At 60.9% G+C, this 111,410-nt stretch carries 107 protein-coding genes, 1 other RNA gene and 2 pseudogenes (2 of these 110 only partly in view); 68 read left to right on the top strand and 42 right to left on the bottom strand.

Annotated features, from left to right (window positions below; genetic code table 11):
* The 3 genes in view from dapF to lptM are tightly spaced (at most 9 nt apart) and all read right to left on the bottom strand, a layout consistent with a single transcriptional unit that may run on beyond the window.
* Positions 1-14: the 5' end (the start) of a diaminopimelate epimerase gene (gene dapF / locus AC4IHP_RS01830; RefSeq protein ID WP_122506201.1), read on the bottom strand. 817 nt of this gene lie to the left of the window's left edge; 14 of the gene's 831 nt are visible here — the first part of the coding sequence; its start codon is at positions 12-14; its stop codon lies off the left edge, out of view.
* A gap of 3 nt (positions 15-17) precedes the next feature.
* The gene (lysA, locus tag AC4IHP_RS01835) at positions 18-1,265 is read right to left on the bottom strand and encodes a diaminopimelate decarboxylase (RefSeq protein WP_490830744.1); all 1,248 of its coding nucleotides are present in this window, start codon (positions 1,263-1,265) and stop codon (positions 18-20) included.
* Between the two features lie 9 nt (positions 1,266-1,274).
* The gene (lptM, locus tag AC4IHP_RS01840; protein ID WP_007911098.1) at positions 1,275-1,448 is read right to left on the bottom strand and encodes an LPS translocon maturation chaperone LptM; all 174 of its coding nucleotides are present in this window, start codon (positions 1,446-1,448) and stop codon (positions 1,275-1,277) included.
* A gap of 314 nt (positions 1,449-1,762) precedes the next feature.
* Here lptM and cyaY point away from each other — a divergent pair, with 314 nt between their 5' ends.
* The 3 genes from cyaY (at position 1,763) to rnk (ending at position 2,869) form a co-directional block, all read left to right on the top strand.
* Complete coding sequence (gene cyaY / locus AC4IHP_RS01845) at positions 1,763-2,095, top strand: iron donor protein CyaY (RefSeq protein ID WP_041476930.1); 333 nt, start codon at positions 1,763-1,765, stop codon at positions 2,093-2,095.
* Positions 2,096-2,098: 3 nt separating this feature from the next.
* Entirely contained in the window at positions 2,099-2,323 is a 225-nt protein-coding gene (locus tag AC4IHP_RS01850; protein ID WP_490830745.1) for a DUF1289 domain-containing protein, read from the top strand.
* A 126-nt stretch (positions 2,324-2,449) separates the two neighbouring features.
* A complete protein-coding gene (gene rnk / locus AC4IHP_RS01855; protein ID WP_400557216.1) occupies positions 2,450-2,869 on the top strand; it encodes a nucleoside diphosphate kinase regulator in 420 nt (139 codons plus the stop codon).
* A 9-nt stretch (positions 2,870-2,878) separates the two neighbouring features.
* Here rnk and AC4IHP_RS01860 read toward each other — a convergent pair whose 3' ends face one another.
* The 3 genes from AC4IHP_RS01860 to AC4IHP_RS01870 all read right to left on the bottom strand — a co-directional run bounded on the left by AC4IHP_RS01860 (position 2,879) and on the right by AC4IHP_RS01870 (position 6,639).
* Positions 2,879-5,722, bottom strand: a complete 2,844-nt coding sequence (locus tag AC4IHP_RS01860) for a class I adenylate cyclase (RefSeq protein WP_490830746.1) — start codon at positions 5,720-5,722, stop codon at positions 2,879-2,881.
* A 183-nt stretch (positions 5,723-5,905) separates the two neighbouring features.
* Positions 5,906-6,151 carry a TIGR02647 family protein gene (locus tag AC4IHP_RS01865; protein ID WP_039757399.1) on the bottom strand — a complete coding sequence of 82 codons (246 nt, stop codon included), beginning with the start codon at positions 6,149-6,151 and terminating at the stop codon, positions 5,906-5,908.
* Between the two features lie 197 nt (positions 6,152-6,348).
* Positions 6,349-6,639 (bottom strand): hypothetical protein, encoded by a 291-nt coding sequence (locus AC4IHP_RS01870; protein WP_460122255.1) that lies wholly within the window; start codon positions 6,637-6,639, stop codon positions 6,349-6,351.
* 123 nt (positions 6,640-6,762) lie between these two features.
* Here AC4IHP_RS01870 and AC4IHP_RS01875 point away from each other — a divergent pair, with 123 nt between their 5' ends.
* The gene (locus AC4IHP_RS01875) at positions 6,763-7,422 is read left to right on the top strand and encodes a glutathione S-transferase family protein (RefSeq protein ID WP_490830747.1); all 660 of its coding nucleotides are present in this window, start codon (positions 6,763-6,765) and stop codon (positions 7,420-7,422) included.
* A gap of 128 nt (positions 7,423-7,550) precedes the next feature.
* On the opposite strand, the gene argH is transcribed toward AC4IHP_RS01875, so the two are convergent.
* Entirely contained in the window at positions 7,551-8,945 is a 1,395-nt protein-coding gene (argH, locus tag AC4IHP_RS01880) for an argininosuccinate lyase (protein ID WP_039757402.1), read from the bottom strand.
* Between the two features lie 335 nt (positions 8,946-9,280).
* Here argH and AC4IHP_RS01885 point away from each other — a divergent pair.
* From AC4IHP_RS01885 to AC4IHP_RS01920, 8 genes and pseudogenes are all read left to right on the top strand, one after another.
* A pseudogene (locus AC4IHP_RS01885) lies at positions 9,281-9,418 on the top strand (sensor histidine kinase); the annotation flags it as partial.
* Positions 9,415-10,161: a LytR/AlgR family response regulator transcription factor gene (locus AC4IHP_RS01890; protein ID WP_016772598.1), complete on the top strand. Its 747-nt coding sequence runs from the start codon at positions 9,415-9,417 to the stop codon at positions 10,159-10,161. The pseudogene AC4IHP_RS01885 and the gene AC4IHP_RS01890, both read left to right, overlap by 4 nt.
* Positions 10,162-10,299: 138 nt before the next feature.
* Positions 10,300-11,241: a hydroxymethylbilane synthase gene (gene hemC, locus AC4IHP_RS01895; protein WP_460122251.1), complete on the top strand. Its 942-nt coding sequence runs from the start codon at positions 10,300-10,302 to the stop codon at positions 11,239-11,241.
* Positions 11,238-11,984, top strand: a pseudogene (locus tag AC4IHP_RS01900) (uroporphyrinogen-III synthase); the annotation flags it as partial. The gene hemC and the pseudogene AC4IHP_RS01900, both read left to right, overlap by 4 nt.
* A gap of 36 nt (positions 11,985-12,020) precedes the next feature.
* Positions 12,021-13,163: a uroporphyrinogen-III C-methyltransferase gene (locus AC4IHP_RS01905; RefSeq protein ID WP_490830792.1), complete on the top strand. Its 1,143-nt coding sequence runs from the start codon at positions 12,021-12,023 to the stop codon at positions 13,161-13,163.
* On the top strand, positions 13,160-14,398 hold the full coding sequence (locus AC4IHP_RS01910; protein WP_490830748.1) for a heme biosynthesis protein HemY: 1,239 nt from the start codon (positions 13,160-13,162) through the stop codon (positions 14,396-14,398). Before AC4IHP_RS01905 ends, AC4IHP_RS01910 begins: the two co-directional genes overlap by 4 nt.
* A 217-nt stretch (positions 14,399-14,615) precedes the next feature.
* Positions 14,616-15,167 (top strand): disulfide bond formation protein B, encoded by a 552-nt coding sequence (locus tag AC4IHP_RS01915; RefSeq protein ID WP_490830749.1) that lies wholly within the window; start codon positions 14,616-14,618, stop codon positions 15,165-15,167.
* 182 nt (positions 15,168-15,349) lie between these two features.
* Positions 15,350-15,808 (top strand): Rsd/AlgQ family anti-sigma factor, encoded by a 459-nt coding sequence (locus tag AC4IHP_RS01920; protein WP_016985889.1) that lies wholly within the window; start codon positions 15,350-15,352, stop codon positions 15,806-15,808.
* A 56-nt stretch (positions 15,809-15,864) separates the two neighbouring features.
* Here AC4IHP_RS01920 and AC4IHP_RS01925 read toward each other — a convergent pair whose 3' ends face one another.
* Positions 15,865-16,530, bottom strand: a complete 666-nt coding sequence (locus tag AC4IHP_RS01925; RefSeq protein WP_490830750.1) for an FKBP-type peptidyl-prolyl cis-trans isomerase — start codon at positions 16,528-16,530, stop codon at positions 15,865-15,867.
* Between the two features lie 192 nt (positions 16,531-16,722).
* Here AC4IHP_RS01925 and AC4IHP_RS01930 point away from each other — a divergent pair, with 192 nt between their 5' ends.
* On the top strand, positions 16,723-17,871 hold the full coding sequence (locus tag AC4IHP_RS01930) for an AlgP family protein (protein ID WP_490830751.1): 1,149 nt from the start codon (positions 16,723-16,725) through the stop codon (positions 17,869-17,871).
* Here the strand turns inward: AC4IHP_RS01930 and AC4IHP_RS01935 are convergent.
* Complete coding sequence (locus tag AC4IHP_RS01935; protein WP_490830752.1) at positions 17,868-18,329, bottom strand: TIGR02444 family protein; 462 nt, start codon at positions 18,327-18,329, stop codon at positions 17,868-17,870. The genes AC4IHP_RS01930 and AC4IHP_RS01935 overlap by 4 nt on opposite strands.
* Positions 18,330-18,379: 50 nt before the next feature.
* On the opposite strand from AC4IHP_RS01935, the gene AC4IHP_RS01940 reads away from it, so the two are divergent.
* The 3 genes from AC4IHP_RS01940 (at position 18,380) to rhtB (ending at position 21,657) form a co-directional block, all read left to right on the top strand.
* Positions 18,380-20,290 carry an ATP-binding cassette domain-containing protein gene (locus tag AC4IHP_RS01940; RefSeq protein WP_016772606.1) on the top strand — a complete coding sequence of 637 codons (1,911 nt, stop codon included), beginning with the start codon at positions 18,380-18,382 and terminating at the stop codon, positions 20,288-20,290.
* Positions 20,290-20,871 (top strand): mechanosensitive ion channel family protein, encoded by a 582-nt coding sequence (locus AC4IHP_RS01945; protein ID WP_056791670.1) that lies wholly within the window; start codon positions 20,290-20,292, stop codon positions 20,869-20,871. Before AC4IHP_RS01940 ends, AC4IHP_RS01945 begins: the two co-directional genes overlap by 1 nt.
* Before the next feature lie 153 nt (positions 20,872-21,024).
* A complete protein-coding gene (gene rhtB / locus AC4IHP_RS01950) occupies positions 21,025-21,657 on the top strand; it encodes a homoserine/homoserine lactone efflux protein (protein ID WP_016772608.1) in 633 nt (210 codons plus the stop codon).
* A 60-nt stretch (positions 21,658-21,717) separates the two neighbouring features.
* Here the strand turns inward: rhtB and AC4IHP_RS01955 are convergent, their stop codons facing one another.
* The 5 genes from AC4IHP_RS01955 to AC4IHP_RS01975 all read right to left on the bottom strand — a co-directional run bounded on the left by AC4IHP_RS01955 (position 21,718) and on the right by AC4IHP_RS01975 (position 26,466).
* Positions 21,718-22,461: a penicillin-binding protein activator LpoB gene (locus tag AC4IHP_RS01955; protein WP_490830753.1), complete on the bottom strand. Its 744-nt coding sequence runs from the start codon at positions 22,459-22,461 to the stop codon at positions 21,718-21,720.
* Positions 22,462-22,464: 3 nt separating this feature from the next.
* Positions 22,465-23,052: a penicillin-binding protein activator LpoB gene (gene lpoB / locus AC4IHP_RS01960; RefSeq protein WP_039757415.1), complete on the bottom strand. Its 588-nt coding sequence runs from the start codon at positions 23,050-23,052 to the stop codon at positions 22,465-22,467.
* A gap of 36 nt (positions 23,053-23,088) precedes the next feature.
* Positions 23,089-23,460 carry a YcfL family putative periplasmic lipoprotein gene (locus AC4IHP_RS01965; protein ID WP_016772611.1) on the bottom strand — a complete coding sequence of 124 codons (372 nt, stop codon included), beginning with the start codon at positions 23,458-23,460 and terminating at the stop codon, positions 23,089-23,091.
* A 16-nt stretch (positions 23,461-23,476) separates the two neighbouring features.
* Positions 23,477-24,871 (bottom strand): COG3014 family protein, encoded by a 1,395-nt coding sequence (locus tag AC4IHP_RS01970; protein WP_460122235.1) that lies wholly within the window; start codon positions 24,869-24,871, stop codon positions 23,477-23,479.
* Between the two features lie 206 nt (positions 24,872-25,077).
* Positions 25,078-26,466 (bottom strand): COG3014 family protein, encoded by a 1,389-nt coding sequence (locus AC4IHP_RS01975; RefSeq protein WP_490830754.1) that lies wholly within the window; start codon positions 26,464-26,466, stop codon positions 25,078-25,080.
* 61 nt (positions 26,467-26,527) lie between these two features.
* Here AC4IHP_RS01975 and AC4IHP_RS01980 point away from each other — a divergent pair, with 61 nt between their 5' ends.
* From AC4IHP_RS01980 to AC4IHP_RS01990, 3 genes are all read left to right on the top strand, one after another.
* A complete protein-coding gene (locus AC4IHP_RS01980; protein WP_490830755.1) occupies positions 26,528-26,659 on the top strand; it encodes a hypothetical protein in 132 nt (43 codons plus the stop codon).
* Between the two features lie 58 nt (positions 26,660-26,717).
* Positions 26,718-28,616, top strand: a complete 1,899-nt coding sequence (locus AC4IHP_RS01985) for an FTR1 family protein (RefSeq protein ID WP_076564509.1) — start codon at positions 26,718-26,720, stop codon at positions 28,614-28,616.
* A 102-nt stretch (positions 28,617-28,718) separates the two neighbouring features.
* A complete protein-coding gene (locus AC4IHP_RS01990) occupies positions 28,719-29,174 on the top strand; it encodes a YaiI/YqxD family protein (protein WP_490830756.1) in 456 nt (151 codons plus the stop codon).
* Between the two features lie 128 nt (positions 29,175-29,302).
* On the opposite strand, the gene elbB is transcribed toward AC4IHP_RS01990, so the two are convergent.
* Both elbB and AC4IHP_RS02000 read right to left on the bottom strand, forming a co-directional pair.
* Positions 29,303-29,971 carry an isoprenoid biosynthesis glyoxalase ElbB gene (gene elbB, locus AC4IHP_RS01995; protein WP_434767082.1) on the bottom strand — a complete coding sequence of 223 codons (669 nt, stop codon included), beginning with the start codon at positions 29,969-29,971 and terminating at the stop codon, positions 29,303-29,305.
* Positions 29,972-30,138: 167 nt separating this feature from the next.
* On the bottom strand, positions 30,139-30,798 hold the full coding sequence (locus tag AC4IHP_RS02000) for a DedA family protein (protein WP_460122230.1): 660 nt from the start codon (positions 30,796-30,798) through the stop codon (positions 30,139-30,141).
* Positions 30,799-31,005: 207 nt separating this feature from the next.
* On the opposite strand from AC4IHP_RS02000, the gene hemB reads away from it, so the two are divergent.
* Both hemB and ppk1 read left to right on the top strand, forming a co-directional pair.
* Positions 31,006-32,019 (top strand): porphobilinogen synthase, encoded by a 1,014-nt coding sequence (gene hemB / locus AC4IHP_RS02005; RefSeq protein ID WP_008084506.1) that lies wholly within the window; start codon positions 31,006-31,008, stop codon positions 32,017-32,019.
* Positions 32,020-32,037: 18 nt separating this feature from the next.
* Positions 32,038-34,263 carry a polyphosphate kinase 1 gene (ppk1, locus tag AC4IHP_RS02010; protein ID WP_460122228.1) on the top strand — a complete coding sequence of 742 codons (2,226 nt, stop codon included), beginning with the start codon at positions 32,038-32,040 and terminating at the stop codon, positions 34,261-34,263.
* Positions 34,264-34,413: 150 nt separating this feature from the next.
* On the opposite strand, the gene ppx is transcribed toward ppk1, so the two are convergent.
* The 5 genes from ppx to AC4IHP_RS02035 form a co-directional block, all read right to left on the bottom strand.
* Complete coding sequence (ppx, locus tag AC4IHP_RS02015; protein ID WP_039757422.1) at positions 34,414-35,916, bottom strand: exopolyphosphatase; 1,503 nt, start codon at positions 35,914-35,916, stop codon at positions 34,414-34,416.
* A gap of 207 nt (positions 35,917-36,123) precedes the next feature.
* On the bottom strand, positions 36,124-36,861 hold the full coding sequence (locus AC4IHP_RS02020) for an amino acid ABC transporter ATP-binding protein (protein ID WP_490830757.1): 738 nt from the start codon (positions 36,859-36,861) through the stop codon (positions 36,124-36,126).
* Positions 36,848-37,498 (bottom strand): amino acid ABC transporter permease, encoded by a 651-nt coding sequence (locus AC4IHP_RS02025; protein ID WP_016772621.1) that lies wholly within the window; start codon positions 37,496-37,498, stop codon positions 36,848-36,850. The genes AC4IHP_RS02020 and AC4IHP_RS02025 overlap by 14 nt, the downstream gene beginning before the upstream one ends.
* Positions 37,495-38,163, bottom strand: a complete 669-nt coding sequence (locus AC4IHP_RS02030; protein ID WP_122612308.1) for an amino acid ABC transporter permease — start codon at positions 38,161-38,163, stop codon at positions 37,495-37,497. The genes AC4IHP_RS02025 and AC4IHP_RS02030 overlap by 4 nt, the downstream gene beginning before the upstream one ends.
* Positions 38,164-38,184: 21 nt before the next feature.
* Positions 38,185-38,970, bottom strand: coding sequence for a transporter substrate-binding domain-containing protein (locus AC4IHP_RS02035; RefSeq protein WP_434767078.1), 786 nt, complete (start codon positions 38,968-38,970; stop codon positions 38,185-38,187).
* A gap of 256 nt (positions 38,971-39,226) precedes the next feature.
* On the opposite strand from AC4IHP_RS02035, the gene AC4IHP_RS02040 reads away from it, so the two are divergent.
* The 7 genes from AC4IHP_RS02040 to AC4IHP_RS02070 all read left to right on the top strand — a co-directional run bounded on the left by AC4IHP_RS02040 (position 39,227) and on the right by AC4IHP_RS02070 (position 47,350).
* On the top strand, positions 39,227-39,931 hold the full coding sequence (locus AC4IHP_RS02040; RefSeq protein WP_329515716.1) for a FadR/GntR family transcriptional regulator: 705 nt from the start codon (positions 39,227-39,229) through the stop codon (positions 39,929-39,931).
* A gap of 120 nt (positions 39,932-40,051) precedes the next feature.
* Complete coding sequence (gene trxA, locus AC4IHP_RS02045) at positions 40,052-40,381, top strand: thioredoxin TrxA (RefSeq protein WP_003206727.1); 330 nt, start codon at positions 40,052-40,054, stop codon at positions 40,379-40,381.
* A gap of 247 nt (positions 40,382-40,628) precedes the next feature.
* Positions 40,629-41,888 (top strand): transcription termination factor Rho, encoded by a 1,260-nt coding sequence (rho, locus tag AC4IHP_RS02050; protein ID WP_003229334.1) that lies wholly within the window; start codon positions 40,629-40,631, stop codon positions 41,886-41,888.
* A 138-nt stretch (positions 41,889-42,026) separates the two neighbouring features.
* Positions 42,027-43,982: an acyltransferase family protein gene (locus AC4IHP_RS02055; protein ID WP_490830758.1), complete on the top strand. Its 1,956-nt coding sequence runs from the start codon at positions 42,027-42,029 to the stop codon at positions 43,980-43,982.
* An 80-nt stretch (positions 43,983-44,062) separates the two neighbouring features.
* The gene (gene ubiD / locus AC4IHP_RS02060; RefSeq protein ID WP_039757427.1) at positions 44,063-45,529 is read left to right on the top strand and encodes a 4-hydroxy-3-polyprenylbenzoate decarboxylase; all 1,467 of its coding nucleotides are present in this window, start codon (positions 44,063-44,065) and stop codon (positions 45,527-45,529) included.
* A complete protein-coding gene (locus AC4IHP_RS02065; protein WP_460122218.1) occupies positions 45,529-46,497 on the top strand; it encodes a CDP-6-deoxy-delta-3,4-glucoseen reductase in 969 nt (322 codons plus the stop codon). The genes ubiD and AC4IHP_RS02065 overlap by 1 nt, the downstream gene beginning before the upstream one ends.
* Positions 46,498-46,681: 184 nt before the next feature.
* Positions 46,682-47,350: a gamma-glutamylcyclotransferase gene (locus AC4IHP_RS02070; RefSeq protein WP_024014748.1), complete on the top strand. Its 669-nt coding sequence runs from the start codon at positions 46,682-46,684 to the stop codon at positions 47,348-47,350.
* Here the strand turns inward: AC4IHP_RS02070 and glpT are convergent.
* Positions 47,326-48,675 (bottom strand): glycerol-3-phosphate transporter, encoded by a 1,350-nt coding sequence (gene glpT / locus AC4IHP_RS02075; protein ID WP_024014747.1) that lies wholly within the window; start codon positions 48,673-48,675, stop codon positions 47,326-47,328. The two genes, AC4IHP_RS02070 and glpT, sit on opposite strands and share 25 nt — an antisense overlap.
* Positions 48,676-48,932: 257 nt before the next feature.
* Positions 48,933-49,910 (bottom strand): NADPH:quinone oxidoreductase family protein, encoded by a 978-nt coding sequence (locus tag AC4IHP_RS02080; RefSeq protein ID WP_490830759.1) that lies wholly within the window; start codon positions 49,908-49,910, stop codon positions 48,933-48,935.
* A gap of 150 nt (positions 49,911-50,060) precedes the next feature.
* Between AC4IHP_RS02080 and AC4IHP_RS02085 the strand changes: the two genes are divergently transcribed.
* Positions 50,061-50,468: a flagellar basal body-associated protein FliL gene (locus AC4IHP_RS02085; RefSeq protein WP_056791694.1), complete on the top strand. Its 408-nt coding sequence runs from the start codon at positions 50,061-50,063 to the stop codon at positions 50,466-50,468.
* Positions 50,469-50,609: 141 nt separating this feature from the next.
* On the opposite strand, the gene AC4IHP_RS02090 is transcribed toward AC4IHP_RS02085, so the two are convergent.
* On the bottom strand, positions 50,610-51,062 hold the full coding sequence (locus AC4IHP_RS02090; protein ID WP_490830760.1) for an EVE domain-containing protein: 453 nt from the start codon (positions 51,060-51,062) through the stop codon (positions 50,610-50,612).
* Between the two features lie 197 nt (positions 51,063-51,259).
* On the opposite strand from AC4IHP_RS02090, the gene AC4IHP_RS02095 reads away from it, so the two are divergent.
* Entirely contained in the window at positions 51,260-51,415 is a 156-nt protein-coding gene (locus AC4IHP_RS02095; RefSeq protein WP_024014743.1) for a hypothetical protein, read from the top strand.
* A gap of 35 nt (positions 51,416-51,450) precedes the next feature.
* On the opposite strand, the gene AC4IHP_RS02100 is transcribed toward AC4IHP_RS02095, so the two are convergent.
* The 4 genes from AC4IHP_RS02100 to AC4IHP_RS02115 all read right to left on the bottom strand — a co-directional run bounded on the left by AC4IHP_RS02100 (position 51,451) and on the right by AC4IHP_RS02115 (position 52,869).
* Positions 51,451-52,056, bottom strand: coding sequence for a 5-formyltetrahydrofolate cyclo-ligase (locus tag AC4IHP_RS02100; RefSeq protein ID WP_490830761.1), 606 nt, complete (start codon positions 52,054-52,056; stop codon positions 51,451-51,453).
* Positions 52,057-52,136: 80 nt separating this feature from the next.
* Positions 52,137-52,315, bottom strand: a non-coding RNA gene (gene ssrS, locus AC4IHP_RS02105) — 6S RNA.
* Between the two features lie 30 nt (positions 52,316-52,345).
* Entirely contained in the window at positions 52,346-52,663 is a 318-nt protein-coding gene (locus AC4IHP_RS02110) for a cell division protein ZapA (RefSeq protein WP_016772632.1), read from the bottom strand.
* Positions 52,660-52,869 carry a TIGR02449 family protein gene (locus tag AC4IHP_RS02115; protein WP_007911197.1) on the bottom strand — a complete coding sequence of 70 codons (210 nt, stop codon included), beginning with the start codon at positions 52,867-52,869 and terminating at the stop codon, positions 52,660-52,662. Before AC4IHP_RS02115 ends, AC4IHP_RS02110 begins: the two co-directional genes overlap by 4 nt.
* A 125-nt stretch (positions 52,870-52,994) precedes the next feature.
* Between AC4IHP_RS02115 and AC4IHP_RS02120 the strand changes: the two genes are divergently transcribed.
* The 10 genes from AC4IHP_RS02120 (at position 52,995) to gcvP (ending at position 65,567) form a co-directional block, all read left to right on the top strand.
* Positions 52,995-53,555 carry a YecA/YgfB family protein gene (locus tag AC4IHP_RS02120; protein WP_041476897.1) on the top strand — a complete coding sequence of 187 codons (561 nt, stop codon included), beginning with the start codon at positions 52,995-52,997 and terminating at the stop codon, positions 53,553-53,555.
* 27 nt (positions 53,556-53,582) lie between these two features.
* Entirely contained in the window at positions 53,583-54,917 is a 1,335-nt protein-coding gene (gene pepP, locus AC4IHP_RS02125; protein WP_206421407.1) for a Xaa-Pro aminopeptidase, read from the top strand.
* Positions 54,914-56,101, top strand: coding sequence for a 2-octaprenyl-6-methoxyphenyl hydroxylase (gene ubiH / locus AC4IHP_RS02130; protein WP_490830762.1), 1,188 nt, complete (start codon positions 54,914-54,916; stop codon positions 56,099-56,101). Before pepP ends, ubiH begins: the two co-directional genes overlap by 4 nt.
* Positions 56,094-56,579, top strand: a complete 486-nt coding sequence (locus AC4IHP_RS02135; RefSeq protein WP_223630409.1) for a DUF4442 domain-containing protein — start codon at positions 56,094-56,096, stop codon at positions 56,577-56,579. Before ubiH ends, AC4IHP_RS02135 begins: the two co-directional genes overlap by 8 nt.
* 9 nt (positions 56,580-56,588) lie before the next feature.
* A complete protein-coding gene (locus AC4IHP_RS02140; protein WP_490830793.1) occupies positions 56,589-57,806 on the top strand; it encodes a 2-octaprenyl-3-methyl-6-methoxy-1,4-benzoquinol hydroxylase in 1,218 nt (405 codons plus the stop codon).
* A gap of 220 nt (positions 57,807-58,026) precedes the next feature.
* Positions 58,027-59,031 (top strand): extracellular solute-binding protein, encoded by a 1,005-nt coding sequence (locus AC4IHP_RS02145; RefSeq protein ID WP_490830763.1) that lies wholly within the window; start codon positions 58,027-58,029, stop codon positions 59,029-59,031.
* 140 nt (positions 59,032-59,171) lie between these two features.
* Complete coding sequence (locus AC4IHP_RS02150; protein ID WP_490830764.1) at positions 59,172-60,788, top strand: ABC transporter permease; 1,617 nt, start codon at positions 59,172-59,174, stop codon at positions 60,786-60,788.
* A gap of 155 nt (positions 60,789-60,943) precedes the next feature.
* On the top strand, positions 60,944-62,026 hold the full coding sequence (gene gcvT / locus AC4IHP_RS02155; RefSeq protein ID WP_490830765.1) for a glycine cleavage system aminomethyltransferase GcvT: 1,083 nt from the start codon (positions 60,944-60,946) through the stop codon (positions 62,024-62,026).
* A 48-nt stretch (positions 62,027-62,074) separates the two neighbouring features.
* On the top strand, positions 62,075-62,458 hold the full coding sequence (gcvH, locus tag AC4IHP_RS02160; RefSeq protein ID WP_186630647.1) for a glycine cleavage system protein GcvH: 384 nt from the start codon (positions 62,075-62,077) through the stop codon (positions 62,456-62,458).
* A gap of 235 nt (positions 62,459-62,693) precedes the next feature.
* The gene (gene gcvP, locus AC4IHP_RS02165; protein WP_490830766.1) at positions 62,694-65,567 is read left to right on the top strand and encodes an aminomethyl-transferring glycine dehydrogenase; all 2,874 of its coding nucleotides are present in this window, start codon (positions 62,694-62,696) and stop codon (positions 65,565-65,567) included.
* A 186-nt stretch (positions 65,568-65,753) separates the two neighbouring features.
* Here the strand turns inward: gcvP and AC4IHP_RS02170 are convergent, their stop codons facing one another.
* The 3 genes from AC4IHP_RS02170 to AC4IHP_RS02180 form a co-directional block, all read right to left on the bottom strand.
* A complete protein-coding gene (locus tag AC4IHP_RS02170) occupies positions 65,754-66,074 on the bottom strand; it encodes a DUF2388 domain-containing protein (protein ID WP_172667868.1) in 321 nt (106 codons plus the stop codon).
* A gap of 66 nt (positions 66,075-66,140) precedes the next feature.
* On the bottom strand, positions 66,141-67,925 hold the full coding sequence (gene tfpB, locus AC4IHP_RS02175; protein ID WP_490830767.1) for a type IV pilus assembly ATPase TfpB: 1,785 nt from the start codon (positions 67,923-67,925) through the stop codon (positions 66,141-66,143).
* A gap of 92 nt (positions 67,926-68,017) precedes the next feature.
* Positions 68,018-68,356 carry an ACT-like domain-containing protein gene (locus AC4IHP_RS02180; RefSeq protein WP_490830768.1) on the bottom strand — a complete coding sequence of 113 codons (339 nt, stop codon included), beginning with the start codon at positions 68,354-68,356 and terminating at the stop codon, positions 68,018-68,020.
* A 125-nt stretch (positions 68,357-68,481) separates the two neighbouring features.
* Between AC4IHP_RS02180 and AC4IHP_RS02185 the strand changes: the two genes are divergently transcribed.
* Positions 68,482-68,946: an Lrp/AsnC family transcriptional regulator gene (locus tag AC4IHP_RS02185; RefSeq protein WP_024014730.1), complete on the top strand. Its 465-nt coding sequence runs from the start codon at positions 68,482-68,484 to the stop codon at positions 68,944-68,946.
* A gap of 89 nt (positions 68,947-69,035) precedes the next feature.
* On the opposite strand, the gene AC4IHP_RS02190 is transcribed toward AC4IHP_RS02185, so the two are convergent.
* Positions 69,036-70,406 carry a CYTH domain-containing protein gene (locus AC4IHP_RS02190; RefSeq protein ID WP_490830769.1) on the bottom strand — a complete coding sequence of 457 codons (1,371 nt, stop codon included), beginning with the start codon at positions 70,404-70,406 and terminating at the stop codon, positions 69,036-69,038.
* 156 nt (positions 70,407-70,562) lie between these two features.
* Here AC4IHP_RS02190 and argE point away from each other — a divergent pair, with 156 nt between their 5' ends.
* Entirely contained in the window at positions 70,563-71,720 is a 1,158-nt protein-coding gene (argE, locus tag AC4IHP_RS02195; protein ID WP_490830770.1) for an acetylornithine deacetylase, read from the top strand.
* Between the two features lie 273 nt (positions 71,721-71,993).
* Entirely contained in the window at positions 71,994-73,295 is a 1,302-nt protein-coding gene (gene argA, locus AC4IHP_RS02200; protein ID WP_490830771.1) for an amino-acid N-acetyltransferase, read from the top strand.
* A gap of 99 nt (positions 73,296-73,394) precedes the next feature.
* Here argA and tauA read toward each other — a convergent pair whose 3' ends face one another.
* A complete protein-coding gene (tauA, locus tag AC4IHP_RS02205; protein ID WP_490830772.1) occupies positions 73,395-74,381 on the bottom strand; it encodes a taurine ABC transporter substrate-binding protein in 987 nt (328 codons plus the stop codon).
* Positions 74,382-74,748: 367 nt separating this feature from the next.
* On the opposite strand from tauA, the gene AC4IHP_RS02210 reads away from it, so the two are divergent.
* The 8 genes from AC4IHP_RS02210 (at position 74,749) to AC4IHP_RS02245 (ending at position 82,084) form a co-directional block, all read left to right on the top strand.
* Positions 74,749-76,092: an OprD family porin gene (locus AC4IHP_RS02210; protein ID WP_039757452.1), complete on the top strand. Its 1,344-nt coding sequence runs from the start codon at positions 74,749-74,751 to the stop codon at positions 76,090-76,092.
* Positions 76,093-76,383: 291 nt separating this feature from the next.
* On the top strand, positions 76,384-77,022 hold the full coding sequence (locus AC4IHP_RS02215) for a peroxiredoxin (protein WP_490830773.1): 639 nt from the start codon (positions 76,384-76,386) through the stop codon (positions 77,020-77,022).
* A gap of 314 nt (positions 77,023-77,336) precedes the next feature.
* Positions 77,337-77,930, top strand: a complete 594-nt coding sequence (gene ssuE / locus AC4IHP_RS02220; protein WP_041476877.1) for an NADPH-dependent FMN reductase — start codon at positions 77,337-77,339, stop codon at positions 77,928-77,930.
* Positions 77,931-78,018: 88 nt separating this feature from the next.
* Complete coding sequence (locus tag AC4IHP_RS02225; RefSeq protein ID WP_490830774.1) at positions 78,019-78,993, top strand: sulfonate ABC transporter substrate-binding protein; 975 nt, start codon at positions 78,019-78,021, stop codon at positions 78,991-78,993.
* A 25-nt stretch (positions 78,994-79,018) separates the two neighbouring features.
* Entirely contained in the window at positions 79,019-80,167 is a 1,149-nt protein-coding gene (ssuD, locus tag AC4IHP_RS02230; RefSeq protein ID WP_016772653.1) for an FMNH2-dependent alkanesulfonate monooxygenase, read from the top strand.
* A gap of 9 nt (positions 80,168-80,176) precedes the next feature.
* Complete coding sequence (ssuC, locus tag AC4IHP_RS02235) at positions 80,177-80,959, top strand: aliphatic sulfonate ABC transporter permease SsuC (RefSeq protein ID WP_206414495.1); 783 nt, start codon at positions 80,177-80,179, stop codon at positions 80,957-80,959.
* Entirely contained in the window at positions 80,956-81,762 is an 807-nt protein-coding gene (ssuB, locus tag AC4IHP_RS02240) for an aliphatic sulfonates ABC transporter ATP-binding protein (RefSeq protein WP_490830775.1), read from the top strand. Before ssuC ends, ssuB begins: the two co-directional genes overlap by 4 nt.
* Before the next feature lie 106 nt (positions 81,763-81,868).
* Complete coding sequence (locus AC4IHP_RS02245; protein WP_003229256.1) at positions 81,869-82,084, top strand: TOBE domain-containing protein; 216 nt, start codon at positions 81,869-81,871, stop codon at positions 82,082-82,084.
* 133 nt (positions 82,085-82,217) lie between these two features.
* On the opposite strand, the gene AC4IHP_RS02250 is transcribed toward AC4IHP_RS02245, so the two are convergent.
* Both AC4IHP_RS02250 and AC4IHP_RS02255 read right to left on the bottom strand, forming a co-directional pair.
* Complete coding sequence (locus AC4IHP_RS02250) at positions 82,218-82,844, bottom strand: TetR/AcrR family transcriptional regulator (RefSeq protein ID WP_341638132.1); 627 nt, start codon at positions 82,842-82,844, stop codon at positions 82,218-82,220.
* 228 nt (positions 82,845-83,072) lie between these two features.
* Entirely contained in the window at positions 83,073-84,449 is a 1,377-nt protein-coding gene (locus AC4IHP_RS02255) for a glutamine synthetase family protein (protein ID WP_016772657.1), read from the bottom strand.
* A 728-nt stretch (positions 84,450-85,177) separates the two neighbouring features.
* On the opposite strand from AC4IHP_RS02255, the gene AC4IHP_RS02260 reads away from it, so the two are divergent.
* From AC4IHP_RS02260 to AC4IHP_RS02290, 7 genes are all read left to right on the top strand, one after another.
* A complete protein-coding gene (locus AC4IHP_RS02260) occupies positions 85,178-86,536 on the top strand; it encodes a glutamine synthetase family protein (protein ID WP_042607058.1) in 1,359 nt (452 codons plus the stop codon).
* 56 nt (positions 86,537-86,592) lie between these two features.
* The gene (locus AC4IHP_RS02265) at positions 86,593-87,957 is read left to right on the top strand and encodes an aspartate aminotransferase family protein (RefSeq protein ID WP_039757470.1); all 1,365 of its coding nucleotides are present in this window, start codon (positions 86,593-86,595) and stop codon (positions 87,955-87,957) included.
* Positions 87,958-88,128: 171 nt separating this feature from the next.
* Positions 88,129-89,241, top strand: a complete 1,113-nt coding sequence (locus tag AC4IHP_RS02270) for a polyamine ABC transporter substrate-binding protein (RefSeq protein ID WP_039757472.1) — start codon at positions 88,129-88,131, stop codon at positions 89,239-89,241.
* A gap of 186 nt (positions 89,242-89,427) precedes the next feature.
* A complete protein-coding gene (locus AC4IHP_RS02275) occupies positions 89,428-90,525 on the top strand; it encodes a polyamine ABC transporter substrate-binding protein (protein ID WP_038860901.1) in 1,098 nt (365 codons plus the stop codon).
* Between the two features lie 63 nt (positions 90,526-90,588).
* Positions 90,589-91,731, top strand: a complete 1,143-nt coding sequence (locus tag AC4IHP_RS02280) for an ABC transporter ATP-binding protein (protein ID WP_016772662.1) — start codon at positions 90,589-90,591, stop codon at positions 91,729-91,731.
* A gap of 35 nt (positions 91,732-91,766) precedes the next feature.
* Positions 91,767-92,648 carry an ABC transporter permease subunit gene (locus tag AC4IHP_RS02285; protein ID WP_177327003.1) on the top strand — a complete coding sequence of 294 codons (882 nt, stop codon included), beginning with the start codon at positions 91,767-91,769 and terminating at the stop codon, positions 92,646-92,648.
* Positions 92,645-93,535: an ABC transporter permease subunit gene (locus tag AC4IHP_RS02290; protein ID WP_490830776.1), complete on the top strand. Its 891-nt coding sequence runs from the start codon at positions 92,645-92,647 to the stop codon at positions 93,533-93,535. The genes AC4IHP_RS02285 and AC4IHP_RS02290 overlap by 4 nt, the downstream gene beginning before the upstream one ends.
* Before the next feature lie 141 nt (positions 93,536-93,676).
* Here the strand turns inward: AC4IHP_RS02290 and AC4IHP_RS02295 are convergent, their stop codons facing one another.
* Complete coding sequence (locus tag AC4IHP_RS02295; RefSeq protein ID WP_490830777.1) at positions 93,677-94,318, bottom strand: HD domain-containing protein; 642 nt, start codon at positions 94,316-94,318, stop codon at positions 93,677-93,679.
* 311 nt (positions 94,319-94,629) lie between these two features.
* Here AC4IHP_RS02295 and AC4IHP_RS02300 point away from each other — a divergent pair, with 311 nt between their 5' ends.
* Complete coding sequence (locus tag AC4IHP_RS02300; protein WP_490830778.1) at positions 94,630-95,595, top strand: GlxA family transcriptional regulator; 966 nt, start codon at positions 94,630-94,632, stop codon at positions 95,593-95,595.
* Positions 95,596-95,709: 114 nt separating this feature from the next.
* On the opposite strand, the gene AC4IHP_RS02305 is transcribed toward AC4IHP_RS02300, so the two are convergent.
* Both AC4IHP_RS02305 and AC4IHP_RS02310 read right to left on the bottom strand, forming a co-directional pair.
* Entirely contained in the window at positions 95,710-98,121 is a 2,412-nt protein-coding gene (locus AC4IHP_RS02305; RefSeq protein WP_490830779.1) for a penicillin acylase family protein, read from the bottom strand.
* Between the two features lie 102 nt (positions 98,122-98,223).
* The gene (locus tag AC4IHP_RS02310; protein ID WP_490830780.1) at positions 98,224-98,802 is read right to left on the bottom strand and encodes a DUF6436 domain-containing protein; all 579 of its coding nucleotides are present in this window, start codon (positions 98,800-98,802) and stop codon (positions 98,224-98,226) included.
* A gap of 98 nt (positions 98,803-98,900) precedes the next feature.
* Between AC4IHP_RS02310 and bipL the strand changes: the two genes are divergently transcribed.
* A complete protein-coding gene (bipL, locus tag AC4IHP_RS02315; RefSeq protein WP_206421419.1) occupies positions 98,901-99,848 on the top strand; it encodes a phospholipase BipL in 948 nt (315 codons plus the stop codon).
* A 105-nt stretch (positions 99,849-99,953) separates the two neighbouring features.
* On the opposite strand, the gene AC4IHP_RS02320 is transcribed toward bipL, so the two are convergent.
* Positions 99,954-100,685: a DUF2059 domain-containing protein gene (locus AC4IHP_RS02320; RefSeq protein WP_024014712.1), complete on the bottom strand. Its 732-nt coding sequence runs from the start codon at positions 100,683-100,685 to the stop codon at positions 99,954-99,956.
* A gap of 108 nt (positions 100,686-100,793) precedes the next feature.
* Between AC4IHP_RS02320 and AC4IHP_RS02325 the strand changes: the two genes are divergently transcribed.
* Both AC4IHP_RS02325 and AC4IHP_RS02330 read left to right on the top strand, forming a co-directional pair.
* Positions 100,794-101,426, top strand: coding sequence for a 2OG-Fe(II) oxygenase (locus tag AC4IHP_RS02325; protein ID WP_039757483.1), 633 nt, complete (start codon positions 100,794-100,796; stop codon positions 101,424-101,426).
* 2 nt (positions 101,427-101,428) lie between these two features.
* Positions 101,429-101,914, top strand: coding sequence for a 2-thiouracil desulfurase family protein (locus tag AC4IHP_RS02330; RefSeq protein ID WP_490830781.1), 486 nt, complete (start codon positions 101,429-101,431; stop codon positions 101,912-101,914).
* A gap of 103 nt (positions 101,915-102,017) precedes the next feature.
* Here AC4IHP_RS02330 and AC4IHP_RS02335 read toward each other — a convergent pair whose 3' ends face one another.
* Complete coding sequence (locus tag AC4IHP_RS02335; RefSeq protein WP_460122159.1) at positions 102,018-102,584, bottom strand: transporter substrate-binding domain-containing protein; 567 nt, start codon at positions 102,582-102,584, stop codon at positions 102,018-102,020.
* Positions 102,585-102,719: 135 nt separating this feature from the next.
* Here AC4IHP_RS02335 and AC4IHP_RS02340 point away from each other — a divergent pair, with 135 nt between their 5' ends.
* On the top strand, positions 102,720-103,145 hold the full coding sequence (locus AC4IHP_RS02340; RefSeq protein WP_460122157.1) for a DUF4399 domain-containing protein: 426 nt from the start codon (positions 102,720-102,722) through the stop codon (positions 103,143-103,145).
* A 120-nt stretch (positions 103,146-103,265) separates the two neighbouring features.
* On the opposite strand, the gene serA is transcribed toward AC4IHP_RS02340, so the two are convergent.
* Complete coding sequence (gene serA / locus AC4IHP_RS02345; protein ID WP_024014707.1) at positions 103,266-104,495, bottom strand: phosphoglycerate dehydrogenase; 1,230 nt, start codon at positions 104,493-104,495, stop codon at positions 103,266-103,268.
* A 205-nt stretch (positions 104,496-104,700) separates the two neighbouring features.
* Between serA and AC4IHP_RS02350 the strand changes: the two genes are divergently transcribed.
* The 4 genes from AC4IHP_RS02350 (at position 104,701) to AC4IHP_RS02365 (ending at position 109,028) form a co-directional block, all read left to right on the top strand.
* Positions 104,701-106,095: an FAD-binding oxidoreductase gene (locus AC4IHP_RS02350; RefSeq protein WP_490830782.1), complete on the top strand. Its 1,395-nt coding sequence runs from the start codon at positions 104,701-104,703 to the stop codon at positions 106,093-106,095.
* Positions 106,096-106,136: 41 nt separating this feature from the next.
* On the top strand, positions 106,137-106,802 hold the full coding sequence (locus AC4IHP_RS02355; RefSeq protein WP_024014705.1) for a fumarylacetoacetate hydrolase family protein: 666 nt from the start codon (positions 106,137-106,139) through the stop codon (positions 106,800-106,802).
* Positions 106,803-107,069: 267 nt separating this feature from the next.
* Entirely contained in the window at positions 107,070-107,993 is a 924-nt protein-coding gene (locus AC4IHP_RS02360; RefSeq protein WP_490830783.1) for an SdiA-regulated domain-containing protein, read from the top strand.
* Between the two features lie 117 nt (positions 107,994-108,110).
* The gene (locus AC4IHP_RS02365; protein WP_490830784.1) at positions 108,111-109,028 is read left to right on the top strand and encodes an SdiA-regulated domain-containing protein; all 918 of its coding nucleotides are present in this window, start codon (positions 108,111-108,113) and stop codon (positions 109,026-109,028) included.
* 141 nt (positions 109,029-109,169) lie between these two features.
* Here AC4IHP_RS02365 and rpiA read toward each other — a convergent pair whose 3' ends face one another.
* A complete protein-coding gene (gene rpiA, locus AC4IHP_RS02370; RefSeq protein ID WP_007913886.1) occupies positions 109,170-109,844 on the bottom strand; it encodes a ribose-5-phosphate isomerase RpiA in 675 nt (224 codons plus the stop codon).
* A gap of 259 nt (positions 109,845-110,103) precedes the next feature.
* On the opposite strand from rpiA, the gene ilvA reads away from it, so the two are divergent.
* Positions 110,104-111,410: the 5' portion of a threonine ammonia-lyase, biosynthetic gene (gene ilvA, locus AC4IHP_RS02375; RefSeq protein WP_460122151.1), read on the top strand. The gene runs 208 nt beyond the window's last position; only the first 1,307 of its 1,515 coding nucleotides appear in the window; its start codon is at positions 110,104-110,106; its stop codon lies off the right edge, out of view.

Genomic DNA, 111,410 nt, shown 5'->3' on the forward strand with positions numbered 1-111,410 from the left:
AAACGCAGCAGCATGGGTTACTCCGGCAGCAGGCTTTCGCCGGCAAACAGCTCGGCCACGGTTTCGCGGCGACGCACTTCAAAAACCTGATCACCATCCACCAGCACCTCGGCGGCACGGCCACGGGTGTTGTAGTTGGAGCTCATCACAAAACCGTAGGCACCGGCCGAATGCACTGCCAGCAAGTCGCCTTCTTCCAGCGCCAGCTCGCGGTCCTTGGCGAGGAAGTCGCCGGTTTCGCAGATCGGGCCGACGATGTCGTATTTGCGTGCAGCGCTGTCGCGCGGTTTCACCGCCGTGACGTCCATCCACGCCTGATACAGCGCCGGGCGGATCAGGTCGTTCATCGCCGCGTCGACGATGGCGAAATCCTTGTGCTCGGTGTGCTTGAGGTATTCGACCCGGGTCAGCAACACGCCGCCATTGGCAACGATGAAGCGGCCCGGCTCGAACACCAGCGCCAGATCACGCCCGTCGAGACGCTCGCGCACGGCCTTGATGTAGTCGGCAGCCAGCGGCGGCTCTTCATCGCGATAACGCACGCCCAGGCCGCCACCGAGATCTATGTGGCGCAGGTGAATGCCACAGTCGCCGAGGCGGTCGACCAGATCGAGCAGGCGATCCAGTGCATCGATGAACGGCGGCAGCGTGGTCAGTTGCGAACCGATGTGGCAGTCGACGCCGACCACTTCCAGGTTAGGCAGATGCGCGGCGCGCACGTACACGTCTTCGGCGTCGGCAATGGCGATGCCGAACTTGTTCTCTTTGAGACCGGTGGAAATGTACGGGTGGGTGCCGGCATCGACGTCCGGGTTCACGCGCAGCGAAACCGGGGCGCGAACGCCCAGCTCGGCGGCGACCAGTTGCAGGCGCTCGAGCTCGTCGGTGGATTCGACGTTGAAGCAGTGCACGCCGACTTCGAGGGCGCGACGCATGTCGTCACGGGTCTTGCCGACGCCGGAGAAGACGATCTTGTCGGCGCTGCCACCCGCGGCCAGTACGCGTTCCAGCTCGCCACGGGAAACGATGTCGAAACCGGCGCCGAGACGGGCCAGGACATTCAGTACACCGAGGTTGGAGTTGGCTTTGACCGCGAAGCAGACCAGATGCGGCATGCCGGCCAGCGCATCGGCGTAGGCCAGATATTGCGCTTGGATGTGTGCGCGCGAGTAGACATAGGTAGGTGTGCCGAAGCGGTCGGCGATGGCGGACAGCGCCACACCTTCCGCGAACAGCTCCCCGCCACGGTAGTTAAAAGCGTCCATGGCGATCCCTTATTGGTATACGTCGTGCTTGTGAGCCTTGGATGGCTGCTTTTGCGAGGACTGGGCTTGTTCAGCCGGGTCCTGATCGTCGTCGGGCAGATACAGCGGGCCTTTCTGACCACAGGCCGAGACCAGACAGGCAACCGCGACGAGCGCAGCAAGGGAAGAGATCAGGCGCTTCATGGCGAAATCCTTGAAAATGCGTTAATTGCGCCGGAGTATACCGGCCACCCGGCAGCTTGCCTATGCGAGGGGGTTCCCGTCCGGCGGGGCTCCTTTGATGCGCATCATCCCTGTGGGAGCGAGCCTGCTCGCGAAGGCGTCGGCAAATTCAACAGGCTCGTTGCCTGACACACCGCTTTCGCGAGCAGGCTCGCTCCCACGGGGGCGGTGCTGGATGGGCCGACAGGTGCTTGGTCGTTAATCTTTGCAATCGGCCGACAGCGTCCGTATCTTTCGGCGCTTGAGCCTGATCAGACATTTTTGAGGTTGCCGCAATGAGTTTGTCCGAAGCCCGTTTCCACGATCTGGTCGATGAAACCCAGGAAAAACTGGAAGACATATTTGACGAAAGCGATCTGGACATCGATCTGGAAAGCTCGGCCGGCGTGCTGACGGTCAAATTCGAAAACGGCAGCCAGCTGATCTTCAGCCGCCAGGAGCCGTTGCGTCAGCTGTGGCTGGCGGCCGTGTCCGGTGGTTTCCACTTCGACTACGACGAAGAAAGCGAGCGCTGGATGTGCGACAAGAGCGAAGAGCAGCTCGGCGAAATGCTTCAGCGCCTGGTCAAGCAACAGGCTGGCGCTGAATTCGATTTCGAAGGTCTGTGATTCGTGACTGATGCAGCGCCTGTTCGCCCGCCGAAACCGCTCTACAGCAACGTCAGCCCGGCGGTGCCTTCGCCGTGCACGGGCGTATGTCGGCTGGACGAACAGAAAGTCTGCCTCGGCTGCGCGCGCCATGTCGAAGACATTCGCGAATGGCGTTCGGCCGATGATCAGCGGCGCCGGGTCATCATTGCCCAGGCGTCACAGCGCAGGCAGGCTAATGGTGAGTGACTTGTATATTTTTTGAGCTGTGATAGTGTCCGCGAACGCCTCAAACCACCGAGGCACGGTGAAAACCCCGTCTTTTTTGGCGGGGTTTTGCTTTTTTTGTGCAGAAGAAAGGAGTCTGCCTGGATCATGACCGCACCTTCCATCACCCTTACCCGTCTGGACGTGCAACGTCTGGAGCGCCTGATCGACAACCTGAGCGAGAAAGACCAGGCTGCGCCGGGCGTGATTGCGCTGCAAACCGAGCTGGACCGCGCCGATACCGTGGTCGGCCACGATGAAGTGCCCGCCGATGTCGTGACCATGAATTCCCGTGTGCATTGCCGCGAAGAAGGCAGTGGCAAGGATTATCACCTGACCCTGGTCTACCCGAAGGACGCCAACGCCGACGAAGGCAAGATTTCCATTCTGGCGCCGGTCGGCAGTGCGCTTTTGGGTCTTAAGGTCGGTCAGCACATCGACTGGCCGGCTCCGGGTGGCAAGTCGCTGAAGCTGACCTTGCTGGAAGTGGAATCGCAACCGGTCAACGGCGGCGCCTTTCCCGAATAAATCCCTGCTTCAAACCTGTTCGAGCGCTTCATTCAACGAGCGCTCCAGGTCCGACTTGTAGCGCAGATACAGATTGCTTGAACTGTGCCCGTCACCGAGCAGCCCCGAGAGGTCGAGGTCGGTGATGTAGCAGCGATAGCGCTCGGTCTCGCGGCGCTGCTCGACGATCTCCCGGGCGACCACGCTGAACAGCTGGTCGCCATGCTCCAGCTCGCTGAATTCCCTCTGATTGCAATACAAGGTGACCTGCACTTCGCCAGGTGCGGCCTTGCCGATGATCGCTTGCACGTCATAGAACGGTTTGTTCACCGGCGTCTGCGGTGCCGGTCGGGTTTCGACTCGGCGCGAGCGTCCCGGGCCTGACGGCAACAGCTGGTAATACAAAGTCTCGGGGCTGCCCGCAGGGCCACCGTCCATCGGCAATTGCGCTTCACGGCGGTACTGGATCGATTGCAGAAAACGCTGCAGCGGTACCAGCAGACTCTGCTCGTCGTGGTAGGGCAGTTGCTGTTGCCACAGGGCATTGAATTCATCCAGCACGTACAGCTCGGCCTGCTGTTCGCTGATGCGGTAGAACACCTGAATGCATTCCGGCTGACCCATCGGCAGGATCAGCGCGAGGTCGTGATCCTCCAGCGCCATCGGGTCCAGGTGCAGCGGGCTGTAGCGTGGTTGTTCTTCGCCCAGATAGTCGAGCAGCGCCGGCAGGGTGGCGAGGGCGACATGGTTGACCTGACCCGGCACCAGCTCCAGCACGTGATAGTGCTGCTGCACCTGAATCAGGTAGCGATGATTCAAGTCACTGAGCAACAGAGTCTGCGCGGTGTCGATGATTTCCTCTACGCGGCGGGCAATGAACTGCGCGCGGTTGTGGCAGAAGCAGCGCACTTTAAGCGACGGCTGTACCGGGCCGCGTGGCAGGTTGTTGAGGTAATCGCGCAGGCAATCGAGCAGCGCATGGGGGCAGTCGAAACGATTGACCAGCACTTCGTTCCAGCTGTTGAGCGTGACCTGATCGAGGGTCAACACCAGGTTTTCGCGCACGCCGGCATAACTGAGCGAGTCAGTGCGCTCGGTGGTCATCAGGATGTTCAGATCGCGATGATGCTTGAGCGGGTCGACGCCGACGTTGATCAGCAGCAGCACTTCGCTGGGCACAGCGGCACGCAGCAATGGCTCTTCGGCAACAGTGGGCAAGGGCAGGGCGATGCACTGCTGCAGGCTGCCGAGCAGGTTGAACAGCTCGAACTCGCTCAAGTCGCTGGTGCCCGGATGCAGGGCCAGACGTGTACTGCTGTCGATCACGCCGTTGCGGTGGCACCAGGTCAGCAGTTCAAGCAGCTCGCGACTGCGCTTGATCGGCGCGAAGTGTTCCCACTCCAGTGCCGTCAGGCTGCCGTTGTACAAGCCCCACTGAGTCTGCCCCGGCTCCTTTTTGTTCGGCGACTGCACCAGGGTCAGGGTGTCTTCGGCCAGATCCGGGGCGATGCCGGGGTTGATGAACTCGACCTTGTCGGCCTTGCGCTCGAACGCCGCGTACAGGCGCCGGCCGAGGACATTGAGGTCGCGCTTGTTGATCAGGCTGACAGTCTGTTCGCTGCGGGCGAACTGGGTCAGGAAGCGATAGCTGTAGTTGAGTTCATTGACCAGCGCGCGGCGCTCGGCGCTGACCTGGCGGACTTTCCACTGACTGCGGCTGTCGAGCAGCGCCAGTTGCCGTTGATCCCAGTGCCACTCGCCGGCCAGGCGTTCGAGCAGTGCGCGTTGCCAACCCTGGCTGCGGCTGTTGCCGGTGAGCTTGCGATTGACCTTCAGATACAGCGCGCGGCGCACCAGCTCAAGGCGTTCCGGCTCGTTGCGGGCAATCAGGTATTCCTCGATACGCCGGTACACGACCATGTACGGGTCCAGTTCATCAAGATCGAGCTGATTGGCGAACACGGCTTTCTTGAAACGCAGGCTCAGGCACTGCACCTGCGGATGTTCGCTGGCATAAACCTCGGTCAGCAGCAGTTTGAGCACTGACTTGTAGGGCGATTCGATGCCTTTGAACAACTGCCACAACCCGGCACCGATGAATTCGCCGGGCGGAATGGTCGCCATCGGCCCGAGATCAAGCGTCTCGTCGGCGCGAATGAAGCGTTTGGACAGCAGGGTGTGGGTGTAGGCGTCGTAGGCCGTTTCTTCATAGACCGGCACCAGCCACCAGATCGGCGTGCGTCCGCCCAGCCAGATCGCCGTGCGATAAAACTCGTCGAGGAGCAGATAATGCTGGGTGCTGCCGCAGTTTTCCGAACTGAGCTGGGAGTCACGTTCGCCTTTGATAAAGCGCGCCGGGTCGATCAGGAAGAAATGCGCCTCGGCGCCCTGGCTCGCGGCCCAGGTTTCCAGCAACTGGCATTTCTTGCGCAGCTCGGCGAGCTCGCTTTCGCTCAGATCAGGTGCATGGCAGACCCACACGTCCATGTCGCTTTGATCGGCCTGGGCCAGCGTGCCGAGGCTGCCCATCAGGAACAGACCGTGAATCGGTCGCGGCGGGTTACTGCCATGGCGCGGCTTGTAGGAGAACGAGCGGGTCAGGCGCTGCGCCTCGGTCAGCGCATTGGCGTCCGGCTCATAATTGGACAAACCGGCCGGCGTACTGCCCGAGACATAGCCGGGCAGCAACGGATGATTGACGTGAAAGAACAGCGGCAACAGCGTCAGCACGCTTTGCTGGCGCGTCGACAAACCTTCGAGTGCGCGGCCGAGGCGGCCTTCATTGAGTTTGAGAAAACGTGCGCGCAGCTGGCTGAGTACCTTGCGGTCGATGCCTTCGTCCAGGTCGGGGCGGATTTCGTGGGTGCGCGTCATGTCAGCTCAAACCGGCTTGCAGGCTCGGACGTAGAGGGTCTCGGAATGGCCGCAGTTTAGCCGCTGCGTGGCAGGACGTTTAAGCTGAATTTGTTTTCTGACGTCAGTTTTTTATCGACAGCGATCAAGCGGGCCCGCGGAAATCCCGTGGCAGGAGTTCCCGTGGGCAAAGTCAGGGAAAAATCAGGCGGTTTCCTGCTCTCTCAGAATCGTCAGTACGGTCTGCACGTTTTGCGCGGCATCGCGACCGAGGCTGGTCAGATACCCGCCATCGGGCTGGTCGGTGAGTTCTTTTTCAAAGAGACGCTGGGCAGCAGCGATGTGTTTCGGGGCAGCGGTCTGATGAATTTTCAGACCTTCCTGGGAACTGTCCAGGTTGAAGAGTGCAAGGACTTCCAGTTCGGCAACCAACTCAGGGGTAAGCGACATAAGGACTCCAGACTTTCTAGGAATTGGACGACAGCGCCTCTAAGGTGAACCCGCTGGTGCGGCATGTCCAGTGCTCAGATCAGGGGATTTTGTCTTGAGGCGAATTCCAGTGTAGTCCGCATAAAAAAGATCGCAGCCTTCGGCAGCTCCTACAGGAGATTGGTGTAAGAGCTGCCGAAGGCTGCGATCTTTTGATCCTAGAGCTTTTCCGGTGGCAGCTCTGGCAATGCGCGCAATGCCGTTTCGTACCACTGGGTGTCGAACGGGCGATCTTCATCGAGCATCGCGTCAATCTCATAGGCAAGCACGTGAGCCATGAGGTTGAGGATCTCTTCGCGCTCCATGCCGACCAGAGTCAGTTTGTTCAACGTCGCCTTGGCCGCTGGCGGGTTGTCGCTTTCGATCTGGTTCTCGATGGCTTCGATCAGCGTCGCTTCAGTGAATGCTTCTTCGTCGTCATCGTTGACGATGTCTGTCGGCTCGCTCATGGCAGGCTCCTCAAGGAAAGGCGCCAGTTTACCCGCATTCAGCGGCGTGATGCTGCTGGCGGGAAACGTCGCGGCGATCTATAAACAGGCACTGCCCACCCCGCACGGCCTGGAGGCTCTGTGATGTTCAAGCTCTACGGATTCGCTGTCAGCAACTACTACAACATGGTCAAACTGGCACTGCTGGAAAAAGGCCTGCCCTTCGAAGAGGTAACTTTCCATCCGGCGCAGACCCCGGAGTCACTGGCCATCAGCCCGCGGGGCAAGGTCCCGGTGCTCGGTGTCGACGCCGGTTACATCAACGAAACCGCGATCATCCTCGAATACCTCGAACAATCAGAAAAGGCCACGCCGCTCCTGCCGAGCGATCCGTTTGAGCGTGCGCAGGTGCTGGCGATTGCCAAGGAGATCGAGCTGTACATCGAGTTGCCGGCGCGTGCCTGTTATGGCGAGGCATTCTTCGGTGTGACATTGCCTGAGGCTATCAAGGAAAAGACCCGGACCGAGCTGCTGCTGGGCTTCGCGGCGCTGGGCCGTCACGGCAAGTTCGCGCCGTATGTGGCGGGTGACAGCCTGAGCATTGCCGACTTGTATTTCCTCTACAGTGTGCCGCTGGCCTGTGCGGTCGGGCAGAAGCTGTTCGGGATCGATCTGCTGGCCGAAATGCCGCAGGCGAAAGCGCTGCTGGAGCGGCTTGAGCAGAATCCGCACGTGCAGAAGATTGCGGCGGACAAGGACGCGGCGATGCCGGCGTTTTTGGCAATGATTGCTGCCAAGAAGTGAATTTTGTGGCGTCCTGGAGGGCGGCTTCGCGAGCAGGCTCGCTCCCACATTGAGTCGGTGATGAACACAAATTTTGTGAACATCCTGAATCCCTGTGGGAGCGAGCCTGCTCGCGAAGCTCTTGGCTTTTAGCGGCTGGCGATCAGGGCCTGGCCGCGTGCCACCGCAGCCTTGACCTGCGCCGGTGCAGTCCCGCCGATATGGTCGCGGGCATTCACCGAGCCTTCCAGGGTCAGCACGGCAAATACATCCTGCTCGATCTGATCACTGAACTGACGCAATTCTTCCAGGCTCATCTCGGCCAGATCCTTGCCGGTGTCGACGCCATATTTCACCGCGTGGCCAACAATTTCATGGCAATCACGGAACGGCAGGCCACGGCGCACCAGATAATCCGCCAGGTCAGTTGCGGTGGAGAAACCGCGCAACGCCGCTTCACGCATGATCGCGTGTTTCGGCTTGATCGCCGGGATCATGTCGGCAAACGCGCGCAACGAATCGCGCAGGGTGTCGGCGGCGTCGAACAGCGGTTCCTTGTCTTCCTGATTGTCCTTGTTGTAGGCCAGTGGCTGGCCTTTCATCAGGGTCAACAGGCCCATCAGCGCACCGAACACACGGCCGGTCTTGCCGCGCACCAGCTCGGGCACGTCGGGGTTTTTCTTTTGCGGCATGATTGAGCTGCCGGTGCAGAAACGGTCCGGCAGATCGATGAACTGGAACTGCGCGCTGGTCCACAGCACCAGCTCTTCGGAGAAACGCGACAGGTGCATCATCGCGATGCTCGCGGCCGAGCAGAATTCGATGGCGAAGTCACGATCGGAGACGTTGTCCAGCGAGTTGCCGCCGACGGCGTCGAAGCCGAGCAGTTGCGCGGTGTATTCGCGATCGATCGGGTAAGTGGTGCCGGCGAGCGCGGCGCTGCCCAATGGCATGCGGTTGGTGCGCTTGCGGCAGTCGACCAGACGCTCGTAATCGCGGCTGAGCATTTCGAACCAGGCCAGCATGTGGTGCCCGAAGGTCACCGGCTGTGCGGTCTGCAGGTGAGTGAAGCCCGGCATGATGCTTGCGGCCTCACGCTCGGCTTGCTCCAGCAGGCCTTTTTGCAGGCGGGTGATCTCGGCGAGGATCAGGTCGATTTCATCGCGCAGCCACAGGCGGATATCGGTGGCGACCTGGTCGTTGCGGCTGCGCCCGGTGTGCAGCTTTTTACCGGTGACGCCGATGCGGTCGGTCAGGCGTGCTTCGATGTTCATGTGCACGTCTTCGAGGTCGACGCGCCAGTCGAACTGACCGGCCTCGATTTCGCCCTGAATGGTCTTCAGGCCATCGATGATGCTGTCGCGCTCGGCATCGGTCAGCACGCCGACCTTGGCCAGCATGGTGGCGTGGGCGATCGAGCCCATGATGTCGTGGCGATACAGGCGCTGGTCGAAAGTGACGGAGGCGGTGAAGCGGGCGACGAAGGCGTCGACGGGTTCACTGAAGCGGCCGCCCCAGGACTGATTGGTCTTGTCAGTGCTCATGAATTCGCTCGTATCGGCTTGAAGAAATGGCGTGAAACGCTGGCGCGGATAATAACAGGGTTGCCAATCCTGTCGCTGACACCGATCGACAGGTTTTTTCGCGGATGTGTCAGGCACGTCCGGCGCGGTGTGCAGGGAATTTACAAAAGGATATTTTTTGATTGAGCAATATCGTTCCGACGAACGTCTACAGTGGACATAAGGGTCGGTGCGAATGCGGATCATGCAAAGGTCTGGCCACCGGCTATAAGAAGAGGGGGCGGGTGAGTTGTACAACGGTCACCCACCGCGAGAAACGCAGGAAACACTGGGCTCTGAGCCGTTCGATCCGGACGCTGGCAAATATTGCTGGCCGACGTACGGCACTTTTTGGCGCTCGGGCTAGTCTTAGCGTGGATCGCGGTGACGGAGGTCACTACACCTGTCTACGCTATCCTTGTGCGAGACTCACGCAGGAATCCAGCGCAATATGAATGTCCTGATCGTTGATGACGAACCCCTGGCTCGCGAGCGCCTAAGCCGTATGGTGAGCGAGCTCGAGGGTTACACAGTCCTGGAGCCCAGTGCCACGAATGGCGAGGAGGCGTTAGCGCTGATCGACAGCCACAAGCCGGATATCGTGCTGCTCGATATCCGCATGCCGGGCCTCGATGGCCTGCAGGTTGCTGCCCGACTGTGCGAACGAGAGACGCCGCCGGCCGTGGTGTTTTGCACCAGTCCCGATGAATTTGCCGTGGAAGCCCTGCAGGCCAGCGCCGTGGGCTATGTGGTGAAACCTGTGCGAACCGAACACTTGAATGAAGCCCTGAAGCGGGCTGAACGTCCCAACCGGGCGCAACTCTCGGCCCTGACCCGTCCCGCTGCCGAAAGTGGCAACGGCCCACGCAGCCACATCAGCGCACGGACCCGTAAAGGCATCGAGCTGATTCCGCTGGATCAGGTGGTCTACTTCATCGCCGACCACAAATACGTGACCCTGCGTCACGAAGCGGGTGAGGTGCTGCTTGACGAACCTCTCAAAGCCCTCGAAGACGAATTCGGCGAACGCTTTGTGCGTATCCACCGCAACGCGCTGGTCGCTCGCGATCGCATCGAGCGATTGCAGCGCACACCACTGGGACATTTCCAGCTGTTTCTCAAAGGTCTCAATGGCGATGCGCTGATTGTCAGCCGCAGGCATGTCGCCGGTGTACGCAAGATGATGCAGGGGCTTTGACCCGGTCTTTACCGGGCGTTCCAACTTCTTTTACCCGGCATGGCAGGCCAGGGAGGCCACGCCGTTTTCTGATTCAGGTCAAAGTGGAATTGACTGAGCTGTTATTATCCGCCGTATCTATTCAGTACGGATTGTTCCATGTCCCCTCGCGAAATCCGCATCGCCACCCGTAAAAGTGCGCTGGCCCTCTGGCAGGCCGAATACGTCAAAGCCCGTCTCGAGGCAGCCCACCCGGGCCTGCTGGTGACGCTGGTGCCCATGGTCAGTCGCGGCGACAAGCTGCTCGACTCGCCACTGTCGAAGATCGGCGGCAAGGGTCTGTTCGTCAAGGAGCTGGAAACCGCGCTGCTGGAAAACCAAGCCGATATCGCCGTGCATTCGATGAAAGACGTGCCGATGGACTTCCCGCAAGGCCTGGGTCTGTTCTGCATCTGCGAGCGCGAAGACCCGCGCGATGCATTCGTCTCCAACACCTACGCCAGTCTTGAAGCGCTGCCTGCCGGTGCCATCGTCGGCACCTCGAGCCTGCGTCGGCAGACGCAACTGCTGGCACGTCGTCCGGACCTGCAGATCCGCTTTTTGCGCGGCAACGTCAACACCCGTCTGGCCAAACTCGACGCCGGCGAGTACGACGCGATCATCCTCGCCGCGGCCGGTTTGATCCGCCTGGGTTTCGAAGATCGCATCACGTCGGCGATCAGTGTCGATGACAGCCTGCCGGCCGGTGGCCAGGGCGCGGTCGGCATCGAATGCCGCAGCGCCGACCACGATATTCATGCCTTGCTCGCGCCCTTGCATCACGCCGATACGGCTTCGCGGGTGAATGCCGAACGCGCCCTCAACAAACATTTGAACGGCGGCTGCCAGGTCCCGATCGCGTGTTACGCCGTGCTTGAAGGCGAGCAGTTGTGGTTGCGCGGTCTGGTCGGTGAGCCAAGCGGCGGCAAGCTGCTCAGTGCCCAAGCCCGCGCTCCGCGCGCGGACGCCGAAACATTGGGTGTGCAGGTCGCTGAAGACCTGCTCAAGCAAGGCGCCGACGACATTCTCAAGGCGGTGTACGGCGAGGCGGGTCACGAGTGACGGCCTGGCGCCTGCTGCTGACGCGCCCGGCAGACGACTGCGCGGCGCTGGCCGAACAGTTGGCCGGGCACGGGATTTTCAGCAGTTGCCTGCCGCTTTTGGACATTGTTCCGCTGCCGGTCTCTGCCAGTATTCGTCAGGCGATTTCGCGATTGCCCGCTTGCAGCGCAGTGATCGTGGTCAGCAAACCGGCGGCGCGGATTGCGGTGGACTTGCTCAAGTCTGAAGGCGCGCCGCCATTGAGCATGCCGTGGTTCAGCGTCGGCGCCGCGACCGCAGGCATACTTCGCGAGCATGGTCTCGATGTGAGCTTCCCGGCTGACGGCGATGACAGTGAAGCCCTGCTGCAATTGCCGCGTCTGCGCGTGGCGCTCGGCCAGCCCGAGGCGCAGGTGATGATCCTGCGTGGCGAGGGTGGTCGTGAACTGCTCGCCGAGCGCCTGCGCGCGCTTGGTGCTAGTGTCGAGTATCTGGAGTTGTATCGCCGCGACCTGCCAGCCTACCCGCCAAACGAGCTGCCACGGCGGATCGAAGCGGAACGCTTGAACGGGCTGGTGGTCAGCAGTGGACAGGGTTTCGAGCACCTGCGGCAGATGGCCGGCGATGCCTGGCCGAAGATCGCGCAGTTGCCGTTGTTTGTACCGAGCCCGAGAGTCGCCGAGCTGGCACGTGCCGCCGGGGCTCAAACAGTTGTGGATTGCCGCGGCGCGAGTGCCGCGGCTTTGCTGACGGCGTTACGGGAATGTCCCGTGCCGTTTTCTAACGCAAAGGATGGATACGTGAGCGAAACAGCCTTGCCAAAAGATGACGTCCAGCCTGTGCTCGATGCCCAGGTTGAAACTCCACTACCGGCCAAAGAGCCGTGTCGAGGCAATGGACTGGCGATTGTCGCCCTGCTGCTCGGCGCCGCCGGTGTCGCCATAGGCGGCTGGGGTGTCTGGCAGGTGCGCCACCTGCAGAACAACACGCAGCAACAGTCGGGTCAGGTGCAGGCGTTGAACGATCAGGCGCAGAGTCTGAAGCTCAACGAACAGCGTCTGACCGAACGCCTTGCGCAGTTGCCCGGTGCTGACGAGCTCGCCGAACGCCAGCGTCTGGTCACGCAATTGCAAGGCGACCAGCAGCGCCTCAATCAGCGTCTGGAAACCGTCCTCGGCGCCAGCCGCAAGGACTGGCGTCTGGCCGAGGCCGAGCACTTGCTGCGTCTGGCCAGCCTGCGCCTGTCGGCGTTGCAGGACATCAGCAGCGCCCAGGCGCTGGTGCAGGGCGCCGACGAAATCCTCCGTGAACAGAACGATCCGGGTTCCTTCGCCGCGCGCGAGCAAGTAGCGAAAACCCTGGTCGCCCTGCGCAGCACCGAACAGCCGGATCGCACCGGGCTGTTCCTGCGCCTCGGCGCGCTGCGCGATCAAGTCATCGACCTCACCGAGCTGGCGCCGGAGTACAAGGATCGCGGCGAGTCGCTGCTGGGTCTGACCGCCGACGGCGATGGCGCCAGTCGCTGGGCGCAGTGGTGGGACAAGGTCTCGCGCTACATCCGCATCGATTTCAACGCTGACAAAAACGTCAAACCGCTACTGGCCGGACAGAGCCTGAGCCAGGTGCGCCTGGCCCTGAGCCTGGCGCTGGAACAGGCGCAGTGGGCGGCGCTCAACGGTCAGGCGGCGGTGTACACCCAGGCGCTGGCCGAGGCACGCGATGTGCTCAAGGGCAATTTCAACCCGGACAACCCGCAGAGCAAAGTCATGCTGGAACAGGTCGCCGAGCTGAGCAAGGAACCGGTCACTGTCAAGACTCCGGATCTGGCCGGTACCTTGAGTGCGGTTCAGGGGTATCTGGAGCGGCGTAACGTCAATGCCGAAGAATCGGTGAAACCGTTCGCCAAGCCCGCCGCCAACGCGGCGCAGGAGGCGACTCCATGAAGCGCCTCTATGTAATCGTGTTTCTGGTCATCGCCGCGACGGCAGCGCTGGGCCTGGCGATCGCCGAGCATTCCGGTTACGTGCTGGTGGCGTACAAGAGCTTCCGCTACGAGGCGAGCCTGTGGGCGACACTGGCGGTGATCGCGGTGCTGTGGCTGCTGTTCTGGGGCATCAGAGTGTTGGCCGAGCTGGTGATGACCTCCACCGGCGTGGTCAATCCATGGTCGCGGCGAAATCGCAGCCGCCGCGTGCAAGTGGCGATCGAGCACGGGCAACTGGATCTGGCTGAAGGGCGCTGGGCCAGTGCGCAACGGCACTTGACCCGCGCAGCAGAAGCCGAGCGTCAGCCACTGCTTTATTACCTCGGCGCTGCACGCGCGGCGAACGAGCAGGGCCAATACGAAGAGAGCGATCGTTTGCTCGAGCGGGCGCTGGAGCGTCAGCCGCAAGCCGAATTGGCGATAGCCCTGAGTCACGCGCAACTGCAGACCGATCGTGGCGACACTGATGGTGCGCTGGTGACCTTGCAGGCGATGCATGAACGGCATCCGCGCAGCGCGCAGACATTGCGTCAATTGCAACGTCTGCATCAGCAACGCGGCGAATGGTCGGCGGTGATTCGTCTGCTGCCGGAGTTGCGCAAGGACAAAGTGCTGCCGCCGGCCGAACTGGCTGAACTCGAGCGTCGCGCCTGGGGTGAGAATCTGTCCTTGGCAGCGCATCGCGAAGAAGACGGTACGGTGGGTCTGCAATCGCTCAAGCGCGCGTGGGAACAGCTGACTTCGGCGCAGCGTCAGGAGCCGCCATTGGTGTTGGCCTATGCCGAGCAGTTGCGCCAGTTGGGCGCTCAGGTCGAGGCAGAAGAGGTGCTGCGTACAGCGCTCAAGCGCAAATACGACAGCCATCTGGCGCGGTTATATGGCTTGGTTCGTGGCAGTGATCCTGCGCGCCAGTTGCAGACTGCCGAAGGCTGGCTCAAGGAGCACCCGGCCGATCCGAGCCTGTTGCTGACCCTCGGACGTTTGTGTCTGCAAACCAGTTTGTGGGGCAAGGCGCGTGACTATCTGGAAAGCAGTCTGCGTGTGCAGCGCAATCCGGAGACCTGTGCGGAATTGGCTCGGCTGCTTGCGCAACTGGGCGATACCGAGCGCAGCAATCAGTTGTTCCAGGAAGGTCTGGGGCTGTTGGATGAACGCCTGCTGGCGGCGCCTTTGCCGGTTGCGACGAAGGTCTGAAAGGCGAGGGAGTTGGTTCCCTCGCGAACTTTCAACAAGTGAAAATTCCTCTTCTTTGCGCTCTTGAGGCAAAATCCTACAGAGCGCTTCATCGTTTCCTCTCGAACCTGTCGGGTTTTCCCTACACCTGTGGTGAACTGTCGGCAGGCCCTCGCCTTGAAAGGCTGACACGCTTTCCTCTACCGTAACCGTCTGTCTCTACTGTTACGGAAAAGCCATGTCGTTGGCCTGCTCACGCTCCTTGTTCTTCATGGCTTTCATTGCGGGGGCCTTTGCTCTGGGAGCTTCCTATTACCTCGAATACGCGGTCGGTCTGACGCCTTGCAGTCTGTGCCTGGTACAGCGGTTGTTCCTCACGCTGCTGTGCATCGGCTGCGGCGTGGCAGCGGTGCATGGCCCTCGGCGTGTTGGCTTATGGTGGTACTGGCTGTTTGCGCTGGGCGCCAGTCTGGGTGGAACCACCGCTGCGTGGCGGCAGGTCTTGATCCAGAGTGACTCGATGTTGCAACTGGTCAAATGCTCACCCACCGTGGAGTCGCTGTTCAGCGGTCTGCCATGGATCTGTGCCTTGCAGCGGATGTTCAAGGGCGGTGCCGATTGTGCGGAAATCTCCTGGACGCTGTTCGATTTGAGCATCCCCGAATGGAGCCTGCTGTTTTTTGTCGGCGTGTCGATTCTTGCGGTTTATCAGTTGCTGCGTCTGATCTGGAGCGCTCTGCAACGACCGGTCAGCGACGAAGCGTCGCACTACGCACTGGTCAAGGATTAAACACTTGTATGAACTTTATCTCCTGCGTACCTTGAAGCCATAGGCGTGCGGGCATAATCTGGCCGGCATGTGTCATTGGATTTATGTTGCTCGATGACGCTCTGCCCGATCGTCCACCCAGTCAAATCAGAACAGGGGCGCGGGTGTAGAGCAGCATGACCCACAAGGGAAGAGAGATCGCCATGCTCGAAAGTTGTCAGAATGCTCAGGAACGTTGGGGTGGGGTTCATCTGCTGATCGACCGCTGGTTGCAGGAACGTGAAGAGTTGATCGGCGCCTACGACAAGCTCGGTGCGCAGCCTGAGTCGCTGTCCGAGAGCCGCAAGCCTCTGCAGGAATTCTGCGGCGTGCTGGTCGATTACGTATCGGCGGGGCACTTCGAAATCTATGAACAGCTGACTGGCGAAGCCAAGGCGTTCAACGACAAGCGCGGTCTGGAACTCGCCGAGACCATCTACCCGCGCATCGACGTCATTACCGAGAAGCTGCTGGCCTTCAATGATCTGTGCGACGAAGGCAAATGCGTAGCGGAGAAATTCAAGGAGCTCGGTGGCCTGCTGCACGAGCGCTTTGAACTTGAAGATTGCCTGATCGAAGTGCTGCACACAGCACACAAGGAAGAAGATCCGGTTCAGGCCTGATCCACGCCCTTCATGAAAAACGGTGCGCCGAAAGCGCACCGTTTTTTTATGCCTGATCAGCTCGTCGCGCCCCGCAACTCCACTTCAAAAACCAGTGGTGTGAATGGCGCAATCAGGTCGCCGGCACCGTCGGCGCCATAGGCCTGATCCGATGGAATCACCAGTCGCCATTTCGCCCCCACCGGCATGTTCTGCAAGGCGGAGCGCCAACCGGCGATCACGCTGTCGAGGTTGAACCATTGCGGCTGGGTGTTCTGATCGAACACGGTGCCGTCCGGCAGCTTGCCGACATACAGCACCTGCACTTTGCCGTCCGGGCCGGCCTTGGCGCCGGAGCCTGGAACCAGTTCAGTCAGGAGGATGCCATCGGCCAGTTCCTTCACCCCGGGTTTGGCTTTTTCCGCACTGAGAAAGCGCTGCTCGTTTTCCATCGCCGCGTCGCTCGATTGCCGTGATGCCTGCTCGGCGTTGCGCGATTCATGGTCGGCCAGAATCTGTTCGATACGCGCTTCACTCAACGCCAGCGGCTTGCCCTGATACGCCTGTTGCAGACCTTCGATCAGCGCCTGGATCTGCAATTGCGGCACCTCCTGGCGCAGCCGTTCGCCGAGGCTGGCACCGAGGCTGTAAGCCAGATCATGAGCATCGTTCGCGGTGGTTTTTTCATCGGCATGCGCCGCCGAAAAAACCATGCAGAGGGACAAAATAAAGTAGCGCGACATGGGCACTCTCCGACCTGAGATGCGGGGGATTATGCCAGTGCAAATGCCTGCATCGGTGAACTGCTTTTTTCCGCGCGCAGAACATTTCGGCTTCGGTGCAACGCAACGGCGCAGATACTGTCAACATGCCCTAGCGGCGGTATCAGCAGAGGTCTAGTATGAGCCGCACTCACGTCAGCCAGGAGGTAAACCATGTCGGCCACCAAGAAGCCTGTAAATACTCCGTTGCACTTACTCCAACAGTTGTCGGGCAGCCTGCTCGAGCATTTGGAAAACGCTTGCTCGCAAGCCTTGGCTGATGCTGAAAAACTGCTCGCCAAGCTGGAAAAACAGCGTGGCAAGGCGCAGGAAAAACTGCACAAATCGCGCACCAAATTGCAGGACGCCGCCACCGCCGGCAAAGCCAAGGCCCAGAACAAGGCCAAGGCTTCAGTGAAAGAACTCGAAGACCTGCTCGACGCTTTGAAAGATCGTCAGTCCGAGACCCGCAGCTACATTCTGCAACTCAAGCGCGATGCTCAGGAAAGCCTGAAACTGGCCCAGGGTGTTGGCCGCGTTCAGGAAGCAGTGGGTAAGGTCCTGTCGTCGCGTTCGGCAAAACCGGCAGCCGCTGCGGCGAAGAAAGTCGCTGCCAAACCTGTTGCAAGCAAAGCCCCGGCGAAGACCGCTGCGGCGAAACCTGCGGTTGCGAAAACCGCCGCCAAACCAGCGGCCAAGGCGCCAGTGAAAGCGGCTGCCAAACCAGCGGCGAAAACTGCAGCGAAGAAGCCGGCGGCGAGCGCGGCAAAACCGGCGGCTAAAACCACTCCAGCCAAACCTGCTGCAGCCAAGCCAGCAGTGAAAGCCAGCCCTGCCAAAGCCGCTGCAAAACCGGCCGCGAGCAAAGCTGCACCGGCGAAAACCGCAGCCGCCAAACCTGCAGCAAAACCAGCAGCCAAAACCGCTGCTGCGAAGCCTGCTGCCAAGACTGCGGCCAAGCCGGCCGCTGCCAAACCTGCTGCGAAAGTGGCGGTAAAACCGGCTGCCAAACCAGCCGCAACATCGGCAGCAAAACCTGCAGCGAAAACCGCTGCTAAGCCGGCCGCCAAGCCTGCTGCTGCCAAGCCGGCGACCGCTGCTGCAAAACCGGCCGCCAAGCCAGCCGCAAAACCAGCGGTGAAAAAGCCTGCAGCTGCCAAGCCAGCCGCGACCAAACCGGCTGCCGCTCCAGCAGCCAAGCCTGCACCTGCGGCGACCCCGGCTGCCCCAGCTGCGTCGGCACCGTCGTCCGCCGCTCCTTCGACTGCGCCAGCGCCTGCCGCTTCGTCGAACGTCAGCAGCACCCCGACCAGCGCTTCCTAAGTGCCGGTTGCCGCGACGCGCAGCACTTGCAGCGCGTCGCGGTTCAGGCTGGCGGCATTGCCGGCCAAGCCCTCAAGCCAGGTCACTGAACCTGCATCGTTGCGCCTCCAATCCTGCGCCACACCTTCAAGGCGTGACAGCAAGGTGCGCTCAGCTTCAAGCTCCAGTGATTTGATCTGCTCGCGCATGCCGGCCACCACCGCATCGTCGACGGCCCGCGCTTTCCACTGCATGCGCAGGGTTCGCAGCGGCTGCACCACTTCGACATCCCACGGCGCGGTCAAGGCCTTGAGCAGACGTACGCGCGGTTCATCGCAGGTCACCGCGCGCTGCTCCAACCACAAACCGCACAGCAACAGGCAGACATTGGCGCCCGCCGTTTGCAATTGCAGGCAGGCATCTTCCACGCCCGGCCGGGCGTAGACATCAAGGGCAAAGCTCCACAGGTCAGAGGACATCGTGCTACTCGCGCCAGTTGTGAGCGAAGCTGGTAGACTCCGCCGCCATTATGATCCGACTTCAGAACCTGACTTTACAGCGTGGCCCGCAACGTCTGCTAGAAGACGCCGAGCTGACCCTGCACGCCGGCCACAAAGCCGGCCTCATCGGCGCCAACGGTGCCGGCAAATCCAGCCTGTTCGCCTTGCTGCGCGGCGAGTTGCACCCGGATTCGGGCGACTGCCTGCTGCCGGCCGACTGGCGCATCGCACACATGCGCCAGGAGGTCGACACCCTCGAGCGCCTGGCGGTCGATTATGTGCTCGATGGCGACCTGCGTCTGCGCGAGGTGCAACGCGAGCTTGCCGCTGCCGAAGAGGCCCATGACGGCACCGCACTGGCGCGCCTGCACGCCGAACTCGACAGTGCCGACGGCTACACCGCCGATGCGCGGGCGCGCAAGCTGCTCGCCGGCCTTGGGTTCACCAATGAGCAGATGGACCGTCAGGTAGGCGATTTCTCCGGTGGCTGGCGGATGCGTCTGAATCTGGCGCAGGCACTGATGTGCCCGTCGGATCTGCTGCTGCTCGACGAACCGACCAACCACTTGGACCTCGATGCGATCATCTGGCTCGAAGAGTGGCTGAAGAGTTATCCGGGCACTTTGCTGCTGATTTCCCACGACCGTGATTTCCTCGACGAAGTGGTCGATCACGTCGCCCATGTCGATCAGCGCAAGCTGACCCTCTACCGGGGCGGCTACACCGCGTTCGAACGCGCCCGTGCCGAACGTCTGGCCCAGCAGCAACAGGCCTACGAAAAGCAGCAGGCGCAGCGTGCGCACATGGAAAGCTACATCGCTCGCTTCAAGGCCCAGGCAACCAAGGCCCGTCAGGCGCAGAGCCGGATCAAGGCACTGGAGCGCATGGAAGAATTGTCGGCGGCCCACGTCGATTCGCCGTTCGACTTTGTTTTCCGCGAGTCGACCAAGATCTCCAGTCCGCTGATCGACCTGTCCGATGCGCGCCTGGGTTATGGCGACAAGACCATCCTCGAAAAGGTCAAGCTGCAACTGACCCCCGGTGCACGGATCGGTCTGCTCGGGCCGAACGGCGCGGGTAAATCGACGCTGATCAAGAACCTCGCCGGCGAACTCGAACCGCTGGCCGGGCGCCTGACCCGTGGCGAAAACACCGTGGTCGGCTACTTCGCTCAGCATCAGCTCGACTCGCTGGACTCCAAGGCCAGCCCGTTGCTGCACTTGCAGCGTTTGGCGCCGGGCGAGCGCGAGCAGACCTTGCGCGACTTCCTCGGCGGCTTCGACTTCCGTGGCGCGCGCATCGATGAGCCGGTGCTGAATTTCTCCGGTGGCGAGAAGGCCCGTCTGGCCCTCGCGTTGATCGCCTGGGAACGGCCGAACCTGCTGCTGCTCGACGAACCGACCAACCACCTCGATCTGGAAATGCGTCTGGCGCTGACCATGGCCCTGCAGGAATTCAGTGGTGCGGTGCTGGTGGTCTCTCACGATCGGCACTTGCTCAAGAGCACCACCGACAACTTCTATCTGGTTGCCGACGGCAAGGTCGAAGAGTTCGACGGCGATCTCGAAGACTACGCACGTTGGCTGGTGGAATACCGTCAGCGCAATGCGCCGGTCAGCAACACGCCGGTCAACCCGGACAAGACCGACAAGAAAGCGCAGCGCCAAGCGGCGGCAGCATTGCGCCAGCAACTGGCGCCGCACAAGCGCGAGGCCGACAAGCTTGAAGCCGAGCTGGGCAAGCTCCACGAGAAACTGGCCAAGGTCGATGCCAGCCTCGGTGACAGCGATATCTACGAGCCGGCGCGCAAGAATGAATTGCGTGATCTGCTCGCCGAACAGGCCAAGCTGAAAGTTCGGGAAGCCGAGCTGGAAGAAGCGTGGATGGAAGCCCTGGAAACCCTGGAAAGCATGCAGGCGGAGCTGGAGGCGTTGTCCTGATGGAAGCCTTCAAGCTGCCTTTCTCGGCGGTGTGGGTCGAACCGCTCTGGTTCACCGCGCAGATTCTGCTGATTCTGCTGGCCGGTTACCTGACCCAGCGTTTCGTCGCCAAAGGCCTGACTCGCCTGGGTGAGCGCTATCCGTTTCCGCCGCAGTTGCTGATGCCGCTGCGCGGCGTGTTGCGCTGGCTGATCATGGGCAGCGCGCTGCTCTTCGTGCTCGAGCGTCTCGGCGTTTCGGCCACGGTGCTGTGGACGGCGCTGTCGGGGTTTGTCGCGGTGGCGGCGGTGGCGTTCTTCGCCATGTGGAGCGTGCTGTCGAACCTGCTCTGCGCAATTCTGATCTTCACCGTCGGGCCGTTCCGTCTCGGCGACGTGGTCGAACTGGTGGACACCACCGACAAGCCTGGCGTCAAAGGCCGGGTGATCGCGATCAATCTGCTCTACACCACGCTGGTCGAGGCCGAAGAACTCGGCACCGGCAGCGCCATGGTGCAGGTGCCGAACAGCCTGTTCTTCCAGCGTTCGGTGCGGCGTTGGCGCGGGACCGATGTGTTTCCGTCGAGCGGGTTCGAGAAGTAGCTTTTTCAGCAAGATCAAAAGATCGCAGCCTTCGGCAGCTCCTACACGGATCGCATTCCTTCTGTAGGAGCTGCCGAAGGCTGCGATCTTTTGCTTTTAAGCCCAAAGCGCATTAGCTTGAGCGTCTGTCACGATTCAGAGCCGAGGTGTGCGATGGAGCTTCAAACATGGCTGGCATTTTTTGCCGCCTGCTGGGTGATCAGCCTGTCCCCGGGCGCGGGCGCCATCGCGTCGATGTCCAGCGGTTTGCAATACGGATTCTGGCGCGGTTATTGGAACGCGCTGGGCCTGCAGATCGGTCTGGCGGTGCAGATCGCGATTGTCGGCGCGGGGGTTGGCGCTGTGCTCACTGCTTCGGCCACGGCGTTCCATGCGATCAAATGGTTCGGCGTTGCCTATCTGGTTTATCTGGCGATCAAGCAATGGCGCGCGCTGCCCATGGACATGAGCGATGACGCTGCGGTTCGGCCGATCGGCAAGCCGCTGGCCTTGGTGTTTCGCGGCTTTCTGGTGAATATCAGCAACCCCAAGGCGTTGGTGTTCATGCTCGCGGTGTTGCCGCAGTTCATCAATCCCCATGCGCCGCTGCTGATTCAGTATCTGGTGATCGGCGTGACCATGGTGTTCGTCGACCTGATTGTCATGGCCGGCTACACCGGACTGGCGTCGAAGGTGCTGCGCCTGTTGCGCACGCCCAAGCAGCAGAAACGCATGAACCGCACCTTTGCCGGGCTGTTCATCGGCGCGGCGGCGTTTATGGCGACGTTGCGCAAAGCGGCGGCGTAAACCGCTCGGGCAGAAAAAAGGCGACCTATGCAGGTCGCCTTTTTTGTCTCTCTCGGTGACTCAGCGCAGGATCACCGGCGCGGTATCGCGCGGCAGATTATTGCGCTGCGGTGCTTCACGCGGCTGCTCATAGCCGTTACCCCCGAGCTGCATGCTCAGTTGCCCGGCCACGTCTTCGCCCAAGGCCTTGGACACCTCACGCACCACCCGCGGACGGTTCAGCGAGATCTTGATGTCGCGATGGTTCACCAGTTTGGTGTCCTGCGCTTCGCCCATCGCCGTGAAGGCCGAGGTGATCTCGTAGGTCTTGGTGTTGATCAGGCTGAAATCCGCCACCAGTGTCAGACCCAGCACCGCCGAATAGCTGTCGGTATTCGCCAGCTCGTTGATGTCCTGGGTGAAGTCGATGTCGGACACAGTGCCGAACAGCACGTAGTCGGCGCCTTTGAAGTTGCCGGCCTTGATGCGCTTGATCACGTCATACACATCGCCCTTGGACGAGGCAGTGTATGGCGTGCCCTGCACCAGCTGGAACATGCCGGTACGCAGGATTTCACCCTTGATGTCGCCGGTGAATTTGCGCAGCTCGCCCTGTTCGATGTAGCTGGTGGTCGCTTCGATCTCGTTGTAGCTCGAAGAACCGCTGGCGCTGTAGTAACTCTCGCGGTGATTGCTCTGCGCCGAAACGATGTGGATGTATTGCTCCACGCGCTCCTGATACGCCAGATCCGTCACCGCCACTTTCGGGGCCGCCTGCGCGCTGAACGCGCAAGCCAGGGCCATCATGCCAATCCATGTGCGCATCGATTAACGCTCCGTGGTTTTGCGGATCTCTTTTTCGTCCATCCATTCGGCCAGACCGCTTTCGACGTCGATCAACTGCAGGCTGAATTTGTAGAAGACGTCCTTGTAGTCGCTGCTGCGCTTGACGATCGAGCTGATCGAACCTTCGATGCGGTACTTGGCGGCGATCATGTTGCCGGTCTTGGCCACGGTGCTTTTCTTATACAGGCCGCTCTGGTTTTGCAGCTTGAGCTGATCAACCTGGCTCTGCATCGCATTGTTGTCGCTGGCGAAGCGCGCAACACCGGTCTTCATCAGCTGGGTCTTGATGCTGGTGGTGATTTCGCGGGTGTCGATGTACTCGCTGGTCTTGTTCTTCACGTCGTAGACCTGAACCACCGGGCGACCCTGCAGAATGCCGGACTGGGCCAGCGAGCGGGTCATCGACTCGGCGATCATTTGCAGGTCGGTCGAACCGAATTCGTTGGTCACGGTTTCAACCGCTTTGGTGTCGCCGTAGCTGATGTTCTTGCTGCCCAGGGTCGGCGAGGTGTTGGCGCAACCGGAGGCGAGCAGGGCGATGACGGCGATGCAGGAAAAGCGTGCAAACATGAGAAAGCTCTCTCAATCAGAAATAGGGTGGCGGGTTTACGGCGTCTTGATTTCCAGACGGAAATCCACGGCTTTCGGGGTCGGGGCGATGGCCTGAATGAAGCTGGTCTGAGCGCCGTACATCATCTGGCTTTTCCATACTTCTTCTTCGGCAACCGGGAAACCTTCGGCGCCAAGCCAGGCGAAGCGGTAGTAGAAGATCTTGTTGCTGTTGAGGGTGTTGCTCAACTGCACGTTGACGGTCATGAAGCCGTTTTCACGAGCCACGCGCATGGCGCCGACGACGATGTGTTTCTGCGGGCCCATGGCCACGACTTTGCTCGCGGCGCTGCCCGGCTCTGGCGGTGGCGGGGTGGCGCAGCCTGCCAGCAAGGCGAGGGCGGCGACGGCGATGATCTTCAAGCGCATTGCAAAGACTCCGTTCTTAAGGTTGTTTGAGGCTGGCGACGTTGGTCGCGGCAGCGCTCGGCATTACGTGAGCAGCGATGCCGCCAGCGAATACCTGATTGCCCACGGCACGCAGGCTGATCACTTGGTAGCGCTGGTCGACAGTGACCTTGACCACCGAGCCGCCGACGGCGCTCGGCAGGGTAACCTGATGCTCACCCTTTTTCAGGCGCAGACGCACCACTTGGGTGTTGTCCGGCAAAGTGCGCCATGTACGCGTATCGGCACCCTCGAGCACCGCTGAAGAAATACCCACGGCGAGGCCGGCCAGCGGGTTGGTTTCGTTGATCTTCTTTTGCGCCACACCCTTGGTGATCGCGCGCACGGTGGTGCGCACGATGATCCCCGGCATGTCATCGCGCAGGGCGCGGCGCGACATGGCGGTGGTGCTGTTCAGCGCGGTCAGGTCGACTTGCTTGCCGTCGACGCCGATCTGCGCAAACGGCGCGGTGGAGGTGTCCGGTTTGATGATCGGGAACGACAGCGGAGTGATTACCACGTTGTTGGAAATCGGCAGCGGCAGCGGCACGCGAATCGAGTCGCGGGCCGGGGCCAGCCCGCTCTGCACCACGATGAGAATGTCGCTGTCATCGGATTTGGAAGGCTTGTCGAGATTGACCAGCGCCTGCTCGAGCAGCGGCGTGTTCGGACGCAGTTCGGCAGCCTTGCGATAACCCGGCGCGGCCAGATCCTTCTCGCCCAAAGCTTCGTAAACGAAACCGGCCAGGTAATGGCTGAACGCACTCTGGTAGCTGTTCTTCAGACCGACCACTTCCGGCGCGTCGAGGCTGGCCACCGGATAACCCTGCAAATCCTTGTACTGGGTCTTGATGCCTTCTTTCTCGGCCTGTTCTTCGCTCTTGAGGTATTCCTTGTCGCGCAGGTCGGCGATCACCGCTTCGCGTTCGTGGGTCTTTTTGATCGCCGTGCGGGCGCCATCGAAATCGTTGACCGCCAACAGGTTCAGGGCCATCTGCGTGGTCAGCATGACTTTCTCGTAGTCATAGCCTTCGTAGCGACGCACCTTGTCGTTGACGATAAAGCTGCCGAACTGTGCCAGGTACTTGGCCGAGTCGAGCTTGACCGCGTCTTCCCACTGACCGACCACCTGATCGGCACTGCCCCAGGCGTTCTGGCTGCCCGACAAGTCGCCCTTGGCGCGCAGCAGTTCACCTTTCTCGAAGTAATAGAGCAGGTCTTTGTCGGTGCCGGTGTTGTTCTTTTCCAGCAGGGTCAGCGCCGCGTCGACGTTGCCGGAAGCCAGTTGCTGATTGGTCTGGGCCAGTTCGGAATCGTAGTTGCGAAACGCTGCGCAGCCGGACAACAGCGTGACAGCGCTGAGCGCGAGCAGCATGGAAGCGCGGAATGCCATGAGTACTTCTTCCCTGAGTAACAAAACTTGCAGCCGCGTGTGCTGGTCGGGCTGGTGTGACCTATCGACGGCGGCGCTGGCCTCCTGCCAATTCCTCATGCGTGAGGAGCTTGTGATGCCGGCTCGCTGGGCGAGGGCGCGGCATTATAAACGTGGTGTGATGGCTATGTAATAGCTTTTTGGTTGCATTTGCAGATGCGGTGCCATCATTTGTCCGATGAAGCGGTTTTATTCGGCACAAACGCTGATCCGACGGTATAGACCTGATCCCGGAAAACCCGCAGATGCAGAATCTGGCGATCCTGGTCGACGCGCATTTCAAAAGGGTGGTCGATGGACGCAGGCGCAAAACGGAAGGTGTGCAGGCCTTTCTTCAGGCGCAGACGGGCCACCAGCGTCTTGTCCGGCAACGCTCGCCATGTGCGGGTGTCGGCTTCTTCGAACGGATCATGCTGAGTGACGATCAACGAGGCTTTCGCCGGGTTGCGCTCGTTTTCCTGCGCTTGGCCGATGGCGGCCATGTTGGCGCGGAACATCGCCCGCGAGATGATTTGCGGCATGTCGTCGCGCAGTGTGCGCATGGACATGTCGGTCACGCTGTTGATCACCACCAGCGGCTGCTTGCGACCGTCTACGGTGATATGGCTGAAGTTGGGCGTGACCGCGTCCGGGACCATTACCGGGAATGAAATGGGCGCAATGATGACCAGCGTTTCGTTCAGACGAACCGGGATCGGCACCTGCACGGAGCTGCGAGCCGGGGCCAGGCCACTCTGGATAATCAGCAATACATCGCTTTCATCGGCTTTCGCTGGCGGTTTATCGAGATTGCGCAGGGCCTTTTGCAGCAAGGGCATGTCCGGCCGCAGTTCGATCGCCTGGCGATAACCTGCTGCTGCGAGGGCGCGCTCGCCGAGGGCTTCGTAAGTGAAACCGGCCAGATAGTGGCTGAACGCACTCTGGTAGCCGTTTTTCAATTCCACGACCTGCGGCGCCTCGAGCAGGGCGACCGGGTAACCCTCCAGGTCCTTGTAATGCAGGGTCTGGCCTTGGGCCTTGGCCTGTTCTTCGGCCGCTTCGTATTGCTTTTCCCGCTGGCGGGCGATCAATGTTTCGCGTTCGTGGGTTTTCTTGATGTCTGCGCGGGCGCCGGCGAAGTCATTGACGGACAACTGGTTCAAAGCCATCTGTGTGGTCAGCATGACCTTTTCGTAATCGTAGCCTTCATAGCGCCGCAGCTTGTCGTTGACCAGCATCGTGCCCATTTCATCACCGAAGCGCGCCAGTAATTTCATCGCGCCCGAGGGGTTGGCCTCCTCGCGCTGGAAGATCATCCGGTCGGCGTTGCGCCAGGCGTCCTGGCTGTCGGGCAGGGCACTGCCAGCGCTGAGGATCGCGCCTTTTTCGAGGTAATACAGCAGATCCTTGTCTTCCCACGGGTTGTGCATTTCCACCAGCGCCAGAGCCCCGGTCAGATTGCCCCGAGTCATTTGCTCGGTGGTCTGCTGCATTTCAAGATCATAGTTGCGATAGGCGGCACAACCGCTCAACTGAATAGCGACGCAAAGCAGCAAAACGAACGGAAGACTCCGCATTGAGGTTGATTCCTTGCGCGCAAATGCTCTGGGGCGGGCAGTATAAGGTGGATGGTGGCAAATGGCTGTGATCTTGATCGAACGTGCCGAGGCTCAATCGGCAGCGGGCAGTGCGGCAATACTCGGCGACAAACGCTGCTGCCGTCTGCCGGGTATTTCCGGCCAATCAGAGCGAAACGCCGACAAAGCTTGAGAGAAATGTCTTCGAAGTGAACAATATGTAACTTCGCATTTCCATTTGAGATTCGTTCATGACTGCCTCGTCCCGATTGCTGGCCTGGCTGCTGTTCCCGTTATTGTCCCTGAGCAGCCTGCCGCTGCTGGCCGATACCGTGGAAGGCGCGCCGCAAGCGTTGCACCTGCTCGATTACATCAGTGCCGATTACCCGCCGACGGTCGCGGCAGGCAAAGTCATCGACGATGGCGAATACCGCGAGCAGCTGGAATTCACCCAGGTTCTGCAGGGCTTGATCACTGCATTGCCAGCCAAACCGGAAAAAGCCGCGCTGGAACAGGGCGTCGAGTCTTTGCACGCCGCCATCACTGCGAAGCAGGACGGCGCTGATGTCGCTCGTCAGGCGCGACAGCTGGGGGCGAAACTGGCGGTGGCGTATGAAGTCAGTCAGGCGCCGATCATCACCCCGGACCCGACACGCGGTGCGCCGTTGTATGCACAGAACTGCTCGGTGTGCCACGGCGATACAGGTGCCGGCGACGGCCCGGCCGGCGTAGGTCTGACTCCCGCGCCAGCCAATCTGCGCGACGCTGCGCGGATGGATCACCTGAGCCTGTACGCGATCTACAGCACCCTCGGCCAAGGCGTCGAAGGCACCGATATGCCGGCGTTTGCCGATCAGCTCGATGATCGCCAGCGCTGGGATCTGGCCACCTACATCGCCGGCTTCAGCGCCGATGCGGCAGCCGCCAAGTCCGACAAGGTCTACAACATCGCTGACCTGGCCCGCCAGACCCCGGCCGAAGTGCAGGCAGCCGAGGGCGCCGAGGTCGCGGCGACGTTCCGTGCTCAGCGCGCGCAACCACCGCAGGTCAAGCGCGGGCCGGCGCAGTTGCTCGATTACACCGCCGCCACGCTGGACAAGAGCCTCGCGGCCTACCGCGCCGGTGAGCACGATCAGGCCTATGACCTGTCGGTGGCGGCGTATCTGGAAGGCTTCGAACTGGTGGAAAGCTCGCTGGACAACGTCGATGCCAACGTGCGCAAGGACACCGAAAAATCGCTGATGGCGTATCGGCAGTCATTGCAGGATGGTCTGCCCGTCGAGCAGGCCGAGCAGCGTCTGGACGCGGCCAAAGCCAAACTCAAGGAATCCGCCGGCCTGCTGGGCAGCGATGGTCTGAGCTGGTCGCTGAGTTACATCTCCGGTCTGCTGATTCTGCTGCGCGAAGGTCTGGAAGCGATTCTGGTGCTGGCGGCGATCCTCGCCTTCCTGCGCAACACCGGCCAGCAGTCAGCGGTGCGCAGCGTCAACGTCGGTTGGGGGCTGGCCTTGTTGGCAGGCTTGGGCACCTGGGCGCTGGCGGCCTATGTGATCGACGTCAGCGGTTCGCAGCGTGAGTTGCTGGAAGGCGCCACCGCGCTGTTTGCCAGCGTCATGGTGTTGTGGCTCGGTGTGTGGATGCATGACCGCCGTCACGCGGCGGCCTGGCAGGATTACATCAAAAGCAGCCTGGTCGGCGGCGGAGGTCGCTTCGGTTTTGCGATCCTGGCGTTCTTCTCGGTCTATCGCGAATTGTTCGAAGTGATCCTGTTCTACGAAACCCTGTGGCTGCAGGCCGGTCCTGCCGGGCACAACGCCGTGCTGGCCGGCGGCGCGACGGCGCTGGTGCTGCTGGTCGGCCTGGCCTGGGTGATTCTGCGCGGTTCGGCGAAACTGCCGCTGACGCTGTTCTTCAGCATCAACGCCGCGCTGCTGTGCGCGTTGTCGGTGGTGTTTGCCGGGCATGGCGTGAAGGCCTTGCAGGAGGCGGGAATCTTCGGCACACGGCCGGTGGCGTTCTTTGAATTCGACTGGCTGGGGATCCATGCCGATGCCTATTCGCTGACCGCGCAGGTAGTGGCGATTGTGGCGATTGCTGTGCTGTATGGGCGCAGTTGGGTGGCGGAGAAGCGCCGGGTTTCGGCGGCCTGAAGGCATTCGCTGCGCTCACATTCGCGAGCAGGCTCGCTCCCACAGGTTCGTTCTGTATCCTGTGGGAGCGAGCCTGCTCGCGAATTTTTTGGAGGCAAGAACATGCGTGTATGGATCGATGCCGACGCCTGTCCACGGGCGGCGAAGGATCTGGTGGTGAAGTTCGCGCTCAAGCGCCAGTTCGAAGTGGTGCTGGTGGCCGGGCAGCCGCAGATCAAGCCGGGGCTGGCCATCGTCAAACTGATCGTGGTGCCGAGCGGGCCGGATGCGGCGGATGATTATCTGGTCGAGCATGCGGTGCCGGGCGAGCTGGTGATCTGCAGCGATATCCCGCTGGCCGATCGGCTGGTGAAGAAGGGCGTGGCGGCGCTGGATCCGCGCGGCAAGGAATTCGATGCGCAGAACATGGGTGAGCGTCTGGCGGTGCGTAATCTGTTCACCGATCTCAGGGAACAGGGCCAGATGAGCGGCGGCCCGGCACCGTTTGGCGAGCGGGAGAAGCAGGCGTTTGCCAATGCGCTGGACCGGATTCTGACCCGGCTCACCCGCAAGTCTTGAGTCTTGCACAATCCCTGTGGGAGCGAGCCTGCTCGCGAAAGCTGTGTGTCATACAACCTGATGTTGGCTGATACAACGCATTCGCGAGCAGGCTCGCTCCCACATCTGGTTTCATTTAAGGCGAGGGATCAAGCGTCGTTTTCGTGAGTCAGTTCGAGCACGCGGTCGACCAGTTTGTTGATCCCCGAAGCCGCTTCACTGATGGTCTGCGCCAGCATGTAAGCCGGGGTGGTCACCAGTTTGCGCGCCTTGTCTTCGACGATTTCGGTCACAGCGCACTCTTCGTGGGTGGCGCCCATTTTGTTCATGGCCGCAGCGGTGTCGGCATCGTTGCCAATGGTGCAGGTCACGCCGGGACCGTAGATTTTCGCCGCCAGCGCCGGGGAAATACAGATCAGCCCGACCGGTTTGCCCGCTTCGGCAAATGCTTCGGCCAGGGCCAGCACTTCAGGTTGCACGGTGCAGCCGGCGCCTTCGATGGCGAAGTTCGACAGGTTCTTCGCCGCGCCGAAACCGCCGGGCACGATCAGCGCATCGAAGTCGTCAACGTCGGCATCGCGGATATCCTTGACGTTGCCCCGGGCAATCCGCGCCGATTCCACCAGTACGTTGCGCGATTCCGGCATTTCTTCGCCGGTCAGGTGGTTGATCACATGCAATTGCGCGATGTTTGGCGCGAAGCACTGCACCTGTGCGCCGCGCTGGTCGAGGCGCAGCAGGGTGATGACACTTTCCTGGATTTCGGCGCCGTCGTACACGCCACTGCCGGACAGGATCACTGCAACTTTTTTGCTCATGGGCTTCTCTCCAGATTCATGGCGCTCAATGTCCCTTAAATCGTCGCGTGTTGCCATAGGGGCATGGGGGACGCGCGCGGGGGCAGAGCGCTCTCTCAATGGATCGCAACGGCGGCGGGGTGTTCATTATTTGCCTGGACTGCGTGTGGCAGCCGCCAGCGAATGGCTTATTCGGCTGGCGTTTTCGGTCCGGCAGGAGGGCTCGCTTCGGCCTGGCGCAACTGCTCGGCCTCGGCGGCTTTGGCGATCTGCTCGTCCTGATAGATTTTCTTCGCCAGTTGCGCATTCTTGAAGCGGCGTCGCAGCCACAGGCCCAGCCCGAGGATCAGCAAGGCGCCCAGCACCCACAGCTCGTACTTCTTGATGCTGCCGAGCATGCCTTCCAGCACTGCGCCGAAGTGATAAGCCGCCGCAGCCAGTGCGGTGGCCCAGATCGCCGCGCCGATGCCGTTGAGCAGCAGGTAGCGTCCCGGCGGATAACCGGACAGGCCGATTGCCACCGGCATCACCGTGCGCAGGCCGTAAACGAAGCGGAAGCTCAGGACCCAGATGTCCGGATGTTTGCGGATGTGCTCCAGCGCGCGGTCACCCATCATCTGCCAGCGCGGCTTGCGCGCGAGCAATTTGCGCCCGTGCTTGCGCCCCAGGAAGTACCACAGCTGATCGCCGGCGTAGCTGCCGAAGAACGCCACGACCACCACCAGATTGATGTCCATGTATCCACGGAACGCGAGGAAGCCTGCGAGCACCAGGATGGTTTCGCCTTCGAAGAACGTGCCGAGAAACAAGGCAAAGTAGCCAAAGTCGTGCAGAAATTGTTGGAGCATTGTCTGGGTGCTGGCGAAATGAACGCGCAGCCTAACCCTTCGGGCACATTCATGAAAGTGTCCAAATGTGTCTCGACGTGAACATTTCCTACATCGACAATGGATTGCGGCTACCTGTCACAGAGCACACACAACTGTCATCTGTTGGTCATAATGGCCGTCTATAACTGTCACGCTCGCCCGTTTGCCCGGGCTCAGGAGTCCGCCGTGAGCTTTACCCCTGCCAATCGTTTGTTCCCAGCCACTCGTCTGCGCCGCAATCGTCGTGATGATTTTTCGCGGCGGCTGGTGCGTGAAAACGTGCTGACGGTCGATGATCTGATTCTGCCGGTGTTCGTGCTCGACGGGGAAAACCGCCGCGAAGCCGTGGCATCCATGCCGGGCGTCGAGCGACTGACGATTGATCTGCTGCTTGAAGAAGCGGCGAAATGGGTCGAGCTGGGCATTCCGGCGCTGGCGCTGTTTCCGGTCACCCCGCCTGAACTGAAATCCCTTGATGCCGCCGAAGCCTGGAACCCCGAAGGCATCGCCCAGCGCGCCACTCGCGCCCTGCGTGAGCGTTTCCCGGAGCTGGGCGTGATCACTGACGTGGCGCTGGACCCGTTCACCACCCACGGTCAGGACGGCATTCTCGACGAAGAAGGCTACGTGCAGAACGACATCACCGTCGATGCGCTGGTGCGTCAGGCGCTGTCCCACGCCGAAGCCGGCGCGCAGGTCGTGGCGCCGTCGGACATGATGGACGGTCGCATCCAGGCCATCCGTGAAGCGCTGGAAATCGCCGGTCACGTCAATGTGCGCATCATGGCCTACTCGGCCAAGTACGCCAGCGCCTACTACGGCCCATTCCGCGATGCGGTGGGCTCGGCGTCGAACCTCGGCAAGGCCAACAAGGCCTCTTATCAGATGGATCCGGCCAACAGCGACGAAGCGCTGCACGAAGTCGGTGCGGACTTGTCCGAAGGTGCGGACATGGTCATGGTCAAACCGGGCATGCCCTACCTGGACATTCTTTTTCGGGTCAAAGATGCCTTCAAGGTGCCGACCTTCGTCTATCAGGTCAGTGGCGAATACGCCATGCACATGGCCGCTATCCAGAATGGCTGGTTGAGCGAAGCGGTGATCCTCGAGTCACTGACCGCCTTTAAACGTGCCGGTGCAGATGGCATCCTGACTTACTTTGCCGTTCGTGCCGCTCAATTGTTACGAGAGCAGAAATAGCCCTCCCAGGAACATTCCATGAATACCGAAGGACTCACTGAAGTTGCCGTAAAAGAAGCTCAGCCGGTGGTCGAGCAAATCACCGAAACCCCGCCGGAAATGGAGCCTGCGCCACCCGCGCCGGTTGCCGAAACCGCTGTGGCGGTACCGGCGATCGCCATTCCCGGCCTGGATGACAGCAGCCTGTACATCCACCGCGAGCTTTCGCAATTGCAGTTCAACATCCGCGTGCTGGAACAGGCGCTGGACGAGTCCTACCCGTTGCTGGAGCGGCTGAAGTTCCTGCTGATCTTCTCCAGCAACCTTGACGAATTCTTCGAAATCCGCGTCGCCGGGCTGAAAAAGCAGATCACCTTTGCCCGCGAACAGGCCGGCGCTGACGGCTTACAGCCGCATCAGGCGCTGGCGCGGATCAGCGAACTGGTCCACGGTCACGTTGACCGTCAGTACGCGATCCTCAACGACATCCTCCTGCCCGAGCTGGAAAAGCATCAGGTGCGCTTCATCCGTCGGCGCAACTGGACGACCAAGCTCAAGACCTGGGTCCGCCGCTATTTCCGCGACGAGATCGCGCCGATCATCACCCCGATCGGCCTCGACCCAACGCACCCGTTTCCGTTGCTGGTGAACAAGAGCCTGAACTTCATCGTCGAGCTCGAAGGCATCGACGCCTTCGGTCGCGACTCCGGTCTGGCGATCATCCCGGCGCCGCGTCTGCTGCCACGGATCATCAAGGTACCTGAAGAAGTCGGCGGCGCCGGCGACAACTATGTGTTCCTGTCGTCGATGATCCACGCCCACGCCGATGACCTGTTCCAGGGCATGAAGGTGAAAGGCTGCTACCAGTTCCGTCTGACCCGAAACGCCGACCTGGCGCTCGATTCCGAAGACGTCGAAGACCTCGCCCGGGCCCTGCGTGGCGAGCTGTTCTCGCGGCGCTACGGTGATGCGGTACGTCTGGAAGTTGCCGACACTTGCCCGAAACATCTCTCGGACTACCTGCTCAAGCAGTTCAACCTGAGCGAGACCGAGCTGTATCAGGTCAACGGCCCGGTCAACCTGACGCGCCTGTTCAGCATCACCGGTCTGGACAGCCATCCGGAGCTGCAATACACGCCGTTCACCCCGCAGATCCCGAAACTGCTGCAGAACAGCGAAAACATCTTCAGTGTGGTCAGCAAGCAGGACATCCTCTTGCTGCACCCGTTCGAGTCGTTCACCCCGGTGGTCGACCTGCTGCGTCAGGCCGCGAAAGACCCGCATGTGTTGGCCGTACGGCAAACCCTGTACCGCTCCGGCGCCAACTCCGAGATCGTCGATGCGCTGGTCGACGCCGCGCGTAACGGCAAGGAAGTCACGGCAGTGATCGAGCTGCGCGCGCGCTTCGACGAAGAGTCCAACCTGCAACTGGCCAGTCGTCTGCAAGCGGCGGGTGCGGTGGTGATCTACGGTGTGGTCGGCTTCAAGACTCACGCCAAGATGATGCTGATTCTGCGCCGCGAGGCTGGCGAGATCGTCCGTTACGCGCACCTCGGCACCGGCAACTATCACGCCGGTAACGCCAAGCTCTACACCGACTACAGCCTGCTGACGTCCGACGACGCCTTGTGCGAGGATGTCGGCAAACTGTTCAGCCAGTTGATCGGCATGGGCAAGACGCTGCGCATGAAAAAGCTGCTGCATGCGCCGTTCACCCTGAAGAAGGGCATGCTCGACATGATCGCCCGCGAAACCCAGTTCGCCCTCGAAGGCAAACCGGCGCACATCATCGCCAAGTTCAACTCGCTGACTGATCCGAAGATCATCCGCGCGCTGTACAAGGCCAGCCAGTCCGGCGTGCGCATCGATCTGGTGGTGCGCGGCATGTGCTGCCTGCGTCCGGGCATCGCCGGGGTCTCGCACAACATTCATGTGCGCTCGATCATTGGCCGCTTCCTCGAGCACACGCGGGTGTTCTACTTCCTCAACGGCGGCGACGAACAGATGTTCCTCTCCAGCGCCGACTGGATGGAGCGCAACCTCGACAAGCGCGTCGAGACCTGCTTTCCGGTGGAGGGCAAGAAGCTGCTGACCCGAGTCAAGAAGGAGCTGGAGCTGTACCTGACCGACAACACCCACAGCTGGAGCTTGCAGTCGGACGGCCGCTACATCCGCAACACACCTACCGGCAACCAGAACCCGCGCAGTGCGCAGGCGACGTTGCTGGAGCGGCTGGGCAGCCCGATCCTGCCGGTGAGCAGCTGACCGTCAGCCCAAATAAAAAGGCGATCCCAACGGATCGCCTTTTTTGTGCCTGACACACCAAGCTGTAGGAGCTGTCGAGTGCAACGAGGCTGCGATCTTTTATAAACAGGAGCAAAAGATCGCAGCCTTCGGCAGCTCCCACGGCGGCGTTCAGTGCACCGTTAGGACAATGCCCACCCGCGTCAGCCAATCGGCCTCAAGGCCAAAATCCGCCTGGGTCAGTTGGTTCTCATCCAGCCAGTTCTCCGGGAATTGCACATCGAGATGATCGCCATTGGCATGCAGCACCACCTGCGGCATCGCCTGGGTTCCGCGAATGTGATGGAACAGAATGGCAAATCGCAGCAGCACGCACAGGCGAATCAGCTTGATGCCGTCATCGCCGAACTCGGCGAATTTGTCCTTGGGAATATTGCGCCGATGGCCTCGCACCAATAACGCGAGCATCTGCTGGTCTTCTCGCGAGAAGCCGGCCAGATCGGAGTGCTCGATCAGGTAGGCACCGTGCTTGTGGTAATGATAGTGAGCGATGTCGAGGCCGACTTCGTGGACTTTCGCCGCCCAGCCGAGCAGTTCGCGCCAGATGCCGTCGTCCAGTTCCCAGTCCACGGCGACCTGATCGAACGCGTGCAGGGCCTTGCGCTCGACCCGCGCCGCCTGTTCCAGATCGACGTGATAGCGCTCCATCAGCGAGGTCAGGGTGCGTTCGCGCACGTCTTCGTGATGATGGCGGCCGAGCAGGTCGTAGAGTACGCCTTCACGCAGCGCGCCCTCGCAATGGTCCATGCGTTGCAGTTCAAGGGCGTCGAAGATCGCTTCGAGAATCGCCAGACCCGCCGGGAAGATCGCCCGGCGGTCAGGCTTGATGCCTTCGAAATCGATCTTGTCGGCGTCGCCCAGCTTGAACAATTTGCGCTTGAGCCACGCCAGGCCTTCGGCGTTGACCTCGCCGCTGCCGTGGCCGCCGGCCTTCAGGGCCAGGCCAATGGCGCGAATCGTACCGGAAGAGCCGATGGCTTCATCCCAGGTCAGGCGATGCAGGGCGTGCTCGATGCTCATGATTTCCAGGCGCGCCGCCGTGTAAGCCTGGGCGTAGCGGGCCGGAGTGATCTTGCCGTCCTTGAAGTAGCGCTGGGTGAAACTCACGCAGCCCATTTGCAGGCTCTCGCGCAATAAAGGCTCGAAGCGCTGGCCGATGATGAATTCGGTACTGCCGCCGCCGATGTCGGCGACCAAGCGTTTGCCTGGGGTGTCGGCGAGTGTGTGCGACACGCCGAGATAGATCAGACGCGCTTCTTCACGGCCGGAGATGACTTCAACCGTGTGGCCGAGGATTTCCTCGGCGCGGCGGATGAATTCGCCACGGTTGCGTGCTTCGCGCAGGGCGTTGGTGCCGACGATGCGCACAGCACCGAGCGGCATACCGTTGATCAGTTGGGCAAAGCGCTTGAGGCAATCGAGGCCGCGCTGCATCGATTCTTCGTTGAGCTGGCGCGCGTCGTCGATGCCGGCGGCCAGTTGCACCTTCTCGCCGAGGCGCTCGAGGATGCGGATTTCGCCGTTCTGGGCCTTGGCCACGACCATGTGAAAGCTGTTGGAGCCCAGGTCGATTGCGGCGATCAGGGACAGATTCTTGGCTTGGGATTGCGGCATGGTCAGGGGGTCTCGGTCGATAACCCCGACATCGTGCCACGATCAAACGCTGGCGCCAACGCGCATGGTTCAAACCGTTGATTCAGCGCAGAAAGTCTGAAGATCGCGGCGCGGCCATTCGCGAGCAGGCTCGCTCCCACAGATGAGCGCATTCCCCTGTGGGAGCGAGCCTGCTCGCGAAGAGGGCATCACTGCCTCAGAAAATCTTCAGGCTGTCGCTTCCACCGTGCCAATAAAGTTCGCCAGCTCCGCCGTCTGCGGATTGGCAAACAACACCTTCGGATCGCCCACCTCATGCACCTTACCATGGTGCATGAAGACCAGTTTATCGCCGACTTCCCGGGCAAAGCGCATCTCATGGGTGACCATGATCAGCGTCATGCCTTCTTTCGCCAATTGCCGCACCACGCTGAGCACTTCATTGACCAGCTCAGGGTCCAGCGCCGAGGTGATTTCATCGCACAGCAGCACCTTCGGCGACATCGCCAGGGCGCGGGCGATCGCCACCCGCTGCTGCTGGCCACCGGACAAGCGGTCGGGGAAGGCATCGAATTTCTCCCCGAGCCCGACTCGCTCGAGCATTTCCCGCGCGAGGTCGACTGCCTTGGCCTTGGGTACTTTTTGCACCACTTGCGGCGCGAGCATGACGTTTTCGCCGACGGTCAGGTGCGGGAACAGGTTGAACTGCTGGAAGACCATGCCGACCTTCTGTCGCAGGCTGCGCAGATCGGCGCGGGCGGCGTCGAGGTATTCGCCGTCGACTTCAATCACGCCGTCGTTGATCGACTCCAGGCCATTGAGCGTGCGCAACAGGGTCGATTTGCCCGAGCCGCTGCGGCCGATGATCGCCACGACCTGGCCTTCCTCGACGCTGAGGTCGATGCCTTTGAGCACGTGGTGATCGCCATAGTATTTATGCAGGGCGGAAATTCTAAGCAGAGGCATGCAGTCTCCTTTCCAGGTAGCGCGCACTGAGGGACAAGGGGTAGCAGAGCAGGAAGTAGCCGAGGGCGACGAGGCCGTAGACCATGAACGGTTCGAACGTGGCATTGGCAAGCATGCCGCCGGTCTTGGTCAGTTCGGTGAAGCCGATGATCGAGGTCACCGCTGTGCCTTTGACCACTTGCACCGAGAAGCCCACGGTCGGCGCCACGGCGATGCGCAGCGCTTGCGGCAGAATCACATAGCGCAACTGCTCCAGCGGATTGAGCGCCAGGCTCGACGAAGCTTCCCACTGACCGTGGGGAATGGCCTCGACGCAACCGCGCCAGATCTCCGCCAGATAGGCACTGGTAAACAAGGTCAAAGCGATGGCCGCGGCCATCCACGGCGAAATCTCGATCCCGGCCAGCGCCACACCGAAGAACACCAGAAACAGCTGCATCAGCAGCGGCGTGCCCTGGAACAGCTCGATCCAGGTGCGCGCGATGCTGCTTGGCAGAGTGTTCTTCGAAATGCGCATCACCAGAATCAGCAGGCCGACGAGGCCGCCGCCGATGAACGCCACCAGCGACAGCGCCAGCGTCCATTGCAGGCCGGTGAGCAGGTTGCGCAGGATGTCCCAGAAAGTGAAATCGCTCATTGGCTGCTCCTCGCAATGAAGCGGCGGCCGAACCAGTTGAGCAATTGGCGGATCAGCAGCGCCATGCACAGGTAGATCAGGGTGGTCAGCGCATAGGTTTCAAAGGCGCGGAAGTTGCGCGACTGAATGAAGTTGGCGGCAAAACTCAATTCTTCCGTGGCGATCTGCGAACACACCGCCGAACCGAGCATGACGATGATGATCTGGCTGCTCAGCGCCGGCCAGACCTTGCCCAGCGCCGGCAGCAGGACGACGTGGCGGAACGCTTCGAAGCGCGTCATCGCCAATGCCGCTGCGGCTTCCAGTTGCCCGCGCGGAATCGCCTGGATGCCGGCGCGGATGATCTCGGTCGAATAGGCGCCAAGGTTGATCACCATCGCCAGCACCGCCGCCTGCCATTCGGAAATCTGCACGCCGAGCGACGGCAGGCCGAAGAAGATGAAGAACAGTTGCACCAGAAACGGCGTGTTGCGGATCAACTCGACGTAGACGCCGAAGATCGCCGAGAACGGGCGGATCTGCCAAGCCCGCACCAACGCCCCGACAATGCCCACGCCGACCCCGAGCAGCGCGCCGATGGCGGTCAGCTCAAGGGTGAACAGGGCGCCGCGCAGCAGCAGGTCGGTGTTTTCCACTACCGGCAAAAAATCGAACTGATAAGCCATGAAGGTCTCCCGCGCAGTCGATCAGAGATCAGCCGGCAGCGGCTCTTTCAGCCAGGTCTGCGAATTCTTTTCCAGTGCGCCGTCAGCCTTGGCGGTGTTGAGGATGTCGTTGACCTTGGCCAGCAACGCCGCTTCATTCTTGTTCACACCGACGTAGACCGGCGAATCCTTGAGCTTCACTTTCAACGCCGGCACACGCTTGGGGTTCTTCTCGCTGATGGCCACCATCACCACGTTGCCGCTGGCGATCAGATCGACCTGGCCTGCCAGATAAGCGGCGATGGTCGAGTTGTTGTCTTCGAAGCGTTTGATGGTCACGCCCTCGGGGGCGACTTTGCTCAGCTCGATGTCTTCAATGGCGCCACGGGTGACGCTGATGGTCTTGCCCTTGAGGTCGTCGAGGCTGCTGATCGCAGCGTCTGGCGGGCCGAACACGGCGAGGTAGAACGGTGCGTAGGCGCGAGAGAAGTCGATGACTTTTTCGCGCTCGGCGTTTTTGCCGAGGCTGGAAATCACCAGATCGACCTTGCCGGTGGTGAGGAACGGAATGCGGTTGGTGCTGTTGACCGGCGTAAGTTCGAGTTTGACCTTGAGTTGGTCAGCCAGCAGTTTCGCCGTGTCGATATCCAGACCGCGCGGCTTCATGTCCGGGCCGACCGAGCCGAAGGGCGGGAAGTCCTGGGGCACGGCGACTTTCAGCGTGCCGCGTTTGACCACGTCGTCCAGACCGTCGGCGTGAGCGGGAGCCTGGCACAGCAGCAGGCCGGCAAACAGGGAAGCGAGGAGGGCGCTGTAACGCTGGGTCATGGACAATCTCCGGATCGGCGGGAAGTGGTTTCTGCGATCGGACAGAGCATGGGCCGTGCCAAGAGTCGGGATTCGCCTCGGCAGGCCACGGTATCAGCGGCTTGGTTCGGTCTTACTGGTCTGAACAGTCAGCCCGGTTTTCGCACTGCGATGGCGCATCGACTGCACGCGCCGAACCCCGCTGGGGCACGACTTGCCGGACTCGGCGAATAGCTTTACAACTAGCCGCACCTTGGCCCTGATGCGTCCGCAAACCATGAATTCGATCTCCCGCGCCGTACCCGAAGTGGCGCTGCAAGCGATCCGCAAACTGATCACCGAACAGGGTTTCGGCGCGGGTGATGCCTTGCCGTCGCAACGGGATCTGGCCCTGCAACTGGGGGTCAGCCGCGCTTCCTTGCGTGAGGCGCTGTCGTCGCTCAGCGCACTCGGCGTGGTCAGCATTCAGCCGGGCAAAGGCGTGTTCGTGCAGTCGCCGGTCGAATTGTCGCGCGGCGAAGCGCCGGGCTGGCCGTTCGCGGCGCAGGCCTCGCCGCTGGACATTTTCCAGTTGCGCTATGCGCTGGAGGGCTTTGCCGCCGGGCTCGCCGCGACAACCTTGAGTACATTTGATCTGGATGCGCTGGAAGACAACGTCGCGGCGATGCGTGAGCAATTGCGCAGCGGCGACTTCGAAGCGGCGGCGAAACTCGACTTCGAATTTCACCGGCGCATCCTCCTCGCCAGCGGCAATCAAGCGATGCTGAGCATCCTCACCGCCAGCGCCGAGATCTTTCTCGAAAGCCAGAAACTGCCGTTCATCCGCGCCGAGCGCGCCATGGAAACCTGGCAGGAACACCGCAAGATCCTCCGCGCGCTGGCTCGCCGCGCATCAGGGGCGGCGCAGAAAGCCATGCAGGAACACGTGCGCAACGCCGCCCTGCGTACCGGAATCGCCTTCATCGCTCCCGCCACGGCGTGACTTGAGCTATACCCAAACTCATCAGGGGCCATAGCAACACTCAATCATCTGCGGCTTCCTGAACAAGGGAAGGGCGGCTATGATGGGCCACGTTTTTTTGCTTACAACCTGGAGAATTCCATGAGCAGCGATCTGATCAAACACGTTAGCGACGCTAGCTTCGAAGCCGACGTACTCAAGGCCGAAGGCGCTGTCCTGGTCGACTACTGGGCTGAATGGTGCGGCCCTTGCAAAATGATCGCACCGGTTCTGGACGAGATTGCCGAGACTTACAAAGGCAAGCTGACCGTCGCCAAACTGAACATCGACGAAAACCAGGAAACCCCGGCCAAGCATGGCGTGCGTGGTATCCCGACGCTGATGCTGTTCAAGAACGGCAACGTTGAAGCGACCAAAGTCGGCGCACTGTCGAAGTCGCAGCTGGCGGCTTTCCTCGACGCCAACATCTGAGCGTCGCAGTAAAACGCTGAAAAAAAGCCCCGCAAATCGCGGGGCTTTTTGCGTATTCAGGGCTAGACGCTCCGAAACTCAGGTGGTACATTCGGCCCCGCACTGGTTTCTCCACTGCCCCCTGCTAGCCGTCGCCGACGCACTCCTTTTCGAATTAGTTCGCGATCCTGTCGCCTTCTCCGCGGCGCGGCCTCATTAAGCCAAAAGCTTAATTTCCCCCCTCCATAAATGATTACGTCATTCCTATATGAATCTGACTGAACTCAAGCAAAAGCCGATTACCGAACTGCTCGAATTAGCCGAACAGATGGGCATAGAAAATATGGCCCGTTCGCGCAAGCAGGACGTGATTTTCTCCCTGCTGAAAAAACACGCGAAAAGCGGCGAGGAAATCTCCGGTGATGGCGTGCTGGAGATTCTCCAGGACGGCTTCGGCTTCCTGCGCTCCGCAGACGCTTCCTACCTCGCCGGCCCTGACGACATCTACGTCTCGCCGAGCCAGATCCGCCGCTTCAACTTGCGCACCGGTGACACCATCGTTGGCAAGATCCGCCCTCCTAAGGAAGGCGAGCGGTATTTCGCCCTGCTCAAGGTCGACACGATCAACTTCGATCGTCCGGAGAACGCGAAAAACAAGATTCTCTTCGAGAACCTGACCCCGCTGTTCCCGACCGTGCGCATGAAGATGGAAGCCGGTAACGGTTCCACCGAAGACCTCACCGGTCGTGTGATCGACCTGTGTGCACCGATCGGCAAAGGCCAGCGTGGCCTGATCGTCGCACCGCCGAAAGCCGGTAAAACGATCATGCTGCAGAACATCGCAGCGAACATCGCCCGTAACAATCCTGAAGTTCACCTGATCGTGCTGTTGATCGACGAGCGTCCGGAAGAAGTGACCGAAATGCAGCGCACCGTGCGCGGCGAAGTGGTTGCTTCGACCTTCGACGAGCCGCCGACCCGTCACGTGCAGGTTGCTGAAATGGTGATCGAAAAGGCCAAGCGCCTGGTCGAGCACAAGAAAGACGTGGTGATCCTGCTCGACTCCATCACCCGTCTGGCCCGTGCCTACAACACCGTGATCCCGAGCTCCGGCAAGGTATTGACCGGTGGTGTCGATGCCCACGCCCTCGAGAAGCCAAAACGCTTCTTCGGCGCCGCGCGTAACATCGAAGAAGGCGGCTCGCTGACCATTATCGCCACCGCGCTGGTTGAAACCGGCTCGAAGATGGACGAAGTGATCTACGAAGAGTTCAAGGGTACCGGCAACATGGAACTGCCTCTGGATCGCAAGATCGCCGAGAAGCGTGTGTTCCCGGCCATCAACATCAACCGCTCCGGCACCCGCCGCGAAGAGTTGCTGACCGCCGACGACGAGCTGCAGCGCATGTGGATTCTGCGCAAGCTGCTGCACCCGATGGACGAAGTCGCCGCCATCGAGTTCCTGGTCGACAAACTGAAAACGACCAAGACCAACGACGAGTTCTTCTTGTCGATGAAGCGCAAGTAGTACGCAGCTGATAGAAGGAGCGCTCCGCAAGGGGCGCTTTTTTTTGTCCGCGATTTATTTGTATCTGGATTGAAATTTGCGCGGCTGCTAACGTCGCGCCTTCAAGGGATTCTGTACCCGGAACAGGTAAGGTTTTTCATGCACACGTTTGGCAATCGCCGTGATATCGACGGCTTACGCGCGCTCGCGGTACTTCCCGTCGTGCTGTTTCATTTCGGATTCAATACATTCAGCGGCGGCTTTGTCGGCGTGGATGTTTTCTTCGTCATCTCCGGATTCCTGATCACCTCGATCCTGTTTCGTGAAATCAGCGCCAAGCGATTCAGCTTTGTCGATTTCTGGGCGCGCCGTGCCCGCCGCATTATTCCGGCCTTGACGGTAGTCATGCTGGTGACGCTGGCGCTGGGTTGGCTGCTGCTGACGGCGAAGGATTTCTCCGAACTTGGCCGGACGGTGCGTTATCAGTCGCTGTTCATCTCCAATATTCTTTTCATGCGCGAGGACGGCTACTTTCAGCCGGCCTCCGATCTGAAACCGTTGTTGCACACTTGGTCGCTGGCGGTTGAAGAGCAGTACTACATTTTCTTCCCGTTACTGATGGCCGCGCTGGTTCGCTATTTCAGGCACTGGCGCTGGATCCTGCTGGCATTGCTGCTGGTTTCCTTTGGCCTGAACATCGCCTGGATTGAGCACAAGCCGGAATTCACTTTTTTTGCCTTGCCGACTCGTGCCTGGGAATTGTTGTGCGGGGCGATGCTTGCGGTAATGCCTGCGCCAAAACAGGCCGTGCGACCGTGGCTGTACCAGATGGTCGGCATTGCCGGTCTGGCAGCGGTGCTGGTCGCCGTTTTCACGTTTGATCGCTCAACGGTGTTTCCCGGGTGGGCGGCGTTGCTGCCGGTACTGGGCACCACTGCCCTGATCTGGTCAGGCGCCCAGGGACCGAGCTGGGCCGCGCGACTGTTGAGTCTGCGGCCGCTGGTCTGGATCGGCCTGCTGTCTTATTCGCTGTATCTGTGGCACTGGCCGATTTACGTGTACGCCAACGCCATTTCCATCGACGGTATCCAGCCGCTCGAGGCGCTCGCCTGGATTGCGCTGGCAGTGGGTCTGGCATGGCTGAGCCTGCGCTACATCGAATTGCCGTTTCGGGAAAAACGTTTGCTGGGTGAACGTAAGTCGATACTGGCGGGTGCGGTAGTGGCCATTGCTGTACTGGTGGCGGTCGGTTCGGCGATTCGCTCGGCCGACGGTATCCCCGGGCGCCTGAGCGGCAAGGCTCTGGAATATGCGCAGGCCCGCGAATGGCGTGCCGGACAAATGAAATGCATGGTGGTGACGCAAGACAAATCGATCGACAAGGCCTGTCTGGTCGGCGGCGAACAGAGTACGCCGCCGACCCAGGCGTTCTGGGGTGACAGCCATGCGGCTGCTTTGATGCCGGCTATCGAGAGCAATGCCCGCCGCGACGGTCGTTCGGTATGGCTGTTCAGTATGAGCGCCTGTCCGCCGATTCTCAGCGACGACCCGCGCCAGCGGTGCAAGGACTTCAATCAGCAAACCATGGACAAAGTGCTCAGCCTTGGCATCAAGGACGTGGTATTGGCGTCCAATTGGAGTCTTTACGTCTATGGTCGCGAGGATGGCGACAAGAAGGTTTTGCTCAACGCCCATGACGATACCGCCCAGGCTGAGCAACGCATGGCCGCTGCGTTGCGCGCTCGCGTGGCCGCCTTGCGCGCAGCTGGCGTGCAGGTCTGGCTGTTCAAGGAAGTGCCGCTGCAACGCAAGGGCACCATCAACCGCCTGACCAGTCTGGCAAGGGTCGGCCGCTCCGCCGAAGGCCTTGGGCGTCCGCTTGAGGAGCATCTGGCGCGTCAGCATTTTCTCGGCAACTTGTTCGCGTCCATGAGCGAAGCCGATCCGGGTGTGCATGTCATCGATCCGACGCCGATGATGTGCGCCGACGGGGTCTGCAGCATCGAGGTCAACGGTCACTCGCAGTACAAGGATGAGGACCATCTCTCGGACATTGGCAGTGCCAGGCTGAGCCCGTTGTTTGCCCCGGTATTGCTGGGCACAAACCGGCATTGAGTACTGCCAGGCTCTGACGGGCTGCTGTTTGCCCGCCAGAGCAGGTAGGATGTACGCCTATTTTGAGGGTGCCATCGTCAATGAAATTCAAGGATCTTCGGGATTTCGTGCAGCAGCTTGAGCAGCGCGGAGAGTTGAAACGCATCCAGATTCCCGTTTCGCCGGTGCTGGAGATGACTGAGGTGTGCGATCGCACGCTGCGAGCCAAAGGCCCGGCGCTGCTGTTCGAAAAACCCACCGGTTACGACATTCCGGTGCTCGGCAACCTGTTCGGCACCCCCGAGCGGGTAGCGATGGGCATGGGCGCCGAGTCGGTCAGCGAGCTGCGCGAAATCGGCAAGTTGCTGGCCTTCCTCAAGGAGCCGGAGCCGCCGAAGGGCTTGAAGGACGCGTGGTCGAAACTGCCGATCTTCCGCAAGATCATCTCGATGGCGCCGAAAGTCGTCAAAGACGCGGTGTGCCAGGAAGTGGTCATCGAAGGCGATGACGTCGATCTGGCGATGTTGCCGGTGCAGACCTGCTGGCCCGGCGACGTCGGCCCGCTGATCACCTGGGGCCTGACGGTCACCAAGGGGCCGAACAAGGAGCGTCAGAACCTCGGCATCTACCGTCAGCAAGTGATCGGCCGCAACAAAGTGATCATGCGCTGGCTCAGCCACCGTGGCGGCGCCCTCGATTTCCGCGAGTGGTGCGAGAAACATCCGGGCCAGCCGTTCCCGGTGTCGGTGGCCCTTGGCGCCGATCCGGCAACGATTCTCGGTGCCGTGACGCCGGTGCCGGACAGCCTTTCCGAATACGCTTTCGCAGGGCTCTTGCGCGGTAACCGCACCGAACTGGTCAAGTGTCGGGGCAACGATCTGCAAGTGCCGGCCACCGCCGAAATCATTCTTGAAGGCGTGATTCATCCGGGCGAAATGGCCGACGAAGGCCCATATGGCGACCACACCGGTTACTACAACGAAGTCGACAGCTTCCCGGTGTTCACCGTCGAGCGCATCACCCACCGGATCAAGCCGATCTATCACAGCACTTACACTGGCCGTCCGCCGGATGAGCCGGCGATTCTCGGCGTGGCGCTGAACGAAGTGTTCGTGCCGATCCTGCAGAAGCAGTTCCCGGAAATCACCGACTTCTACCTGCCGCCGGAAGGCTGCTCGTACCGCATGGCCGTGGTGACGATGAAGAAGTCGTATCCGGGGCATGCCAAGCGCGTGATGCTCGGCGTCTGGTCGTTTTTGCGACAGTTCATGTACACCAAGTTCGTTATCGTCACTGACGACGATATCAACGCCCGCGACTGGAACGACGTGATCTGGGCCATCACCACGCGCATGGACCCCAAGCGCGACACGGTGATGATCGACAATACGCCGATCGACTACCTCGACTTCGCCTCGCCGATTTCCGGCCTGGGCTCGAAAATGGGCCTGGATGCCACCCACAAGTGGCCGGGCGAAACCACCCGCGAGTGGGGCCGCGTAATCGTCAAGGACGACGCCGTCACCCAACGGATCGATGCCATCTGGAATCAGTTAGGAATAGATTGATGCGTGTAACCCTGCAGCCTTCCGGAGCAGTGCTTGAGATACAGCCCGGTGAGCGGATTCTCGACGGCGCACGGCGCCTGGGCTATGACTGCCCGCAAAGCTGCCGCAACGGCAATTGCCACGTGTGTGCAGCGCTGCTGGTCGAAGGCCGCGTCGAACAGGCCGGCAATGTCCACGACCACGGCGAGTTCTACACCTGCATCGCCGAACCGCTGGAAGACTGCGTGCTGTTGTGGGATGGCGTGCTCGCATTGGGTGAGCTGCCAGTGCGCAGCCTGTCGTGTCAGGTCATCGAATGCCGCGAGGTGGGCGGCGACACCTGGCGCGTGCGTCTGCGCGCACCGGCCGGCAAGCCGCCGCGCTATCACGCCGGGCAATATTTGATGATCGAGCGTGAGAGCGGCGAGAAATCGGCGTTCTCCATGGCTTCGGCACCCCACGGCGGGCGTGATCTGGAAATCCATGTGCTGGCGCGCGAAACCAGTGCGTTGAGCCTGATCGAGCAGTTGCAACGCAACCCGCTGGTGCGTGTCGAGTTGCCGTTTGGCGACACGCATCTGGCCGAGTTGCCAAACGGTCCACTGGTGTTGATCGCCGCCGGTACCGGCATGGGCCAGATTCACAGCCTGATCGAACATTGCCGCGCCGAAGGTTTCAAGTATCCAGTGCATCTGTATTGGGGCGTGCGCCGCCCGGAAGACTTCTATCAGATCGAGCACTGGGACGAATGGCAGAAGCTGCCCAATCTGTTCCTGCACAAAGTGGTCAGCGACCAGTGCGGCTGGGAAGGGCGCTGCGGGATGCTGCACGAGGCGGTTTGCGAGGATTTCCCTGATCTGAAGCCGCTACATGTCTACGCCAGCGGTTCGCCGGCGATGGTTTACGGCACGCTGGATGCGCTGGTCGAGGCGGGTATGGATGCGCATCAGATGCGCGCCGACGTCTTCGCCTACGCGCCGCGTTCCTGATACTTATAACTTGGTATATAGCCGATCGGTATTTAACTTAAATAGTAAATGCCGCTAGGTTATATATGCATCAGGCAATTATTCAGTGGCACTTAAATTGCCTTCAAACATATGTGCCTTATTGTTACAGCGGTGCGTTCTATTAAGTAATTCTTCACCCGCGGGGAGCTGAACGCTATTCGCCATGAGCGCTATTGAAAACGCAATTCTGAACCTGGCTTATCCTCCTCGGCTCGATCTTGGGCCGCAGCTGACGCACGAACAACTTCTCGCTTCCATGCAATCGACGATGGCGCGCCACAAGGGCGGGCCGGTGTGGTTGTTCGCCTATGGCTCGCTGATCTGGCGGCCGGAGTGCACGGCAGTCGAGCGCATGCGCGGTCGCGTGCATGGCTACCATCGTGGCTTGTACCTGTGGTCCCACGAGCATCGTGGTACACCGGAAATGCCTGGCCTGGTCTTCGGTCTGGATCGCGGTGGTTCGTGCAGCGGTTTTGCCTACCGCTTGCCGGAAGACAATCTCGATACCGCGCTGTACGCCCTGTGGAAACGTGAGATGCCGTTTCCGTCGTATCGTCCGCACTGGCTCAATTGCCGGCTCGAAGATGGCACTCAGGTGCAGGCCTTGGGCTTCGTTCTTGAGCGCCACCTGCCGAGCTATGCCGGCAACTTGCCGGATCATGTGCTCAGCCAGGTGTTCGCCAGCGCCAGCGGGCGTTACGGCACCACTCGTGATTATGTCGAGCAGACCGCGCACGCCCTGCGCAGCCACGCCATGCCGGATCGAAATCTGGAGGCGCGGCTCAAGCGTTGTAAATCACACAGCGATCAGGCGACCGCTTCACGGCTCTGACTGGCGACTTGCTTGTGCCACAGCGTTGGCGCAAGGAAGGCCATCGCCAGCAGGCAAGCGCCGACCAGCAGGACGAAACCGCCATCCCAGCCGAAGTGGTCAACGGTGTAGCCCATTGCCGCACTGGCTGCGACCGAACCCCCCAGATAACCGAACAGACCGGTGAAGCCCGCTGCGGTACCGGCGGCTTTCTTCGGCGCCAGCTCCAGCGCTTGCAGGCCGATCAGCATCACCGGACCGTAGATCAGGAAGCCGATCGACAGTAGGGCGATCATATCGACCATCGGGTTGCCGGCCGGATTCAGCCAGTAAACCAGAGTCGCCACAGTCACCAGGGCCATGAACACCATGCCGGTCAGGCCACGGTTGCCACGGAAGATCTTGTCCGACATCCAGCCGCACAGCAGCGTGCCCGGGATCCCCGCCCACTCGTAGAAGAAATACGCCCATGAGGTTTTATCCACGGTGAAGCCCTTGGCTTCCTTCAGGTAGGTCGGCGCCCAGTCCAGCACGCCGTAGCGCAGCAGGTAGACAAACACGTTGGCCAGAGCGATGTACCAGAGCATTTTGTTGCGCAGCACGTACTTGACGAAGATTTCCTTGGCGCTGAATTCGTCTTCGTGGCTGGCGTCGTAGCCTTCCGGGTAGTCGTTCTTGTACTGCTCGATGGGCGGCAGGCCGACCGATTGCGGGGTGTCACGCATGGTGATGAACGCAAACACCGCCACGCCCAGCGCGACTGCGGCCGGGACGTAAAACGCCGCGTGCCAGTCGTTGAACAGGCCCATGCCGATCAGGAACAGCGGGCCGATCAGACCGCCGCCGACGTTATGCGCCACGTTCCACACCGAGACCACGCCGCCGCGTTCCTTCTGCGACCACCAGTGCACCATGGTCCGCCCGCTCGGCGGCCAGCCCATGCCCTGCGCCCAGCCGTTGATGAACAGGAGGATGAACATCATCGTTACGCTGGATGTTGCCCACGGCGCGAAACCGAAAATGAACATCACCCCGGCCGAGACCAGCAGGCCGAACGGCAGGAAGAAGCGTGGGTTGGAACGGTCGGACACCAGGCCCATGAGGAATTTCGACAAACCGTAAGCGATGGCAATTGCCGACATCGCCAGACCGAGGTCGCCACGACTGTAGCCTTCGTCGATCAGGTACGGCATGGCCAGGGAGAAGTTCTTGCGCAGCAGGTAGTAACCGGCGTAGCCGATAAAGATACCGGCGAAGATCTGCCAGCGCAGGCGGCGGTAGGTGCTGTCTATTTTTTCTTCAGGCAATGGAGCCTGATGTGCGGCAGGACGAAAGAAAGCAAACATTCAAGAGCTCCAGTTTTCTTGTTTTGACTGCGGATGCGAATGTTACAGTTTCGTTACCGAAAATAGCATCGCTTGACGTCGGCAAAACAGCGGAAATTTGGACAGTTGAGCGTTCCTTTATGAACATGTCGCTCTGAGACAAGTAAGGGGCGCTGAGGGAATGGTGACTTGGGTGGGTTTCTGCGGTTTTGCATATTGTAGAGCCGGATCCAAACGCTAAAGCGATCCGGATTGCTGCTCCGGATCGCTCCATGTTCTTAACGAACCTGAACGACAACCTTGCCCACCGCCTTGCGCTGGCCAAGATCATCGATCGCCTGCGCGGCATTGCTCAGTGGATAGACCTGCGACACCAGCGGTTTGAGCTTGCCCTCGGCAAACCAGGCGAACAGCTGCTGGAAGTTGGCTGCATTGTCCTGTGGCTGGCGTTGGGCAAAAGAACCCCAGAACACGCCGAGCACCGCCGCGCCTTTGAGCAGGGCAAGGTTGACCGGCAGTTCCGGGATGCGTCCGCTGGCGAAGCCGACTACGAGCAGGCGGCCGTTCCAGGCGATGGCGCGGATGGCCTGGTCGAACAGGTCGCCGCCGACCGGATCGTAGATCACGTCGGCGCCCTGGCCGTCGGTGAGGCGTTTGATTTCCTCCTTCAGGCTGCTTTCGCTGTAGTTGATCAACTCGTCAGCCCCGGCCGCTTTGGCCACCGCAAGTTTCTCGGCGCTGCTGGCGGCGGCGATCACCCGGGCACCCATGGCTTTGCCTATCTCTACCGCGGCGAGTCCAACGCCGCCCGACGCGCCGAGCACCAGCAGGGTTTCGCCCGGTTGCAGGTCGGCGCGTTGCTTGAGCGCGTGCATCGAGGTGCCGTAGGTCATGCTGAATGCAGCGGCAATGTTGAAGTCCATCGACGGTGGAATCGGCAACACGTTGTAGCCTGGCACCGCAACCTGCTCGGCGAAGCTGCCCCAACCGGTCAGCGCCATGACCCGGTCGCCGACTTTCAGGTGGCTGACCTTTTCCCCGACTTCGCGCACCACGCCCGCCGCTTCACCGCCCGGCGAGAAGGGGAAGGGCGGTTTGAACTGGTATTTGCCCTCAATGATCAGCGTGTCCGGAAAGTTGACTCCGGCGGCGTGCACGTCCAGCAGGATTTCATTCTTCTTGGCGACAGGACTGGCGACGTCTTCCAGCACCAGCGATTCGGCAGGGCCGAAGGCTTTGCACAGCACGGCTTTCATCAGGGCTATTCCTTTGGGAGTGATGGCCGATAAGTGTAGGTGTGTGAATCAACGGGTCAACGAGCATGCCCGGCCCTGATAGTCAGCCATAAGCTTGTGCTTGCGCGGCGGGTCGTTATGCTAGGCCGCAAACCGGATAAGGAGCGAATTGTGAAAGCGTGGATCATGTTGTTGCTGGCCCTGTCTCTGCCTGTGGCAGCACTGGCTGAAGAAGCCAAAGAAGGCGAAGCGCCGAAAGTCAATTACATCACCCTGAGCCCGCCGTTCGTCGGCAATTACGGCCTCGACGGGACTGCCAAACTCAAGGTCTACAAGGCCGATGTGGCCCTGCGCGTAACTGGCGAAGAGGCGACCAAACTGGTCAAGGCCAATGAGCCGCTGATCCGCAATCAGCTGGTGGCACTGTTCACTCAGCAATCGACCGAGGCCATGGGCAGCATCGAGGGCAAGGAAAAGCTGCGTCAGGAAGCGTTGAAGCAGACTCAGCAGGTGATGAATGATGAGACCGGCAAGCCGGTGGTTGAAGATCTGTTGTTCAACAACCTGATCATTCAGTAAGTCGTTCGCTGTCCGGGCCGGCCTCTTCGCGAGCAGGCTCGCTCCCACAGGGTTATTCGGTGAATGCAAAAATGTGCATCACCACCAATCCACTGTGGGAGCGAGCCTGCTCGCGGAAGCTATTTATCAGGCAAAAATGAATCAGGGTTTGAGCGCGATGACTGCCGCCCACTGCTCCGCCGTAACCGGCATCACCGACAACCGCGAGCCCTTCTGCACCAGTGGCATTTCGGCCAGCGCCGTCTGCTGCTTCAGATAATCGAGCTTCAACACCCGTGCAAACGTCTCGACATGCTCGACATCGATCGCGCTCCAGGCATTTTTCTCCGGCGTAGCTTTCGGATCGAAGTAGTGACTGGCGGGCTCCAGTGCTGTCGGATCGGGATACGCTGCTTCGATTATCTTGCCGATCCCGGCAATCCCCGGCTCCGGGCAGCTGGAATGGTAGAAAAAGAACGCGTCACCCACGGCCATCGCCCGCAGGAAATTGCGCGCCTGATAATTGCGAACCCCGTCCCAGCGCGCCTTGCCGAGCTTTTCCAGACCCCTGATCGAGAGTTCGTCGGGCTCTGATTTCATCAGCCAGTAGGCCATGTGGTGTGCTCCTGAAGCGGTCATTGGGCAGGTTGTCGGGCAATTTTATGACAAACCGACAGTCGGTTGACGTCAGCGTTTGCGCACAGGTTCACGTTGCCGCAAAATGCCGGCCTTTAAAGCTTGACGCTGCTGCACGGCCTACGAACGGAAACCGCTGCTGTCATCGTGATGATGTGCCTTGAGGGGGGCAATCGATGAAACGCAAACCGGATTTGCTATGGACTTTGGTAATTTTGTTTGGCTTGGGCGTGGTAACCACCGGTTACGCGCAGAGCCTGTGGGCGAACAAGACCGACGCGCCGATTGAAGTGGCGCAACAGGTGCAACAGTCGACCGCTTTCAAACGCTGAACCTGTCTCTTCGACGCCGCTGTTCTGTGCGGCGTCTACTCTGCGAAATACCACGCTTTGTCGGTGACCGTGCCTTGTAACGGGACATCCCAGCTCGCCTGCGCCAAACGTTCAACCTTCTGACATTCATGGGCCAGGCCCAGCAGCTTCGGCTTGCGCCAGTTCTTGCGCCGGGCCAGGTAGGCGAGGCTGCGATCATAAAATCCGCCGCCCATGCCCAGGCGCCCGCCGACATCGTCAAACCCCACCAGCGGCAACAACACCAGATCCAGCGCCCAGACCTTGCGTTGCCGAGCCAGATTGGCCCGGGGCTCAAGAATCCGGAAACGATTGGGCGTGAGCTTTTCGCCGGGCCGGATGCGCTGGAAGACCATTTTCGTTCGCGGCCAGGCGCTGAGTACCGGCAGATAAGTCGCCTTGCCACGACGCTGGGCTTCGCGCAGCAGCAAGCGCGGATCGATTTCACCGTCGGTGGGCAAATACAGAGAGATATGTTTTGCCCGGCGAAAGTGCGGGTCTTGGGCCAGTTGCCGGAACAGGCCTTTGGCAGCCTGGCGTTGTTCGCCCGGCGTCAGTGTGCGGCGCGCCTTGCGCAGCAGGCGGCGGAGTTGCGGGCGGGGCAGCAGCGCGGGTTCGGTCATGGTTCGGCTTCGGCAGGTGGATGCAAAAACGTACGCATAAAAAATCCGATGTCGGCATACACCGACATCGGATTCGAATCAGGCTCCCCGGATGAACCGCTGTCAACTCAGCCCTTGAACCCGAAAGTTCAAGGTGGAAGAAGCAGTAGACTTTAAGGCTTTCCGTCTAGCGGACATGCACACCAGCCCAACGTGCAACTTCCAGGGTAGTGCGAATCGGCTCCGGGACATCGTCAACTGGCAAGCACCCCAGGGAGTGCGGCGAGTATACCTCAAGCTGTCAGTCGAATCAGCCCTTGGCGGTGTTCTGATCGTCGGCCAGGACCAGATCGACACGATCGAGCAAGTCGCGCACCTGTTCGCGGGTCGAACCGCTGGCCTGGATGTCCGGGCGCTCTTCTTTGTGCAACAGGTCGTGGGTGATGTTCAGCGCGGCCATCACGGCAATGCGGTCGGCACCGATGACTTTGCCGCTGCTGCGGATCTCGCGCATCTTGCCGTCCAGGTAGCGGGCGGCGCTGACCAGATTGCTGCGTTCTTCCGGCGGGCAGATGATCGAATACTCTTTGTCGAGGATCTGCACGGTAACGCTATTGCTTGAACTCATGAGTCTTGCTCCAGGGCCTTGAGGCGCGAAATCATCGATTCGACCTTACGCCGGGCGATTTCGTTTTTTTCAATGAGGTGAGCGCGTTCCTCGCGCCAGGTTTTTTCCTGAGCTAGTAAGAGTGCGTTTTGACTCTTAAGTTGCTCGACTCGGCCAATCAGCAGTTCGAGTCTGGCCATCAGCGCTTGCAGGTCGGTGTCTTCCATTGGGTCCACGTGTTCGTCTGATGGGTGGTAACTGGCGGACAGCCTTTAATGGTCTTGGCGGGGCTGTCGATGTAGGATACAAGGCCTTCATTCTAGACATAGCGCCGTCTGGCGCCTAGCTGCCCATGACCATTGCGAATTCCCCGTACCAAGCCTTTGCCACCCTGCTGACTGCCAGCGGCCACAACGTCTCGCCTGCCGAACTGCACGGCGTGCTGCTCGGGCGCAGTTGCGCCGGCGCCGGCTTCGATCACGAAGGCTGGCTGATCGACGCCGCCGAACTGCTCGAAGGCGATATTCAGGACAATGTCCGCAATGCCCTGATCGGCTTGCAGGAGATGGTCAAAGGCGAACTGACCGGCGACGACGTCACCGTCGTTCTGCTGCTGCCGACCGACGATGCACCGCTGGCCGACCGCGCTGCTGCGCTGGGCGAGTGGTGCCAGGGCTTCCTCAGCGGTTTCGGCCTGAACTGCCGCGACAGCAGCATGCTCAGTACCGAAGCCACCGAAGTGCTGCAGGATCTGGCGGCCATTTCCCAGGTGCAGGATGCGCTGGAAGAATCCGAAGACGGCGAATCCGACTACATGGAAGTCATGGAATACCTGCGCGTTGCGCCGTTGCTGCTGTTCTCGGAAACCAAAAAATCCGATGTGCCGCCAGCCGCCAAACCTTCGCTGCATTAATCGCGTGACAGGGAAAGCCATCTGCCCATGACCCATATCCCGAAAGCGGAATACAGCCGTCGCCGCAAGGCCCTGATGGCGCAGATGGAACCCAACAGCATCGCGATCCTCCCCGCCGCCGCGGTGGCCATCCGCAACCGCGACGTCGAGCATGTCTACCGTCAGGACAGCGACTTCCAGTACCTCAGCGGTTTTCCCGAGCCACAAGCCGTCATCGTCCTGATGCCCGGGCGCGAGCACGGCGAGTACATCCTGTTCTGCCGTGAACGCAACGCCGAACGCGAATTGTGGGATGGCCTGCGGGCAGGGCAGGAAGGCGCGATCCGCGAATATGGCGCCGACGATGCTTTTCCGATTACTGACATCGACGACATCCTCCCGGGCCTGATCGAAGGCCGCGACCGGGTGTACTCGGCGATGGGCAGCAACCCCGAGTTTGATCGGCACCTGATGGACTGGATCAACGTGATCCGTTCCAAGGCGCACCTCGGCGCGCAGCCACCGAATGAATTTGTTGCCCTGGATCATCTGCTGCACGACATGCGCCTGTATAAATCGGCGGCAGAAGTGAAGGTGATGCGCGAAGCCGCGCGGATTTCGGCGCAAGCGCATATCCGCGCGATGCAGGCCAGTCGTCCGGGGCTGTATGAATACAGCCTTGAAGCCGAACTGGATTACGAATTCCGCAAGGGCGGGGCGAAGATGCCGGCCTACGGTTCGATCGTCGCCGCCGGACGCAACAGCTGCATCCTGCATTACCAGCAGAATGACGCGCTGCTCAAGGATGGCGATCTGGTGCTGATCGACGCCGGTTGCGAGATCGACTGCTACGCCAGCGACATCACCCGCACGTGGCCGGTGAATGGCAAGTTCTCCCCGGAGCAGAAAGCGATCTACGAGTTGGTGCTGGCTTCACAGGAAGCCGCGTTCGCCGAGATCGCACCGAACAAGCACTGGAACCAGGCGCACGAAGCCACGGTGCGGGTGATCACCACGGGTCTGGTCAAGCTTGGCTTGTTGCAGGGCGAAGTTGACGAACTGATCGCCAGCGAAGCCTACAAGGCTTTTTATATGCACCGCGCCGGGCACTGGCTGGGCATGGATGTACATGACGTCGGCGAGTACAAGGTCGGCGGTGAATGGCGCGTGCTGGAGGTCGGCATGGCGCTGACCGTGGAGCCGGGCATCTACATCGCAGCGGACAATCAGAACGTGGCGAAGAAATGGCGTGGCATTGGCGTGCGCATCGAGGATGACGTGGTCGTGACCCGATCCGGTTGTGAAATCCTCACCAGCGGCGTGCCAAAAACCGTCGCCGAGATCGAAGCGCTGATGGCCCAAGCAAGGACACACGCAGCATGAGTCGAGTCAATCTGGCAATCATCGGTGGCGGTCTGGTCGGCGCCAGTCTGGCGTTGGCGTTGCAGGCCGGGGCCAAGGCGCAGGGCTGGAAAATCGTCCTGATCGAACCGTTCGCTCCCGGCGACAGTTGGCAGCCGAGCTACGACGCCCGCTCCTCGGCGCTGTCGTTCGGCTCGCGGCAGATTTATCAGCGCCTGGGCGTGTGGCAGGAAATCTCCCGCCGCGCCGAGCCGATCAAACAGATTCACGTCTCCGACCGTGGCCGCTTCTCCACCGCGCGCTTGTCGGCGATGGAAGAGGGTGTGCCAGCGCTCGGTTACGTGGTGGAAAACGCCTGGCTTGGCCAGTGCCTGTGGCAGCACCTCGACAAAGACGTGATCACTTGGCGCTGCCCGGCGGAAGTCACGCGCATGGAGCCGTTGGCCGATGGCTATCGTCTGACCCTCAACGATGAAACCACGCTGGAATGCGACCTCGCGGTGCTCGCCGATGGCGGCCGATCCGGGTTGCGCGAACAGTTGGGCATCAACGTGCGCACGCGTCCGTACAACCAGAGCGCACTGATCGCCAACATCACCCCGAGCGAAGCGCACAACGGCATGGCCTTCGAGCGCTTCACCGACGAAGGGCCGATGGCCCTGCTGCCGTTGCCGGACAATCGCTGCGCACTGGTGTGGACGCGGCTGGGCATGGACGCGCAGCGTCTGACTGAATTGAGCGAGCGTGATTTTCTCAGCGAATTGCAAAGCGTGTTCGGTTACCGCCTCGGCACTTTGAAACAGGTCGGCGCGCGGCATCTGTATCCGCTGTCACTGATCGAAGCTGAAGAACAGGTGCGTTCGCATCTGGCCGTGCTCGGCAACGCCGCACACAGCCTGCACCCGATCGCCGGGCAGGGCTTCAACCTGTCGCTGCGTGACGCCGACGCCTTGGCTGCCGCGCTGCTGGCCAGCGACAAGCCGCTGGGCGACTTCGCTACGTTGCAAGCCTATCGCGAACGGCAGCGCCTCGATCAGGACCTGACCGTGGGCTTCTCCGATCAGGTCACGCGCCTGTTCGGCAGCTCCCAGCCGCTGGTGTCGCTGGGGCGCAACCTCGGCCTGCTCGGGCTCGACCTGCTGCCGCCAGCCAAACGCTGGTTTGCCCGGCAGGCCATGGGCCTGGGAACCCGTCCGGATGCTTGAGTGGCTGAGCAACACATTCGGCAAGGCGCGATTGATGCGCTGGGTAATGACTTTCTACCCGCCGTATCTCGGCGCCGGAGTGCGAGTTCGGCACATCAGCGATGACTTTCGCGACGTGCAGGTGTCCATGGGGTTGGGCTGGTACAACCGCAACTACGTCGGCACCCAGTTTGGCGGCAGTCTGTATTCGATGGTCGACCCGTTTTTCATGTTGATGCTTATGGAAAACCTCGGTCCGAAATACATCGTCTGGGACAAGGCCGCCGACATCGACTTCATAGCGCCGGGCAAAGGCCCGGTGTTTGCCCGGTTCAACATCGACCAGACCCTGCTCGACGAGATCCGCCGGCAGACCGCCAACGGCGACAAATACCTGCCGCAGTTGCAGGTCGACATTCATGACGGCGCCGGCAACCTTGTGGCGCGGGTCGGTAAAACCCTTTACGTGCGGCTCAAGCCGCAAGCGAGACAGGCCTAAAGCATGGAAATGCGCGCAGATCTGCTGATTGTCGGAGCCGGAATGGTCGGCAGCGCCCTGGCGCTGGCGCTCCAGGACAGTGGGCTGGAAGTGCTGCTGCTCGACGGCGGCCCGTTGAGCGTTAAGCCGTTCGCTGCCGAAGCGGCGTTTGAACCGCGCGTCAGCGCGCTGTCGGCGGCGAGCCAGCGCATCCTCGAACGCCTCGGCGTCTGGGACGGCATCGGCCTGCGGCGCAGCAGCCCGTACACCGACATGCACGTCTGGGATGGCAGCGGCACCGGGCAGATTCATTTCTCGGCGAGCAGCGTGCATGCCGATGTGCTCGGCCACATCGTCGAGAACCGCGTGGTGCAAGATGCCTTGCTCGAGCGTTTGCATGCCTGCGATCTGGGCATGCTGGCCAATGCGCGGCTGGAACAGATGCGTCGCTCCGGCGATGACTGGCTGCTGACCCTGGCTGACGGCCGCACATTGCGCGCGCCGCTGGTCATCGCGGCGGACGGGGCCAATTCCGCAGTGCGCCGTCTCACCGGGGTGGCGACTCGCGAGTGGGATTATCTGCATCACGCGATCGTCACCAGCGTGCGCTGCAGCCAGCCGCATCGCCAAACCGCCTGGCAGCGCTTTACCGATCACGGGCCGTTGGCGTTTTTGCCTTTGGAGCGTGACGGTCAGCAGGACTGGTGCTCGATTGTCTGGTCGACTACGCCGGGTGAAGCCGAGCGCTTGATGGCGCTGGAGGAGACTGCGTTTTGCGCTGAGCTGCAGCGAGCGTTCGAAGGGCGTCTCGGTGAAGTGATCAGTGCCGATCCGCGTTTGTGCGTGCCGCTGCGTCAGCGTCACGCCAAGCGTTATGTCGCTGAGGGCCTGGCGTTGATCGGTGATGCGGCGCACACCATTCACCCGTTGGCGGGGCAGGGTGTGAATCTTGGTTTCCTTGACGCAGCGGTGCTGGCCGAAGTGCTGCTGCAAGCGCATGAGCGCGGTGAGCGGCTGGCGGACGTGAAGGTGCTGAGTCGCTACGAGCGTCGACGCATGCCGCACAATCTGGCGCTGATGGCCGCAATGGAGGGCTTCGAGCGGTTGTTCCAGGCCGATCCGCTGCCGCTGCGCTGGTTGCGCAATGCCGGGTTGAAAATGGTCGAGCAGATGCCCGAGGCGAAGGCGTTGTTTGTGCGCGAGGCGTTGGGGCTGACGGGGGACCTTCCAGCTCTGGCAAAGCCCTGACCTCCTCATTGAGGCTGGTGGCCCCTTCGCGAGCAGGCTCGCTCCCACAGTTGCAATGCATTCCAATGTGGGAGCGAGCCTGCTCGCGAAAGCGTCAGCCCACTCACCGCAGTTTTGCGTTGTGCAACATCTGGTAACGCCTTCCCCCAGTGTTCGATTGTGGTGGTAAATGTGAGTCCTTATCATTTGGCCCACATTTCCCGACCGAGAGACCACTCCCATGTTGGCATCCAAGCGTCTTCTGACCGCACTGGCCTTGACCCTGATCGGCAGCACCACTGCCCAGGCTGCCGATGAGGTGGTGGTTTACTCGTCGCGTATCGATGAGCTGATCAAACCGGTATTCGATGCCTATACCGCCAAGACCGGGGTGAAGATCAAGTTCATCACCGACAAGGAAGCGCCGCTGATGCAGCGCATCAAGGCCGAAGGTGAAAACGCCACCGCCGACCTGCTGCTCACCGTCGATGCCGGCAACCTGTGGCAGGCCGAGCAGATGGGCATCCTTCAGCCATTCACTTCGCAAACCATCGACACCAATATTCCCGCGCAATATCGCTCGTCCACCCACGCCTGGACCGGCCTGAGCCTGCGCGCGCGGACCATCGCCTATTCCACCGAACGGGTGAAGCCGGGCGAACTGACCACCTATGAAGCGCTGGCCGACAAGAACTGGGAGGGCCGCCTGTGCCTGCGCACGGCGAAGAAGGTCTACAACCAGTCGCTGACCGCGACCATGATCGAAGTCCACGGCGCCGAGAAGACCGAGAAAATCCTCAAGGGCTGGGTCAACAACCTGTCCACCGACGTGTTCTCCGATGACGTTGCAGTGCTGGAGGCGATCAACGCCGGGCAGTGCGACGTCGGCATCGTCAACACCTACTACTACGGTCGCTTGCATAAGCAAAAACCTGAATTGCCGGTGAAGCTGTTCTGGCCGAATCAGGCTGATCGCGGCGTGCATGTGAATCTGTCGGGCATCGGCCTGACCAAACATGCACCGCACCCGGAAGCCGCGAGAGCCTTGGTGGAGTGGATGACCACGCCTGAGGCACAGAAGATTTTTGCCGACGTGAACCAGGAATTCCCGGCCAACCCGGCGGTGGCGCCATCGGAAGAAGTGGCGGCGTGGGGCAAGTTCATTGCTGATACCTTGCCGGTAGAAGTGGCGGGCAAGCGTCAGGCCGAAGCGATCCGGATGATGGATCGGGCGGGGTGGAATTGAGTCTGCCGCTGTAAAGATCAAAAGATCGCAGCCTTCGGCAGCTCCTACAGGGGAACGCGTTTCTAATGTAGGAGCTGCCGAAGGCTGCGATCTTTTTGCTTTTGTCGCTACACTCCACGACCTATCCACGAGACCCAAAAGTGGCCCACCCCGCCCAACGCCGCTGGTACCCCATCGTCTTCGCCATCGCCGCGCTGGTGCTCTTGCCGCTGAGCGTGCTGCTGCTGTCGTGGCAGACCATCGATCAGCAGATCTGGTCGCACCTGTGGCAAACCCAGATGCCGCGTCTGCTCGGCAATACCCTGACGCTGATCCTCGGCGTCGGTGTCGGCGTGACCCTGCTGGGCGTCAGCCTCGCGTGGCTGACCAGCCTCTGCGAGTTCCCCGGTCGGCGCTGGCTCGACTGGGCGCTGATGCTGCCCTTCGCCATTCCGGCCTATGTGCTGGCGTTCGTCTTCGTCGGCCTGCTGGATTTCGCCGGCCCCGTGCAAACCCTGCTGCGCGAATGGTTCGGCACCGGTCTGCGGCTGCCGCGAGTGCGGTCCACCGGCGGGGTGATCGTGGTGCTGGTGCTGGTTTTTTATCCCTACGTTTATCTGCTGGCGCGTACCGCGTTTCTGGCCCAGGGCAAGGGTTTGATGGAAGCGGCGCGGGTGCTCGGGCAGTCGCCGTGGCAGGCGTTCTGGCGGGTTGCGCTGCCGATGGCGCGTCCGGCGATTGGCGCGGGCGTGGCGCTGGCGCTGATGGAAACCCTCGCCGATTTTGGCGCGGTGTCGGTGTTCAACTTCGACACCTTCACCACGGCAATCTACAAGACCTGGTACGGCTTCTTCAGCCTGCCCAGCGCCGCGCAACTGGCCAGTCTGTTGCTGCTGGTGGTGATGCTGGTGCTGTACGGCGAGCGCCGCGCGCGCGGGGCGAATCGGGCCGGCAATGAGCGGCCACGGGTGAAGGCGCTGTATCACCTGCGCGGGCTCAAGGCATTCGCGGCGACAGGCTGGTGTGGATTGGTGTTCGCCTGCGCCTTCGTTATCCCGGTTTTGCAACTGATCGTGTGGTTCTGGCAGCGCGGGCGCTTCGATCTGGATGAACGCTACGCCGGGCTGATCCTGCACACGCTGTATCTGGGCGCGATGGCAGCGCTGATCACCGTCAGCGTTGCGCTGTTGCTGGCGTTTGCCCGGCGCCTGGCACCGACCCAAGCGATCAACTCCGGGGTCGGTCTGGCCAATCTCGGCTACGCCTTGCCCGGTTCGGTGCTGGCGGTGTCGATCATGCTGGCCTTCAGTTATCTGGATCGTGAGCTGGTGATTCCGTTTTCGTCATGGCTCGGCGGTGCCGGCAAACCTTTGCTGCTCGGCAGCCTCGCAGCGTTACTGATGGCTTATCTGGTGCGCTTCATTGCTGTCGCTTACGGGCCGCTGGAAAGCAGTCTGGCGCGTATACGGCCATCTTTGCCTGAAGCGGCACGTAGCCTGGGTGTCAGTGGGCCACGACTGTTTTTCAAAGTGTATCTGCCGCTGTTGCTGCCCGGCACCTTGAGCGCGGCGTTGCTGGTGTTCGTCGATGTGCTCAAGGAAATGCCCGCGACCCTGCTGATGCGCCCGTTTGGCTGGGACACGCTGGCGGTGCGCATCTTCGAAATGACCAGCGAAGGCGAATGGGCGCGCGCCTCATTGCCGGCATTGACCCTGGTGCTGGTTGGTCTGTTGCCGGTCATCGGGCTGATCCGACGTTCAGCGCACCGAAACACTTAGTAGTGAGTCCTACATCATGCGGCTACAATGCGCGGCATTCGGTGCGGTTCGTCTGACAGACCCGTGCGCTGGAATCGGCTGCAAGCCTTACTTATCAAGGCTTTCAGCCGTATAGCGGCGGTCCGCACCCTCGCCACGCCCGGAAGGAGAAACCCATGGGACAGCGTACGCCTCTGTATGACCTGCACCTCGCGCTTGGCGCGAAGATGGTCGATTTTGGCGGTTGGGACATGCCACTGCATTACGGCTCGCAGGTCGAGGAGCACCACGAAGTGCGCCGCGATTGCGGGGTGTTCGATGTTTCCCATATGACCGTGATCGATGTCACCGGCGCCCAGGCCAAGGCCTGGCTTCAGCATTTGCTGGCCAACGACGTCGAACGTCTGCACCGCCCGGGCCGGGCGTTGTACAGCACCATGCTCAATGAGCGCGGTGGCATCGTCGACGACATGATCGTCTACCGCCTCGACGACGCTTACCGGCTGGTGTTCAACGCCTCGACCCGCGATCAGGATCTGGCCTGGATGAACGCCCAGCTCGGCGCCTACGACGTGCAATTGCACGAGCGCTGCGAGCTGGCGATGCTCGCCATTCAGGGACCGCAGGCGCGGCACAAGATTGCCGAACTGGTCACCCAGTCGCGCGCCACGCTGATCCAGCAACTCAAACCTTTCGAAGGCGCCATCGACGGCGACTGGTTCATCGCGCGTACCGGTTACACCGGCGAGGATGGCCTGGAAATCTGCCTGCCCGCCAATCAGGCGCCGGGTTTCTTCAACGATCTGGTCGGTGCCGGTATTTCGCCGATCGGCCTTGGCGCTCGCGACACCTTGCGTGTCGAGGCCGGAATGAACCTGTACGGTCAGGACATTCATCAGGACGTTTCACCGCTGGCCTCGAACATGGCCTGGAGCATCGCCTGGGAGCCGGCCTCGCGGCAGTTCATCGGCCGCGCGGCGCTGGAGGCGGAAAAAACCGCCGGCGTGGCGCACAAACTGGTCGGTCTGGTGCTGGAAGAACGCGGGGTTTTGCGCGCTCACCAGGTGGTGCGCATCGCCGATGTTGGCGAAGGGGAGATCACCAGTGGTAGTTTCTCTCCTACGCTGAGCAAATCGATTGCCCTGGCGCGTGTACCGATGGCAACCGCCGACCGCGCCGAAGTGGAAATCCGTGGCAAGTGGTACCCGGTACGGGTGGTCAAACCGACCTTCGTCCGCCATGGCAAAACTTTGATCTAACCTTTTTTGGCGGGCACGACCGCTGACAATTTCTCGAGGACACCGAAGATGAGCGATATCCCTGCCGAACTGCGTTTTGCCGAAAGTCATGAATGGGCGCGTCTGGAAGCCGACGGCACCGTCACCGTGGGCATCAGCGATCACGCGCAGGAAGCGCTGGGCGACGTGGTGTTCGTCGAGTTGACCGAAGTCGGCAAGGTGTTCGCCGCCGGTGATCAATCCGGCGTGGTCGAGTCGGTGAAAGCCGCCTCCGACATCTACGCCCCGGTCAGCGGTGAAGTCATCGCGATCAACGAAGAGCTGGGCGGCTCGCCCGAGCTGCTGAACTCCGACCCGTACGGCGCGTGGATCTTCAAGCTCAAGCCAAGCGACAAGGCCGAGCTGGACAAGCTGCTGGATGCTGGCGCGTACAAGGCTGCAATCGGCGAGTAAATTGCCGGCCAAACCCGAAGCCCCGATTCGTCGGGGTTTTTTTATGGGCGACGAATATCCCTTTGTGGGAGCGAGCCTGCTCGCGAAAGCGCCATATCAGTCGATACCAATGTGTCTGAAACACCGCTTTCGCGAGCGGGCTCGCTCCCACAGGGACGGCGTGATCTTGAAAATTCGCCTGCTATGCTGGTTTGACCGTGTCATTGACGCCAAGCGCCAGCCAGGAGAGCCCGTCATGTCCCAGTCGCCGTCCCTGAGCCAGTTACGCGATTCCGAAGCCTTTATGCGCCGCCACCTCGGCCCGGATGCCGCCGAGCGGCAGGCGATGCTCGACAGCCTCGGCCTGGGCAGTCGCGCCGAGCTGATCGAGCAGACTGTGCCACCGGGCATTCGCTTCAATCGCGCACTGGATTTGCCGCCGGCCCTCGACGAACAGGCTGCGCTGGCGAAGCTGCGCGGTTATGCCGAGCAGAATCAGCTATTCACCAGCCTGATCGGCATGGGCTACCACGGCACCGTCACGCCAACCGTCATTTTGCGCAACGTCCTGGAAAATCCCGGCTGGTACACTGCGTACACCCCATACCAACCAGAAATCGCCCAGGGCCGGCTCGAAGCGCTGCTGAATTTTCAGCAACTGACCATCGACCTTACCGGTCTGGAACTGGCCAACGCCTCGTTGCTCGATGAGGCTACCGCAGCGGCCGAAGCCATGGCTTTGGCCAAGCGCGTGGCGAAGTCGAAGAGCAATCTGTTCTTTGTGGATGAAAACTGCCATCCGCAAACCCTCTCCGTGGTGCAGACTCGCGCCGAAGGCTTCGGCTTCGAGCTGATCATCGACGCGGTGGATAATCTGGCGCAGCACGAGGTGTTCGGTGCGCTGCTGCAATATCCCGACACTCACGGCGAAATCCGCGACCTCAAACCCTTGATCAATCACCTGCACGCGCAACAGGCCCTGGCCTGTGTCGCCACCGATTTGCTCAGCCTGCTGTTGCTGACGCCGCCGGGTGAGTTGGGTGCCGATGTGGTGTTCGGTTCGTCCCAGCGCTTCGGTGTGCCGATGGGTTATGGCGGGCCGCACGCGGCGTTCTTCGCCAGCCGCGAGGAATACAAACGGGCGATTCCGGGGCGGATCATCGGTGTGTCGAAAGATGCTCGCGGCAACGTCGCGCTGCGCATGGCTCTGCAAACCCGCGAGCAACACATTCGCCGCGAGAAAGCCAATTCGAACATCTGCACAGCGCAGGTGCTGCTGGCCAATATCGCCAGTTGCTACGCGGTGTATCACGGCCCCGAGGGTTTGAAGCGTATCGCCCAGCGCGTGCATCGCCTGACCTGCATCCTCGCGGCGGGCCTTGAGCGCAACGGCATCAAGCGGCTCAACAAGCAGTTCTTCGACACCCTGACCCTGGAGGTCGGCGGCGCACAAACCGCAATCATCGAAAGCGCTCAGGCAGCGCAGATCAACCTGCGCATTCTTGGTCGCGGCCGCGTCGGGCTGAGTCTGGACGAGGGTTGTGATGAGCACACCGTGGCCAAACTGTTCGATGTGCTGCTCGGCGCCGATCACGGCCTGAGCGTTGATGCGCTTGATGCGCAGGACATCGCCTCGGGAATTGCTCACGAACTCCAGCGCAGTACGCCGTACCTGCAACATCCGGTGTTCAACGCCCATCACAGCGAAACCGAGATGCTGCGTTATCTCAAACAGCTGGAAAACAAGGATCTGGCGCTCAACCAGTCGATGATCCCGCTGGGCTCGTGCACGATGAAACTCAACGCCACCAGCGAGATGATCCCGATCACCTGGCCGCAGTTCGCCCATCTGCATCCGTTCGTGCCGAGTGAGCAGGCCGTTGGTTACACGCTGATGATCGAGGAGCTTGAGCGTTGGCTCTGCGCGATTACCGGTTTCGATGCGATCTGCATGCAGCCCAACTCCGGCGCGCAGGGCGAGTACGCCGGGCTTTTGGCTATTCGCAAATATCACGAGAGTCGGCGCGAGGGCGCGCGGGATATCTGTCTGATTCCGTCGTCGGCCCACGGCACCAATCCGGCCTCGGCGCAGATGGCCGGGATGCGTGTGGTGATTGTCGAATGCGATGAGGCGGGCAACGTCGATCTGGATGATTTGAAGCTGAAAGCCGCCGAGGCCGGGAACAAGTTGTCGTGCCTGATGGCGACCTATCCGTCGACCCACGGGGTTTACGAGGAAGGCATCAGCGAAATCTGCGCAGTGATTCACCAGCATGGCGGCCAGGTGTATATGGATGGCGCCAACCTCAATGCCCAGGTCGGCCTGGCCAGACCGGCGGACATCGGCGCCGACGTGTCGCACATGAATCTGCACAAGACCTTCTGCATTCCCCATGGCGGCGGCGGGCCGGGTATGGGCCCGATCGGCGTTCGCGCGCATCTGGCGCCGTTTGTGGCCAACCACCCAGTGGTGCCGATCGACGGGCCGCTGGCGCAGAACGGCGCGGTCAGCGCAGCACCCTGGGGCAGCGCGAGCATTTTGCCGATCAGCTGGATGTATATCGCCATGATGGGCCCCCAACTGGCGGACGCTAGCGAGGTGGCGATTCTGGCGGCGAATTATCTGGCGCAACATCTATCCGGCGCGTTCCCGGTGCTCTACACCGGGCGCAATGGCCGCGTGGCCCATGAATGCATTCTTGATCTGCGCCCACTGAAGGCGCAGACCGGCATCAGCGAGGAAGACGTTGCCAAGCGGCTGATGGATTACGGGTTCCACGCGCCGACCATGTCCTTCCCGGTGCCCGGTACGTTGATGGTCGAGCCGACCGAGAGCGAATCCAAGGCAGAGCTCGACCGCTTCATCGCGGCGATGCTGAGCATTCGCGCCGAGATCAATGAAGTGCAGAAGGGCAACTGGCCGGGCGAAGACAACCCGCTGAAGCGCGCGCCGCATACCTTGGCCGATGTCACCGGAATCTGGGAACGGCCCTACAGCATCGAACAGGCCATCACCCCGGATGCGCACACGCGCTTGCACAAATATTGGCCGGCGGTGAATCGGGTGGATAACGTTTACGGCGATCGCAATCTGTATTGCGCCTGTGTACCGGTCGATGATTACCGCTGATCTCTAAATCCACCACCGTCCCTGTGTGAGCGAGCCTGCTTGCGAAAGCAATCGTCCAGCCAGCATTTTCAGTGACTGGCTCACCGCTTTCGCGAGCAGGCTCGCTCCCACAAGGCATGGTGGTGAGGCGGTAATCCGGGCAAAAAAATGCCGCTCGATCGAGCGGCATTTTTCATGGCGCGAGGCTTACTCGGAAGCCACGGCGTTCTTCGCCAGGATCGCGTTCGCCAGTTCCATGTCCGAAGCCTGCAGGCCCGGGTTGTCGGCGCGGACTTTCTGCATCGCCGCTTCCAGGTACGGGCCACGGATGCCGCCGTCGCTGGCGACGAAGCTGCCGGCGTCGTCCTGGGCGGCGACGATCAGCTTGTGATCCTTGAACGTCAGGTAGGTCGATCCGGTGGTGGCACCGGAGGAAATGACGTTACGCCAAAAGCTGTCCGCCATGGCCGAACCAACGGGAAGCGACAGCAGGGCCAAGGTGGCGACAGCGAGTTTGAGACGCATGATGAGGTGACTCCTGGGGATTGACTACGGCGTTGGATAGGCGATTCCCCGATCCAGTTCCGTGCCGACTTATTTCAACTCACTTTGTGGCGTCACCCGCAGCACTTCTTCCACGGTGGTCAACCCTGCGGCGACTTTCTGCGCACCGGACAGGCGCAGGCTGCGCATGCCTTCCTTGAAGGCCTGGCGGCGAATCGCGGTGAGGTCGGTATCCGGGGTGATCAGTGCTTTGAGGCTGTCGCTCAGCTGCATGATTTCGTAGACCCCGGCGCGGCCGCGATAGCCGGTGTCGCGGCATTCCAGGCAGCCGATCGCCCGTTGCGCATTGCTCGGCAGCGACGCCTGCCAGGGCCGGGTCAGGGTTTGCCAGTCTTCTTCATCGAGCGTCAACGGTGCCTTGCAGTGCGGGCATAACGTGCGCACCAGACGCTGGGCCATGACCCCAAGCACGGTGGCCTTGATCAGGTAATGCGGCACGCCAAGCTCAAGCAGACGGCTGATCGCGCTTGGCGCATCGTTGGTGTGCAGCGTCGACAGAACCAAGTGCCCGGTGAGCGCGGCCTGAATCGCCATTTCGGCAGTTTCAAGGTCGCGGATCTCGCCGATCATGATGATGTCCGGGTCTTGCCGCATCAGCGCGCGGACCCCGGCAGCGAAGGTCAGCTCGATGTTGTGCTGCACCTGCATCTGGTTGAAGGCCGGCTCGACCATTTCGATCGGGTCTTCAATGGTGCAGAGATTGACCTCCGGCGTCGCCAGTTTTTTCAGCGTGGTGTACAGGGTGGTGGTCTTGCCCGAACCGGTCGGCCCGGTGACCAGGATGATGCCGTTGGGTTGCCGGGTCATGTCCTGCCAGCGGCGCAAATCGTCGGCGCTGAAACCCAACTGGTCAAAATTCTTCAGCAGCACTTCCGGGTCGAAAATCCGCATGACCATCTTTTCGCCGAACGCCGTCGGCAAGGTCGACAGCCGCAGCTCCACTTCGCCGCCGTCCGGGGTCTTGGTCTTGACCCGGCCATCCTGGGGTTTGCGCTTTTCCGCGACGTTCATGCGACCGAGGCTTTTCAGGCGACTGACGATCGCCATGGTCACTTGCGGCGGAAATTGATAGACGTTGTGCAGCACACCATCGATGCGAAAGCGCACGGTGCCATGCTCGCGGCGCGGTTCGATGTGGATATCGCTGGCGCGCTGCTGGAAGGCGTACTGGAACAGCCAGTCGACGATGTTGACGATGTGCGCGTCGTTGGCGTCCGGCTCCTGATCGCTGGCGCCAAGGTTGAGCAGTTGTTCGAAATTGCCGAGGTTGCCGCCCTGGGCGTCGGCGTTGCTGGCGCCGCTGACCGATTTGGCCAGACGAAAGAATTCGACGCTGAAGCGCTGGATGTCCACCGGATTGGCCACAACGCGTTTGATCGGCAGCTTCAATACGTGGGTCAGATCGGCTTCCCAACCGCTGACGTAAGGCTGCGCGCTGGCCACGGTGACCGAGTCGCGGTCCACGGCGACGGCGAGAATCTTGTGCCGTTGCGCGAAGGCGTAGGACATCAGCGGTGTGATCGCCGCAACATTGATTTTCAGCGGATCGATGCGCAAATACGGCTGGCCGGCCTGCTGCGCCAGCCATAGGGTCAGGCTTTCCAGATCCAGATGTTTGCCCGGACGGCTGAGGTCGTCGAGTTGCTGGCTGGCGATGAATTCCAGCGGATGCATCTGCCCGTGAGCAGCATGGCGACGGCGGGCATTGAGCGCCTGTTCCGCCGCGTCCTGGCAGATGAAGCCTTGGGCGACCAATTCTCGCAACACATCGTTGAGGTCGAGCCAGCGGTCCTGAGTGACAAATTGAACGGACATGCGGCTTTCCTTTTTAAGCGTCATGCGCAAAAGGATAGTCGTGGCTCTGCTGACCGTTGGGCCACTACCCGACGAAGCCGTTGCCGGATTTGTCAGCCGGCAGCCTGGGCGGGCGCCTGCCACGCCGCGTCGGCGTTGTGCAGCTCCACCGCGCAGACGCTGATCAGGTTGCGCAGTTTTTCCGCGATCACTTGCGCGCGATGCCAGCTCAGGCCGCTCATGAGCAGATCGATCGACAGCAGATCGTCCTGGCGGTGGACGTTGACCTGCTCGGGGGTCAGAAACTGCAAGGCGAACAGATTCAGCACGCGCACCAGCAGGTCCGGCTCGGCCTCGGCAAGGATTCGGTACTGCGCCAGGCAGTGAGCGTTGTTGACGTTCCAGACATCGGCGCGGGCAGGCGCGCTGTTCACGGCTTCAAGATGCGGCATGGCAAATCTCCAGATCAGTGGAGAAATTTTTACATTCGGTGCGGGGTATTTCTTGGCTATGATCGGCGCCTGTACAGATTTATCGAAAGAATTGATTCGTGAAAGCTGATCTTTAAGGATTTTTTATGCACAGCGAACTTGATGCTTACGACCGCAAGATCCTTGCCTTGCTCCAGGAAGACGCTTCGCTGTCGAGCGCGCAGATCGCCGAACAGGTCGGCCTGTCGCAATCGCCGTGCTGGCGGCGGATTCAGCGGATGAAGGAGGAGGGCATCATTCGCGGCCAGGTGACCTTGCTGGATCGCAAGAAGATCGGCTTGAACACGCAGATCTTTGCCGAGATCAAACTCAACGCTCATGGGCGTTCGAACTTCACTGAATTCACCGAGGCGATTCGCGGCTTTCCGGAAGTGCTGGAGTGTTATGTGCTGATGGGTGCGGTGGATTTCATGCTGCGCATTGTCGCGGCGGACATCGAGGCGTACGAGCGGTTCTTCTTCGAGAAACTGTCGCTGGTGCCGGGGATTCAGGAAGTGAATTCGATTGTGGCGCTGTCGGAGATCAAGTCCACCACCAGCCTGCCGGTTTGAGGTAAGGCAGCTGGCCTCTTCGCGAGCAGGCTCGCTCCCACAGGGGATTGCATTCCAATGTGGGAGCGAGCCTGCTCGCGAAAGCGGTATTACATGCGCAGGAGCATTTTCCAGGCGCGGTTCTGGTACACCGCAATCGCTTGATGCTTGCGCGCATCGAGCAGTTCGTCGGTGATGGTCGGCTCGTTGGCCAGTTGCGCCAGTTTGTTCAGCTCACCATACAGGCGATCCATTTCCGGGATGTCCAGCACGTTGCGTGCATGGTGCAACCAGACCTGGATGCGCTCGATACGCGGCAGTTGCTCGGCGAGGTCTTCCGGCTGCTGCTGATAGCGCTGCAGCTGCAGAGCGGTGGCTTCTTCACCCAACAGACGCGGCAGCCAGCTGTGCAGTTGCGCGTCACCCTGACGATTACCGCGAGTGTTGCGGTCGGCGGTCCAGGTGCGTGCCAGCAGCCAGCGGGAAGCGTTCAGCGAGAACTGGCCCCAGCGCGGGTCTTCCAGTTCTTCGAGGAACTGCTCCGGCGCGGCCTTGCGCACGTCTTCATCTTCGATACCGACCTGTACCAGCGGACGCCAGTCTTCCAGCAAGGCATCGAGGGCCACGCGCAAATCGTGGGTCGACTGACGCGGCGCGGCCTGGCCGAGGCTGCTGAGCAGGGCGCGCATTTCCGCGAGGTTCTCGACCCAATCCTGCAGCAGGCGCCAGTGGCCGTTGAAGCGATATTGCTCGGCCAGTCGCTGGCTGCTGCCGAGCAGATGCCAGCTCAGCGCGGCGAAGGCGTCGTCAAGGCGGGTTTCTGTAGTGAGTTGCGGCGCCGGCAGGCTCAGCGAGTAGCTGTTGGCGTCGTGCAGGCGATAACCGCGCTCGGCCTTGCTGATATCGCACGGCATCAGTGCCAGGGTTTCGGCCAGTTCGGCAGCCAGTTCCAGCAGCGCGGCAGGCTCGCCTTCGCGCAGCTCCAGTTCCAGCTCGCAGATTTCTTCCTTCTGCTTGCCGACCACCACGTGACCGAGATCCAGCGCGGCTTCGATGACCACTTTGGTCTTGCCACGGCCCCAGGCGATTTCGGCGCGCTCGCGGACGAAATCGGTGGTGAAGATCGGCTTGAGGGTTTTCTTGTCCAGCTCGGCCAGCGCCTCGGGCCAGCATTCGCCGTCGAGTTTCTTCACATCGAGCTTGGCTTTCGGCAGTTTCCAGTCGTATTCGTTACGCTCGGACAGACCGGCGACGCTCTGGCCACGGGTCTTGAGGGTTTGAATCACTTCGTCACCATCCTTGCGCAGGCGCAGGGCGACTTTGGCCTGGGCGAGGTCGCGCTCGGGGGTGTCGAAATACTGGTTCATCAACTCACGGCGTTCCCAGCCACTTTTGTTGCGTTTCTTCAGCAGCGGGTGCTCGCGCAGGGCAGCGAGGGTTTCGCGGCTGACGCGGAGTTTGATTTCAGTTTCTTTTTGCATGGCCGGAACATCCAGAATCGGGAGCGCAGCCGGGGGAATGTGTGGCTGCCAAGGCCGTGCAGTGTACAGGAGTCAAACTTCCTACGCCCTGCGGCGGTTTATTCCGCGCGCCGGATGGTTCTATAGTGGGCCTCAATCCGGGACCTGGAGTCAGTGATGCCATTGCCGTCCATGCAAGACCAGTTCGCCGCGCTGATTGCCGCGCCATCGGTCAGCTGTACCCAACCGAACCTGGACCAGTCCAACCACGCCGTCATCGATCTGCTCGCTGGCTGGCTCGGTGACCTGGGTTTCAGCTGCGATATCCAGCAGGTCAGCCCCGGCAAATTCAATCTGCTCGCCAGTTTCGGCAGTGGCCCCGGCGGCCTGGTGCTGGCCGGGCACAGCGACACCGTGCCCTACGACGACGCGTTGTGGCAGACCGATCCGCTGAAGCTCACCGAAGTCGATGGCCGCTGGGTCGGTCTGGGCAGCTGCGACATGAAGGGCTTCTTCGCGCTGATCATCGAAGCCGTGCAGCCGCTGCTCGATCAGCCGTTCAGACAACCGCTGTTGATCCTCGCCACCTGCGACGAAGAAAGCTCGATGTCCGGCGCCCGCGCGCTGGCCGAGGCCGGGCAACCGTTGGGCCGCGCGGCGGTGATCGGCGAGCCGACCGGGCTCAAGCCGATCCGCATGCACAAAGGCATCATGATGGAGCGCATCGACATCCTCGGCCAAAGCGGCCACTCGTCTGATCCGCGCCTGGGCCACAGCGCCCTTGAAGCGATGCACGATGCCATCGGCGAACTGCGCGGCCTGCGCCTGTTGTGGCAGCGCGAATTCAGCAATCCACAGTTCAGCGTGCCGCAACCGACCATGAACTTCGGCTGCATTCATGGTGGCGACAACCCCAATCGCATCTGCGGCCAGTGTTCGCTGGAATTCGACCTGCGGCCGCTGCCGGGCATGGACCCGAACCTGCTGCGCGCGGAAATCCTGCGCAAGCTCAACCCGGTGGCCGAGCGGCATAAGGTGAAAATCGATTACAAACCGCTGTTCCCGGAAGTGCCGCCGTTCGAGCAGGCCGAGGATGCCGAACTGGTGCGCATCGCCGAAAAGCTCACCGGCCATCGCGCCGAAGCAGTAGCGTTCGGCACCGAAGCGCCTTATCTTCAGCGCCTCGGCTGCGAAACCATCGTCCTCGGCCCCGGCGACATTGCCTGCGCGCATCAGCCTGGCGAGTACCTTGAAATGTCACGTTTGCAGCCTACCGTGCATCTATTACGGCAACTGATTGAACATTACTGCCTGAGCCCGGACAAAGTTCTATGAATTGAACACTGTCCATGTGGGAGCGGGCTTGCTCGCGAAGGCGGTGCGTCAGACACATAGATGTCTACGGATACGCCGCCTTCGCGAGCAAGCCCGCTCTCACGAGGGATCTATGTGTTGCCTGATCAAACGCTGTAAATTGCCAGCATTCCAACCCGTATTCATGAGGAGAGCGCGCGTGTCGCCAAGCCTGTTCCGACGATAACCATCAGCCCGCTGTGCGTTTTTCGTTTCGCCCCTTTTCCGGCTGCTATTTATTACAGGCCCAGGTTCATGCCCGAATACGTCAATTGGCTTCGTCACGCGTCCCCGTACATCAATGCCCACCGCGATTGCACCTTCGTCGTCATGCTGCCCGGCGACGGCGTGGACCATCCGAATTTCGGCAACATCGTTCACGACATCGTTCTGCTGCACAGCCTTGGCGTGCGTCTGGTGCTGGTGCACGGCTCGCGCCCGCAGATCGAAACCCGCCTTGCCGCCCGTGGCCTGACCCCGCATTACCACCACGGCATGCGCATCACCGATGCCGCGACCCTGGAATGTGTGATTGATGCGGTCGGCCAGTTGCGCATTGCCATCGAAGCGCGGCTGTCGATGGACATGGCCTCGTCGCCGATGCAGGGCTCGCGTCTGCGCGTGGCCAGCGGCAATCTCGTCACCGCGCGGCCGATTGGCGTGCTGGAAGGTGTTGACTATCACCACACCGGAGAAGTACGTCGGGTCGACCGCAAAGGCATCAATCGCCTGCTCGATGAGCGCTCGATCGTGTTGCTGTCGCCGTTGGGCTATTCGCCGACCGGCGAGATCTTCAACCTCGCCTGCGAAGACGTCGCCACCCGCGCCGCGATCGACCTGGGCGCGGACAAGCTGCTGTTGTTCGGCGCCGAGCTCGGCCTGATCGACGAGAACGGCAAACTGGTGCGCGAACTGCGCCCGCAACAAGTGCCGGCCCATTTGCAGCGCCTCGGCATGAGCAACTATCAAGCGGAGTTGCTCGATGCCGCCGCCGAAGCCTGCCGTGGCGGCGTGGCGCGCAGCCATATCGTCAGTTATGCCGAAGACGGCGCCCTGCTGACCGAACTGTTCACCCGTGACGGTGGCGGTACGCTGGTGGCGCAAGAACAATTCGAACTGGTGCGCGAGGCGGCGATTGAAGACGTCGGCGGCCTGCTCGATCTGATCAGTCCGCTGGAAGAGCAGGGCATTCTGGTGCGCCGCTCGCGGGAAGTGCTGGAGCGCGAGATCGAGCAGTTCAGCGTGGTTGAACGGGAAGGCATGATCATCGCCTGTGCGGCGCTGTATCAGATTGCCGATTCCGATGCCGGCGAACTGGCGTGCCTGGCGGTGAATCCGGAGTATCGCCATGGCGGACGCGGCGACGAATTGCTCGAGCGCATCGAAACCCGGGCAAGGGCGCAGGGTCTGAAAACCCTGTTCGTACTCACCACGCGCACCGCGCACTGGTTCCGCGAGCGCGGTTTCGAGCCAAGCAGCGTAGAACGCCTGCCAGCGGCGCGGGCGTCGCTGTACAACTATCAGCGTAATTCGAAGATTTTCGAAAAAACTCTGTAAAACCGTGTCGCTCCATTCGCGAGCAGGTCGAATCGTCGCACCGTCGCTCCCACAGGAAAGCGCATTCCAGTGTGGGAGCGAGAATGCTCGCGAAGCTTTTTACTGAGTGATGAATTTCGCGCTGACGTACGGCGAATAGTCCGGCAGCACCGTCTCGACCTTGCCCTGTTCCTTCAAGAATTTCGCCGTTTGCGCAATTGCCTTTGCGGTGCCGCCGTCCAGCAGCGCCGTGGTTTGCTGCGTCTTCGCGTCGGGGAATGCCGAACCGGCCAGCAGTTCCGGCACATCCGCCGCGTTGGCACCGGTCAGTTTGGCGATTTTCTGCACAGGCACCGAGTCGGCCGTCCAGCTGTCTTTGTGCGCGGCGTAGTCAGCGAACGAGTCCAGGGTGACCTTGGCGAATTTCGCCACGACCTCGGGATGCTTCTCAGCAAAATCCTTGCGCGTCACCCACACCTCGAAGGTCGGCGCACCCCACTGGCCGACCTGGGCGGCGTCGGTCAGGGTCTTGCCGGTCTTGCGGATCTCGCCCAGCGCCGGCGACCAGACGAAAGCGCCATCAATGTCGCCACGCTTCCACGCTGCAGCGATTTCCGCCGGTTGCAGATTGACCACTTTGACTTGCGAAGTATTCAGGCCCCAGTGCTGCAGTGCGCCGAGCAGACTGTAGTGCGAGGTCGATACGAACGGTGTGGCGATGGTTTTGCCGATCAGGTCCTGTGGCTTGTCGATGCCGCTGCCGTTGCGCACCACCAAGGCTTCGGCGGCATTGATCTGCGCGGAGACGATGAACGCGACAATTGGCAGATTACGTGAGGCTGCCGCAGCCAGTGGGCTCGAGCCGAGGTTGCCGATCTGCACGTCGCCGGAAGCAATGGCTGTCACTACTTCCGGGCCGCTGTTGAACCGGCGCCAGTCGATCTTCTCGCCAATGGTTTTTTCATAGACGCCGTCGGCCTGCGGCACTTTGCTTGGATCAATGCCGGTTTGATAGCCCACAGTCAGACCGGCGGCCTGTGCGGAAAAAGAAAACAGTGCCGACACACAAACTGTAACAAATTGACTAGATAGTGCGCGTTTCGCCATGATGCGTCGCCTTTTCGATGGGATTTGCCGTGTTGGGAATACGGCAAAGCTAATCGATCTAAAAAAAGGTCAACAAATACCATTTAGGAATGAGCTTAGGCGCCGATACGCTGTTTCCCGGCGCGAATGGCCATTAATGGGCCATATGCCTGAATGGCATGAAAAAGAGCGAATAAATTCTTTTTGGGTTTATCAGGAAGTCTTTACCCTGCAGGGACCAAATCACTCGCGATTAGACGATGGTCGTAGACATACAAGGTTACGATTGACTTGGCAGTCACGGTCTGGCGCTAATCGCGAATCTTAGGATTCAGGGCAAATCGACCCCGAACCAGGAACACAAGAATTAGAACGAGAGGAGCGATACATGAACAAGTCCACCTTGGCCCTGGCTGTGGCCGTTGGGGTTATGGCGCAGCAGGCAGGCGCCGCCGGTTTCATCGAAGACAGCAAGGCTACTCTGGGTCTGCGTAACTTCTATATCAACACTGACAACCGTGACGGTGCTGGCGCCAACAAAAACGAAGAGTGGGGCCAAGGCTTCGATCTGCGTTTCATCTCCGGTTACACCCAAGGCACCGTCGGTTTCGGTCTCGACGCCATCGGCCTGCTGGGCATTCGCCTGGATTCGGGTGGCGGTACCAACGGCAACAGCGGCACCGCTTACGGCGGCACCGTGTTCCCGAGCGAGTCCAATGGTAAAGCTGTGGACAACTTTTCCAGCCTGGGTCTGACAGCCAAAGCCAAGATCTCCCAGACTGAATTGAAGCTTGGTACCCTGCAGCCAAAACTGCCGGTAATCGTGACCAACGACGGTCGTCTGCTGCCACAAACCTGGCAGGGCGGCCAGATCACATCCGGCGAGATCAAGGACCTGACCCTGGTCGGCGGTCAGATCGAAGCGGTTAAAGGCCGTAACTCCAGCAACAACGAAAACCTCTCGATCGGTGGCGCCAACACCCGTGGCACCGCTTTCCGGGACAGCAACAAGTTCATCTACGCTGGTGGTGACTACAAGATCACCAAAGACCTTACTGCCCAGTACTACTACGGCAACCTGGAAGACTTCTACAAGCAGCACTTCCTCGGTCTGGTACACAACTGGTCGATCGGCCCGGGTGTGTTGAAGTCTGACCTGCGCTATTTCAACAGCTCCGATGATGGCAAGAACGGCACTGACTCGGCGTACTACAGCTCGGGTAACTACACCGGTTTCCGTAACGGCCGTGGTGAAGTCGACAACAACCTGTACAGCGGTCTGTTCCTGTACACCGTTGCCGGTCACACCTTTGGTGGCGGTTACCAGGTTTCCAACGGCAGCAGCGACTTCCCTTGGCTGAACCAGGGTGACGGTTCGTCGAACTACACCATCACCGACATGCAGATCCAGAAGTTCGGTCGTGCCGGTGAGAAAACCTGGCAGGCTCGCTACTCCTATGACTTCGCCAAGGTCGGCGTACCTGGCCTGACCGCCGGTGTGGTTTACCTGAAAGGTGACAGCATCGACACCGTGGGCACCAACGGTCGCGAGAGCGCCTCGAACCGCTCCGAGTGGGAACGCGACTTCACCATTGGTTACGTAGTACCGGAAGGCCCGTTCAAGAACGTCGGCCTGATGTGGAAAAACGCTGTATGGCGCACCGACCTGCCGAACACCCGTTCGCAGGACGAGAACCGCCTGATCGTCAGCTACTCGATCCCGCTGCTGTAATAGCACACGAGCAACTGAAGCAAAAAAAGCCCCGTCCGGCATCGCGCCGGACGGGGCTTTTGCGTTTCGAGTCAGGCTCACCCCCGTAAGCCTTTCTCGATGTCCCTCTTTGCTGCAACTCAAGGCCTTCTCGAACCTTGTATTGGATGTTCGTCGCGATGCCGGTCGGTGTCCAATGAACAGATGTTTAATATTCCTTAATCATCTAAATATCTATTTATTTATTCTTTTTCACGCTGATTGATCCCGAGCTACAGTTGTTGTCTCCCATCCCTCATCAGGAGCAGCACCATGAGCCTCAGACTCGGCGACATCGCCCCCGATTTCGAACAGGACTCCAGCGCCGGCAAGATTCGTTTCCACGAATGGCTGGGCGATAGTTGGGGTGTGCTGTTTTCCCATCCGGCGGATTTCACTCCGGTGTGCACCACCGAGCTGGGTTTCACCGCCAAGCTCAAGGATGAATTCAGCCAGCGCGGCGTCAAGACCATCGCGCTGTCGGTCGATCCGGTGGACTCGCATCACAAGTGGATCGAAGACATCAACGAAACCCAGAACACTGTCGTCAACTTTCCGATCCTGGCCGATGCCGATCGCAAGGTTTCCGATCTCTACGACCTGATCCACCCGAACGCCAATGACACCCTGACCGTGCGTTCGCTGTTCGTTATCGATCCGAACAAGAAGATCCGCCTGACCATCACCTACCCGGCGAGCACCGGGCGCAACTTCCACGAGATTTTGCGAGTGATCGATTCGCTGCAACTGACCGACAACTACAAGGTGGCCACCCCGGCCAACTGGCAGGACGGTGAAGAGGTGGTGATCGTGCCGTCGCTCAAGGATGAGGAAGAGATCAAGCAGCGCTTTCCAAAGGGCTATCGGGCGGTGAAACCGTACCTGCGCCTGACGCCGCAGCCGAATAAATAAGATTTGCGGTGCAGCTACCGCCGCTTTCGCGAGCAGGCTCGCTCCCACATTTGCAATGCTTTCCCCTGTGGGAGCGAGCCTGCTCGCGAAGGCGCCAGCCCAGGCAATTGAGAATCCGGAATCACAACGCAGGGGAATTTCGGCCGTTTCGACGGCCTTTTTTTTCGCCTGGATTCTGCTCAGCGGCATATCTCTTAAATGCATAACCAAATGAATAAATATGATTTATGGATATATGAATCAGCTGGTAAGGTCACTGCCATTGAGCGAGATCGCAGCCTGCGAATCGCCTGTAACGCTTGAAGGAATCTGCAATGCTGGTCGTCTCACTTGGTGGCAGCCCCAGCCTGCGCTCCCGTTCCGGGGTGCTGCTGGAGCGCTCGCAACGCTGGTTGCAACAGCAAGGAGTGGAAGTGGTGAGTTATCAGGTACGGGACTTCCCGGCCGAGGATCTGCTCCACGCCCGCTTCGACAGCCCGAAGGTCCTCGACCTGCTGCAACAGATCGCAAACGCCGATGGCCTGCTGATCGCCACGCCGGTGTACAAGGCTTCATTTTCCGGCGCGCTGAAGACCCTGCTGGATCTGCTGCCGGAGCGTGCCTTGAACCACAAGATCGTCTTGCCGATGGCTACCGGCGGCAGCATCGCCCACATGCTGGTGGTCGATTACGCCCTCAAGCCTGTGCTCTCGGCACTCAAGGCCCAGGAAATGCTCCAGGGTATTTTTGCCGAGGACAGCCAGATCGCTTACGGCGAAGGCAGTGCCGCCGCGCAGTTGGCGCCGGCCTTGGAGCAGCGCTTGCACGAGGCCCTGGACCAGTTCATCGGCGCCATGGCGCGCCGGCCGAAACCACTGGAGCCGGGCCTGTTGAACGAACGTTTGTTGAGTGCTCGCTGGAGCATTTAGCCTGATCGAAATTTGAAGTACTGGCCTTACTCGCCCGCCAACGGGCAAGCAGGTGCAGCCACAACCCAACAGCAAAAAGGAGAGCGCTATGCGCACTGTATTTTTGCGTCGTGGTCTGGTCGCTCTGTTTGCTGCGGCTGTCACCTTCGGCGCCATCACCCAAGCTCAAGCCGAGACATTGCGGATCGGTTATCAGAAGTACGGCACGCTGGTGCTGCTCAAAGCCAAAGGCACTCTGGAAAAACGCCTCGCCGCGCAAGGCGTCGACGTGCAATGGACCGAGTTTCCGGGCGGCCCGCAGTTGCTCGAAGGCCTCAACGTCGGTTCGATCGACTTCGGCGTGACCGGCGAAACCCCACCGGTTTTCGCCCAGGCCGCCGGCGCTGATCTGCTCTACGTCGCCTACGAACCGCCAGCGCCGAACAGTGAGGCGATCCTCGTTCCGAAAGACTCGCCGATCAAATCGGTGGCCGATCTCAAGGGCAAGAAAGTCGCCCTGAACAAGGGCTCCAACGTGCACTACCTGCTGGTGCGTGCACTGGCAGACGCCGGCCTCAAGTACAGCGACATTCAAACCGTATTCCTGCCGCCGGCCGATGCCCGCGCTGCGTTCGAGCGTGGCAGTGTCGACGCCTGGGTCATCTGGGATCCGTACCAGGCCGCTGCCGAGAAACAACTGCAAGCGCACACCCTGCGTGACGGCAAAGGCATCGTCGACAACCACCAGTTCTACCTCGCGACCAAACCTTACGCGCAGAAAAATCCCGAGGTGATCAAGACCCTCGTCGAAGAAGTGCGGGCGGTTGGTGAATGGTCGAAAGCCAATCCTGAAGACGTGACGCAACAGGTCGCGCCACTGCTTGGCCTGCCGGCGGACATCACCCTGACCTCGGTGAAACGCCAGGGCTACGGCGCGCTGTTCCTGACCCCGGAAGTAGTCGCCGCGCAACAGAAAATCGCCGACACGTTCTTCCAGCTCAAGCTGATTCCCAAGCCGTTGAGCATCAAGGATGTGATCTGGACCCCGCCGGCCGCTGTGGCCCAAAGCTCCCAAGCCCAGTAATTCGAATCCACAAGGAGACCACTCCATGAGCCTCAATATCTTCTGGTTCCTGCCTACCCACGGCGACGGCCATTACCTTGGCACTGCCGAAGGCGCCCGCGCGGTTGATCACGGTTATTTGCAACAGGTCGCGCAAGCGGCGGATCGTCTGGGCTTCGGCGGTGTGTTGATTCCGACCGGGCGTTCCTGCGAAGACTCATGGCTGGTGGCGGCCTCGCTGATTCCAGTGACCCAGCGCCTGAAGTTTCTGGTCGCCCTGCGCCCCGGGATCATCTCCCCGACGGTCGCGGCGCGGCAGGCAGCGACCCTGGATCGTTTGTCCGGCGGGCGGGCGCTGTTCAATCTGGTCACCGGTGGTGATCCGGAAGAACTGGCCGGTGACGGTCTGTTCCTCAACCACGAAGAGCGCTATCAGGCTTCGGTGGAATTCACCCGCATCTGGCGCCGCGTGCTGGAAGGCGAAACCGTCGATTACGACGGTGAGCACATCAGTGTGAAAGGCGCGAAGCTGCTGTATCCGCCGATCCAGCAACCGCGTCCGCCGCTGTATTTCGGTGGTTCCTCGGAAGCGGCGCAGGATCTGGCCGCCGAACAAGTGGAGATGGTCCTGACCTGGGGCGAGCCGCCGGCCGCGGTGGCCGAGAAGATCGCACAAGTGCGTGCCAAAGCCGCGAAGCTCGGCCGCACTGTGCGCTTCGGTATTCGTCTGCATGTGATCGTGCGTGAAACCAACGCTGAAGCCTGGCAAGCGGCGGATCGGCTGATCTCGCATCTGGACGACGACACCATCCAGCGTGCCCAGGCTTCGCTGGCGCGCTTCGATTCGGTCGGTCAGCAACGCATGGCCGCGCTGCACGGCGGCAGCCGCGACAACCTCGAAGTCAGCCCGAACCTCTGGGCCGGCGTCGGGCTGGTGCGCGGCGGTGCCGGGACCGCACTGGTCGGCGATGGCCCGACCGTGGCGGCGCGGGTCAAGGAATACGCTGATCTTGGCATCGACACGTTCATCTTCTCCGGTTATCCACACCTCGAAGAGTCGTATCGGGTGGCCGAGCTGCTGTTTCCGCACCTCGACGTCGAGCGCCCGGAACTGCCGAAGAGCGCTGGGTACGTCAGCCCGTTCGGCGAGATGGTCGCCAACGACATCCTGCCCAAAGCCGCGTCGCAGAGCTGAGGCGCGGCCATGAAGAAATTTATCCACAGCCTCGCGCCCTGGGCGTTGCCGGTGTTGCTGCTGGCGGTGTGGCAGTTGTCGGTGTCGGCGGGCTGGTTGTCGACACGGATTCTGCCGGCACCGGTGGCGGTGATCGAGGCCGGCGTCAGTCTGGTACGCAGCGGCGAGATCTGGACGCACCTGGCGATCAGCGGCTGGCGCGCGGCCCTTGGTTTCACTATCGGCGGTAGCATCGGCCTGGTGCTGGGCTTTATCACCGGCCTGTCGAAATGGGGCGAGCGCCTGCTCGACAGCTCGGTGCAGATGATCCGCAACGTACCGCATCTGGCGCTGATTCCGCTGGTGATCCTGTGGTTCGGCATCGACGAGTCGGCGAAGATTTTCCTCGTGGCGCTGGGCACCTTGTTCCCGATTTACCTGAACACGTATCACGGCATCCGCAACGTCGACCCGGCGCTGGTGGAGATGGCGCGCAGTTATGGCCTGAGCGGTTTCAGCCTGTTCCGGCAGGTGATTCTGCCGGGCGCACTGCCGTCGATTCTGGTCGGCGTGCGCTTCGCCCTGGGCTTCATGTGGCTGACGCTGATCGTTGCCGAAACGATTTCGGCCAGTTCCGGCATCGGCTATCTGGCGATGAACGCCCGCGAGTTTCTGCAGACCGACGTGGTGGTGCTGGCGATCCTGCTTTATGCGGTGCTGGGTAAACTCGCCGACCTTGCCGCCCGTGGGCTTGAACGTGTGTGGCTGCGCTGGCACCCGGCCTATCAGGTTGCCAAAGGAGGTGCGGCATGACCGCTCAACAACCTCCACGCCTGTTGCGCGGCATTCCACTGGCGGTGCGCAATCTGCAGAAAACCTTTGGCTCACGCCAAGTGTTGCGCGACATCGATCTGCACATTCCGGCGGGCCAATTCGTTGCCGTGGTCGGGCGCAGCGGGTGTGGCAAGAGCACGTTCTTGCGCTTGCTCGCCGGCCTCGATCAACCGACTGGCGGCGACCTGCTCGCCGGCTCCGCGCCGCTCAGCCAGGCGCGCGACGATACGCGGCTGATGTTCCAGGAAGCGCGGCTGCTGCCGTGGAAAAGGATCATCGACAACGTTGGCCTCGGCCTCAAGGGCAACTGGCGCCAGCAAGCGCTGGATGCATTGGACGCAGTCGGCCTGGCCGATCGCGCCAATGACTGGCCGGCGGCATTGTCCGGTGGCCAGAAGCAGCGCGTCGCACTGGCCCGGGCGCTGATCCATCAGCCGCGTCTGCTGCTGCTCGACGAACCGCTCGGCGCACTGGATGCCCTGACCCGCATCGAGATGCAGCAACTGATCGAACGGCTCTGGCAGCAACACGGTTTTACCGTGCTGCTGGTGACCCATGACGTCAGTGAAGCGGTGGCGATTGCCGATCGGGTGATTCTGATCGAGGACGGCGAAGTCGGCCTCGACCTGCACATCGACCTGCCGCGCCCCAGGGTGCGTGGCTCGCACCGCCTCGCCGCGCTGGAAACCGAAGTGCTCAACCGTGTTTTGTCCCTGCCCGGCGAGCCGCCGGCGCCGGAACCCGTTTCACCCCTGCCTACGCAATTGCGTTGGGCGCAATGAAGCAGCTGCAAGCTTCAAGCTACAAGCCGCAAGAACAAGCCTGGTGCTTTTACTTGCAGCTTATGGCTTGGCGCTTGCCGCTCATTTCGATCCCAGGAGAAATGCTATGACTATCAAAGCCATCAACGTGCGCAACCAGTTCAAAGGCTCGATCAAGGAAATCGTTCTCGGCGACGTGCTGTCGGAAATCGACGTGCAGACTGCTTCGGGCATCGTCACTTCGGTGATCACTACCCGCTCGGTCAAAGAGCTGGAGCTGGTGGTCGGCAGTGAGGTGATCGCCTTTGTGAAGTCCACCGAGGTATCGATCGCCAAGTTGTGAACCGGCGAGCAAAAAACAACCCCGGAGGGTGTGAGCCCTGCGGGGTTTCTTTTTGAAGATCAAAAGATCGCAGCCTTCGGCAGCTCCTACTTTGGAACGCGTTCCCATGTGAGCTGCCGAAGGCTGCGATCTTTTAGCGTTTAGGTAAATACGGCGGTAGGTAGAGGCTGATATAGGCATCAAACACCCGCATCCCTTCTTCGGCCATGCGCGGGGTGATCTGCCCGTGCTGCTGCACCGAACGGGCATAAACCCGGTCGCCCAGTTCCATCGCCAGGGCAAACACATCAACATCGTCCGGCAGCCTCGGCAACTCGAAATGCTGGTCGAACAGCTTGTGCATCAGGTCGCCCAGTTCCAGATCGTGCTGGCGGTCAGCCTGGGTGACTTCGGTCAGGCCGTGTTGCGCCAGGATCAATTGCCGCGCGGCTGCGTCTTCGTCGTAGATCTCCAGCATGCGCTGTTCGACCAGTCGCGACAGATCACGCCAGTCGCGCAAAGCATCGTGATCGATCGGCGCTTGCAGGCAGGCGCGGAAGGCTGCGTGGACATCGGCGGTCAGGGCTTCGAGCAGTGCCGGGACGCTGGCGAAGAAGTGATACACGGAGGAGGGCGGAATCTGCGCGCGCTCGGCGACGCTGTAGATCGACAGACTGGCCACGCCCTCGGCCGCCAGCAGGGTGCGCGCGGCGTCGAGTATCGAATCGATCCGCGCCTGGCTGCGGGCACGGGGTTTGCGAACGGTGGCGGGACGCGTCATGGAAGTCTCCTGCGGGGCAGCGGGCATTGTACGAGCAGGCATCTGTGTTGTCTGCCCGGCCGCCTTCGCGAGCAGGCTCGCTCCCACAGGATCCGCTGCGTACATAAAGTCATCGTTCACTGGAGATCAATTGTGGGAGCGAGCCTGCTCGCGAACCGCCGCAGGCGGCTATAAAAAAACGCCGCTGGCTGAATCAGCCAACGGCGTTTTTTTGAAGCTGCAAACCATTTAAACGGTATGCAGATACCAGTTGTACTCAAGGTCGGAGATGGAGTGTTCGAACTCCTCCAGCTCGCTTTCCTTGCAGGCGACGAAGATATCGATGTACTTCGGATCGATGTACTTGGCCATCACCTCGCTGTCGTCCAGCTCGCGCAGGGCATCGCGCAAGTTGTTCGGCAGGCTCTGCTCGTTCTGCTCGTAGCTGTTGCCTTCGACAGGCGCGCCCGGTTCGATCTTGTTGACCAGACCGTGGTGCACGCCGGCCAGTACCGAAGCCATCAGCAGGTACGGGTTGGCGTCTGCGCCGGCCACGCGGTGCTCGATACGCACGGCATCGGCAGAGCCGGTCGGTACGCGAATCGCCACGGTGCGGTTGTCCAGGCCCCAGCACGGCGAGTTCGGTACATAGAACTGCGCGCCGAAGCGACGATACGAGTTGACGTTCGGGCAGAGGAAAGCCATCTGCGCCGGCAGGGTCTCGAGCACACCGCCGATCGCGTGACGCAGCGCGGCGTTCTGCTCGGGATCCTCGCTGGCAAAAATGTTTTTGCCGGCTTTGTCCAGAATCGAAATGTGTACATGCAGACCATTGCCCGCCTGGCCCGGATACGGCTTGGCCATGAAGGTGGTGTCCATTTCATGGTCGTAGGCGATGTTCTTGATCAGACGCTTGAGCAGGACCGCGTAGTCGCAGGCCTTGATCGGGTCGGCGACGTGGTGCAGGTTCACTTCGAACTGCGCCGGGGCACTTTCCTTGACGATCGCATCGGCCGGGATGCCTTGTTCCTTGGCGCCTTCCAGAATGTCCTGGAGGCAGTCGACGTATTCGTCGAGGTCGTCGATCAGGTAGACCTGCGTCGAGTGCGGGCGTTTGCCGGAGATCGGCGAGCGTGGCGGCTGTGGACGGCCGTTCACGTTTTCCTGGTCGATCAGGTAGAACTCGAGTTCGAAGGCGGCGCAGATGGTCAGGCCGAGCTCATCGAACTTGGTCACCACCTGACGCAGCACTTCACGGGGATCGGCGAAGAACGGATCGCCTTCGAGTTCGTGCATGGTCATCAACAGCTGCGCGGTCGGGCGCTTCTGCCAGGGCTCGTTGCACAGGGTATCGGGGATCGGATAGCAGATGCGATCGGCGTCGCCGATGTCCAGGCCCAGACCGGTGCTTTCCACCGTGGAGCCGTTGATATCCAGAGCAAATAGAGAGGCCGGCAGGTTGATGCCTTTCTCGTAAACCTTGTGGAGGCTGGTGCGTTCAATGCGCTTGCCGCGCACCACACCATTCATATCCGCAATCAGAAGGTCAACGTACAGAACCTCAGGATGTTCCTTAAGGAACGCGTTCGCTTCGTTAAGCTGAACGGCACGCGGGGGTACCGACATGATGCAACACCTTTGTTGTTAAAAATATCAATCATTGATCTTTTCTGGTTTCAGTCAACCCGAACGGCCTGCCGAAGTCAAGCGAGGCCTTTTTTGCCCCGAAAAAGCGCTTGAAGGGCATTTATGGGGCACTTTGGGGCACTTTTTCAAACCTTGAACGTTGCTCAGCTGCGGGCTTGAGCAGGCCGTGTTGTATTTTTTACGGGGGTGTTGTGTAAAAAAATGAACAAGGCTAAGCTCCGGTCAAACCCATAACAGCAATAATACCGGGGTGCTTCATGTCTCGCCTGCCGTTAATCGGCATCACCGACTGCTCGCAACAGTCCGGTCTGCATGCTCATCACATCAGTGGCGATCAATCCGTCCGTAGCGCAGCCAGCAAGGCGCGCAGCCTGTCGGCGAGACTCTCGTCAACATCCGACAAAACGGCAGCGTCCGATATTCTGGACGTCGGGCACAGCATCCGCTTTATGGCGTCTCCTTCCACTATAGAACTCTTTCCCTCTCAAAGCCCGTGCCGCACTTGGCGCCGTGCTTTTGATTCTGCACGTTTGCAAAGTGCACGGGAAATGCAACGCCAGCGTCAAGGGCAGGTAAGCTCCTCTTTCATTGTCTATGCGCGGTGCCAGGCGTAAGCCGGCACTGCGCGAGCAAGCCCCCTTTAACGCGACGCCGCAAGCGTCAAAATTGCCTGACATCGCGTCAGGAGACCCAGCCCAGAGGCATTTATGAGTAACAACCTCGACCAGCTCACCGATTGGTTGAAAGACCGCAAGATCACAGAAGTCGAATGCATGATCGCGGACTTGACCGGCATCACCCGGGGCAAGATCTCGCCGACCAACAAGTTCATCGCCGAGAAAGGCATGCGTCTGCCGGAGAGCGTGCTGCTGCAGACCGTGACCGGCGACTACGTCGAAGACGACATCTATTACGAACTGCTCGACCCGGCCGACATCGACATGATCTGCCGTCCCGATCAGAACGCTGTGTACCTGGTGCCGTGGGCCATCGAGCCGACCGCGCAGGTGATCCACGACACCTACGACAAGCAAGGCAACCCGATCGAGCTGTCGCCGCGCAACGTCCTCAAGAAGGTCTTGAAACTGTATGCCGACAAGGGCTGGCAGCCGATCGTGGCGCCGGAAATGGAGTTCTACCTGACCAAGCGCAGCGACGACCCAGACTATCCGTTGCAGCCGCCGATCGGCCGCTCGGGCCGTCCGGAAATCGGTCGGCAGTCGTTCTCCATTGAAGCGGCCAACGAATTCGACCCGCTGTTCGAAGACGTCTACGACTGGTGCGAACTGCAGGAGCTGGACCTCGATACGCTGATCCACGAGGACGGCACGGCGCAGATGGAAATCAACTTCCGTCACGGTGACGCCCTGTCGCTGGCCGATCAGATTCTGGTGTTCAAGCGCACCATGCGTGAAGCCGCGCTCAAGCACGACGTGGCCGCGACATTCATGGCCAAGCCAATGACCGGCGAGCCGGGCAGCGCCATGCACCTGCACCAGAGCATCATCGACATTCAGACCGGCAAGAACGTCTTCTCCAACGAAGACGGGACCATGAGCCAACTGTTCCTGCACCACATCGGTGGTTTGCAGAAACTGATCCCCGAGCTGTTGCCGCTGTTCGCGCCGAACGTCAACTCGTTCCGCCGCTTCCTTCCGGACACTTCGGCACCGGTGAACGTCGAGTGGGGCGAAGAGAACCGTACCGTCGGCCTGCGCGTACCGGATGCCGGGCCGCAGAACCGCCGCGTGGAAAACCGTCTGCCGGGCGCCGACGCCAACCCGTACCTGGCGATTGCCGCGAGCCTGCTCTGCGGTTACATCGGCATGGTCGAGGGCCTGAACCCGAGCGCGCCTGTGGTCGGCCGTGGTTACGAGCGCCGCAACCTGCGCCTGCCGCTGACCATCGAAGATGCGCTGGAGCGCATGGAGAACAGCAAGACGGTCGAGAAATACCTCGGCAAGACCTTCATCACCGGCTACGTCGCGGTCAAGCGGGCCGAGCATGAAAACTTCAAGCGCGTGATCAGTTCGTGGGAGCGTGAGTACCTGCTTTTCGCCGTCTGATACGCCGGGCGCGGCGGCCAGCCGTCGCGCCTTCACCGATAACAAGGAGAATTGGCATGACCAGCAACAACCCGCAAACCCGTGAGTGGCAAGCGCTGAGCAGCGATCACCACCTGGCCCCGTTCAGCGACTTCAAACAGCTGAAAGAGAAGGGCCCGCGGATCATCACCAACGCCAAGGGCGTTTATCTGTGGGACAGCGAAGGCAACAAGATCCTCGACGGCATGGCCGGCCTGTGGTGCGTGGCGATCGGTTACGGTCGCGATGAACTGGCCGATGCCGCCGCCAAACAGATGCGCGAGCTGCCGTACTACAACCTGTTCTTCCAGACCGCCCACCCGCCGGCGCTGGAATTGGCCAAATCGATTGCCGATGTTGCGCCAGAAGGCATGAATCACGTGTTCTTCACCGGCTCCGGCTCCGAAGGCAACGACACCATGCTGCGCATGGTTCGTCACTACTGGGCGATCAAGGGCCAGCCGAACAAGAAAGTCATCATCAGTCGCAAGAATGGTTATCACGGTTCCACCGTGGCTGGTGCCAGCCTCGGCGGTATGACTTATATGCATGAGCAGGGCGACCTGCCGATCCCGGGCATCGTCCACATCGCGCAGCCGTACTGGTTCGCCGAAGGCGGTGACATGTCGCCGGAAGAGTTCGGCATCTGGGCGGCCAATCAGCTCGAAGAAAAGATTCTCGAAGTCGGCGTCGACAACGTCGGTGCCTTTATTGCCGAGCCGATCCAGGGTGCCGGCGGCGTGATCATTCCGCCCGACACTTACTGGCCGCGCATCAAGGAAATCCTCGCCAAGTACGACATCCTCTTCGTTGCCGATGAAGTGATCTGCGGTTTCGGCCGTACCGGTGAGTGGTTCGGTAGCGATTTCTACGACCTCAAGCCGCACATGATGACCATCGCCAAAGGCCTGACCTCCGGCTACATCCCGATGGGCGGGTTGATCGTGCGTGATTCGGTGGTGGCCGTGCTCAATGAAGGCGGCGATTTCAACCACGGCTTCACTTACTCCGGGCACCCGGTGGCCGCAGCGGTGGGTCTGGAAAACATCCGCATCCTGCGCGACGAAAAAATTATCGAGAACGCCCACAACGAAACGGCACCGTATTTGCAGAAACGTCTGCGCGAGCTGAACGATCACCCGTTGGTGGGTGAAGTTCGCGGCGTCGGTCTGCTGGGGGCGATCGAGCTGGTGCAGGACAAGGCCACGCGCAAGCGTTACGAAGGCAAGGGCGTGGGCATGATCTGCCGGCAGTTCTGCTTCGACAATGGCCTGATCATGCGCGCGGTGGGCGACACCATGATCATTGCGCCGCCGCTGGTGATCAGCAAAGCCGAGATCGATGAGCTGGTTACAAAGGCACGCAAGTGTCTGGACCTGACCCTCGGTGTGCTGCAGGCCTAGGTGCTAGGCTTTGAGCGGGGGAGCTGCGGCGCACTCGCTCAAAGCTGTCAGAAAGGCTGGTCTTTTGTTGAAAGACCGCCTCGGATCTTGCCAGACTAGCCGCGGTTCCAGTTGTCCGGGTTCGGCCGCTGAACAAAGTGGTTCAAAAAAGAAAAATTTGGAGCATGACGCATGAAGGCATTAGGTAAAAAGCTAGCTGGCAAGACTCTGCTCGCGCTGTCCATGGCGGGCATGATGGCGGGTGCGGTGCACGCGGACGACAAGGTACTGCACGTCTACAACTGGTCCGACTACATCGCGCCGGACACCGTGGCCAACTTCGAGAAAGCCACCGGGATCAAAGTTGTCTACGACGTCTTCGACAGTAACGAAACCCTGGAAGCCAAGCTGCTCGCCGGCAAGTCCGGTTACGACATCGTGGTGCCTTCCAACAATTTCCTCGCCAAGCAGATCAAGGCCGGCGTTTACCAGGAGCTGGACAAGTCCAAGCTGCCGAACTGGAAAAACCTCGACGAAGACCTGCTCAAGGCCGTTGGCGATGCCAGCGACCAGGGCAACAAACACGCCTTCCCGTACATGTGGGGCTCGATCGGCATCGGCTACAACCCGGCCAAGGTCAAGGCTGCGCTGGGTATCGACAAGATCGATTCGTGGGACGTGGTGTTCAAGCCGGAAAACATCGAGAAACTCAAAAGCTGCGGCGTGAGCTTCCTCGATGCACCGACCGAAATGATTCCGGCGGCATTGCACTATCTGGGCAAGCCGACCAACAGCAAGGACAAGGCTGATCTGAAAGCCGCCGAAGACCTGTTCCTGAAGATCCGTCCTTCGGTCGCCTACTTCCACTCGTCCAAGTACATCTCCGACCTGGCCAACGGCAACATCTGCGTCGCCGTCGGTTACTCGGGTGACCTAGAGCAATCCAAGACCCGCGCTCAGGAAGCCGGTGACAAGGTCAAACTGGCCTACACCATTCCAAAAGAAGGCGCCGGTACTTTCTACGACATGGTCGCCATTCCCAAGGATGCCGAAAACGTCGAAGCCGCCTACAAGTTCATGAACTACCTGCTGGAGCCGCAAGTGATGGCCGGCATCACCAACGCCGTGCGTTTCCCGAACGGCAACAAGGCGGCAACGCCTCTGGTGGACAAGGACATCACCAGCGACCCGAGCATCTACCCTTCGGCTGAAGTGAAGAAGCAGCTCTATGCAATCAGCGATCTGGACGCCGCAACGTTGCGTCTGATCACCCGCAGCTGGACCAAGATCAAATCGGGCAAATAAGCCGGTTTGTCGCCACAACCACTGGCCGTCGTCGTCGCGACGGCGGCCAGCGGATAATTAAATGACAGAAAGTTTTGCTGGATCGGTTTTTCGAGGGTAAGTTGCGCGCCGGTTTTGTTGTCGGGCAGCCATGGCTGTCATGCAGCGCGGGGCAACTTGGGCCCAATCAATTTAGAGGACCTCCACTTGCCTGTATTTTCTTCTTTGCGCAAAGCCCTGCTGGCCGCTGCCGGCCTGACAATCGCTGTCGGAGCCCAGGCCGCCGGTACGGTGCATATTTATAACTGGTCCGATTACATCGGCGAATCGACCCTGGCCGACTTCGAGAAAGAGACCGGGATCAAACCGGTCTACGACGTTTTCGACTCCAACGAAACCCTGGAAGGCAAGCTGCTCGCCGGGCGTACCGGTTACGACGTGGTCGTGCCGTCGAACCACTTCCTTGGCAAGCAGATCAAGGCGGGCGCGTTCCAGAAGCTCGACAAGGCGCAGTTGCCGAATTATTCCAACCTCGACCCGGTGCTGCTCAAGCGCCTGGAGCAGAACGATCCCGGCAACCTCTACGCCGTGCCGTATCTGTGGGGCACCAACGGCATCGGCTACAACGTCGATAAGGTCAAGGCCGTGCTGGGCATCGACAAGATCGATTCCTGGGCCGTGCTGTTCGAGCCGGAAAACATCAAGAAGCTGCACAGCTGCGGCGTTGCGTTCCTCGATTCGGCTGATGAAATGATGCCGACCATGCTCAATTACCTGGGCCTGAACGCCAACAGCACCAACACCAAGGACTACGAAAAGGCCACCGCCAAGCTCCTCGCGGTGCGTCCTTACGTGACCTATTTCCATTCCTCGAAGTACATCGGTGATCTGGCCAACGGCGACATCTGCGTGGCCATCGGTTTCTCTGGCGACATCTTCCAGGCGAAGAACCGTGCCGAGGAAGCCAAGAAGGGCGTCAACATCGCCTATTCGATCCCGAAAGAGGGCGGCGCGCTGTGGTTCGACATGCTGGCGATCCCCAAGGATTCGTCCAACGTCAAAGAGGCCCACGCCTTCATCAACTATTTGCTGAAACCTGAGGTGATCGCTCAGGTCAGTGATTACGTCGGTTACGCCAACCCCAACCCGGGTTCGGACAAGCTGATGGAACAATCCATTCGCACCGATGAAGCGGTTTACCCACCGCAAGCAGTCCTCGACAAGACCTACGTGTCGACCGAGTTGCCAGCCAATATTCAGCGTTTGATGACCCGTAGCTGGACCAAGGTCAAGTCGGGCAAATAACGCACAAACTATCCAGGGTTCGTCTTGCGGGGCGAACTGCTGCTTCTGTTGGGAGTTTCGTAAATGGCAGTTGCCTCCGGCGCCTACAAGAAAGCCCTCGAGGGCGACCAGACACCGAAACAGGTGCTGGTCAAAATCGACCGGGTCACGAAGAAGTTCGACGAGACGATTGCCGTGGACGACGTGTCCCTGGAAATCAAGAAGGGCGAGATTTTCGCTCTGCTCGGCGGTTCGGGATCGGGCAAATCCACCTTGCTACGGATGCTCGCAGGCTTCGAACGGCCCACGGAAGGGCGGATTTTCCTCGACGGCGTCGACATCACCGACATGCCGCCGTACGACCGTCCGATCAACATGATGTTTCAGTCCTACGCCTTGTTCCCGCACATGACCGTGGCGCAGAACATCGCCTTCGGCCTGCAACAGGACAAGATCCCCAAGGCAGAAATCGACGCCCGCGTGGCCGAGATGCTCAAGCTGGTGCAGATGAGCCAGTATGCCAAGCGCAAGCCGCATCAACTGTCCGGCGGTCAGCGTCAGCGCGTGGCCCTGGCCCGTTCGCTGGCCAAGCGGCCGAAGCTGTTGCTGCTCGACGAACCGATGGGCGCACTGGACAAGAAACTGCGCTCGCAGATGCAGCTGGAACTGGTGGAGATCATCGAGCGCGTCGGTGTGACCTGCGTGATGGTGACCCACGACCAGGAAGAGGCCATGACCATGGCCGAGCGCATCGCGATCATGCACCTCGGTTGGATCGCGCAGATCGGCAGCCCGATCGACATCTACGAAACCCCGACCAGCCGTCTGGTCTGTGAATTCATCGGCAACGTCAACATCTTCGAAGGCGAAGTGATCGACGACGCCGAAGGCCACGCGACCATCACCTGCAAGGACCTCGACCGGCAGATCTACGTCGGCCACGGCATCAGCACCTCGGTGCAGGACAAGTCGGTCACCTACGCGATTCGTCCAGAGAAGCTGCTGGTCACCGCCGACATGCCGACCTGCGAATACAACTGGTCGAGCGGCAAGGTCCACGACATCGCTTATCTGGGCGGGCACTCGGTGTTCTACGTCGAATTGCCGAGCGGCAAACTGGTGCAGTCGTTCGTCGCCAACGCCGAACGTCGCGGCGCGCGTCCGACCTGGGGCGATCAGGTCTACGTGTGGTGGGAAGATGACAGCGGCGTGGTACTTCGCTCATGAACATGCGCAAATTCAAACGCCGTATCAACCGAATCATCCCCAATGGCCGGCAGCTGGTCATCGGGGTGCCGTTCATCTGGCTGTTCCTGTTCTTCATGCTGCCGTTCTTCATCGTTCTGAAGATCAGCTTCGCCGAAGCCGACGTGGCGATCCCGCCGTACACCGAGATCTACACCTACGCCGAGCAGAAGCTGCAACTGCTGTTGAACCTGGGCAACTACGCGTTGCTCGGCGACGACGAGCTGTACATCGCCGCCTATCTCGGCTCGCTGAAAATGGCCTTTATCAGCACCGTGCTCTGTCTGCTGATCGGTTACCCGATGGCCTATGCCATCGCCAGCGCGCGCAAAGAGCTGCAAACGGTGCTGGTGCTGCTGATCATGATGCCGACCTGGACCGCGATCCTGATCCGCGTCTACGCGTGGATGGGCATTCTCAGCAACAATGGCCTGCTCAACGGCTTCCTGATGAGCATGGGCCTGATCGACGAGCCGCTGCAGATTCTCAATACCAACCTGGCGGTGTACATCGGGATTGTCTATTCATACCTGCCGTTCATGATCCTGCCGCTGTACGCCAACCTGGTCAAACACGATCAGAGTCTGCTCGAAGCCGCGTCGGATCTGGGTTCGAGCACCTTCAACAGCTTCTGGAAAATCACCATTCCGCTGTCCAAGAACGGGATCATTGCCGGCTGCATGCTGGTGTTCATTCCGGTGGTCGGCGAGTTCGTGATTCCGGAACTGCTTGGCGGCCCGGAAACCCTGATGATCGGTAAGGTGCTCTGGCAAGAATTCTTCAACAACCGCGACTGGCCGGTGGCGTCCGCGCTGGCGGTGGTGATGCTGGCGATCCTGATTGTGCCGATCATCCTGTTCAACCGCAGTCAGGCCAAGGAAATGGAGGGTAAAGAATGAAGCGCTTCCGTTTCTCCAGCCTGATGCTGGTATTGGGTCTGATCTTCATCTATCTGCCGATGCTGATCCTGGTGATCTACTCGTTCAACGCCTCGAAACTGGTGACGGTGTGGGGTGGCTGGTCGATCAAGTGGTACGTTGGCCTGCTCGACAACTCGCAGCTGATGGGCTCGGTGCTGCGCTCGCTGGAAATTGCCTGCTACACCGCGGTTGCTGCAGTTGCGCTGGGTACGCTGGCGGCGTTCGTGCTGACGCGTATCACCCACTTCAAGGGGCGCACGCTGTTCGGCGGCCTGGTGACTGCGCCACTGGTGATGCCGGAAGTGATCACCGGTCTGTCGCTGTTGCTGCTGTTCGTGGCCATGGCACAGATGATCGGCTGGCCGCAGGAGCGCGGCATCGTCACCATCTGGATCGCCCACACCACGTTCTGCGCGGCGTATGTGGCGGTGGTGGTGTCGGCGCGTTTGCGTGAGCTGGACCTGTCGATCGAAGAGGCGGCGATGGACTTGGGTGCGCGGCCGTGGAAGGTGTTCTTCCTGATCACCATCCCGATGATCGCACCATCGCTGGCGGCGGGCGGGATGATGTCGTTCGCGCTGTCGCTGGATGACCTGGTGCTGGCGAGCTTCGTCTCCGGCCCGGGTTCGACGACCCTGCCGATGGAAGTGTTCTCGGCGGTGCGCCTTGGTGTGAAGCCGGAGATCAACGCTGTGGCCAGCCTGATTCTGCTGGCGGTGTCGCTGGTCACCCTCCTCGTCTGGTTCTTCAGCCGTCGCGCCGAAGAAGCCCGCAAGAAAGCCATCCAGCAAGCCATCGAAGAAAGCGCCGCCGATTCGTGGAAGCAACCGGATGCGCGCCGCGCGCCTGCGCCACAATCGGCTTAAGCAATCTCGGGATGGCCTCAACCTCGAGGCCAACCTGGTTAAAATGTGGGAGCGAGCCTGCTCGCGAAGACGGAGTGTCAGTCGACTCGGATGTCGGCTGACACAACGCTTTCGCGAGCAGGCTCGCTTCCACATTCGATCTCAGTTGACCCAAGGAGAGCGGCGGATGACTTCCACAAAGTTCATAGGCCGAAACCCCGGCTGCTGATCCACCAGCACATCAGTCTTCACATTGCCAAACGTAGTCTGCGGGCGATGGCGCAAGCCGTCGGCAAACGCGCAGATGATGCACTCCTTGAAACCCTCCCCACGCGGATGCGCATGCACCACGGCCTCGCGCTGCACGCTGCTGAACGCCGCGTAATCCATACCGAGCACGTCCATCTCCACCCCAGCCGTGACCAGCGCGACGGTCGGGCGCAGATGTTTGGGTATGCCCGGCGTGGTGTGCAATGCGATCGACAGCCAGACTTGCTCGATGTCGTCATCGCTCAGCCCGTAAGGCTTGAGAAACGCTGCTGCGGCATTCGCGCCGTCCACTTCAAAGCGCTCGTTATCGCTGCGATGACCGGTGACCAGACCAAGGTCGTGGAACATCGCGCCGACGTACAGCAGCTCTGGGTTATAGGCCATTTGCTGACGCTCGCCGCTCAAGGCACCGAACAGAAACACTCGGCGCGAGTGGTGATAGAGCAGGTCGGATTCGATGTCGCGGATGTAGTCGGTGGTGGCCCGGGCGAGGGCGCTGTCAGGGATCTTGATGCCGGCGATGGTGCTGGTCATAACGGTTTCCTCGTCGAAAACGCCGTCGTGGCGCTGCTGGAGAAAGTCTGTTCCTGGCGCGGCGAGCGAACAATCGAGCAATGGCTGCGATCCTTGCCATTGCACCTGCAAATCGTGCCAGGCTCGCTTGTCGGGTGTGGATTGGCCAGGGTGACCCGGTCAACAAGCCAGGCACGGCCCATGTGGGAGCGAGCCTGCTCGCGAAGGCGGTGTGTCATTCGACAGCTAAGTTGCGTGTGATGGCCTCTTCGCGAGCGGGCTCGCTCCCACAGGTTTGTGTGTTTGTCACAGGTATCGAGGACATTTGAGTCATGAGCAAATCCGTCGCCATCGTAGTGTTTCCCGGGGTGCAATCGCTCGATGTCAGCGGCCCCATGGACGTGTTCGCTGAAGCCAACCGCTTTCTTGCGCCGCAGGATCACTATCGTTTGCAAGTGATCGGCCTCGAGGACGGGCCGATGGCCTGTTCCAACGGAATGAGCCTGAACGCCCACTGTCACTTCAGCGAAGCAACGGATAGCCCCGATCTGTTGCTGGTCGCCGGTGGCCCGCAATTGCCGTTCATGGATTTTGGCCCCACATTCGACGCCTGGTTGCGGGGAGCCTGTGGCCGCGCCCGGCGTTTCGGCTCGATCTGCAATGGCGCGTTCATGCTCGCCCGCGCCGGTTTGCTGCACGGGCGCACCGTCACCACGCACTGGAACGATGCCGAGGCATTGGCGCAGTTGTGCCCGACCACGCGGGTCGAGGCGGATCGCCTGTATGTCGAGGACGGTGCGCTCTACACCTCGGCCGGGGTCACGGCGGGCATCGACCTTTCGCTGTACCTGCTGGCGCGTGACCACGGTGCCGAGGTCGCGCTGAGTGTGGCGAAACGGCTGGTGGTGTTCACCCAGCGCTCGGGCGGGCAATCGCAGTTCAGCCCGTTCCTCACGCCGCATGCGGAACCGACGTCGGCGGTGGCGATGGTGCAGCTGTATGTGCTGGCCAATCTCACTGGCGATCTGACGATTGCCGATCTGGCCAATGCGGCGAACATGAGCGCACGCAATTTCTCCCGGGTGTTCGCGCGGGAAGCCAAAGTGACTCCGGCGGAGTTCGTTGAGCGGGCGCGGGTGGATGCGGCAAGGGTGATGCTGGAAAGCACCACGGCGCCGCTGAAGACTGTGGCGTATCAGTGCGGGTTTCGTGACGCGCAGCATATGCGCAGTGTGTTCAACCGCAGATTAGGCGTCACGCCGCAGCAGTTTCGGCTGAATTTTGCCGTGAAGCTCTGACGTTTTGCGGCGTCGCTGAAGGCCCTTTCGCGAGCAGGCTCGCTCCCACAGGAGAACGCATTTCAATGTGGGAGCGAGCCTGCTCGCGAAGGGGCCGGTCGAGACGGCATTAATCTATTGCGCAGCCCGCGCAGGCAACAGCTTCAACGTACTGCGCGTATTCGCCAGCACCTCTTCCTCACTGAAATGCGCCTGCACATAAATCCCCTCCACATACGCCTCGGCCTGGTCGTCATAGTGACTGTCCAGCGGCACGCCACTCTGGCCGACCGGGTTAATCGTCAGGCCATGCACCGGATCGGCAAAGTCCACCAGACGCCGGGTCGACGGTCCATAGGTCACCGGCCACGGCGCCGGGCCGATTTTTGCCGAGAGGTTGTTCGGCACTTCATGACTGCCCGGCGCCGCGAACGGGCCGACGTTGAACAGGCGATCCAGCGGCTTCTGCTGTCCCAGCGGATGGCCGTGAGTCAAGGTGTGTGCCGCGCCCCATTGCCAACCCGCCACGTTGTCGCCGAGGGTCAGTTTCAGATGCGCCATGCTTGCCGCCCACGCCGTACGCACGACATCGGCGCGGGTTTCCTTGGCCGGCGTGCTGCGATTGTCCCACCACGGTGAATCCGCCTTGGCCGCCAGGCGTGGCAACGCGGAGTCGATCACCCGCGTCGACAGCAGGGTGTCGAAAAAGTCATTGCCCAACTCATCGCGCATCGCCGCATCGGCAAGGTCGTAGAGGAACTGGGTGAACACCGTCGCGCTGACCGAATTCAGCGGATAGTCGCCAGGCCACTGCGCCAGTTGCTCAACCAGTTTCAGTTGCGCCGGATCACTGACCACCTCACGCAACACCGGCAACAGCGGCGCCAACAGGCGCGGGCCATAACCGGTCGCCGTGCCCAGCTGCAGTTTCTGGTTGGTCTCGTTGCTCCACTTCACCCGGTTGTCGCTGAGCTGACGATCGAGCTGCTGACCGCGATCGGCAAGGTTGTAGTAACCGGGAATCTCCATGCCGGTCGGCGATACGGGCTGGAAGTTGGCCGAGACGATATAGCCGCGCGCCGGATTCTCTTCCTGCGGGTTGGCGCTGAACGGGTAGTAACCGTCCTTGTCCGCCTCAGGCGTGCTGCCGTCGAGAATGAAGCCCGGTTTCACCCCGGCCGGACGTTTGGGCAGCAAGGCCGAGGCCCACCAGGCGATATCGCCTTGGGCGTTGGCGTACACCAGATTCAGACCCGGTGCCTGCACCTTGGCCGCTGCCGCGCGGGCCTTGGCCAGCGTGTCGGCGCGGTTGAGCTGGTAGAAGCCGTCGAGGATCGGGTTCGGTGTTTCGAGGAAGGCCCACCACATCGCGATGGGTGTTTTTCCGGCAGCGCTGCCGAGGGCGTCGTTGACGATTGGCCCGTGCGGAGACTGGCGCAGGGTTATCGTCACTGGAGCCTGGCCTTTCACATTGATCTGCTGCTCGCTGACGAGCATGTCGGTCCACTGACCGCGATACCAGACTTGATTGGGGTTGCCCGGGTTGACCTTCTCGGCGATCAGATCGAGATCATCGTTCTGGAACATGGTCAGGCTCCAGCCGAAATCGAGGTTGTGCCCCAGAAACGCGAACGGCACCAGCGCCTGATGATGGCCGTACAACTCGAAGCCCGGCGCCGACAACTGCGCCTCGTACCACACCGAAGGCACCGAGAAACGGATATGCGGATCGCCGGCCAGCAACGGCTTGCCACTCTGGCTGCGGCTGCCGGCAATCACCCAGGCGTTGCTGCCCTCGAATTGCGGCAGGCCGTTGTCGAGCAGCGCCTGTTCGCTGAGGCGGGCGAGGGCGGTGAGGTCCTGCCAGTCGCCGGCGACAAGGGCCGGCGCGTGCCGGGCGTGATCGCTAGCCACAACGCCTTTGGCCTGCCAGTCGAGATCGAACACATTCAGGTAATCGGCGCCGAGCTGATCGCGCACGTAGGTCAGCAACGGCTCGGTGCGAAATGCGGCGGCAAAGCTGTAGGCCATGTAACCGGCGACGCTGATGCTGTCTTCGGCAGTGAACGGCCGCTTGGGGATGCCCAGCACGTCGAACTCGATCGGCGCGGCGTGGCTGCTCTGATATTGGTTGATGCCGTCCAGATAGGCTTGCAGGCCCTTCCACGCCGGCGACTGCTTGTCGAGGCTGGCGACGTAACTGGCCGCACGCTCGCGGATGCGCAGGCTGCGGAACAGCTTGTCAGTGTCGAGCAGTTTTGGCCCGAGCACTTCGGCCAGCTCACCGCGGGCGAGGCGGCGCATGGCTTCCATCTGGAACAACCGGTCCTGGGCATGCACATAACCGAGGGCGCGATAAAGGTCGGTTTCGTTTTCGGCGCGGATATGCGGCACACCGCGCTCGTCATAGCGCACGGTCACCGAGCCTTGCAGGTTGCGCAACTCGACCTGGCCCTGGCGCGTCGGCTGCTTGCTGTAGAGATAGCCGCCGGCGACGCAGAGCAGGACAACGATGAGCAGGGCAACAACGGTGAACGCACGCTTCATGGTGACTCCTTGTGCAGGCGGGAGGGCCGCCCATCGGGCTGCAAACATTTAGCACAGAGCATCTGTGCGCTGCAGCGCTGTCCTTGAAAAGTCCGGAATGCCTTACTTTGCCTCCACCGACCACGGGCAATAACAACCCACCGCCAGCGTATGCGTGGCATTGACCGGGCGATCCTCGGTCAGGGCATGCAGGATCGGTTCGATAAAGCTGTTGCTGGAGTTGCAGGTCAGGCCTTCGCTGTACGGGCCGAAGTAGGCAAGTTTGCCGCTGCGATCCCAGATCGCGACGGCGGGGCTGGCGGGGATCTGTTCGGCGCCGGGCAGGACGATGATGGTTTTCAGGCTGGCGAGGGTGGCGGGCAACTGGCCGTGGCTGCCGGGTTTTTGCACGGCGAAGAACTCTACGCCGCGAGGACCGAACTGTTCGACCATCTCGCTCAGGTGCTGTTGATTGCCGACGTTGCACGGGCAGGCCGGGTCCCAGAAGTGCACAAGACGGATATTGCCCGCCCCGGCGAGGTTGTCCGGCAGGCGCAGCGGATCGCCGGAAAACACGGCGGTGTGTTCGCTGAACGCGCGCAGATAGCGGCCCTGAAACCAGTCATACGCCGCCCACAGCACCCCGGCGCAGATCAGCGCGAGCAGGCTGGCGAACAGTGCGGTGCGGTAGGGCGAACGCATGGATTTGCTTCCTCAGAGGCGGGCTAGCTTGCCATGTCTGTCTCTACAGATGAATATCGCAGGCCGATAAAGTCCGTTTACCGCTCTGGAATGCCCGCATGCCTGATACTTTCGACCCCGATCATTTACGCGCGAGCCTCAAGCCCTTGGCCGAGTGGCAGCCGTTATCGGATGAGGCGAAGGCTTATCAACGCTTCTACAAGACCGACTTCGCCGAGCGCGATGTCTGGCGCGGCATGGGCCGTTTCGAAGTCGATGGCTACGAGCTGGTCAGCCATTGCTGGTGGCCGGAGAAGGTCAAGGCGACGCTGTTTCTGCTCCACGGTTATTACGATCACATCGGCCTGTACCGGCATGTGATCGAGTGGGCGCTGGATCAGGATTTCGCCGTGATCGCCTGCGACTTGCCGGGGCATGGGCTGTCGAGCGGGCCACGGGCGAGCATTCGCGATTTCGCTGAATACCAGGATATGTTGCAGGCGCTGTTTGCTGAAGCGAACTCGATCGCGCTGCCGCAGCCTTGGCATTTGTGCGGGCAGAGCACCGGTGGCGCGATTGTCGTCGATCATCTGCTCAACCATGGCGAGAACAGTCCGGCGCAGGGGCAAGTGATTCTGCTGGCGCCATTGGTGCGACCAAGGGCGTGGGGCTGGTCGCAGTTGAGTTATTACCTGCTGCGGCCGTTTGTACGCGGTGTGGCGCGACGCTTCAGCGAGAACTCCAACGATCCGGATTTCCTGCCGTTTCTGCAGGCCGATCCGTTACAGCCAAGACGTCTGCCGACCAAATGGGTGGGCGCGCTGTCGCGCTGGATCATTCGCGTCGAGCACGCAAAAAAAAGTCCGCGACGGCCGCTGATCATTCAGGGGCAGGCGGACATGACCGTCGACTGGCAGCACAATCTGCAGGTGTTGAAGTGGAAGTTCGACCGGCCGCAGATTCTGCTGTTGGCCGAGGCACGGCATCACCTGGCCAATGAAACGGCGGAGATGCGCGAGGAGTATTTCGAATTCCTGAGCAAGCGGATCAGGGGGCGGAATCTCTAATGCCAGGGAGGGCCTCTTCGCGAGCAGGCTCGCTCCCACAGGGGAATGCATTACAAGCTGTGGGAGCGAGCCTGCTCGCGAATGCGATCTTTCAGGCAGCGAACATCACTGGCCGACCGCCAACCCCGCCCGAATCGCCGCCAGTGCCGCCTGGTAATAAGCCTTGCCCTCGGTCGACTCGGCAAACGTCGCAAACTCTTCCAGCTCTTCATCCGACAAGTCGCGGTAGACGTAAAGCAGGGTGTTGTTCAGATCGGCGCCGATCTGATCCATCAGGCGCTGGCGCTGACCATTCAACATGCCCTGTGCCTGTCCGCCACCGAGCAGTCCCGGGATCATCGAACTCAAGCTGTCCGCTGCTACGCCGGCAATCGCCAGACTGACCTCGGCGCCAGCCTCACGGGCCGGCAAGGCTTGCGCCAAGTGGCCGATGATCAGCAAGCGACTGTCGCTGGCCTGCATCTTCGGCAGGCCCTGGGCGTTTTTCGCCAGTTGGTCGCGGCGAGTTGCGAGCAATTCGGCGGCGACGATTTTCTTGCCCAGCGGCGACTGGAAGAAGGTCAGCGCCGGTTTCGGGTCGGCAAGTTTCTGCCGCAGTTGCGCTTCGGCGCGTTGATCCATGGCCTGTGCGGCGAAGCGCTGGTTGCTGTTGTTGACCAGGGCCTGAAACACCGCAGGCGGCAGGCTGTTCTGATAGCGCTGCTGGGCGGCGCTCAGGGCATCGTTGAAATGCGCGCGTTGTTCTGGCCAGCCGGCGACCTTGTACAACTGATCGTGGCCGTCCGCCCAGGCGGGCAATACGCAGAACATCAACAGTGAAAAAAGCAAACGGCGCATAGGGACTCCTGTCAGCAGCGGACTATTGTCCGTGCGGTGCCGGTACTTGTCGAGAATTCGTAGCAAGCCGCTGCGTGGCTCTGTCGGATTTATTGCCGTCGGCATACTATGCGCGCCATGCCGATATCCTCTGAACACCCGCTGCTGTTACGCATTGTCGACGACCTGGCCGAACACGGCTGGTCGCAGCAGAACATCTTCCTGCCCGCCGATCTGACCCGGGCGCTGGCGGCCGAGTGCCGTAAACGAGAAGCCGAGGGTGAGCTGGCGCCGGCGGCGGTCGGACGCGGGCCGTTTTCGGAGATTCGCGAGGGTATTCGCGGCGATCACATCCAGTGGATCGACCCGGGCCAGGCCGAGGCCACCGATCGTTATCTGAGCCTGATGGACAGTCTGCGCGAGGCGCTCAATCGCGGTCTGTTTCTGGGCCTGGAAGACTTCGAATGCCATTTCGCGCTGTACCCGCCCGGCGCGTTTTACCTCAAGCACGTCGACCGCTTTCGCGATGACGACCGACGCATGGTTTCGGCGGTCATCTACCTCAACGACGCCTGGCTGCCGGAGGACGGTGGTCAGTTGCGCATGTACCTGGGCGATGAACGTGTGCATGACGTACAGCCGACTGGCGGCTGCCTGGTGGTGTTTCTCTCCGGCGAAGTGCCCCACGAAGTGTTGCCGGCCCATCGCGAGCGCCTGTCGCTGACTGGCTGGTTCCGTCGCCGTGGCAACGAGCCGTTCTGAAGATGGAAAAAATTCTGGTCAGCCGCTGCCTGTTGGGCCATCGCGTGCGTTATGACGGTGGCGCGAGTGGGCCGTTTGATCTGCTTGAGCAATGGATCGAAGAAGGACGCGTGGTGCCGTTGTGTCCGGAAGTGGCCGGTGGTTTGCCGACACCGCGGGCGGCGGCGGAGATTCCCGGCGGGCAGGGCGGTCAGGTGCTCGATGGCACTGCTGCGGTCATCACTAGCGACGGTGAGGATGTCAGTGCGCAGTTTGTCGAGGGTGCACGGCAAGCGCTGGAACTGGTGCAAAAGCACGGCATTCGGGTAGCGGTGCTCAAGGCCAACAGTCCGTCTTGCGGGAATCTGGTGACGTATGACGGCACGTTCAGTGGGGTCAAAGTCAGTGGCGAAGGGGTGACGGCGGCGTTGCTCAAGCGCCATGGGGTTCAGGTGTTCAGTGAGCTTGAGCTGCCGCAAGCCGCGCAGGCCCTGGCCCGACTCGACTAAAGCGCCAGCACCCATTCAACTGTAGGAGCTGACGAGTGAAACGAGGCTGCGATCTTTTGATCTTTTTGAATCAACATCAAAAGATCGCAGCCTGCGGCAGCTCCTACGGTTCGTTGAACCACTTCTTCGACAGCGCCGCCAGGCGTCCGTCGTCTTTGATCCGCTGCATCGCGCTCTTGAGGCTGGCCTGAAACGCCGGATTGCCCTTCTGGAAGGGAATCGCCAGCTCGACCGGCACTGCCGCTTTCGGCTTCTCTTCGGTCAACGCCTGCACCAGCACCATCGGCCGTGGCGTTTCATCCTTCTTCGCCAGCAATTGCCCGTCGACCTGGCCGTACGGCTCGCTGAAGTCGAAACGATCCTTGAGTTCGGGTGTCAGTGCTATGTGATTGAGCGCGACGTCGTACTTGCCGCTTTCAACGCCCTGGAGCAGGTCGCCCTCGTCGGTGACGATAAAGTCGGCACGCACATCCAGCTCCTTGGCCAGAAGTTGCCCGAGTTCGACCTCGAACCCCGTGAGGGTGTCGCCTTCCTTGTAATTGAAGGGCGGTGTATTAGCCTCAAGGGCTATGCGCAGCTCGCCACGGTCGTTGACGTCATCAATCAGTTCGGCGTGAACCAGCGGGCTCAGAAGGGGTAGCAGGCAGAACAGGCCAGGCAGCAGGCGCATGGTCACTCCTTTGAAATCATTATCGCGACGCTCTGATTCAGGCTCGCTTTGCTATGGTTGTCGAGTGCCTTCGACAACGAATGGTCATGAAGTTGTCATGACCGTGCGGATTTTACGGAAAAACTGGAGAAGAAAATGAAAAGCTTTATGTCTCGTGCAGCGTTGGCCGGTGTGCTGATGGGTGTTTCGGTGCTGGCCAGTGCGGCGACACCGGCGCCAAAGGATGCTGAAGTGTTCATCGTTTCTCCCGAGGACGGCGCCACGGTTTCGCAGACCTTCATCGTCAAGTTCGGTACCAAGAACGTCGCGCTGGCACCGGCTGGTGATCCGACCAAAAATACCGGTCATCACCATCTGCTGATCGACGCCAAGGAAATCGTTCCTGCCGGCTCGGTGGTCCCTACTGATGCCAACCATATGCACTTTGGCAAGGCGCAGACTTTTGCTGAAATCAAACTGGCTCCGGGCAAGCACACCTTGCAGCTGGAACTTGGCGACAGCGGTCACATGGCATTCGACCCGCCAATCGTCTCGAAGAAAATCACCGTTAACGTGGAATAAAAAAAGGGAGCCTTCGGGGCTCCCTTTTTTTATTCAGCTTCAAGTGGCTAGCTGCAAGCGGCAAGTAAAGGCAAAAGCGCTTTTCACTTGCCGCTTGTAGCTTGCGGCTTGCAGCTACTCTTAGAAGAGAACGCGGCTACGGATAGTGCCGTTGACGTGTTGCAGCTTCTCTTGCGCCAGCTCCGAGTATTCGGCGTCGACGTCGATCACCACGTAGCCAACCTTCTCGTTGGTCTGCAGGAACTGACCGGAGATGTTGATGCCGTTTTCGGCGAAGACCTTGTTGATCTCGCTCATCACACCCGGGATGTTCTCGTGGATGTGCAGCAGGCGGTGCTTGCCAGGGTGAGCCGGCAGGGCCACTTCCGGGAAGTTGACCGACGACACCGAAGTACCGTTGTCGCTGTACTTGACCAGTTTCTCTGCCACTTCCAGACCGATGTTGGCTTGCGCCTCGGCGGTCGAGCCACCGATGTGCGGGGTCAGGATCACGTTGTCGAGGCCACGCAGCGGGCTTTCGAACTCTTCGTCGTTGGAGCGTGGTTCCACCGGGAACACGTCGATGGCCGCGCCGATCAGGTGCTTGTCCTTGATCGCGTCAGCCAGAGCGTCCAGTTCAACCACGGTGCCACGAGCAGCGTTGATCAGAATGCCGCCCTTCTTGATGGCGCGGATTTCCTTCTCGCCGATCATCCACTGAGTGGCGGCAGTTTCCGGCACGTGCAGGGTGACGATGTCGGACATGCCCAGCAGCTCGTGCAGGTTGTTGACCTGCGTGGCGTTGCCCAGTGGTAGCTTGGTCACGGTGTCATAGAAGAACACCTGCATGCCCAGGCCTTCAGCCAGCACCGACAGCTGCGTGCCGATCGAGCCGTAGCCGACGATGCCCAGCTTCTTGCCACGGATCTCGAACGAGTTGGCGGCGGACTTGATCCAGCCGCCACGGTGGCAGGATGCATTTTTCTCAGGGATGCCGCGCAGCAGCAGGATCGCTTCGGCCAGCACCAGCTCAGCCACGGAGCGGGTGTTGGAGTACGGCGCGTTGAACACGGCGATACCGCGCTCGCGGGCTGCACTGAGGTCAACCTGGTTGGTGCCGATGCAGAAACAGCCGACCGCGACCAGTTTCTTCGCGTGATCGAAGATCTCTTCGGTCAGTTGCGTGCGCGAGCGAATGCCGATGAAGTGAGCGTCAGCGATCTTTTCCTTGAGCTGGGCTTCCGGCAAGGAACCAGTCAGGTATTCGATGCTGGTGTAGCCCGCCGCCTTGAGGACGTCGACAGCCGATTGGTGGACGCCTTCGAGAAGAAGGAACTTGATCTTGCTCTTATCGAGAGAAGTCTTGCTCATCTGCGTAAACCTGTATCCCGGAGAAAAATGGCAGGGAGGGAGCAGCTTGGAGCTGACCCGCACGGCAACAAAGCCGTCACCGCGGATCTGGCCTTGGGCACTGTCCTGCGGGGTCGGTATGCTAGCATAGCCACCCCGCTAAACACTCATTCCTGCGACGTGAAGCGTTCTCAGGATGACCATGAATTGTTCGAGAGTTCTGTCGATGACCAATCCTGCGCTGATTGATGAACTGAAGACCCTGGTTGAGCCTGGCAAAGTCCTCACCGACGCCGACTCCCTGAACACCTACGGCAAGGATTGGACCAAGCACTTCGCCCCGGCGCCGAGCGCCATCGTGTTTCCCAAGACCATCGAGCAAGTGCAGGCCGTGGTGCGTTGGGCCAATACCCACAAGGTCGCGCTGGTGCCCTCCGGCGGGCGCACCGGGTTGTCCGCCGCTGCGGTGGCGGCCAATGGCGAAGTGGTGGTTTCGTTCGATTACATGAACCAGATTCTCGACATCAACCTCACCGACCGCACCGCCGTGTGCCAGCCGGGTGTGGTCACCGAACATCTGCAGAACGTCGCTGAAGAAAACGGCCTGTACTATCCGGTCGACTTCGCCTCGGCGGGTTCCAGCCAGATTGGCGGCAATATCGGCACCAATGCCGGCGGGATCAAAGTGATTCGCTACGGGATGACCCGCAACTGGGTGGCCGGCATGAAAGTCGTCACTGGCAAGGGTGACGTGCTCGAACTGAACAAGGACCTGATCAAGAACGCTACCGGTTACGACCTGCGTCAGCTGTTTATCGGCGCCGAAGGTACGCTCGGTTTCGTCGTCGAAGCGACCATGCGCCTTGATCGCGCGCCGAAAAACCTCACGGCGATGGTCCTCGGCACCGCCGATTTCGATTCGATCATGCCGGTGCTGCACGCCTTCCAGGGCAAACTCGACCTGACTGCGTTCGAATTCTTCTCCGACAAGGCGCTGGCCAAGGTCATGGGCCGTGGTGATGTGCCGGCGCCATTCGATACCGAGTGCCCGTTCTATGCCCTGCTGGAATTCGAAGCGACCACCGAAGAAGTGGCCAACAGCGCGCTGGAGACCTTCGAACACTGCGTAGAACAGGGCTGGGTGCTCGACGGCGTGATGAGCCAGAGCGAAACCCAGTTGCACAACTTGTGGAAGCTGCGCGAGTACATCTCCGAAACCATTTCGCACTGGACGCCGTACAAGAACGACATCTCGGTTACCGTCTCGAAAGTGCCGGCGTTCCTGCGCGAGATCGACGCGATCGTTGGCGAGCACTATCCGGATTTCGAGATCGTCTGGTTTGGCCACATCGGCGACGGCAATCTGCACCTGAACATCCTCAAGCCGGAAAATCTGAGCAAGGACGAGTTCTTCGCCAAGTGCGCCACCGTCAACAAGTGGGTGTTCGAAACCGTCGAGAAGTACAACGGCTCGATCTCGGCCGAGCACGGCGTGGGCATGACCAAGCGTGATTACCTGACCTACAGCCGCTCGCCGGCCGAGATCGAGTACATGAAAGCGGTCAAGGCAGTGTTCGACCCGAACGGCATCATGAACCCGGGCAAGATTTTCCCGGTTTGATCGGTAATCTCTGTTGAATCAATAAAGGCAGGAGTCGGTAAATGAGCTATCAGCACCAGTACGTCGACGGCACGCGCATTCACTTCCCGATCGGGAAAGTCGTGTGCATTGGCCGCAATTACGCCGAGCACGCCAAGGAACTGGACAACCCGGTGCCGACCGAGCCGCTGCTGTTCATCAAGCCGGGCAGTTGCGTGGTGCCGCTGGAAGGCGGGTTCAGCATTCCGACCGAGCGTGGTTCGGTGCACTACGAAGCGGAAATCGCCGTGTTGATCGGCAAGCCGCTGTCGACCAAGCCGAGCCGTGAAGAAGTGCTCGATGCGATCTCCGGCTTCGCCCCGGCGCTGGACCTGACCCTGCGCGACAAGCAGGCCGAGCTGAAAGCCAAGGGCCTGCCATGGGAAATCGCCAAGTCGTTCGATGGTGCAGCGGTGATCGCGCCGTTCGTGGTCGGCAGCACCTTCGCTGACCTGACCGACATCGGCATCCGCCTGACCATCAACGGCGAAGTGCGCCAGGACGGCAACAGCAGCGCGATGCTCAACCCGATCGTGCCGATGATCCAGCACATGGCCGGCTGCTTCTCGCTGCAGGCCGGTGACGTTATCCTCACGGGCACGCCAGTGGGCGTCGGCCCGCTGAACGTCGGCGATGAAATCGTCCTCGAACTGCCGGGGGCGAGCAGCTTCAGCAGCAGCGTGCGCTAACCGCAACACTGTGTACCCTGGTGGGAGCGAGCCTGCTCGCGAAGACGGACTGTCAGGCGACGATGATGTCGTCTGACCCGGCGCCTTCGCGAGCAGGCTCGCTCCCACATTGTTATGTGGCGTGCTGTAGATAGCTGACAGCACACGCCAATCCCGCCATTTCCCGTTTTTTTCACATCCTCTCTGGATAATTTCCGCGAATCTGGCGTCTCAGCCGGCCTCTTTGTGCTATTACCCTTGGCCTGAATTTACGGAACGCGTCCCCTGATGGCATCTCGAACTCAGCAGAAACCCACTCTCCGATCCCGCTTCGTCCTGCGCTGGTATGTCTGGCTGTTGCTGGGCATCGCGGCGGCCTATGGGCTGGCGTTCGCCATGCACTGGGATGATCGTGGTGTGCTGTGGGTGCTGGAGCGCTTCGAGAGCAAGGCCGAGCAGAAGGAGAGCGTGTGGCTGCCGGATTATCAGGTCGTGATCGATGCCAAGCCGCTGCCGGGCATGGAGAAGGACGAAGCTTCCGATCTGGCTTACAACCCCCAGACCAAAACCCTGTTTGCGGTGATGGGCAAAAATCCGTTCCTCGCTGAGCTGACACTGCAGGGCGACGTGTTGCGCAAGATGCCGCTGGTGGGCTGGAGCAATCCGGAAGGCCTGACGGTCATGGAAAACGGCCTGCTGGCGATCGTTGATGAACGTCAACACACACTGTCGATCGTCAAGGTCGACGCCGGTACACGCGAGCTGAACATGGCCGACTTTCCGAAATACGACCTCGGGCCGTCGAAAGACCAGAACAAAGCCTTTGAAGCCATCACCTGGGATCCGCGTAATCGACAGCTGATGCTGGGGGAGGAACGTCCGCCAGCGCTGTTCACCTGGAAAAGCGACGGCAGCCAGACCCTGACCGGCGACAAGCAGAAACTGGCCAGTGACGAGCTCGACATTCGCAACCTCTCGGCGCTGGCCGTCGATCCGCGCACTGGTCATCTGCTGGTGCTGTCAGCCGATTCGCACCTTTTGCTGGAACTGGACGAGAAGGGCGAGCAAGTCAGCTTCATGACCCTGCTCGGCAATTTCAACGGCTTGAAAGACACCATTCCCCGCGCCGAAGGCATGACCATGGACGAGGACGGCACGTTGTACATGGTCAGCGAACCGAACCTGTTCTACCGCTTCGAAAAACACCGGTAATTTTCCCTACGACAATCGCGGAATTATGCGGTTGTCGTGGCAGGCAAGTGGCCATTAAGCTTCAGTTCAGACAGGCGTGATATTTCATCCGCCTGCCTTGAACCCGAGCCTGCCTGAATGCGTCGACTTGCCCGTCCCAAACCGCTGATTCTTGTCCTGTTGATGATTGCCCTGATCGCGTTGCTCGCGATCGGTCAATACCTGCGCCTGTTCGAGCGCGCCTGGTTCAACCTGCATACGCTGTGGCAACCGTTGAGCAGCGAGGCGATCGGCCTGGATCAATATCGGGTGACGATCGAGGCGCGGCCGATTGAGGGGCTCGACGATGACGTCTCGGCGCTGACCTACGATCCGGTGCGCAAAAGCCTGTTCACCGTGACCAACAAGAATTCCGAACTGATCGAACTGTCGCTGGAAGGCAAGATTTTGCGGCGCATTGCCCTGGTCGGGTTCGGCGATCCGGAAGCGGTCGAGTACATCAGCGCCGACACTTACGTGATCACCGACGAACGCCAGCAACGCCTGATCAAGATCCACCTTGAAGCCGACACCACTTTCCTCGATGCCGAAGACGCCGAGCAGATGACTCTCGGTGTGCACATGGCCAGCAACAAGGGTTTCGAGGGGCTGGCTTACGACTCGGTGGGCAAGCGGTTGTTCGTGGCCAAAGAACGCGACCCGATGCTGATCTACGAAGTCCACGGCTTTCCGCACTTCAAACCGGACAAGACCTACGCCGTGCACGTGATCAACAACCCCAAGCGCGATGCCGGGATGTTCGTGCGTGATCTGTCGAGTCTGCAGTACGACGAGCGCAGCGGGCACCTGCTGGCACTGTCGGACGAGTCGCGGTTGATTATCGAGCTGGATGTCGACGGCCGCCCGTTGAGCACCATGTCGATCAGCGGCGGGCGTCAGGGTTTGCAGAAAACCGTGCCGCAGGCCGAGGGGATTGCGATGGATGATGACGGTGCGTTGTATCTGGTGAGCGAGCCGAATCTGTTTTACGTCTTCAAGAAACCGGCACAGCACTAACCAACACCCCAAGACACTGTGGGAGCGAGCCTGCTCGCGAAGGCGGTTGGCCAGTCAATGAAGATGTTGGCTGAACAGGCGCATTCGCGAGCAGGCTCGCTCCCACAGGTCTATTTGTCTGCCCATGATTCGGGCAGTCTGTTACTCAGCCTTCAGGGTTTTCACGCCTTCGCTGGTGCCCAGCAGCAACAGATCCGCCGGGCGCGCGGCGAACAGGCCGTTGGTGACCACGCCGACGATCGCGTTGATCTGCGCTTCCAGCTCCACCGGGTTGGTGATCTGCAGGTTGAACACGTCAAGGATGATGTTGCCGTTGTCGGTCAGTACGCCTTCGCGGTACACCGGGTCGCCACCGAGTTTGACCAATTGGCGGGCAACGTGGCTGCGGGCCATCGGGATCACTTCCACCGGCAGCGGGAATTCACCGAGCACCGGCACCAGTTTGCTGGCGTCGGCAATGCAGATGAAGGTCTTGGCTACAGCCGCGACGATCTTCTCGCGGGTCAGGGCCGCGCCGCCGCCCTTGATCAGGTTCAGGTGCGCGTCGCTTTCATCGGCGCCGTCGACGTAGAACTCCAGATCGCTGACAGTATTGAGCTCGTACACCGGAATTCCGTGGCCCTTGAGGCGCGCGGCGGTGGCTTCGGAGCTGGCGACCGCGCCATCGAACGCGCCCTTGTGCTGGGCCAGGGCGTCGATGAAGCAGTTGGCGGTCGAGCCGGTGCCGACGCCGACGATGCTCTTGTCGTCGAGTTTCGGCAGGATGAAGTCGACGGCGGCCTGGGCCACGGCCTGTTTGAGTTGATCCTGAGTCATGCGGGCTCCGAAACGGGCAAGGGGTGGGCAGAAAGGCCGGCATTATAGGCCTCGCGGTCGTGGAGGTCATTGTCCTATTGGCAGATCAAAAGATCGCAGCCTTCGGCAGCTTCTACAGAGGAATGCGTTGCAATGTGGAGGAGCTGCCGAAGGCTGCTATCTTTTTGGGCGCATAAAACCTCTGGATCCGTGTGGTCGTCCGGCTGAAAGCCGGGTTAGACTCCTTGGCCCTGCCCAACCCGCTCAGTGATGCTTTCCGATGCTCGAACAGTACGTCAAAAAGATCCTCACCTCGCGCGTTTATGACGTTGCCGTAGAAACCCCGCTGCAGAACGCCCGCCAGCTCTCCGAGCGGCTGGGCAATGACATCTGGCTCAAGCGTGAAGACTTGCAGCCGGTGTTCTCGTTCAAGATTCGCGGTGCCTACAACAAACTCACCCAGCTGACTGACGAAGAGCGCGCCCGTGGCGTGGTCACCGCGTCGGCGGGCAATCATGCGCAGGGGCTGGCTCTGGCGGCGAAAGTGTTGGGCGTCAAAGCCACGATTGTCATGCCCAAGACCACCCCGGAAATCAAGGTCGAAGGCGTGCGCTCTCGCGGCGGCAAAGTGGTGCTGCACGGTGACTCGTTTCCGGAAGCGCTGGCCTACTCGCTGAAACTGGTCGATGAAAAAGGCTACGTCTACATCCACCCGTACGACGATCCGCACACCATTGCCGGGCAGGGCACCGTGGCCATGGAAATTCTTCGTCAGCACCCGCAGCCACTGGACGCGATCTTCGTTCCGGTCGGCGGTGGCGGGCTGATCGCCGGTATCGCGGCGTACGTGAAATACCTGCGTCCGGACATCAAGGTTATCGGTGTCGAACCGGACGACTCCAACTGCCTGCAAGCGGCAATGGCAGCGGGCGAGCGCGTGGTTCTGCCGACCGTAGGCATCTTCGCCGACGGTGTGGCGGTGGCGCAGATCGGCCAGTACACCTTCGAGATCTGCAAGGATTACGTCGATGAAGTGATCACCGTCAGCACCGATGAGATCTGCGCAGCAATCAAGGACATCTACGACGATACCCGCTCGATCACCGAACCTGCCGGCGCGTTGGGCGTGGCCGGGATCAAGAAATACGTCGAGCAACGAGGCGTCAGCGGCCAGACCTTCGTCGCCATCGACTCCGGCGCCAACGTCAACTTCGACCGTCTGCGCCACGTCGCCGAACGCGCTGAGCTGGGCGAAGGGCGCGAGGCGATCATCGCCGTGACCATTCCCGAGCAGGCCGGCAGCTTCAAGGCCTTCTGCGAAGCCATCGGCAAGCGCCAGATCACCGAATTCAATTACCGCTACAACACCGGCAGCGAAGCGCACATCTTCGTCGGCGTGCAGACCCACCCTGACAACGATCCGCGCAGCGCATTGCTGGCGAGCCTGACCGAGCAGGGTTTCCCGGTCATCGACCTGACCGACAATGAACTGGCCAAGCTGCACATCCGCCACATGGTCGGCGGTCGCGCGGCGCAGGTGGTGGATGAAGTGGTGCTGCGCTTCGAATTCCCGGAACGTCCGGGCGC

It is taken from the genome of Pseudomonas sp. UF-293 (assembly GCF_058245595.1).

Coding starts and splice junctions, on each gene's coding strand:
- AC4IHP_RS01980 (WP_490830755.1), top strand. CDS start 26,528: ATGGCTGTGATCTTGATCGAACGTGCCGAGGCTCAATCGGCAGCGGGC.
- AC4IHP_RS01985 (WP_076564509.1), top strand. CDS start 26,718: ATGACTGCCTCGTCCCGATTGCTGGCCTGGCTGCTGTTCCCGTTATTG.
- ppk1 (WP_460122228.1), top strand. CDS start 32,038: ATGAATACCGAAGGACTCACTGAAGTTGCCGTAAAAGAAGCTCAGCCG.
- AC4IHP_RS02030 (WP_122612308.1), bottom strand. CDS start 38,163: ATGGCTTATCAGTTCGATTTTTTGCCGGTAGTGGAAAACACCGACCTG.
- rnk (WP_400557216.1), top strand. CDS start 2,450: ATGACCGCACCTTCCATCACCCTTACCCGTCTGGACGTGCAACGTCTG.
- lptM (WP_007911098.1), bottom strand. CDS start 1,448: ATGAAGCGCCTGATCTCTTCCCTTGCTGCGCTCGTCGCGGTTGCCTGT.
- AC4IHP_RS02080 (WP_490830759.1), bottom strand. CDS start 49,910: ATGAAAGCCGTGCTGTGCAAAGCCTTCGGCCCTGCCGAATCGCTGGTG.
- trxA (WP_003206727.1), top strand. CDS start 40,052: ATGAGCAGCGATCTGATCAAACACGTTAGCGACGCTAGCTTCGAAGCC.
- AC4IHP_RS01975 (WP_490830754.1), bottom strand. CDS start 26,466: ATGCGGAGTCTTCCGTTCGTTTTGCTGCTTTGCGTCGCTATTCAGTTG.
- AC4IHP_RS01970 (WP_460122235.1), bottom strand. CDS start 24,871: ATGGCATTCCGCGCTTCCATGCTGCTCGCGCTCAGCGCTGTCACGCTG.
- cyaY (WP_041476930.1), top strand. CDS start 1,763: ATGAGTTTGTCCGAAGCCCGTTTCCACGATCTGGTCGATGAAACCCAG.
- AC4IHP_RS01865 (WP_039757399.1), bottom strand. CDS start 6,151: ATGTCGCTTACCCCTGAGTTGGTTGCCGAACTGGAAGTCCTTGCACTC.
- AC4IHP_RS02245 (WP_003229256.1), top strand. CDS start 81,869: ATGACTATCAAAGCCATCAACGTGCGCAACCAGTTCAAAGGCTCGATC.
- AC4IHP_RS02210 (WP_039757452.1), top strand. CDS start 74,749: ATGAACAAGTCCACCTTGGCCCTGGCTGTGGCCGTTGGGGTTATGGCG.
- AC4IHP_RS02020 (WP_490830757.1), bottom strand. CDS start 36,861: ATGCCTCTGCTTAGAATTTCCGCCCTGCATAAATACTATGGCGATCAC.
- rhtB (WP_016772608.1), top strand. CDS start 21,025: ATGGAGCTTCAAACATGGCTGGCATTTTTTGCCGCCTGCTGGGTGATC.
- pepP (WP_206421407.1), top strand. CDS start 53,583: ATGACCCATATCCCGAAAGCGGAATACAGCCGTCGCCGCAAGGCCCTG.
- AC4IHP_RS02265 (WP_039757470.1), top strand. CDS start 86,593: ATGACCAGCAACAACCCGCAAACCCGTGAGTGGCAAGCGCTGAGCAGC.
- AC4IHP_RS02365 (WP_490830784.1), top strand. CDS start 108,111: ATGCGTCGACTTGCCCGTCCCAAACCGCTGATTCTTGTCCTGTTGATG.
- AC4IHP_RS02040 (WP_329515716.1), top strand. CDS start 39,227: ATGAATTCGATCTCCCGCGCCGTACCCGAAGTGGCGCTGCAAGCGATC.
- AC4IHP_RS01860 (WP_490830746.1), bottom strand. CDS start 5,722: ATGACGCGCACCCACGAAATCCGCCCCGACCTGGACGAAGGCATCGAC.
- gcvP (WP_490830766.1), top strand. CDS start 62,694: ATGTCCCAGTCGCCGTCCCTGAGCCAGTTACGCGATTCCGAAGCCTTT.
- AC4IHP_RS02145 (WP_490830763.1), top strand. CDS start 58,027: ATGTTGGCATCCAAGCGTCTTCTGACCGCACTGGCCTTGACCCTGATC.
- AC4IHP_RS02250 (WP_341638132.1), bottom strand. CDS start 82,844: ATGACGCGTCCCGCCACCGTTCGCAAACCCCGTGCCCGCAGCCAGGCG.
- AC4IHP_RS01920 (WP_016985889.1), top strand. CDS start 15,350: ATGCTCGAAAGTTGTCAGAATGCTCAGGAACGTTGGGGTGGGGTTCAT.
- AC4IHP_RS02140 (WP_490830793.1), top strand. CDS start 56,589: ATGCGCGCAGATCTGCTGATTGTCGGAGCCGGAATGGTCGGCAGCGCC.
- AC4IHP_RS02360 (WP_490830783.1), top strand. CDS start 107,070: ATGGCATCTCGAACTCAGCAGAAACCCACTCTCCGATCCCGCTTCGTC.
- ppx (WP_039757422.1), bottom strand. CDS start 35,916: ATGCCGCAATCCCAAGCCAAGAATCTGTCCCTGATCGCCGCAATCGAC.
- gcvH (WP_186630647.1), top strand. CDS start 62,075: ATGAGCGATATCCCTGCCGAACTGCGTTTTGCCGAAAGTCATGAATGG.
- AC4IHP_RS02190 (WP_490830769.1), bottom strand. CDS start 70,406: ATGCAAAAAGAAACTGAAATCAAACTCCGCGTCAGCCGCGAAACCCTC.
- AC4IHP_RS02310 (WP_490830780.1), bottom strand. CDS start 98,802: ATGCGTTCGCCCTACCGCACCGCACTGTTCGCCAGCCTGCTCGCGCTG.
- rpiA (WP_007913886.1), bottom strand. CDS start 109,844: ATGACTCAGGATCAACTCAAACAGGCCGTGGCCCAGGCCGCCGTCGAC.
- AC4IHP_RS02335 (WP_460122159.1), bottom strand. CDS start 102,584: ATGCGCCTGCTGCCTGGCCTGTTCTGCCTGCTACCCCTTCTGAGCCCG.
- lpoB (WP_039757415.1), bottom strand. CDS start 23,052: ATGTTTGCACGCTTTTCCTGCATCGCCGTCATCGCCCTGCTCGCCTCC.
- AC4IHP_RS02225 (WP_490830774.1), top strand. CDS start 78,019: ATGCGCACTGTATTTTTGCGTCGTGGTCTGGTCGCTCTGTTTGCTGCG.
- AC4IHP_RS02270 (WP_039757472.1), top strand. CDS start 88,129: ATGAAGGCATTAGGTAAAAAGCTAGCTGGCAAGACTCTGCTCGCGCTG.
- AC4IHP_RS02355 (WP_024014705.1), top strand. CDS start 106,137: ATGAGCTATCAGCACCAGTACGTCGACGGCACGCGCATTCACTTCCCG.
- serA (WP_024014707.1), bottom strand. CDS start 104,495: ATGAGCAAGACTTCTCTCGATAAGAGCAAGATCAAGTTCCTTCTTCTC.
- AC4IHP_RS01965 (WP_016772611.1), bottom strand. CDS start 23,460: ATGCGCTTGAAGATCATCGCCGTCGCCGCCCTCGCCTTGCTGGCAGGC.
- ssuD (WP_016772653.1), top strand. CDS start 79,019: ATGAGCCTCAATATCTTCTGGTTCCTGCCTACCCACGGCGACGGCCAT.
- argE (WP_490830770.1), top strand. CDS start 70,563: ATGCCATTGCCGTCCATGCAAGACCAGTTCGCCGCGCTGATTGCCGCG.
- AC4IHP_RS02090 (WP_490830760.1), bottom strand. CDS start 51,062: ATGGCCTACTGGCTGATGAAATCAGAGCCCGACGAACTCTCGATCAGG.
- AC4IHP_RS02025 (WP_016772621.1), bottom strand. CDS start 37,498: ATGAGCGATTTCACTTTCTGGGACATCCTGCGCAACCTGCTCACCGGC.
- AC4IHP_RS02120 (WP_041476897.1), top strand. CDS start 52,995: ATGACCATTGCGAATTCCCCGTACCAAGCCTTTGCCACCCTGCTGACT.
- rho (WP_003229334.1), top strand. CDS start 40,629: ATGAATCTGACTGAACTCAAGCAAAAGCCGATTACCGAACTGCTCGAA.
- AC4IHP_RS02320 (WP_024014712.1), bottom strand. CDS start 100,685: ATGCGCCGTTTGCTTTTTTCACTGTTGATGTTCTGCGTATTGCCCGCC.
- AC4IHP_RS02215 (WP_490830773.1), top strand. CDS start 76,384: ATGAGCCTCAGACTCGGCGACATCGCCCCCGATTTCGAACAGGACTCC.
- AC4IHP_RS01910 (WP_490830748.1), top strand. CDS start 13,160: ATGAAGCGCCTCTATGTAATCGTGTTTCTGGTCATCGCCGCGACGGCA.
- AC4IHP_RS01890 (WP_016772598.1), top strand. CDS start 9,415: ATGAATGTCCTGATCGTTGATGACGAACCCCTGGCTCGCGAGCGCCTA.
- tfpB (WP_490830767.1), bottom strand. CDS start 67,925: ATGTCCGTTCAATTTGTCACTCAGGACCGCTGGCTCGACCTCAACGAT.
- AC4IHP_RS01875 (WP_490830747.1), top strand. CDS start 6,763: ATGTTCAAGCTCTACGGATTCGCTGTCAGCAACTACTACAACATGGTC.
- AC4IHP_RS01955 (WP_490830753.1), bottom strand. CDS start 22,461: ATGCGCACATGGATTGGCATGATGGCCCTGGCTTGCGCGTTCAGCGCG.
- AC4IHP_RS02065 (WP_460122218.1), top strand. CDS start 45,529: ATGCGTGTAACCCTGCAGCCTTCCGGAGCAGTGCTTGAGATACAGCCC.
- AC4IHP_RS01940 (WP_016772606.1), top strand. CDS start 18,380: ATGATCCGACTTCAGAACCTGACTTTACAGCGTGGCCCGCAACGTCTG.
- ssuB (WP_490830775.1), top strand. CDS start 80,956: ATGACCGCTCAACAACCTCCACGCCTGTTGCGCGGCATTCCACTGGCG.
- ssuC (WP_206414495.1), top strand. CDS start 80,177: ATGAAGAAATTTATCCACAGCCTCGCGCCCTGGGCGTTGCCGGTGTTG.
- AC4IHP_RS02100 (WP_490830761.1), bottom strand. CDS start 52,056: ATGACCGAACCCGCGCTGCTGCCCCGCCCGCAACTCCGCCGCCTGCTG.
- AC4IHP_RS02300 (WP_490830778.1), top strand. CDS start 94,630: ATGAGCAAATCCGTCGCCATCGTAGTGTTTCCCGGGGTGCAATCGCTC.
- AC4IHP_RS01935 (WP_490830752.1), bottom strand. CDS start 18,329: ATGTCCTCTGACCTGTGGAGCTTTGCCCTTGATGTCTACGCCCGGCCG.
- AC4IHP_RS02280 (WP_016772662.1), top strand. CDS start 90,589: ATGGCAGTTGCCTCCGGCGCCTACAAGAAAGCCCTCGAGGGCGACCAG.
- AC4IHP_RS02110 (WP_016772632.1), bottom strand. CDS start 52,663: ATGAGTTCAAGCAATAGCGTTACCGTGCAGATCCTCGACAAAGAGTAT.
- AC4IHP_RS02185 (WP_024014730.1), top strand. CDS start 68,482: ATGCACAGCGAACTTGATGCTTACGACCGCAAGATCCTTGCCTTGCTC.
- AC4IHP_RS01915 (WP_490830749.1), top strand. CDS start 14,616: ATGTCGTTGGCCTGCTCACGCTCCTTGTTCTTCATGGCTTTCATTGCG.
- AC4IHP_RS01925 (WP_490830750.1), bottom strand. CDS start 16,530: ATGTCGCGCTACTTTATTTTGTCCCTCTGCATGGTTTTTTCGGCGGCG.
- AC4IHP_RS02340 (WP_460122157.1), top strand. CDS start 102,720: ATGAAAAGCTTTATGTCTCGTGCAGCGTTGGCCGGTGTGCTGATGGGT.
- AC4IHP_RS02325 (WP_039757483.1), top strand. CDS start 100,794: ATGCGCGCCATGCCGATATCCTCTGAACACCCGCTGCTGTTACGCATT.
- ubiH (WP_490830762.1), top strand. CDS start 54,914: ATGAGTCGAGTCAATCTGGCAATCATCGGTGGCGGTCTGGTCGGCGCC.
- lysA (WP_490830744.1), bottom strand. CDS start 1,265: ATGGACGCTTTTAACTACCGTGGCGGGGAGCTGTTCGCGGAAGGTGTG.
- AC4IHP_RS02035 (WP_434767078.1), bottom strand. CDS start 38,970: ATGACCCAGCGTTACAGCGCCCTCCTCGCTTCCCTGTTTGCCGGCCTG.
- argA (WP_490830771.1), top strand. CDS start 71,994: ATGCCCGAATACGTCAATTGGCTTCGTCACGCGTCCCCGTACATCAAT.
- ssuE (WP_041476877.1), top strand. CDS start 77,337: ATGCTGGTCGTCTCACTTGGTGGCAGCCCCAGCCTGCGCTCCCGTTCC.
- elbB (WP_434767082.1), bottom strand. CDS start 29,971: ATGAGCAAAAAAGTTGCAGTGATCCTGTCCGGCAGTGGCGTGTACGAC.
- AC4IHP_RS02135 (WP_223630409.1), top strand. CDS start 56,094: ATGCTTGAGTGGCTGAGCAACACATTCGGCAAGGCGCGATTGATGCGC.
- AC4IHP_RS02260 (WP_042607058.1), top strand. CDS start 85,178: ATGAGTAACAACCTCGACCAGCTCACCGATTGGTTGAAAGACCGCAAG.
- argH (WP_039757402.1), bottom strand. CDS start 8,945: ATGAGCACTGACAAGACCAATCAGTCCTGGGGCGGCCGCTTCAGTGAA.
- AC4IHP_RS02305 (WP_490830779.1), bottom strand. CDS start 98,121: ATGAAGCGTGCGTTCACCGTTGTTGCCCTGCTCATCGTTGTCCTGCTC.
- AC4IHP_RS02180 (WP_490830768.1), bottom strand. CDS start 68,356: ATGCCGCATCTTGAAGCCGTGAACAGCGCGCCTGCCCGCGCCGATGTC.
- AC4IHP_RS02330 (WP_490830781.1), top strand. CDS start 101,429: ATGGAAAAAATTCTGGTCAGCCGCTGCCTGTTGGGCCATCGCGTGCGT.
- AC4IHP_RS02055 (WP_490830758.1), top strand. CDS start 42,027: ATGCACACGTTTGGCAATCGCCGTGATATCGACGGCTTACGCGCGCTC.
- AC4IHP_RS02295 (WP_490830777.1), bottom strand. CDS start 94,318: ATGACCAGCACCATCGCCGGCATCAAGATCCCTGACAGCGCCCTCGCC.
- AC4IHP_RS01945 (WP_056791670.1), top strand. CDS start 20,290: ATGGAAGCCTTCAAGCTGCCTTTCTCGGCGGTGTGGGTCGAACCGCTC.
- AC4IHP_RS01930 (WP_490830751.1), top strand. CDS start 16,723: ATGTCGGCCACCAAGAAGCCTGTAAATACTCCGTTGCACTTACTCCAA.
- AC4IHP_RS02115 (WP_007911197.1), bottom strand. CDS start 52,869: ATGGAAGACACCGACCTGCAAGCGCTGATGGCCAGACTCGAACTGCTG.
- AC4IHP_RS01870 (WP_460122255.1), bottom strand. CDS start 6,639: ATGAGCGAGCCGACAGACATCGTCAACGATGACGACGAAGAAGCATTC.
- AC4IHP_RS02000 (WP_460122230.1), bottom strand. CDS start 30,798: ATGCTCCAACAATTTCTGCACGACTTTGGCTACTTTGCCTTGTTTCTC.
- AC4IHP_RS02290 (WP_490830776.1), top strand. CDS start 92,645: ATGAAGCGCTTCCGTTTCTCCAGCCTGATGCTGGTATTGGGTCTGATC.
- hemC (WP_460122251.1), top strand. CDS start 10,300: ATGTCCCCTCGCGAAATCCGCATCGCCACCCGTAAAAGTGCGCTGGCC.
- glpT (WP_024014747.1), bottom strand. CDS start 48,675: ATGTTTGCTTTCTTTCGTCCTGCCGCACATCAGGCTCCATTGCCTGAA.
- tauA (WP_490830772.1), bottom strand. CDS start 74,381: ATGGCGAAACGCGCACTATCTAGTCAATTTGTTACAGTTTGTGTGTCG.
- AC4IHP_RS02095 (WP_024014743.1), top strand. CDS start 51,260: ATGAAACGCAAACCGGATTTGCTATGGACTTTGGTAATTTTGTTTGGC.
- ubiD (WP_039757427.1), top strand. CDS start 44,063: ATGAAATTCAAGGATCTTCGGGATTTCGTGCAGCAGCTTGAGCAGCGC.
- AC4IHP_RS01990 (WP_490830756.1), top strand. CDS start 28,719: ATGCGTGTATGGATCGATGCCGACGCCTGTCCACGGGCGGCGAAGGAT.
- AC4IHP_RS02350 (WP_490830782.1), top strand. CDS start 104,701: ATGACCAATCCTGCGCTGATTGATGAACTGAAGACCCTGGTTGAGCCT.
- bipL (WP_206421419.1), top strand. CDS start 98,901: ATGCCTGATACTTTCGACCCCGATCATTTACGCGCGAGCCTCAAGCCC.
- AC4IHP_RS02070 (WP_024014748.1), top strand. CDS start 46,682: ATGAGCGCTATTGAAAACGCAATTCTGAACCTGGCTTATCCTCCTCGG.
- gcvT (WP_490830765.1), top strand. CDS start 60,944: ATGGGACAGCGTACGCCTCTGTATGACCTGCACCTCGCGCTTGGCGCG.
- AC4IHP_RS02255 (WP_016772657.1), bottom strand. CDS start 84,449: ATGTCGGTACCCCCGCGTGCCGTTCAGCTTAACGAAGCGAACGCGTTC.